Annotated in this window: 106 protein-coding genes and 1 pseudogene (1 of these 107 running past the window's edge); 45 read left to right on the top strand and 62 right to left on the bottom strand. The window is 67.0% G+C overall.

The annotated features are described in order from the left end of the window. The 3 genes in view from BM115_RS23340 to BM115_RS23330 are tightly spaced (at most 19 nt apart) and all read left to right on the top strand, a layout consistent with a single transcriptional unit that may run on beyond the window. Positions 1-183: the end of a TolC family protein gene (locus BM115_RS23340; protein ID WP_143093935.1), read on the top strand. The gene continues 1083 nt to the left of window position 1, outside the view; the window shows 183 of its 1266 coding nt (coding positions 1084-1266); the start codon falls outside the window, past its left edge; it ends in the stop codon at positions 181-183. 19 nt (positions 184-202) lie between these two features. Then, positions 203-1417 carry an efflux RND transporter periplasmic adaptor subunit gene (locus tag BM115_RS23335; protein WP_092299934.1) on the top strand — a complete coding sequence of 405 codons (1215 nt, stop codon included), beginning with the start codon at positions 203-205 and terminating at the stop codon, positions 1415-1417. Between the two features lie 15 nt (positions 1418-1432). Next, a complete protein-coding gene (locus BM115_RS23330; protein ID WP_092299931.1) occupies positions 1433-4606 on the top strand; it encodes an efflux RND transporter permease subunit in 3174 nt (1057 codons plus the stop codon). Here the strand turns inward: BM115_RS23330 and BM115_RS23325 are convergent. Genes BM115_RS23325 through BM115_RS23315 form a run of 3 tightly spaced genes read right to left on the bottom strand, consistent with a single transcriptional unit; the run spans position 4590 to position 7203 of the window. After that, positions 4590-4997, bottom strand: coding sequence for a VOC family protein (locus tag BM115_RS23325; RefSeq protein ID WP_092299928.1), 408 nt, complete (start codon positions 4995-4997; stop codon positions 4590-4592). The genes BM115_RS23330 and BM115_RS23325 overlap by 17 nt on opposite strands. A 49-nt stretch (positions 4998-5046) precedes the next feature. Beyond that, on the bottom strand, positions 5047-6498 hold the full coding sequence (locus BM115_RS23320; RefSeq protein ID WP_255370953.1) for a heavy metal sensor histidine kinase: 1452 nt from the start codon (positions 6496-6498) through the stop codon (positions 5047-5049). 27 nt (positions 6499-6525) lie between these two features. Further along, positions 6526-7203 carry a heavy metal response regulator transcription factor gene (locus BM115_RS23315; protein ID WP_092299922.1) on the bottom strand — a complete coding sequence of 226 codons (678 nt, stop codon included), beginning with the start codon at positions 7201-7203 and terminating at the stop codon, positions 6526-6528. Between the two features lie 201 nt (positions 7204-7404). Between BM115_RS23315 and BM115_RS23310 the strand changes: the two genes are divergently transcribed. Beyond that, complete coding sequence (locus BM115_RS23310; RefSeq protein WP_092299919.1) at positions 7405-7764, top strand: hypothetical protein; 360 nt, start codon at positions 7405-7407, stop codon at positions 7762-7764. Positions 7765-7782: 18 nt separating this feature from the next. Here BM115_RS23310 and BM115_RS23305 read toward each other — a convergent pair whose 3' ends face one another. Then, positions 7783-8088, bottom strand: coding sequence for an H-NS family nucleoid-associated regulatory protein (locus BM115_RS23305; protein ID WP_092299916.1), 306 nt, complete (start codon positions 8086-8088; stop codon positions 7783-7785). Between the two features lie 323 nt (positions 8089-8411). Here BM115_RS23305 and BM115_RS23300 point away from each other — a divergent pair, with 323 nt between their 5' ends. Next, complete coding sequence (locus tag BM115_RS23300; protein ID WP_092299913.1) at positions 8412-8660, top strand: copper resistance protein CopQ; 249 nt, start codon at positions 8412-8414, stop codon at positions 8658-8660. Positions 8661-8690: 30 nt separating this feature from the next. Here BM115_RS23300 and BM115_RS23295 read toward each other — a convergent pair whose 3' ends face one another. Beyond that, complete coding sequence (locus tag BM115_RS23295; protein ID WP_092299910.1) at positions 8691-10754, bottom strand: putative bifunctional diguanylate cyclase/phosphodiesterase; 2064 nt, start codon at positions 10752-10754, stop codon at positions 8691-8693. 384 nt (positions 10755-11138) lie between these two features. Here BM115_RS23295 and BM115_RS23290 point away from each other — a divergent pair, with 384 nt between their 5' ends. Continuing rightward, positions 11139-11321, top strand: a complete 183-nt coding sequence (locus BM115_RS23290) for a glycine zipper 2TM domain-containing protein (RefSeq protein ID WP_092299907.1) — start codon at positions 11139-11141, stop codon at positions 11319-11321. Between the two features lie 351 nt (positions 11322-11672). On the opposite strand, the gene BM115_RS23285 is transcribed toward BM115_RS23290, so the two are convergent. From BM115_RS23285 to BM115_RS23275, 3 genes are read right to left on the bottom strand one after another with little or no spacing between them, the layout of a single operon-like run. Then, complete coding sequence (locus BM115_RS23285) at positions 11673-12845, bottom strand: acyl-CoA dehydrogenase family protein (protein ID WP_092299904.1); 1173 nt, start codon at positions 12843-12845, stop codon at positions 11673-11675. A gap of 12 nt (positions 12846-12857) precedes the next feature. Next, positions 12858-13850 carry a Bug family tripartite tricarboxylate transporter substrate binding protein gene (locus BM115_RS23280; protein ID WP_092299902.1) on the bottom strand — a complete coding sequence of 331 codons (993 nt, stop codon included), beginning with the start codon at positions 13848-13850 and terminating at the stop codon, positions 12858-12860. Positions 13851-13891: 41 nt separating this feature from the next. Continuing rightward, positions 13892-14305 carry a cupin domain-containing protein gene (locus tag BM115_RS23275; RefSeq protein WP_092299899.1) on the bottom strand — a complete coding sequence of 138 codons (414 nt, stop codon included), beginning with the start codon at positions 14303-14305 and terminating at the stop codon, positions 13892-13894. Between the two features lie 255 nt (positions 14306-14560). Between BM115_RS23275 and BM115_RS23270 the strand changes: the two genes are divergently transcribed. The 5 genes from BM115_RS23270 to BM115_RS23250 all read left to right on the top strand — a co-directional run bounded on the left by BM115_RS23270 (position 14561) and on the right by BM115_RS23250 (position 20971). Beyond that, positions 14561-15529 carry a tripartite tricarboxylate transporter substrate binding protein gene (locus BM115_RS23270; protein WP_092299896.1) on the top strand — a complete coding sequence of 323 codons (969 nt, stop codon included), beginning with the start codon at positions 14561-14563 and terminating at the stop codon, positions 15527-15529. A 20-nt stretch (positions 15530-15549) separates the two neighbouring features. Continuing rightward, entirely contained in the window at positions 15550-16968 is a 1419-nt protein-coding gene (gene leuC, locus BM115_RS23265; protein WP_092299893.1) for a 3-isopropylmalate dehydratase large subunit, read from the top strand. After that, positions 16961-17605, top strand: a complete 645-nt coding sequence (gene leuD, locus BM115_RS23260) for a 3-isopropylmalate dehydratase small subunit (protein ID WP_092299890.1) — start codon at positions 16961-16963, stop codon at positions 17603-17605. The genes leuC and leuD overlap by 8 nt, the downstream gene beginning before the upstream one ends. A 352-nt stretch (positions 17606-17957) precedes the next feature. Next, positions 17958-20237: a TonB-dependent receptor gene (locus BM115_RS23255; RefSeq protein ID WP_092299983.1), complete on the top strand. Its 2280-nt coding sequence runs from the start codon at positions 17958-17960 to the stop codon at positions 20235-20237. Between the two features lie 47 nt (positions 20238-20284). Further along, positions 20285-20971: a Fe2+-dependent dioxygenase gene (locus BM115_RS23250; RefSeq protein WP_092299887.1), complete on the top strand. Its 687-nt coding sequence runs from the start codon at positions 20285-20287 to the stop codon at positions 20969-20971. A 1-nt stretch (position 20972) separates the two neighbouring features. On the opposite strand, the gene BM115_RS23245 is transcribed toward BM115_RS23250, so the two are convergent. Further along, the gene (locus BM115_RS23245) at positions 20973-22079 is read right to left on the bottom strand and encodes a CaiB/BaiF CoA transferase family protein (RefSeq protein ID WP_092299884.1); all 1107 of its coding nucleotides are present in this window, start codon (positions 22077-22079) and stop codon (positions 20973-20975) included. A gap of 18 nt (positions 22080-22097) precedes the next feature. After that, the gene (locus BM115_RS23240; RefSeq protein ID WP_092299881.1) at positions 22098-23342 is read right to left on the bottom strand and encodes a CaiB/BaiF CoA transferase family protein; all 1245 of its coding nucleotides are present in this window, start codon (positions 23340-23342) and stop codon (positions 22098-22100) included. Between the two features lie 132 nt (positions 23343-23474). Here BM115_RS23240 and BM115_RS23235 point away from each other — a divergent pair, with 132 nt between their 5' ends. The 3 genes from BM115_RS23235 (at position 23475) to BM115_RS23225 (ending at position 26639) form a co-directional block, all read left to right on the top strand. Beyond that, positions 23475-24305 carry an IclR family transcriptional regulator gene (locus BM115_RS23235; RefSeq protein ID WP_255370952.1) on the top strand — a complete coding sequence of 277 codons (831 nt, stop codon included), beginning with the start codon at positions 23475-23477 and terminating at the stop codon, positions 24303-24305. A gap of 87 nt (positions 24306-24392) precedes the next feature. After that, positions 24393-25445, top strand: coding sequence for a Bug family tripartite tricarboxylate transporter substrate binding protein (locus tag BM115_RS23230; protein ID WP_092299875.1), 1053 nt, complete (start codon positions 24393-24395; stop codon positions 25443-25445). Between the two features lie 24 nt (positions 25446-25469). After that, complete coding sequence (locus BM115_RS23225) at positions 25470-26639, top strand: acyl-CoA dehydrogenase family protein (RefSeq protein WP_092299872.1); 1170 nt, start codon at positions 25470-25472, stop codon at positions 26637-26639. A gap of 4 nt (positions 26640-26643) precedes the next feature. Here the strand turns inward: BM115_RS23225 and BM115_RS23220 are convergent, their stop codons facing one another. Continuing rightward, complete coding sequence (locus tag BM115_RS23220; RefSeq protein WP_092299869.1) at positions 26644-27603, bottom strand: Bug family tripartite tricarboxylate transporter substrate binding protein; 960 nt, start codon at positions 27601-27603, stop codon at positions 26644-26646. A 230-nt stretch (positions 27604-27833) separates the two neighbouring features. Then, positions 27834-29099 carry a 4-aminobutyrate--2-oxoglutarate transaminase gene (locus BM115_RS23215; protein WP_092299866.1) on the bottom strand — a complete coding sequence of 422 codons (1266 nt, stop codon included), beginning with the start codon at positions 29097-29099 and terminating at the stop codon, positions 27834-27836. A gap of 102 nt (positions 29100-29201) precedes the next feature. Between BM115_RS23215 and BM115_RS23210 the strand changes: the two genes are divergently transcribed. The 3 genes from BM115_RS23210 to BM115_RS23200 all read left to right on the top strand — a co-directional run bounded on the left by BM115_RS23210 (position 29202) and on the right by BM115_RS23200 (position 33169). Further along, on the top strand, positions 29202-30689 hold the full coding sequence (locus tag BM115_RS23210) for a MocR-like pyridoxine biosynthesis transcription factor PdxR (protein ID WP_092299862.1): 1488 nt from the start codon (positions 29202-29204) through the stop codon (positions 30687-30689). A gap of 40 nt (positions 30690-30729) precedes the next feature. Beyond that, complete coding sequence (locus BM115_RS23205) at positions 30730-32175, top strand: PQQ-dependent sugar dehydrogenase (RefSeq protein WP_092299859.1); 1446 nt, start codon at positions 30730-30732, stop codon at positions 32173-32175. A gap of 91 nt (positions 32176-32266) precedes the next feature. Next, the gene (locus tag BM115_RS23200) at positions 32267-33169 is read left to right on the top strand and encodes a DMT family transporter (protein ID WP_092299856.1); all 903 of its coding nucleotides are present in this window, start codon (positions 32267-32269) and stop codon (positions 33167-33169) included. A gap of 20 nt (positions 33170-33189) precedes the next feature. Here the strand turns inward: BM115_RS23200 and BM115_RS23195 are convergent, their stop codons facing one another. Beyond that, positions 33190-34491: a cation:proton antiporter gene (locus BM115_RS23195; protein ID WP_255370951.1), complete on the bottom strand. Its 1302-nt coding sequence runs from the start codon at positions 34489-34491 to the stop codon at positions 33190-33192. Between the two features lie 335 nt (positions 34492-34826). Here BM115_RS23195 and atzF point away from each other — a divergent pair, with 335 nt between their 5' ends. The 6 genes from atzF to panE all read left to right on the top strand — a co-directional run bounded on the left by atzF (position 34827) and on the right by panE (position 41107). Continuing rightward, positions 34827-36557, top strand: a complete 1731-nt coding sequence (gene atzF, locus BM115_RS23190) for an allophanate hydrolase (RefSeq protein ID WP_092299853.1) — start codon at positions 34827-34829, stop codon at positions 36555-36557. 41 nt (positions 36558-36598) lie between these two features. After that, positions 36599-37609, top strand: a complete 1011-nt coding sequence (locus BM115_RS23185; protein ID WP_092299850.1) for an ABC transporter substrate-binding protein — start codon at positions 36599-36601, stop codon at positions 37607-37609. 5 nt (positions 37610-37614) lie between these two features. Then, on the top strand, positions 37615-38466 hold the full coding sequence (locus tag BM115_RS23180) for an ABC transporter permease (RefSeq protein ID WP_092299847.1): 852 nt from the start codon (positions 37615-37617) through the stop codon (positions 38464-38466). A 2-nt stretch (positions 38467-38468) separates the two neighbouring features. Continuing rightward, positions 38469-39290 carry an ABC transporter ATP-binding protein gene (locus tag BM115_RS23175; RefSeq protein ID WP_092299844.1) on the top strand — a complete coding sequence of 274 codons (822 nt, stop codon included), beginning with the start codon at positions 38469-38471 and terminating at the stop codon, positions 39288-39290. 111 nt (positions 39291-39401) lie between these two features. Beyond that, entirely contained in the window at positions 39402-40106 is a 705-nt protein-coding gene (locus BM115_RS23170) for a GntR family transcriptional regulator (protein ID WP_369823525.1), read from the top strand. 80 nt (positions 40107-40186) lie between these two features. Beyond that, positions 40187-41107: a 2-dehydropantoate 2-reductase gene (gene panE / locus BM115_RS23165; RefSeq protein WP_092299838.1), complete on the top strand. Its 921-nt coding sequence runs from the start codon at positions 40187-40189 to the stop codon at positions 41105-41107. 12 nt (positions 41108-41119) lie between these two features. Here panE and BM115_RS23160 read toward each other — a convergent pair whose 3' ends face one another. The 5 genes from BM115_RS23160 to BM115_RS23140 all read right to left on the bottom strand — a co-directional run bounded on the left by BM115_RS23160 (position 41120) and on the right by BM115_RS23140 (position 43853). Then, entirely contained in the window at positions 41120-41374 is a 255-nt protein-coding gene (locus tag BM115_RS23160) for a translation initiation factor 1 (RefSeq protein WP_092299977.1), read from the bottom strand. 38 nt (positions 41375-41412) lie between these two features. Further along, positions 41413-41634, bottom strand: coding sequence for a translation initiation factor IF-1 (gene infA, locus BM115_RS23155; protein WP_092299836.1), 222 nt, complete (start codon positions 41632-41634; stop codon positions 41413-41415). Further along, the gene (locus BM115_RS23150; RefSeq protein ID WP_092299833.1) at positions 41627-41908 is read right to left on the bottom strand and encodes an isochorismatase; all 282 of its coding nucleotides are present in this window, start codon (positions 41906-41908) and stop codon (positions 41627-41629) included. Before BM115_RS23150 ends, infA begins: the two co-directional genes overlap by 8 nt. 344 nt (positions 41909-42252) lie before the next feature. Next, complete coding sequence (locus BM115_RS23145; RefSeq protein ID WP_177219997.1) at positions 42253-43578, bottom strand: type II toxin-antitoxin system HipA family toxin; 1326 nt, start codon at positions 43576-43578, stop codon at positions 42253-42255. Then, complete coding sequence (locus BM115_RS23140; protein WP_092299829.1) at positions 43578-43853, bottom strand: helix-turn-helix domain-containing protein; 276 nt, start codon at positions 43851-43853, stop codon at positions 43578-43580. The genes BM115_RS23145 and BM115_RS23140 overlap by 1 nt, the downstream gene beginning before the upstream one ends. Positions 43854-44097: 244 nt before the next feature. Between BM115_RS23140 and BM115_RS23135 the strand changes: the two genes are divergently transcribed. After that, positions 44098-44832, top strand: a complete 735-nt coding sequence (locus tag BM115_RS23135) for an IclR family transcriptional regulator (protein ID WP_092299975.1) — start codon at positions 44098-44100, stop codon at positions 44830-44832. A gap of 10 nt (positions 44833-44842) precedes the next feature. Here BM115_RS23135 and BM115_RS23130 read toward each other — a convergent pair whose 3' ends face one another. The 22 genes from BM115_RS23130 to BM115_RS23025 form a co-directional block, all read right to left on the bottom strand. After that, the gene (locus tag BM115_RS23130; RefSeq protein WP_092299827.1) at positions 44843-45535 is read right to left on the bottom strand and encodes a 4'-phosphopantetheinyl transferase family protein; all 693 of its coding nucleotides are present in this window, start codon (positions 45533-45535) and stop codon (positions 44843-44845) included. Between the two features lie 46 nt (positions 45536-45581). Beyond that, positions 45582-46031: an excinuclease ATPase subunit gene (locus BM115_RS23125; protein WP_092299825.1), complete on the bottom strand. Its 450-nt coding sequence runs from the start codon at positions 46029-46031 to the stop codon at positions 45582-45584. A 67-nt stretch (positions 46032-46098) separates the two neighbouring features. Further along, positions 46099-47328, bottom strand: a complete 1230-nt coding sequence (locus BM115_RS23120) for a beta-ketoacyl-ACP synthase (RefSeq protein WP_092299822.1) — start codon at positions 47326-47328, stop codon at positions 46099-46101. Further along, entirely contained in the window at positions 47325-48056 is a 732-nt protein-coding gene (fabG, locus tag BM115_RS23115) for a 3-oxoacyl-ACP reductase FabG (RefSeq protein ID WP_092299819.1), read from the bottom strand. Before fabG ends, BM115_RS23120 begins: the two co-directional genes overlap by 4 nt. Continuing rightward, positions 48053-48538: a hotdog family protein gene (locus BM115_RS23110; protein ID WP_255370950.1), complete on the bottom strand. Its 486-nt coding sequence runs from the start codon at positions 48536-48538 to the stop codon at positions 48053-48055. The genes fabG and BM115_RS23110 overlap by 4 nt, the downstream gene beginning before the upstream one ends. A 1-nt stretch (position 48539) precedes the next feature. Continuing rightward, complete coding sequence (locus tag BM115_RS23105) at positions 48540-49730, bottom strand: beta-ketoacyl-ACP synthase (protein WP_092299816.1); 1191 nt, start codon at positions 49728-49730, stop codon at positions 48540-48542. Continuing rightward, positions 49727-50329: a DUF3261 domain-containing protein gene (locus BM115_RS23100; protein WP_092299813.1), complete on the bottom strand. Its 603-nt coding sequence runs from the start codon at positions 50327-50329 to the stop codon at positions 49727-49729. The genes BM115_RS23105 and BM115_RS23100 overlap by 4 nt, the downstream gene beginning before the upstream one ends. After that, complete coding sequence (locus BM115_RS23095) at positions 50317-51546, bottom strand: NAD(P)/FAD-dependent oxidoreductase (RefSeq protein ID WP_092299810.1); 1230 nt, start codon at positions 51544-51546, stop codon at positions 50317-50319. The genes BM115_RS23100 and BM115_RS23095 overlap by 13 nt, the downstream gene beginning before the upstream one ends. A 5-nt stretch (positions 51547-51551) precedes the next feature. Further along, positions 51552-53918, bottom strand: coding sequence for an MMPL family transporter (locus tag BM115_RS23090; protein ID WP_255370956.1), 2367 nt, complete (start codon positions 53916-53918; stop codon positions 51552-51554). A gap of 1 nt (position 53919) precedes the next feature. After that, the gene (locus BM115_RS23085; RefSeq protein ID WP_255370949.1) at positions 53920-54549 is read right to left on the bottom strand and encodes an outer membrane lipoprotein carrier protein LolA; all 630 of its coding nucleotides are present in this window, start codon (positions 54547-54549) and stop codon (positions 53920-53922) included. Beyond that, positions 54546-54962: an acyl-CoA thioesterase gene (locus BM115_RS23080; protein ID WP_092299807.1), complete on the bottom strand. Its 417-nt coding sequence runs from the start codon at positions 54960-54962 to the stop codon at positions 54546-54548. Before BM115_RS23080 ends, BM115_RS23085 begins: the two co-directional genes overlap by 4 nt. A gap of 23 nt (positions 54963-54985) precedes the next feature. Further along, the gene (locus BM115_RS23075) at positions 54986-55999 is read right to left on the bottom strand and encodes an LpxL/LpxP family acyltransferase (RefSeq protein ID WP_092299804.1); all 1014 of its coding nucleotides are present in this window, start codon (positions 55997-55999) and stop codon (positions 54986-54988) included. Further along, a complete protein-coding gene (locus tag BM115_RS23070) occupies positions 55996-56745 on the bottom strand; it encodes a glycosyltransferase family 2 protein (RefSeq protein WP_092299801.1) in 750 nt (249 codons plus the stop codon). Before BM115_RS23070 ends, BM115_RS23075 begins: the two co-directional genes overlap by 4 nt. Next, positions 56742-58472 carry an ApeI family dehydratase gene (locus BM115_RS23065; protein ID WP_255370948.1) on the bottom strand — a complete coding sequence of 577 codons (1731 nt, stop codon included), beginning with the start codon at positions 58470-58472 and terminating at the stop codon, positions 56742-56744. The genes BM115_RS23070 and BM115_RS23065 overlap by 4 nt, the downstream gene beginning before the upstream one ends. After that, positions 58465-59022 (bottom strand): COG4648 family protein, encoded by a 558-nt coding sequence (locus BM115_RS23060; RefSeq protein ID WP_092299798.1) that lies wholly within the window; start codon positions 59020-59022, stop codon positions 58465-58467. Before BM115_RS23060 ends, BM115_RS23065 begins: the two co-directional genes overlap by 8 nt. Before the next feature lie 6 nt (positions 59023-59028). Next, complete coding sequence (locus BM115_RS23055; RefSeq protein WP_092299795.1) at positions 59029-59286, bottom strand: acyl carrier protein; 258 nt, start codon at positions 59284-59286, stop codon at positions 59029-59031. Between the two features lie 40 nt (positions 59287-59326). Then, positions 59327-59596, bottom strand: a complete 270-nt coding sequence (locus BM115_RS23050) for a phosphopantetheine-binding protein (protein WP_092299792.1) — start codon at positions 59594-59596, stop codon at positions 59327-59329. Beyond that, on the bottom strand, positions 59583-60359 hold the full coding sequence (locus BM115_RS23045) for a lysophospholipid acyltransferase family protein (protein ID WP_092299789.1): 777 nt from the start codon (positions 60357-60359) through the stop codon (positions 59583-59585). Before BM115_RS23045 ends, BM115_RS23050 begins: the two co-directional genes overlap by 14 nt. After that, positions 60352-61110, bottom strand: coding sequence for a beta-ketoacyl synthase chain length factor (locus BM115_RS23040; RefSeq protein ID WP_092299786.1), 759 nt, complete (start codon positions 61108-61110; stop codon positions 60352-60354). The genes BM115_RS23045 and BM115_RS23040 overlap by 8 nt, the downstream gene beginning before the upstream one ends. A 459-nt stretch (positions 61111-61569) precedes the next feature. Further along, entirely contained in the window at positions 61570-62850 is a 1281-nt protein-coding gene (gene fahA, locus BM115_RS23035; RefSeq protein ID WP_092299783.1) for a fumarylacetoacetase, read from the bottom strand. A 19-nt stretch (positions 62851-62869) separates the two neighbouring features. Further along, positions 62870-64204, bottom strand: a complete 1335-nt coding sequence (hmgA, locus tag BM115_RS23030; protein ID WP_092299780.1) for a homogentisate 1,2-dioxygenase — start codon at positions 64202-64204, stop codon at positions 62870-62872. A gap of 382 nt (positions 64205-64586) precedes the next feature. Continuing rightward, entirely contained in the window at positions 64587-64970 is a 384-nt protein-coding gene (locus BM115_RS23025; RefSeq protein ID WP_092299777.1) for a helix-turn-helix domain-containing protein, read from the bottom strand. Between the two features lie 283 nt (positions 64971-65253). On the opposite strand from BM115_RS23025, the gene BM115_RS23020 reads away from it, so the two are divergent. Continuing rightward, complete coding sequence (locus BM115_RS23020; RefSeq protein ID WP_092299774.1) at positions 65254-65871, top strand: TetR/AcrR family transcriptional regulator; 618 nt, start codon at positions 65254-65256, stop codon at positions 65869-65871. Positions 65872-66159: 288 nt separating this feature from the next. Then, complete coding sequence (locus BM115_RS23015; protein WP_255370947.1) at positions 66160-67062, top strand: alpha/beta fold hydrolase; 903 nt, start codon at positions 66160-66162, stop codon at positions 67060-67062. Between the two features lie 93 nt (positions 67063-67155). Here the strand turns inward: BM115_RS23015 and BM115_RS23010 are convergent, their stop codons facing one another. From BM115_RS23010 to oxlT (BM115_RS22980), 7 genes are all read right to left on the bottom strand, one after another. Next, positions 67156-68172 carry a zinc-binding alcohol dehydrogenase family protein gene (locus BM115_RS23010; protein ID WP_092299768.1) on the bottom strand — a complete coding sequence of 339 codons (1017 nt, stop codon included), beginning with the start codon at positions 68170-68172 and terminating at the stop codon, positions 67156-67158. Positions 68173-68280: 108 nt separating this feature from the next. Then, the gene (gene fdhF, locus BM115_RS23005) at positions 68281-71145 is read right to left on the bottom strand and encodes a formate dehydrogenase subunit alpha (RefSeq protein ID WP_092299765.1); all 2865 of its coding nucleotides are present in this window, start codon (positions 71143-71145) and stop codon (positions 68281-68283) included. Then, entirely contained in the window at positions 71142-72881 is a 1740-nt protein-coding gene (locus tag BM115_RS23000; RefSeq protein ID WP_092299762.1) for an NADH-ubiquinone oxidoreductase-F iron-sulfur binding region domain-containing protein, read from the bottom strand. The genes fdhF and BM115_RS23000 overlap by 4 nt, the downstream gene beginning before the upstream one ends. Before the next feature lie 132 nt (positions 72882-73013). After that, positions 73014-74333, bottom strand: a complete 1320-nt coding sequence (gene oxlT / locus BM115_RS22995; protein WP_092299759.1) for an oxalate/formate MFS antiporter — start codon at positions 74331-74333, stop codon at positions 73014-73016. A gap of 514 nt (positions 74334-74847) precedes the next feature. Then, a complete protein-coding gene (locus tag BM115_RS22990; RefSeq protein WP_092299756.1) occupies positions 74848-75060 on the bottom strand; it encodes a hypothetical protein in 213 nt (70 codons plus the stop codon). Positions 75061-75297: 237 nt separating this feature from the next. Beyond that, positions 75298-76209, bottom strand: coding sequence for a LysR family transcriptional regulator (locus BM115_RS22985; RefSeq protein ID WP_092299753.1), 912 nt, complete (start codon positions 76207-76209; stop codon positions 75298-75300). Then, positions 76206-77537, bottom strand: coding sequence for an oxalate/formate MFS antiporter (gene oxlT / locus BM115_RS22980; RefSeq protein WP_092299750.1), 1332 nt, complete (start codon positions 77535-77537; stop codon positions 76206-76208). Before oxlT (BM115_RS22980) ends, BM115_RS22985 begins: the two co-directional genes overlap by 4 nt. Positions 77538-77752: 215 nt before the next feature. Between oxlT (BM115_RS22980) and BM115_RS22975 the strand changes: the two genes are divergently transcribed. Then, positions 77753-78721 carry a LysR family transcriptional regulator gene (locus BM115_RS22975; protein ID WP_092299747.1) on the top strand — a complete coding sequence of 323 codons (969 nt, stop codon included), beginning with the start codon at positions 77753-77755 and terminating at the stop codon, positions 78719-78721. A gap of 107 nt (positions 78722-78828) precedes the next feature. Further along, entirely contained in the window at positions 78829-79143 is a 315-nt protein-coding gene (locus BM115_RS22970) for an HAD family hydrolase (RefSeq protein ID WP_092299744.1), read from the top strand. A 179-nt stretch (positions 79144-79322) separates the two neighbouring features. Here BM115_RS22970 and BM115_RS22965 read toward each other — a convergent pair whose 3' ends face one another. Next, positions 79323-81452 carry an acetate--CoA ligase family protein gene (locus BM115_RS22965; RefSeq protein WP_092299741.1) on the bottom strand — a complete coding sequence of 710 codons (2130 nt, stop codon included), beginning with the start codon at positions 81450-81452 and terminating at the stop codon, positions 79323-79325. A gap of 55 nt (positions 81453-81507) precedes the next feature. Next, the gene (gene frc / locus BM115_RS22960) at positions 81508-82740 is read right to left on the bottom strand and encodes a formyl-CoA transferase (RefSeq protein ID WP_092299738.1); all 1233 of its coding nucleotides are present in this window, start codon (positions 82738-82740) and stop codon (positions 81508-81510) included. Positions 82741-83090: 350 nt separating this feature from the next. On the opposite strand from frc (BM115_RS22960), the pseudogene sucC reads away from it, so the two are divergent. After that, positions 83091-84304: pseudogene (gene sucC / locus BM115_RS22955) on the top strand (ADP-forming succinate--CoA ligase subunit beta). A gap of 1 nt (position 84305) precedes the next feature. After that, on the top strand, positions 84306-85229 hold the full coding sequence (sucD, locus tag BM115_RS22950; RefSeq protein WP_092299735.1) for a succinate--CoA ligase subunit alpha: 924 nt from the start codon (positions 84306-84308) through the stop codon (positions 85227-85229). Between the two features lie 76 nt (positions 85230-85305). Here the strand turns inward: sucD and BM115_RS22945 are convergent, their stop codons facing one another. From BM115_RS22945 to BM115_RS22915, 7 genes are all read right to left on the bottom strand, one after another. Continuing rightward, positions 85306-85752 carry a PAS domain-containing protein gene (locus BM115_RS22945; RefSeq protein WP_092299733.1) on the bottom strand — a complete coding sequence of 149 codons (447 nt, stop codon included), beginning with the start codon at positions 85750-85752 and terminating at the stop codon, positions 85306-85308. A 219-nt stretch (positions 85753-85971) separates the two neighbouring features. Beyond that, positions 85972-87222, bottom strand: a complete 1251-nt coding sequence (gene frc, locus BM115_RS22940) for a formyl-CoA transferase (protein ID WP_092299730.1) — start codon at positions 87220-87222, stop codon at positions 85972-85974. 41 nt (positions 87223-87263) lie between these two features. After that, on the bottom strand, positions 87264-88997 hold the full coding sequence (gene oxc, locus BM115_RS22935; protein WP_092299727.1) for an oxalyl-CoA decarboxylase: 1734 nt from the start codon (positions 88995-88997) through the stop codon (positions 87264-87266). Between the two features lie 279 nt (positions 88998-89276). After that, positions 89277-90059, bottom strand: coding sequence for a fumarylacetoacetate hydrolase family protein (locus BM115_RS22930; protein ID WP_092299724.1), 783 nt, complete (start codon positions 90057-90059; stop codon positions 89277-89279). A 116-nt stretch (positions 90060-90175) separates the two neighbouring features. Next, positions 90176-91411: a formyl-CoA transferase gene (gene frc, locus BM115_RS22925; protein WP_092299960.1), complete on the bottom strand. Its 1236-nt coding sequence runs from the start codon at positions 91409-91411 to the stop codon at positions 90176-90178. 338 nt (positions 91412-91749) lie between these two features. After that, the gene (locus tag BM115_RS22920; RefSeq protein WP_092299721.1) at positions 91750-92466 is read right to left on the bottom strand and encodes a GntR family transcriptional regulator; all 717 of its coding nucleotides are present in this window, start codon (positions 92464-92466) and stop codon (positions 91750-91752) included. Positions 92467-92712: 246 nt separating this feature from the next. Continuing rightward, entirely contained in the window at positions 92713-93723 is a 1011-nt protein-coding gene (locus tag BM115_RS22915; protein WP_092299718.1) for a 2-dehydropantoate 2-reductase, read from the bottom strand. Positions 93724-93915: 192 nt separating this feature from the next. On the opposite strand from BM115_RS22915, the gene BM115_RS22910 reads away from it, so the two are divergent. From BM115_RS22910 to BM115_RS22900, 3 genes are all read left to right on the top strand, one after another. Further along, entirely contained in the window at positions 93916-94671 is a 756-nt protein-coding gene (locus BM115_RS22910) for a TerC family protein (protein ID WP_092299715.1), read from the top strand. A gap of 90 nt (positions 94672-94761) precedes the next feature. Then, entirely contained in the window at positions 94762-95469 is a 708-nt protein-coding gene (locus BM115_RS22905) for a GntR family transcriptional regulator (RefSeq protein ID WP_092299711.1), read from the top strand. A gap of 271 nt (positions 95470-95740) precedes the next feature. Then, positions 95741-96130, top strand: coding sequence for a DUF427 domain-containing protein (locus tag BM115_RS22900; RefSeq protein WP_092299709.1), 390 nt, complete (start codon positions 95741-95743; stop codon positions 96128-96130). Between the two features lie 119 nt (positions 96131-96249). On the opposite strand, the gene BM115_RS22895 is transcribed toward BM115_RS22900, so the two are convergent. Continuing rightward, positions 96250-96435, bottom strand: a complete 186-nt coding sequence (locus tag BM115_RS22895; protein ID WP_092299706.1) for a hypothetical protein — start codon at positions 96433-96435, stop codon at positions 96250-96252. A gap of 214 nt (positions 96436-96649) precedes the next feature. On the opposite strand from BM115_RS22895, the gene BM115_RS22890 reads away from it, so the two are divergent. From BM115_RS22890 to BM115_RS22860, 7 genes are all read left to right on the top strand, one after another. Then, positions 96650-97126, top strand: coding sequence for a nucleoside deaminase (locus tag BM115_RS22890; protein ID WP_092299703.1), 477 nt, complete (start codon positions 96650-96652; stop codon positions 97124-97126). A 148-nt stretch (positions 97127-97274) separates the two neighbouring features. Continuing rightward, positions 97275-98657 (top strand): LLM class flavin-dependent oxidoreductase, encoded by a 1383-nt coding sequence (locus BM115_RS22885; protein WP_092299700.1) that lies wholly within the window; start codon positions 97275-97277, stop codon positions 98655-98657. Positions 98658-98691: 34 nt separating this feature from the next. Continuing rightward, a complete protein-coding gene (locus BM115_RS22880) occupies positions 98692-100296 on the top strand; it encodes an ABC transporter substrate-binding protein (RefSeq protein WP_092299697.1) in 1605 nt (534 codons plus the stop codon). 4 nt (positions 100297-100300) lie between these two features. Further along, the gene (locus tag BM115_RS22875; protein ID WP_092299694.1) at positions 100301-101299 is read left to right on the top strand and encodes an ABC transporter permease; all 999 of its coding nucleotides are present in this window, start codon (positions 100301-100303) and stop codon (positions 101297-101299) included. Continuing rightward, the gene (locus BM115_RS22870; RefSeq protein ID WP_092299691.1) at positions 101296-102174 is read left to right on the top strand and encodes an ABC transporter permease; all 879 of its coding nucleotides are present in this window, start codon (positions 101296-101298) and stop codon (positions 102172-102174) included. The genes BM115_RS22875 and BM115_RS22870 overlap by 4 nt, the downstream gene beginning before the upstream one ends. 4 nt (positions 102175-102178) lie before the next feature. Further along, positions 102179-103186 carry an ABC transporter ATP-binding protein gene (locus BM115_RS22865; RefSeq protein WP_092299688.1) on the top strand — a complete coding sequence of 336 codons (1008 nt, stop codon included), beginning with the start codon at positions 102179-102181 and terminating at the stop codon, positions 103184-103186. Further along, positions 103183-104130 carry an ABC transporter ATP-binding protein gene (locus BM115_RS22860; RefSeq protein ID WP_092299685.1) on the top strand — a complete coding sequence of 316 codons (948 nt, stop codon included), beginning with the start codon at positions 103183-103185 and terminating at the stop codon, positions 104128-104130. The genes BM115_RS22865 and BM115_RS22860 overlap by 4 nt, the downstream gene beginning before the upstream one ends. Positions 104131-104140: 10 nt before the next feature. On the opposite strand, the gene BM115_RS22855 is transcribed toward BM115_RS22860, so the two are convergent. Together BM115_RS22855 and BM115_RS22850 are read right to left on the bottom strand one after the other, a co-directional pair. After that, positions 104141-104968 carry a phosphate/phosphite/phosphonate ABC transporter substrate-binding protein gene (locus BM115_RS22855; RefSeq protein ID WP_255370946.1) on the bottom strand — a complete coding sequence of 276 codons (828 nt, stop codon included), beginning with the start codon at positions 104966-104968 and terminating at the stop codon, positions 104141-104143. Beyond that, positions 104955-105944 (bottom strand): fatty acid desaturase, encoded by a 990-nt coding sequence (locus BM115_RS22850; RefSeq protein ID WP_092299682.1) that lies wholly within the window; start codon positions 105942-105944, stop codon positions 104955-104957. Before BM115_RS22850 ends, BM115_RS22855 begins: the two co-directional genes overlap by 14 nt. 299 nt (positions 105945-106243) lie before the next feature. On the opposite strand from BM115_RS22850, the gene BM115_RS22845 reads away from it, so the two are divergent. The 3 genes from BM115_RS22845 to BM115_RS22835 all read left to right on the top strand — a co-directional run bounded on the left by BM115_RS22845 (position 106244) and on the right by BM115_RS22835 (position 109261). Next, entirely contained in the window at positions 106244-107494 is a 1251-nt protein-coding gene (locus BM115_RS22845) for an acyl-CoA dehydrogenase family protein (RefSeq protein ID WP_092299680.1), read from the top strand. Between the two features lie 98 nt (positions 107495-107592). Further along, the gene (locus BM115_RS22840; protein WP_255370955.1) at positions 107593-108354 is read left to right on the top strand and encodes a MetQ/NlpA family ABC transporter substrate-binding protein; all 762 of its coding nucleotides are present in this window, start codon (positions 107593-107595) and stop codon (positions 108352-108354) included. A gap of 73 nt (positions 108355-108427) precedes the next feature. Continuing rightward, on the top strand, positions 108428-109261 hold the full coding sequence (locus tag BM115_RS22835; RefSeq protein ID WP_092299674.1) for a class II aldolase/adducin family protein: 834 nt from the start codon (positions 108428-108430) through the stop codon (positions 109259-109261). On the opposite strand, the gene BM115_RS22830 is transcribed toward BM115_RS22835, so the two are convergent. Then, the gene (locus BM115_RS22830; RefSeq protein ID WP_092299955.1) at positions 109258-109872 is read right to left on the bottom strand and encodes an HD domain-containing protein; all 615 of its coding nucleotides are present in this window, start codon (positions 109870-109872) and stop codon (positions 109258-109260) included. The two genes, BM115_RS22835 and BM115_RS22830, sit on opposite strands and share 4 nt — an antisense overlap. A gap of 180 nt (positions 109873-110052) precedes the next feature. Between BM115_RS22830 and BM115_RS22825 the strand changes: the two genes are divergently transcribed. Next, positions 110053-110832 (top strand): enoyl-CoA hydratase, encoded by a 780-nt coding sequence (locus tag BM115_RS22825; RefSeq protein ID WP_092299671.1) that lies wholly within the window; start codon positions 110053-110055, stop codon positions 110830-110832. Positions 110833-110865: 33 nt separating this feature from the next. Here the strand turns inward: BM115_RS22825 and BM115_RS22820 are convergent, their stop codons facing one another. Together BM115_RS22820 and BM115_RS22815 are read right to left on the bottom strand one after the other, a co-directional pair. After that, positions 110866-111297 carry a MarR family winged helix-turn-helix transcriptional regulator gene (locus BM115_RS22820; RefSeq protein WP_092299953.1) on the bottom strand — a complete coding sequence of 144 codons (432 nt, stop codon included), beginning with the start codon at positions 111295-111297 and terminating at the stop codon, positions 110866-110868. A gap of 74 nt (positions 111298-111371) precedes the next feature. Beyond that, positions 111372-112121 (bottom strand): SDR family oxidoreductase, encoded by a 750-nt coding sequence (locus tag BM115_RS22815; RefSeq protein WP_092299668.1) that lies wholly within the window; start codon positions 112119-112121, stop codon positions 111372-111374. 107 nt (positions 112122-112228) lie between these two features. On the opposite strand from BM115_RS22815, the gene BM115_RS22810 reads away from it, so the two are divergent. Beyond that, positions 112229-113152 carry a LysR family transcriptional regulator gene (locus BM115_RS22810; RefSeq protein ID WP_092299665.1) on the top strand — a complete coding sequence of 308 codons (924 nt, stop codon included), beginning with the start codon at positions 112229-112231 and terminating at the stop codon, positions 113150-113152. Positions 113153-113224: the final 72 nt, after the last annotated feature.

Below are 113224 nucleotides of genomic sequence, written 5' to 3'. Positions count from 1 at the left end.
GTGCTCCCTGCCGCCCAGCGCGCCTATCAGGCCGCCACGCAGGGCTTCGAGGCCGGCAAATTCAGCTATCTCGAAGTGCTGGACGCCCAGCGCACGCTGTTCCAGGCGCGCATCCGCTATCTCGGCGTGGTGGCCAATGCCTGGCAGGCCGCCACCACGATCGACCGCATTCTCGGCCGCTGACGCGCCGCAAGGATTTCCCATGACCCTCACACGAAAACAAGGCATGGCCATCGCGGCCATCGTCATCGGCGGCCTGATCGCCGCGCTCGCGCTGCTGCTGGTGGGCCGCGAGAGCGGTTCGCATGACGACCACGTCCATGGCGGCCACGGCAGGCACAGCGAAAATGCACCCGCCGCCTCGGCGCCTCAGGCCCCCGCCGCCGCCCCCGGCCTGATCGCCATGACGCCTGAGCAGATCGCCAACGCCAACCTCGTGCTACGTACCGCCGGCCCGGGCCGCATCCGCAGCACGGTGCAGTTCCCGGGCGAAATCCGCTTCAATGAGGATCGCACCGCCCACGTGGTGCCGCGCGTGGCGGGCGTGGCGGAGGCGGTCGCGGCCAACCTCGGCCAGCGGGTGAAGAAGGGCGACTTGCTGGCGGCTTTCGCCAGTTCGCAGTTGTCCGAACTGCGTAGCGAATGGCTGGCCGGCCAGCGCCGGCTGGAGCTGGCGCGCAGCACCTTCGCGCGCGAGAAGCGGCTCTGGGAAGACAAGGTGTCCGCCGAGCAGGACTACCTGGCCGCCCGCACGGCCTTGCAGGAAGCCGAAATCGCCGTGCGCAACGCCACGCAGAAGCTGACCGCCATCGGCGCGAAGCCTTCGTCGGACGGCATCAACCGCTTCGAGCTGCGCGCGCCGTTCGACGGCATCGTGGTCGAGAAACACCTGTCGCTGGGCGAAGCCGTGGGCGCCGACACCGCCGTCTTCACGCTCTCCGACCTGACCACGGTCTGGGCCGAATTTGTGATCGCGCCGAAGGATCTCGGCCACGTGCGGCTCGGGGAGGCGGTGCGCGTCACTTCCACCGCGTTCGACGGCACCGCCGACGGCAAGGTCTCCTACGTGGGCGCCCTGCTCGGCCAGCAGACCCGCACGGCCACCGCCCGTGTGACGCTGGCCAATCCCGAGATGGCCTGGCGCCCCGGGCTGTTCGTCACGGTCAGCGTCAATACGGGCGAAGTGGACGCCCCCGTGGTGATCGAAGCCGAAGCCCTGCAGACCGACGATGGCCACACGCAGGTCTTCGTGGCGGTGCCCGGCGGCTTCGCGGCGCGCACGGTCAAGACCGGCCGCACGGACGGCCAGCGCATCGAGGTCACGGACGGCCTGCCCGCCGGCACGCGCTACGTGGCGGCCAACAGCTTCGTGCTGAAGGCCGAACAGGGCAAGGCTGGCGCCGAGCACGCCCACTGAGCGGAGCGACCACACATGTTCGAACGCATCCTCCGCTTCGCCATCGCCCAGCGCTGGCTGGTCATGCTGGCCGTGCTGGTCATGGCCGCGCTGGGCTTCTACAACTACGGCCGGCTGCCGATCGACGCCGTGCCGGACATCACCAACGTCCAGGTCCAGATCAACACGGCGGCGCCGGGCTACTCGCCGCTCGAATCCGAGCAGCGCATCACTTATCCGATCGAAACGGTCATGGCCGGCCTGCCGGGGCTGGTGCAGACGCGCTCGCTGTCACGCTACGGGCTGTCGCAGGTCACGGTGATCTTCCGGGACGGCACCGATATCCACTTCGCGCGGCAACTGGTCAGCCAGCGCATCCAGGACGCCCGCGCGCAGCTGCCAGCCGGCGTGGCGCCGCAGATGGGGCCAATTTCGACCGGCCTCGGCGAGATCTACCTGTGGACCGTGGAGGCCGAGCCCGACGCGCGCAAGCCGGACGGCACGCCCTACACCGCCACGGACCTGCGCGAGATCCAGGACTGGCTCATCAAGCCGCAGCTGCGCACCGTGCCGGGCGTGACCGAGATCAACACGATCGGCGGCTTCGCCAAGGAATACCTCGTGGCGCCGAACCCCGAGAAGCTGGCGGCCTACGGCATGTCCCTCCAGCACGTGGTGCAGGCGCTGGAGCGCAACAACGGCAACGTCGGCGCCGGCTATATCGAGCGGCGCGGCGAGCAGTACCTGGTGCGGGCGCCGGGGCAGGTGAAGTCGATCGACGACATCCGCGATGTGATCGTCGGCACCGCCCAGGGCCAGCCGATCCGCATCCGGGATCTGGCCGATGTGGGGCTGGGCCGGGAGTTGCGCACCGGCGCGGCCACCGACAACGGGCGGGAGGTAGTGCTCGGCACGGTCTTCATGCTGATGGGCGAGAACAGCCGCGCCGTGTCGCGCGCGGTGGATGCGCGCATGGTGGCGATCAACAAGTCGCTGCCGGCCGGCGTGCGGGCGGTGACGGTCTACGACCGCACCGTGCTGGTCGACAAGGCCATCGCCACGGTCAAGAAGAACCTGCTGGAAGGCGCCGCGCTGGTGGTGGCGGTGCTGTTCCTGTTCCTCGGCAACCTGCGCGCGGCGCTGATCACGGCGATGGTGATCCCGCTGTCGATGCTGTTCACGTTCACCGGCATGGTGGCGGCCGGCATCAGCGCCAACCTGATGAGCCTGGGCGCGCTGGACTTCGGCATCATCGTCGATGGCGCGGTGGTCATCGTCGAGAACTGCGTGCGGCGGCTGGCCCATGCGCGGCAGGCGGCCGGACGGCCGCTGACGCGTGCCGAGCGCTTCGAGGAGGTGTTCGCGGCGGCGCGGGAGGCGCGGCGGCCGCTGGTCTTCGGCCAGCTCATCATCATGATCGTCTACGTGCCGATCCTGGCGCTGACGGGCGTCGAGGGGAAGATGTTCCACCCGATGGCGAACACCGTGGTGCTGGCGCTGCTGGGTGCGCTGATCCTCTCGGTGACCTTCGTGCCGGCCGCCGTGGCGCTGTGCATTGGCGACCGCGTGGCGGAGAAGGAGAACCGCGTGATGGGCTGGGCGCGCCGCTGGTACGCGCCGGCGCTGTCGCGCGCGCTGGCCAATACGCCGGTGGTGCTGACCGGCGCCGTGGTGGCCGTGCTGCTGAGCGGGCTGGTGGCCACGCGGCTCGGCAGCGAGTTCATCCCCAACCTGAATGAGGGCGACTTTGCCGTGCAGGCGCTGCGCATTCCAGGCACCAGCCTGACCCAGTCGGTGGCGATGCAGCAGCAGATCGAAACCCGGCTCAAGGCGAAGTTTCCCGAGGTGGAGCGCGTGTTCGCGCGCACGGGCACGGCAGAGATCGCGGCGGACCCGATGCCGCCCAACATCTCGGACGGCTACATCATGCTCAAGCCGCGCGACCAGTGGCCCGATCCATCCCGCTCGTACGACGCGCTGCGCACGGCCATGTCAGCCGAACTGGAGCAGCTGCCCGGCAACCGCTACGAGTTCTCGCAGCCGATCCAGCTCCGCTTCAACGAGTTGATCTCTGGCGTGCGCAGCGACGTGGCGGTGAAGCTCTATGGCGACGACAACGCCGTGCTGGCCGCCACTGCCCAGCGCATCGCCGAGGTGCTGCAACGCGTGCCCGGCGCCGCCGAGGTCAAGGTGGAGCAGACCTCCGGGCTGCCGGTGCTCACGGTAGACATCGACCGCGCGCGCGCCGCGCGCTACGGCCTGAACATGGCCGATGTGCAGGAAACCGTGGCAATTGCCGTGGGCGGGCGGGAGGCCGGCCTGTTCTACCAGGGCGACCGCCGCTTCAATATCGGCGTGCGGCTGCCGGAAGGGATTCGTGCCGACGTGGAGGCGCTGCGGCGCCTGCCGATTCCGCTGCCGGCCGCGGAAACCAAGGGCGCCGAGGCGCGCACGAGCTACATCCCGCTGGGCGAGATCGCCACGCTGGAGATTGCGCCGGGGCCGAACCAGGTATCGCGCGAGAACGGCAAGCGGCGCATCGTGGTCAGCGCCAACGTGCGCGGGCGCGATGTCGGCAGCTTCGTGCCGGAGGCGATGAGCGCCGTCGAGCGTGGGGTGACGGTGCCGGCCGGCTACTGGATTGCCTGGGGCGGCACGTTCGAGCAGCTGCAATCGGCCACGCAACGGCTCGCCATCGTGGTACCGCTGGCGTTGCTGCTGGTCTTCGGGTTGCTGTTCGCCATGTTCGGCAATCTGCGCGACGGCCTGCTGGTCTTCACCGGCATTCCGTTCGCGCTGACGGGCGGCGTGCTGGCGCTCTGGCTGCGTGGCATGCCGCTGTCGATCTCGGCGGCGGTGGGGTTTATCGCGCTGTCTGGCGTGGCGGTGCTGAACGGGCTGGTGATGCTGTCGTTCATCCGCACCCTGCGGGACGGCGGCCAGCCACTGGACGCGGCGGTCACCACCGGCGCCCTGACCCGCCTGAGGCCCGTGCTGATGACGGCGCTGGTGGCGTCGCTGGGTTTCGTGCCGATGGCCATCGCCACCGGCACGGGCGCCGAGGTACAGCGCCCGGTGGCCACGGTGGTGATCGGCGGCATCCTGTCATCGACGGCGCTGACGCTGCTTGTCCTCCCGGTGCTTTACCGGTGGGCGCATCGGCGCGGGGGATTGGGCGCCGCCGGGCCTGCTCTTAGTGCTCGCAGTTGACCATCCAGCTCATGCCGAACTTGTCGACGAGCATGCCGAATCCTTCGGCCCAGAACGTCTTCTGGTACGGCATGAGCACCTTTCCGCCTTCGGCCAGCGCCTCGAAGATGCGCTTGCCCTCCGCGTTGGGCACGTAGCCCACGGACAGCATGAAGCCCGAAAAGGGATACGGCTCGCCTTCCCTGCCGTCCGAGGCCATGATCTGGCTGTCGCCGATCTGGATGTTGGCGTGCATCACCTTGTCGCCCCAGGCCGGCGAGGCGGACGCCTCTCCCGGCGGCGCTTCCTTGTAGCGCATCAGGAACGTCACCTTGGCGTCGAGCACCTTGCCGTAGAACGCCATCGCCTCGTCGAAACGGCCACCAAAATCGAGATACGGTTGTACCTGCATATCGGTCTCCTTTACGTCACGTGGGTTGCCCAGATCCGGGCGCCGTCAATTATGCGCCGGCCTTGCTGCCGGTCAACGCGTCCGGAAAGTCGATCTCGAACTCGGTCTGTACCGCATCGCTGCGCACGGTGACGCTGCCGCCATGCAGCCGCATGATGGTATCGACGATGGCCAGCCCCAGCCCCGTGGAGGTGGCCGAATTGCGGCGCGACGGGTCGGCGCGGTAGAAGCGCCCGAACAGGTGCGGCAACGACTCCGGCGCGATGGCCGGGCCGTCGTTGGCCACGCGGATGTCGGTAAAGCCCGGCCGACCGCGCCCCACCGCCACGCGCACGGTGCTGCCGGCCGGCGCGTGGCGCAGGGCGTTGTCGAGCAGGTTGATGATGGCGCGCCGCAGCAGCGTGCGGTCGGCCGTGACCGTGGCGACGCCCGACACGGCCAGCGTGACGTCGCGGTCGGCGGCCACGGCCTCGAAGTACTCGGCGACCTTGTCCAGTTCTGCGCGGGCGTCGAGTTCGCATGCCCCCAACGCCACCTGCGCGTTGTCCGCGCGGGCCAGGAACAGCATGTTCTCGATCATCCGCGCCAGCCGCTCGTATTCCTCCAGGTTCGATTCGAGCAGCGATTCGTACTCGGCGGCGCTGCGGCGTTGGGCCAGCGTGACCTGCGTCTGTCCCACGAGGTTGCTGATCGGCGTGCGGAAGTCGTGGGCCAGATCGGCCGAGAATGCCGAGAGCCGCGTGAAGCTGTCCTGCAGCCGCGCCAGCATGCCGTTGAGGGCGCCGGCCAGTTCGCGCAGCTCCTCGGGCGCGCCGCCCACGTCCAGCCGCGTAGCCAGCCGGCTGGTGGTCACCGCCGCCGCGTCGCCGGCCATGCGGCGCAGCGGCCTTAGGCCCCGGCGCGCCAGCAGGTAGCCCAGCGCCGCCGCCACCAGCGCGCCGCACAGCACGGCGCCCAGTAGCTGGCTGCGGTATTCGCTCATCAGCGCCACGCGGTAGCCGGCATCGCTGAGCACGATGATCTCCACGGCGCGGTCGGTATTGCCCAGCACGCCCAGCGCCGCCATGCCGCGCGACGGCACGCCGTTGCGCGGATACCAGGTCTGGAGCATGCCCTTGTCCGGCGCGGCGTTAGCCGGCAGCACGCGCAGCGGCGGCACCGACTCGTTGCGCGGATTCAGCGTGATCAGCGGCTCGCCCTGCCGCGTGCGCACCACGAGGATCAGGCCCTCATGGCCCATGGCGATATCGGCAAAGCGGTGGGTGTCGGCACGGATATCGGCTTCGTCGCCCACCTCGCGCAGCAAGTGGCGCACGAGCAGGATCTCGCCAACCAGTTCGCTCTCGTCGCGCGCCTGGAGCTGGCTGTCGAGCGCGCTGGAGAGGTAGGCGGCCACGCCGACCAGGATCAGCGCCGTGGTCAGGCCATAGGCCAGCGCCAGCCGCGTGGTCAGGGACGCCGTGAGGGAAACCGGGAGCGCGCCGGAGAGGCGGCCCAGCATTCGTCGCCAGCGACGCGCCATCGCCGCTCAGCCCTCGTCCGATTCGTCGAGCACGTAGCCCATGCCGCGACGCGTGTGGATCAGCTTGCGCGGGAACGGATCGTCCACCTTGGCGCGCAGCCGGCGGATGGACACATCCACCACATTGGTATTGCTGTCGAAGTTCATGTCCCAGACCTGGGAGGCGATCAGCGAGCGCGAGAGCACCTCGCCCCGGCGCCGCGCCAGCAGTTGCAGCAGCGCGAATTCCTTCGATGTGAGATCGATCTTCTGCCCGGCACGCGAGACGCGGCGCCGGATCGCATCGATCTGGAGATCGGCCACCTCCATGAACTCGCTCTCGCGCAGCGGCCCGCGCCGCAGGATGGTGCGGATGCGCGCCACCAGTTCCGCGAAGGCGAACGGCTTGACCATGTAGTCGTCGGCGCCCAGTTCCAGGCCCTTGAGGCGGTCGGACAATTCGTCGCGAGCGGTCAGGCAGAGCACTGGGGTGTCCTTGTCGCGGCGCAGTTCGCGCAGCACCTGCCAGCCGTCCATGCCGGGCAGCATCACGTCGAGGACGATCAGGTCGTAGTGCTGCTCGCGTGCGTGGCCCAGGCCGTCCACGCCGTCGCGGGCGAGATCGGCCACGAAACCTGATTCCGTGAGGCCCTTGAGCAGGTAGTCGCCGGCCTTGGGTTCGTCTTCAACAATCAGGATGCGCATGGGAATTCACTGACACCAGCCATGGGTTGCGGGGGGAATCCACGACACTAGCCGAGGTTGGTACGCAATGGGCGAAGATTGCAGGAATGTCATCTTGGCGCCAGCGTTCTGACGGGTGGAATCCCAGTACAATGCGTGCTGCCATGATGAAAGGACGCCACCTGTGCGTCCCGTCTGGCGCGCCGCCCCCAAGATCCCGCAATGAAACGCCTGCCTGCCCTCTCCCTGCTGTGCCTTGCCCTGTCCACCCTGCCCGTTTCCGGCGCCAGCGCGGCGGTCGTGGACTCCAGCGTAGCGGAAGTGGCCGGTTTGTCGATGTCGGAACGGCATGTGGCCATCAAGGCCGAGGCCGAAGCCGCCATCGCCAACACGGAAGCGGCCCAGTGCACCGAGGCGACCAGCGCGGCCAACCTGCCGGCGCCCCTGCCCGTGCTCGCGGAACTGCCGCGTGTGGCGCTTGAGCATCATCGACACTCCATGCCGATGGCCTCGCCGGCGGCGTTCGCGACTTCAGCGGCCTATGTCCCGCTGCCGGTCGAGCGCCCGGCCCCTCACTGCTGAACCCTGCCCGCGTGGCGCTCAGTCCACGCGATAAAAATCGATCGACTGCCCCGCGTTGACTGCGCGCTGGAGCCAGTCGGGATATTCGCCGGTACCGTCCCACGTCTGCCCCATCGCATTGCGGTAGAGCACCCGTACGCGCGCAACTTCGGGTTGGGCGGCGATGGTGGGGGGTACGTCGGTTTCCACGGTGACGGCGTCGCCGTCTTCGCTATCGGCAAAGCAACCTGCTTCGACCAGATCGTCGAACGTCAGGCCATGGCGATCCATTTGCTCGCGGATCCACGCTACCGCGGCTAGTTTGGCTGCATCAGACTCGGACATGACTATCGTGCGGCGCCCGCCGCAAGATGGGCGGGCTGGTGAAAGACCTTTTTGGGGGAATGGCCCTGAACGGCTGGGCCAGTACGGATTCTACAGGGTGTTTGCTCCGCCCCCGCCGCATTTCGTGCGGCGGCACATCGTCACACCGCTGGAATTGCTGCATGACAGCATTGTCATGGATGGGTCATCTTGGCGTCGGGGGCCCGCTTCTAGACTGCCTGCCATGGTCGCCATCAGCCCGGTGCGCGTCGTCAAGAACGGCGCCACGCAGCGCGGCCCAACGCAGTTTCCCGCCTCCCTGGGACACGCAACGGAGTCTCACTATGCCTTCTATCCGACAAACCATCCGACAAACCATCGCCTACGCTGCGCTGGCCGCCACACTGGCCGGCACCGCCGGTCTCGCCAACGCCGCGCCGCGGTCGACCGACCCGTTCACCGACGGGGCCCGTGTGGGTGCGCGCGATGTCTATTCCGACGGCGCCCGCGCCGTGCACGACACCCGCAGCCCGTTCGTGGACGGTGCGTTCAGCGCTACCGGCCCGCGTGACGCGTTCGACAGCGGCGCCTGATCGACACCCCTCCCTCCCGCGCAGGCGGCTTCAGCCCGCCTGCTCCACGCCGGGAAATTGCGACGCGGGCATCGGGCGGCCCAACAGGTAGCCTTGCAGCGCGTCGCAGCCCAGATCGGCAAGGAAGGTCCGCTGCGCGGCCGTTTCCACACCTTCCGCCACCACCTGCAGTTTCAGCGTGCGGCCCAGCGCCACGATGGCGGACACGATGGCCGCATCCTCCGTATCCTCCGCAAGATCCCGCACGAAGCCACGATCGATCTTCAGCTCGCTGGCCGGAATCCGCTTCAGGTGCAGCAGGCTCGAATACCCCGTACCGAAATCATCGATGGCGATGCGCACGCCCATGTCGTCCAGTTGCGTGAGGATGGCCAGGCTGGCCTCCACGTCGCGCATGGCCGTGGACTCCGTGATCTCCAGCGTCAGGCTGGCCGGCGGCACGCCGTGGCACGCCAGCGCCTCCCCTACCGACTCGACCATGCCGGCATGGCAGAACTGCAGCGCCGACAGGTTGACCGCCATCGACCAGCTCGTATGGCCCAGCGCGTGCCACTCGGCCAGTTGGCGGCACGCCTCGTCGAGCACCCAGGCGCCAATCGGCACGATGGCGCCGGTCTTCTCCGCCAGCGTGATGAACTGGTCCGGCATCAGCATGCCGTGCGCGGGATGGTTCCAGCGCAGCAGCGCCTCCGCGCCGACCAGCTCGCCGCCCGCCGCCGCGAACTTGGGCTGGTAGTGCAGCTGTAGCTGCCCGTGCTTGAGCGCGCCGCGCAGATCCTGAATCAGCGCCTGCTGGGTGCGCGCCTGGTGATTCATCGAGCGTTCGAAGAAGCAGTACGCGTTGCGGCCGGCGGCCTTGGCGTGATACATCGCCGCGTCCGCGTTGGACATCAGCGCGTCCTGGTCCTGCCCATCCGCCGGATGCAGGGCGATGCCGATGCTGCCCGAGACATGCAGCGCATGGCCGGCCACCTGCACGGTCTCGCGCAGCGCTTCCAGCAGCCCTTCGGCGATCACGCCGGCGTCCTCGGGTTCGTCGATGCGCACCAGCAACACGAATTCGTCGCCGCCCACACGCGAGATGGTGTCATCGGCGCGCACCGCCGAGCGCAGCCGCCGGGCGATTTCCACCAGCAGGCCGTCCCCCACGTGATGGCCGTAGGTATCGTTGACGCCCTTGAATCCGTCGAGATCGACGAACAGCACGGCAAAGCGCGCATGCTGGCTGGCGCCGGCCTGGATGGCCTGCGCGAAGCGGTCGTCCAGCAGCGCGCGGTTCGGCAGATGGGTGAGCTTGTCGTGCAGGGCGAGGAATTCGAGTTCCTTATTCGCCACGCCGAGCGCCTGTGCCAGCATGGCGGTGCGCATTTCCAGCCGCATGTCGAGGACCGACGTAATCAGCGCCACCGCCAGCACGCAGACCGTGACGACGAGGATGGGCAGCGCCAGCGAGCCGCTGTCCACGCCGTCCCGGGCCGCGCCGCACACGCTGCCGAGCGGAAACTGGGCCGCTGCCATGCCCGTGTAGTGCATGGCGGCGATGGCCCCGCCCATCACCACGGCGGCGCCGAGGCGCAACTGGTGGATGCGCGGCATGTTCCGGCGCAGCCGGAAGGCAATCCACAACGCCACGCCCGACGCCACCACCGCGATCCCAATCGACAGCACGAACAGCCACGGCACGTACTGGATGCCCGGCTGCATGCGCAGCGCGGCCATGCCGGTGTAGTGCATGCTGGCCACGGCGGCGCCGAGCACCAGCGCGCCCATCACCAGCCGGCGGCGAGGCAGGTGTTCCTGGCAGACCAGTTTCAGCGCGAAGGCCGAGGCGACGATGGCAATCAACAGCGAGCCCACCGTGATGGCGGGGTCGTAGCCCAGTGGAATCGGCAGCCGGAAGGCCAGCATGCCGACGAAATGCATCGACCAGATGCCCAGCCCCATGGCAACCGCGCCGCCGGCCAGCCACATATGGGCATAGCGTCCGCGCGCAGTGGCGATACGGCCGGCCAGGTCCAGCGCGGTATAGGACGCGAGGATGGCCACCAACAGGGAAAACAAGACGAGAAGCGCGTCGTAGCTCGGGGAAATCATGGTGGCGCGTGACGAAGCAGTGGCTTGGAGAGCCGGAATTCTGAGGGGTGGCGCCGCGCGAGCGTGCAATTCCCGTTATCAGTAAGGTTATCGGCGGATGGAGGCCAGACTTTAGCGGGATTGCGCTAGGCCCGCCTCCCCCGTTTTCCCTGCTTGCGCGCTGATATCCGACCTGTACCCGGCTTGCGCCCAGCTTGCCGAGGGCTTGACACGAGGCCGACCCTGCCCGCCCGCCGTCCGACAATTCCTACATCCCAATCGGCGCGCGCCGGAATGGCTGCGCCCAGCGCCCCGCCTATTCTTGAGTCGTGGCGGAAGCGCCGCATCGCAAATCTGCAAGACCTAGGCAATGCGACGCGACCCGCGGAATGCAGGAGAGCAACCATGTGGAAACGACTGGCTGGCGCGCTCGCGGTGGGCGCATGTTGTTGGGCCTTCTCGGGCTGCACGGCAACCGGCGCCGTCGCGGGCGGCGTCGTTGGACACGAAGCGACCAACGGCAGCGCGCTAGGCACCGTGGGTGGTGCCGTGGTGGGTGGCGTGATTGGCCACGAGCTTGGCAAGTAACGCTGCAAGTAACGGATTGATGAAGTAACGTTTTCCGCGGTCTGGATGGCGGGCAGGGTCGTCCAGGCTAGCGCGGCATATGCTTGAAGATGGGAAGGATATGCCGCCGCGCGCCGCGCCATGAGCATCGGCTGTTGTGTTTTTCAACGATGAGCGGACGTTTTCATCGCTGAAAGGCATCGCGGCACACAACGATGTCAGATCTCCCCGATCGTCATGGCGCGGCCGTGGGAAACCCTGCAATGAGAAAGCCCCGGCGCGTGTGCACCGGGGCTTTTTCTTTTCCTGCTTTTCTCGATACTGCCTTCGACACTGCTTTCGACACGCCTCTCGCGTTCCCGCGCGATAGGACTAGTACGACTTCGGCAACCCCAGCACCCGCTCGGCGATATGGCACATGATCAGTTGGGCGCTGACCGGCGCGATGCGCGGGATGTACGACTCACGCAGGTAACGCTCCACGTGGTATTCCCGCGCATAGCCCATGCCGCCCAGCGTCAGCACGGCGGTCTGGCACGCCTGGTGCGCGGCCTCGGCGGCCAGGTACTTGGCGGCGTTGGCCTCGGCGCCGCACGGCTTGCCGTTGTCGTAGAGCCAGGCGGCCTTCCACACCATCATGTCGGCGGCTTCCAGCGCCATCCACGCCTGCGCCAGCGGATGCTGGATGCCCTGGTTCTGGCCGATGGGCCGGCCGAATACGATGCGCTCGCGGGCGTAGCGGGTGGCGGCCTCCAGCGCAGCGCGGCCCAGTCCCACGGCTTCGGCGGCAATCAGGATGCGCTCCGGGTTCAGGCCATGGAGGATGTACTCGAAGCCCCTGCCCTCCTCGCCGATGCGGTCCGCCGCCGGCACCATCAGGCCGTCGATAAACAGCATGTTCGAGTCCACGGCGCCCCGGCCCATCTTGTCGATCTCGCGCACCTCGATGTGCTCGCGGTCCAGCGCCGTGTAGAACAGGCTCAGGCCCTGCGTGGGCTTGGCCACGGCCTCCAGCGGCGTGGTGCGCGCCAGCAGCAGCATGCGCGTGGCCACCTGCGCCGTGGAGATCCAGATCTTGCGGCCATCCACGCGATAGGCGCTGCCGTCCGCCGTGCGCACCGCCTGCGTCTTCAGGTGGGTGGTATCGAGCCCCGCGTCCGGCTCGGTCACGGCGAAGCAGGCCTTCTCCTGCCCGGCGATCAGCGGCGGCAGCGCGGCCGCCTGCTGGGCCTCGGTGCCGAACACCACCACCGGGTTCAGGCCGAACACGTTCATGTGGATGGCGGACGCGCCCGAGAATCCCGCCCCGGACGCCGACACGGTCTGCATGATCAGCGCCGCCTCGGTAATGCCCAGCCCCGCGCCGCCGTACTGCTCCGGCATGGCGATGCCGAGCCAGCCCGCGCCGGCCATCGCCTTGTGGAACGCCTCGGGAAACGCGTGGCGCTGGTCCAGCCCGGCCCAGTAATCGGGGCCGAAGTCGCTGCATAGCTGGCTGACGGCCTCGACGATGGCGTTCTGTTCAGGTGTCCTTTCGAAGTTCATCGGCGTCTCCCGTTATTCCGGCTGGATGCCGGCGTCCTTCACCAGCTTGGTCCACTTGACCAGCTCGCCCGCCACGAAGCCGGCGAACTGCTGCGGGGTCTGACCGAAGGCCTCGAAGCCCAGCGCCTCGAAGCGCGGCGCCACCTCCTTGCTCGACGCAATGCGCGACAGCTCGCGATTGACCCGCTCGACGATCGGCTGCGGCGTCTTGGCCGGCGCGAACACGCCGTTCCACGATGTGATGTCGAAGCCCTTCATCTCCGGCGTATCGGCAATCGGCGGCAGGTCCGGCAGCAGGCGGCTGCGCTGCGCGGTGGTCACGGCCAGCGCGCGCATCTTGCCGGCCTTCACGTTGGCGATGCCGGCGGCCACGTCGACGAACATCATCGGCACCTGGCCGGCAATCACGTCGGTCATGGCCGGCGGTGTGCTTTTATAAGGCACGTGCAGCAGGTCCAGCTTGGCCAGACGCGAGAACGTGGCGCCGGAGACGATGCCAGTGCTGTTGCCGCTGGCGTAGGACATGCCCGGATGCGCCTTGGCATAGGCAATCAACTCGCCCACCGTCTTCACCGGCAGCTTGGGATTGATCACCAGCATGAACGGCAGGTTGCCCATGCGGCCGACCGGCGTGAAGTCCTTGATCGGGTCGTAGGGCAGCTTCTTCATCAGCGACGGATTGGCCGAATGCGTGGTGTTGGTGGTCATGAACAGCGTGTAGCCGTCCGGGGCCGCCTGCGCCACCAGCTCCGCCGCGATGGCGCCATTGGCGCCGGGGCGATTGTCGACCACCACGTTCTGGCCGAGCGCATCGCCCAACTCCTTGGCCGTGATGCGCGCCACGGCATCGGTGCCACTGCCGGCCGCAAACGGCACGACGAGGCGGATCGGGCGGCTAGGCCAGTTATCGGCAGCCTGGACGGCGGGGGCAAACGACAGCGTTGCCAGCGCGGGCAACGCCACGATGGCGGCGGCAAGCACGCGCCGCGCACGGAAAGTCGGCATGGAGGTCTCCTCGGGTTCTTATATAGGCAGGCGGCGCGGATTCAGGCGGGACGGATGACGCGGTCCGGCGATTCCTCGTAAGGCGGGGCGTAGACCACGAGCAGCTTGACGGGCTCGTCGCTGATCACCGTGAAGACGTGCATCGCTTCGGCGGGAAAGAAGCAGCAGTCCCCGGGGCCCAGTTCCTGGGACTGTCCGTTGACTTCGGCGCGCGCACGGCCTTCCAGCACATAGCAGACCTGTTCGATGCCCGGGTGCGCGTGGGGCAGCGCGCCCTTGCCGCGTTCGATGGTGCCGTGGATGACTTCGAGTTGGGTGGCGCCGACGTTCTCGCGCCCGATGATGCGGCGGTTCAGCGTGCCGACGTGATTGGCGGGGTGGTAGCCGGCAACGTCCTCGGTGCGGACGAAATACACCGGCCCCGATGCGGGTGATGCGGGTGATGCTTGAGTCATAAAGGGCTTGTCTCCAACAGGGAATGACATCGGTCGCCGCGTGGCATCACGGGCGTCTCTTTTCATGTTTGTGAAACTGATTTTATGCCCATGAAAAACGAAGTCAACTAGGGGATGGCCCTTGGGTGTGGCGCGGGTGCACAGCGCATTCATGAAATTGAGGCACGAATGAAGTGCATCGACCGAAATTATGTCTCCGCAGGCAAATGCTAGGATGCCAGCCATAACGACACCTATCCAAAAGGAGACAACCCCATGAAACTCAGCCATCTCGCCTGCACTGCCTTGCTCGCCTGCACCGCCGTCGTGGGTACGGCTTCGGCCCAGTCCTACCCGCAACGCCCGGTTCGCCTGATCGTGCCCTACGCGCCCGGCGGCAGCGCCGACATCGCCGCGCGCCTGATCTCGGAAGCCTGGTCGAAGAGCTTCGGCGGCACCCTCGTGGTGGAGAACCGCGCCGGTGCGGGCGGCAATATCGGCGTGGATGCCGTCGCCAAGTCGCCGGCGGATGGCTACACCATCGGCCTGCAAACCGTCTCGCTGGCCATCAACCCGGGCCTGTTCCCGCGCATGCCGTATGACACGCTGAAGGATCTGGCCCCGATCGGCATGGTGGCCAGCTCGCAGCACGTGCTGGTGGTCAACAACAAGGTGCCGGCCAAGAATCTGCAGGAACTGATTGCGCTGGCCAAGGCGTCGCCGGGCAAGCTGACCTACGGCTCCGCCGGCAATGGCAGCACCTTCCATATGTCGGCGGAACTGTTCAAGTCCGTCGCCAATGTGTCGATCGTCCACGTGCCCTATCGCGGCGGCGGCCCGGCCCTGGTGGACACCATCGCCGGACAGGTCGACATGAGCTTCCCGGTGATTTCCGCCGCCCAGCAGCACGTGCAGGGCGGCAAGCTGACCGCGCTGGCGGTGACCGGCGCCAAGCGCTCGGCCCTGCTGCCGAATGTGCCGACCGCCGCCGAAGCCGGCCTGCCCGACTACCAGTTCGAGACGTGGTTCATGGTCTTCGCCCCGACCGGCACGCCCAAGCCCATCATCGACAAGCTCAATGCCTCGCTGAACAGCGCGCTGGCCGCGCAGGCCACCAAGGAGCGCATGGTCAAGGAGGGTTTCGAGCCCACCCCGACCACGCCGGAAGCCGCCCGCCAGCGCCTAGAGCGCGAAATGCCGATGTGGGCCAAATTGATCAAGCAGCGCGGCATCACCGCCGAATGACCGAAGCAGAGAACGTAGCGATGACTTCCCGAACCCTATACAACAAGCTGGTGGACTCCCACACCGTCGCCCGGATCGATGAGGACAACGTCCTCCTGTTCTGCGACCTGCATCTGATGAACGAGTACACCAGCCCGCAGGCCTTTGCCGGCCTGCACGAGCAAGGGCGCGGCGTGCTGGTCCCGGGGCAGAATGTCTCGGTCGTCAGTCATATCATCCCGACCCATCCCACGGTGATCCGCGTGATTGCGGACCCGGCGTCGGCGCTACAGGCGACCAACCTGCGCGATAACTGCACCCGCCACGCGATTCCGCTGTTCGACACCAATGACCGCCTGCAGGGCATCGAGCACGTGGTGGCGCCCGAGCACGGCATGATCCGGCCCGGCATGGTGGTGATCTGCGGCGACAGCCACACCACCACCTATGGGGCGCTGGGGGCGCTGGGCTTTGGCATCGGCACGTCCGAGGTCGAGCATGTGCTGGCCACCCAGACGCTGGTCTACCGGATGGCGAAGACCATGCGCATCCGCGTGGACGGCAAGCTGCCGGTGGGCACCACGGCCAAGGACCTGATCCTCAAGATCATCGCCCGCATCGGCGCGCAGGGCGCGCGCGGCTACGTGGTGGAGTACTGCGGCACCGCGATTCGTGACCTGAGCATCGAGGCGCGCTTCACGCTGTGCAATATGACCGTGGAAGCCGCCGCGCGCGGCGCGCTGATCGCCCCGGACGACGCCGCCATCGACTACGTGCTGCGCCGAGCAGCCGATATGGACGAGGCGCAGCGCATCGCCGCCCGCCAGTACTGGGAAACGCTGAAAAGCGACGCCGACGCCACCTTCGACATGGAGTACGTGTTCGATGCCAGCGACATCGAGCCCTACGTCACCTGGGGTACCAGCCCGGACCAGGCGCTGCCGGTATCTGGCCACATCCCCTTCCCCGAAGACCAGATGGACGATGCCGAGCAGCGCTCGGTGGCACGCGCCCTGGCCTACACCCACCTGACGTCTGGCGCGACGCTGGAAGGCACGCCGATCCAGCACGTGTTCATCGGCTCCTGCACCAATGGCCGCATCGAGGACCTGCGCGCGGTGGCCAGCGTGGTACGCGGCAAGCACGTGGCGCAAGGCGTGCGGGCGATGGTCGTGCCGGGCTCCGGCACGGTGAAGGCGCAGGCCGAACGCGAGGGGCTGGCCGACATCCTGACCGCCGCCGGCTTCGAATGGCGCCAGCCGGGCTGCTCGATGTGCCTGGCGATGAATGACGATGTGCTGGCCGACGGCGTGCGCTGCGCCTCCACGACCAACCGCAACTTCGAAGGCCGCCAGGGGCGCGGCGCCATCACCCACCTGATGAGCCCGGCCATGGCCGCCGCCGCCGCCATCACCGGCACGATTACCGATGTCCGCAAGCTGGAGCTTTCCCATGTCTGATTTCGCACACCTTACCGGCAAGGGCGCAGCCATCCGGTTCGAGAACCTCGACACGGACCAGATCATCCCCAAGCAGTTCCTGCGCGGCATCGACAAGGCCGGCCTGGCCCAGGGCGTGCTCTACGACCACCGCTTCGACGCCGCCGGCCAGCCGCGCCCCGATTTCGTGCTGAACCGGCCCGAATACGCCGGCACCCGCATCCTGGTGGGCGGCGCCAACTTCGGCTGCGGTTCCAGCCGCGAGCACGCGGTGTGGGGGCTCCAGCAGTTCGGCGTGCAGGCGGTGATCGCGCCGAGCTTCGGCGAGATCTTCTACTCGAACGCGATGAACAATCGCCTGCTGCTGGTGATGCTGCCCCGGGACGTGATCGAGCAGTTGATGAACGATGTCGATGCCGACAGCGACAACGTCATCACCATCGACGTCGACGCCATGCGGGTGCGCACCCCGGCTGGCGAATACCCGTTCGAACTGTCCGCGCGGCACCGCCGCATGTTCCTGGAGGGGCTGGACATGATCGGCCTGTCCCTGAAGCAGCGCGGCGAGATCGAGCAGTTTGCCGCGCGCTACTGGTCGGCATTCCCCTGGACCAAGGACGTCGCCCGGCGCACCCGGGATCGCCTCTCCGAGGTCTGAAATAAAAATCTTTCGGATGAGTGCCACCCAAACGGGTGGAACCTGTCTGCATACGGCCCGTGATGAACGGGCCGTTTTGCATTTCGGAATCGATATGGGGACCAGGCAAGCGGCACCATAAGCGCCGCTTTCACCATTTTCCACGCCGCTAATGTATTAATACGGAGACAATCTCGATACTTTCACCGTGTCTGTGTCGGGCCAGCAACGCAAATTGCAATGGGAATTGTTCGCATTTATATTCCGCCAGCCCGCCAGATAGATGCCCCTCCCGCAGCCGAACCCCGCGCAATCGCGCCCGGCGGCTGAGGACGGATCGGGCCCGACCGCGGAGGAGCGAATGGACCTGACAATGATTCGCCGTACCCCCGTGGCCACCGCACTTGTGGCCCTGTTCGCCGCCCCCGCCGCCCCCGCTGCGTTCGCGCAGCAGGCCCCCACGCCTCCGGCCGCCACGGCCGCCCCAGCCGCCCCTGCTGCCACCGAAAGCGCGCCGACCACGCTGCGCGAAGTCACGGTCCAGGGCTCGGCGGCGCGCGACGACTTCAATGCGTCCGGCAGCCAGCTGTCCAAGCTGCCCGCCGACCTGCGCGACGTGCCCCAGTCCGTCACCATCGTGAACCAGGCGCTGATGCAATCGCAGGGCGTCAGCTCCCTGACCGACGCGCTGCGCAACGTCCCCGGCATCACCATCGGCGGCGCGGAAGGCGGCCAGATCGGCAACAACATCAACCTGAACGGCTTTTCGGCGCGCACCGACATCTACCTCGATGGCTTCCGCGACCGTGGCCAGTACTACCGCGACACCTTCGCGCTGGATCAGGTGGAAGTGCTGATGGGCCCCTCTTCGATGCTGTTCGGGCGCGGCTCCACCGGCGGCGTGATCAACCAGGTCACCAAGAAGCCGTCCCTGAAGGCCGCCACCGAGGTCAGCGGCTCCGTCACCACCAACGGCCTGGTGCGTGCCACCGCTGACGTGAACACCCCTACCGGCGACACCTCGGCCTTCCGCATTTCGGCGATGGCGCAGGACGGCAAGCCGAGCACGCGCGACGAGATGACCGTGCAGGACTTCGGCATCGCGCCGTCGTGGCGCTATGGCATCGGCACGTCCACCCAGATCACGCTGTCCGCGCTGCTCCAGCACAACGAGGACATGCCCGATTACGGCCTGCCGGCCATCAACGGCCATCCGGTGAAGGTGGACCGGGACACGTTCTACGGCTTCAACAACGACCACACGCGGCAGAACATCGCCTCGCTGTCGGCGGGCATCGACCACAAGTTCTCGCCCAACCTGCGCCTGCGCAACCAGACCGCGTTCAACTACGTGGAAACGGACGCCCGCGAGACCGCGCCGAACGCCGTCGGCTCCATCAACGCGGCGGGCGCCTTCACCGCGCTGACCACCACCAACCTGCCGCTGTCGCAGCTCTACGTGCGCCAGCAGAGCCACGACCGCAACATCCGCGACTACTCGATCTTCAACCAGACCGAGCTGACCGCCACCTTCGAAACTGGGTCGATCAAGCACACGCTGCTCACGGGCGTGGAACTGGGCCACGACGGCTACAACAACCAGAACTACTACCGGAACGGCAGCTGCGGCAGCACGCCGCTGAACCCGCCGGCCACCGCCACGGCTGCCGCCGGCACCTCGGGCTTCGTGGCCTGCACGCCGGTGGTCGATCCGGTGTACCGGGACTCCCCGGGCAACGTGCCGACCGCCACCGGCAACCTGCAGGGCGGCTCGGCCAACACCGTCGCCGTGTACGCCAACGACGCCATCGAATTCACAAAACAGTGGAAGGCGGTGGCGGGCCTGCGCTATGACCGCTACATCGCCAGCATCAGCAACTCGGTGAACGCCACCAACACACGGGGCAACACGGCGCTGGCCAACGCCGACCAGACCGTCAACTTCACCAGCGTGCGGCTGGGCGGCATCTGGCAGCCTACGGAGCAGCAGTCGTACTACCTCTCGTATGGCACGTCGTTCAACCCGTCGCTGGAGCAACTGGTGGGCACGGTGGGCCAGCAGTCGCTGGACCCCGAGAAGAACAAGTCCTACGAGGCCGGCGGCAAGTGGGACCTGCTGAACGGCAACCTCTCGGTCACCTCGGCCCTCTTCCGCATCACCAAGGACAACGCGCGCAGCCAGATCGACGCCACCACCTACGCGCTGGCCGGCAAGATCCAGGTGGACGGCTTCCGCGCCGGCGTCACCGGCCGCATCACGCCGAAGTGGCAGGTCTTTGCCGGCTACACCTACCTCGACGCCGAGATCAAGAACGGCATCGCGGCGGGCACGCAGGGCAAGGTGCCGACCAACACGCCCAAGCACACCGCCACGGCATGGACCAGCTACGCCGTGCTGCCAAGCTGGGAAGTGGGCGGCGGCGCGTTCTATATGTCCGAGCGCTACGCCAACAACACCAACACCGTGCAGGTGGGCGGCTTCGTGCGCTGGGACGGCATGATCGCCTTCCACCAGCCGAAGTACGATGTGCGCCTGAATCTCTTCAACATCTTCGACAAGAAGTATTACGATGCGCTGATTCAGTCGGATGGCGGCCGGTCGGTGCCGGGCACGGGCCGTACCGCCATGCTGTCGCTCACCTATCGCATGTAAACGCCGGCGGGGCCGCCCTGCCGGCGGCCTTCGCCAGGATTCCAGCCATGCTCGTCTGCATTCCCCGGGTACTCGACGCCGAACAGCTCGCGGTACTGGTCGCCCAACTCGAACACGCCGGCGATGCCTGGGTGGATGGCCGCGTCACGGCCGGCTACTCCGGCGCACCGGTCAAGTTCAACCAGCAGATCGACGAACGCGCCGAGGTGGCGGCCCAGTGCCAGCACCTGATCCTGAGCGCGCTGGAGCGCAACCCGCTGTTCATCAGCGCGGCGCTGCCCAACCTCGTCTATCCGCCGATGTTCAACCGCTACAGCGAGGGCATGACCTTCGGCGCCCATGTGGATGGCAGCGTGCGCATCGACCCGCACAGCGGGCGCAAGCTGCGCACGGACATCTCGGCCACGCTGTTCCTCTCGGACCCGGCCAGCTACGACGGCGGCGAACTCCAGGTGGAAGACACCTACGGCCTGCACAAGGTCAAGCTGGCCGCCGGCGACATGGTGATCTACCCGGCCACCAGCCTGCATCAGGTCACGCCCATCACGCGCGGCACCCGGCTGGCCAGCTTTTTCTGGATCCAGAGCCTGGTGCGCGACGATGGCCAGCGCGCGCTGCTGTTCGACATGGACAACGCCATCCAGACCCTGAACCAGACCAACGCCGACGAACGCGCCCGGCGCAGCCTGGTGGGCTGCTATCACAACCTGCTGCGGCAGTGGAGCGAGACCTGAGCTAGCGCGGATCGGCGGCGAGCCACGGGCTGCCCCGCTCCAGTCCGGCCCGGACTTCGTCGGCATGCTCGCCAATGGCAGGAATACGCCCGACCTGCCGCACCGCGCCGTCGAAGCGCGGCGCCGGGGCAGTCTGCAGGAAACCATCCGCCTCCACATAGACCCCTCGCGCCACGTTATGGGGATGGGCGGCGGCCTCCGCCGGGCTCAGTACCGGCGCAAAGCACACGTCGGTGCCCTCCAGCCGGCGGCACCAGCCTTCCCGGGTATCCGTGGCGAACACCTCGGCCAGATGCCGGTGGAGTTCCGGCCAGGCCTCGCGCTGCCACTGCCGGGCGAAGCGCGGGTCATCGGCCAGCCCCAGCGCCTGCACCAGCAAGCCGTAGAACTGCGGCTCGATGGCGCCCACGGTGATGAACTGGCCATCCGCGCAGCGATAGGTGGCGTAGAAGTGCGAACTGTCGTGGAGATTGCGCCCGCGCTCGCCGTGGATATAGCCCTTGGCCGTGGCCCCCAGCAGCAGTTGCAGCATGTGCGCCGAACCATCGACGATGGCGGCATCGACCACCGTGCCGACGCCCGTGCCCCGCGCGCGCAGGATGCCGGACAGCAGGCCCACGGCGAGGTACAAGGCTCCACCGCCCACGTCCCCGGTCACGGCGAAAGCGGTCGAGGGCGGCGTCTCCGGTGCACCGTTGTAATAGAGCGCGCCGGACAGCGCGGTGTAGTTGTTGTCGTGGCCGGCCACCTGCGCCATCGGGCCGGTCTGGCCCCAGCCGGTCATCCGGCCATAGACCAGCCGGGGGTTACGCGCCATGCACACCTCTGGCCCGAGCCCCAGCCGCTCCATCACGCCGGGCCGCATGCCTTCGATCAGCGCGTCCGCGTCCGCGATCAGGTCCAGCACCAGCGTGCGGCCTTCCGGCGTCTTCAGGTCGGCCATCACCGAGCGCTTGCCCCGGTTGACCAGCTTGCGCGGCTGCCCCGACGCGCCATCGTCAGGCCGTTCCACGGCTATCACATCGGCGCCGAGGTCGGCCAGATGCATCGCACAGAACGGCCCCGGGCCGAGCCCGCTGATTTCCACGATCCGCACGCCTTCCAGCATGGCTGCTCCTGACATCGCTCAAACGACTCCGGCCGACTTCAGCGCCGCAAGATCCGCAGCGGTGACCCCGATCGCGCCATAGACCGCCGCGTTGTGCTCGCCCGTGGCCGGACCACTGCGCGGCGGCGACGGCTGGTAGCCGGAGAAGCGCGGCACCACGCACGGCGCCGGAATCGTGCCGAGGTCGGCGTCTTCGAGCCGGACGATGGCCTCGCGCGCCTGCAGGTGGGGATCGTCGATCACATCGACAATGGTGAAGACCTTGCTGAACGGCACCTCGTGCGCCTTCAGCGCGGTGGCGATGGCGTCATAGGACTGCGCGGCGAACCAGGCCACGATCAGGTCGTCGAGCGGGCCGATATTGCGGATGCGGTCCGGGTTGCGGCGATAGTCGACGGACTCCGCCAGATCGGGCCGTTCCATGGCCTTGGCCAGCCGCCGGAACGTGACGTCCGACGAGGCCACCAGCGAGACCCACTGGTTGTCCGCCGTGCGATACATATTCGACGGCGCGGTGTAGGTCGCCCGGTTGCCGGAGCGCCCGCGCACCTGCCCAAGTTGCTCGTACTCCACCGCCAGCGGCTCCAGCAGGCGCAGCAGCGCCTCGGTGGCGGACAGGTCGATCTCCCGCCCCGGGCCCTCGGGCGCGCCGCGCGCCTCGGCAATCGCCGTGGCAATCGAGAACGCGCCGAACAGCCCCGCCACCATGTCCCCGATCGGATAGTTCATGTGCATCGGCCCGCCGGCGGCCTCGCCGCACAGGTTGGTGAAGCCGCTCATCGCCTCGAAGATCCGCGCGAAGCCGGGGTTGGCGGCATACGGGCCGGTCTGGCCGAAGCCGGTCAGGCGCAGCACGGTCAGGCGCGGATTGGCGCGATGCAGGGTGGCGATATCCAGACCCCATCGATCCAGCGTGCCGGTGCGGAAGTTCTCCACCAGCACATCGAACTCCGGCAGCAGGCGCAGGAACAGCGCCCGGCCTTCCGGCGTGCGGACATCGAGCGAAATACCCTGCTTGCCGCGATTGGTGACCTTCCAGTACAGCGACAGGTCGTCCTTTACCGGCGCCAGGCCGCGCAGCGGGTCGCTGCCGTCCGGCAGTTCCAGCTTGACCACCTCCGCGCCCATGTCGCCGCACAGCGTGGCGGAGAACGGCGCGGCCACCACGGTGGCCATGTCCAGGATGCGCACGCCGCGCAGCGGGCCGCCTTGGGGCGAGTCGGAGGGGGTCCGCTGTGCGGAATTGCATTCGGAGGGGTGCATGTCGTCGCCAGGTAGAAAGGGAAAAAGCACGGTGAGACGAGGGTGGTCCCGCCAGACCCGCCTTGCAAGCAGGGTTTCGCACAGCGAAACCGTTCCGGTTCATCATTGACTCCCCGACCTGCGGAAACCAACATGAATCCACCCCAGCGCCCCCCCGCCATGGACCCAAACACGATTTCCGGCCTGGCCAGCGCCGACGAGCTGGCCCACGACAGACAGTTCGCCACCAACCTGGCGCGCGGCGTGGAAGTGCTGCGTGCCTTCACCCCGGCCCGGCCGATCCTGGGCAACCAGGATCTCGTGGTCAGCACCGGGCTGCCGAAGGCCACGGTGTCGCGACTGACCTACACCTTGTGCCTGCTGGGCTTCCTGAGCCGGGTGCCCGGCACGCAGAAATACCGGCTCGGTTCGGGCGTGCTGGCGCTGGCGTACCCGATGCTCGCCGCGCTGCCGATCCGCCAGGTGGCCCGCCCCTACATGGAGGCCATCGCGCGGGAAACCGGCTGCACGGTGAACCTCGGCATGCGGGACCGGCTGACCGTGGTGTACGTGGATAGCTGCCGGCTGGACCCGACCAACGTGTACCAGCCGGACATCGGCAGCACCCGGCCGGTGCTGTCCACGTCGATTGGCCGCGCGCTGCTGCTCGGGTGCAGCGCGGAGGAGCGCACGGCGGTGCTGAACCGGCTGCGCGTGGAAGACCCGGAGCGGTTCCGCGTGGAGAAGCCAATGTGGACGGCCGAGCAGCAGCACTTTCCCGCGCGCGGCTTCTGCCTGAGCCCGGGCGAGTGGCGGGCGGAGATCCACGCGATTGCCGCGCCGATCCGCATGCCGAAGCAGGAGCCGTTTGCCTTGAACTGTTCGATCTCGGCCTTGCGCGACAAGGACGGGTATCTGGAGCGGGAAGTCGCCCCGAAGCTGCTGGAAGCCGTGCGGCAAATCGAATTCGGCCTGATGCGATAGCGAACCCGCCATCGCGCACAGGCCACCCGGACGGCCCGCAGAGGCCGCCGGACCCATCGTGGACCATCGTCAAATACGGAGACAACCATGTCTGGCATGAAGAATCTGGCCCGCTCGCGTCGCGGGTGGCTCACTGGCGCGCTGCTGATGGCAGCCTCACCGGCCCTCTGGTCAGCGGCCGCTCAGGCAGCGGACAAGGCAGCGGATAAGGCAGCGGATAAGGCCAACGAGAGCGCGGCGCGCTTCCCGGACCATCCGATCCGGATCATCGTGCCCTTCTCCGCCGGCGGCGTGGTGGATTCCGTAACGCGCGTGGTGGCGGAGCGGATGTCGAAGACGCTGGGCCAGCCGGTCATCGTCGAGAACAAGTCCGGCGCCGGCGGCGCCATCGGCACGGACAGCGTGGCCCGCTCCACGCCGGACGGATACACCCTGCTCGCGGTCAGCCCCAGCCACGCGGTGGCCCCGCTGCTCAACGCCAGCATCACCTGGAACGCCGAGCGCGATTTCCGCGCCATCGGCGGCTTCGGCATGATTCCCAACGTGATCGCCGTGCCGGCCAACTCCAGCGCGCAGACGCTCAAGGCGCTGCTCGACGATGCCCGCGCCCACCCGGACAAGCTGACCTATGCCAGCGCCGGCGTCGGCACCTCCAACCACCTGGCGGGCGCGCTGCTGGCGCAGAGCGCCGGGGTGCAGATCACCCACGTGCCCTACAAGGGCCAGCCGGAGGCGCTGACGGACCTGCTCGGCGGCCGGGTGTCGATGATGCCGCTGACGGTGGCCATCGCCCAGTCGCACGTCAAGAGCGGCAAGCTGCGCGCGCTGGCCGTAACGTCCACCAAGCGCTACCCCGGCATGCCGGACGTGCCCACGGTGGCCGAGGCAGCCAACCTGCCCGGCTACGAGGCCGGCGGCTGGTTCGGGCTCGTGGCGCCGCGCAAGACGCCGGACGCCGTGGTGCGCAAGCTGGCCGATGCCGTGGCCCAGGCCGTGGCCGCGCCGGATGTGGCCAGCCGGCTCCAGGACCTCGGCATGGACGTGACCCCGCAGACCGCCCCCGCCTTCGACAAATACGTCGATGCCGAATCGCGCAAGTGGGCCCGTGTGCTCAAGGCGTCCGGCATCACCGCCCAATAATCCTTTCCCGAGAGGCGACCTCCCATGATTACCAACCCTTCCGCCATGAACACGCTGCTGGCCGACATCCGCCGCTTCGTGCTGGAAACCTGCATCCCGCTGGAAGCCGAGATCGATCGCACCGATGTCATTCCCGAGCCCGTGGTGGAACAGATGCGCGCGCTGGGCCTGTTCGGCCACAGCATTCCGCGCGAGTACGGCGGCGCCGGCCTGACGGCCGAGGAGTTGACGCTGGTCAATATCGAGGTGTCGCAGGCGGCCACGGTGTTCCGCGCCCGCTTTGGCGGCAATACCGGCATCGCCTCCGAATCGCTGGTGGCAGACGGCACCGAGGCCCAGCGCACGCGTTACCTGCCCCGGCTGGCCTCCGGCGAGATCACCGGCTGCTTCGCGCTGACCGAGCCCGAGGCCGGCTCGGACGCCACCTCGCTGCGCACCGTGGCCGTGCGCGATGGCGACCACTACGTGCTCAACGGCAGCAAGTGCTTTATCACCAACGCGCCGCTGGCGGACCTGTTCACGGTCTTCGCCCGCACGGACCCCAACACGCCGGGCGCGCACGGCATCAGCGCTTTCCTGATCGAGCGCGGCACGCCGGGCCTGAGCACCGGGCCGGCGGAGCGCAAGATGGGCCAGCACGGCTCCCCGGTGGGCGATGTGTACCTGAAGAACTGCCGCGTGCCGGCTTCGGCCATCGTCGGCGAGGTGCCGGGCCGTGGCTTCAAGACCGCGATGAAGGCGCTCAACAAGCAGCGCATCAACCTGGCCGGGCTGTGCATCGGCCCGGCCATCCGGCTGGTGGACGAAATGGTGCGCTACGCCGCCACGCGCGAGCAGTTCGGCCGCCCCATCGCCGATTACCAGCTGGTGCAGCAGATGATTGCCGACAGCAACACCGAGGTGCACGCAGCGCGGGCGCTGGTGCTGGAGACGGCGCGCAAGCGCGACAACGGCGGCGACGTGACCATGGAGGCGTCCATGTGCAAGCTGTTCGCCTCGGAGATGTGCGGGCGCGTGGCGGATCGCGCGGTGCAGGTCTTCGGCGGCAGCGGCTATGTGGCGCGCACCGTGGCGGAACGCTTCTACCGCGATGTGCGCGTATTCCGCCTCTACGAAGGCACCACGCAGATCCACCAGCTCAATATCGCCCGGCGCACGATGGACGCGCGCGGCCGGGCGCTGGAGCTGGGCTGAGCCTTTATTGGAGGGTCACGCCGGCCTGCTTCACCAGTTTCTCGGTGCGCGGGATCTCCGCATCGACCATCGCCGTAAAGTCGCCCACGCTGCCGCCGCGCGGCTCGGCGCCGGTGACGGCCAGCTTCTCGCGGAAGTCTGGCGAGTTCAGCAGCTTGTTGATCGACACGTTGAGGCGGGTCACCACGTCTGCCGGCGTGCCCTTGGGCGCGACGATGCCGTACCACGGCGCGATGTCGAAGCCCGCATAACCCTGCTCGGCGATGGTCGGGATCTCGGGCGCCTGCGGCGAACGCTTGGCGGTGGACATGCCCAGCGCGCGCAGCTTGCCGGACTTCACGAACGGCAGGCCGGTCATGATGGTGTCGAAGTACATCGACACCTGGCCCGAGAGCAGCGCGGGAATCGCCTCGCCGGCGCCCTTGTAGGGCACGTGAACGATGTCGATGCCGGCCACGGCCTTGAGCATTTCCCCGGCGATATGCGAGGTGGTGCCCGAGCCGAACGAGGCATAGGTCAGCTTGCCGGGGTTCGCCTTGGCGTAGGCGACCATCTCCGGCAGCGTCTTGAACGGCAGCGACGGGTTGGACAGCAGGATGTTCGGCGTGATCGCCACCACGACCACCTTCTCGAAGGCATCCGGGTCATAGCTGAGCTTCTTATATAGGAAGCGGTTGGTCACCATCGACGCCGGCCCGGACATCAACAGCGTGTAGCCGTCGCCGGGCGCGCGCGCCGCGGCCTCGCTGCCGATCATCGCGGCAGCGCCGGGCCGGTTCTCCACCACGAAGCTCTGCCCGTACTCCTTACCCAGCCCCACGCCAAGCTGGCGCGTGATGAGGTCCGTGGCAGAACCCGCCTGGAACGGCACGACGATGCGCACCGGCTGGGTCGGCCAGTCGCGCGCGGTCTGCGCCATGGCCGTGGAGGACATGGCGAGCACCGCCAGCACGGAAGCCGTCATGAGTGCCCGGAAACTCGTCGATCTACTAAAACGCATGGTTGGTCCCTCGTGGATTTTGCGCAGGTTCGCGCTGGGTGTTATCCGCAACATGCGTGCCACGCTGAATCGGCACGCTTCAGGCTAGCGTTGAAATGCGTGTTTCCCGCCCCCTTCCGCGTGGGGAAGTTGGCCGGGGCGATGCACCGGGTTGGCGCGGGGCACGCTTGGCGTGCCCCGCCATGGCGTCTGACTTACTCGACCATGGCTTGCGCCAGCACGCCCAGCGCGGCGTCGAACTGCGCCTGCGGAATCGTCAGTGGGTAGAGGAAGCGGATCACATTGCCGTAGGTGCCGCACGTCAGCAGCAGCAGGCCGGCGTCCAGCGCGCGGCGCTGCACGCGCAGCGCGTGCTCGGCGCTCGGCGCGCCCGTGGCGGGGTCGCGGAACTCGGCGGCGATCATCGAGCCCAGCCCGCGCACCTCGGCCAGCGCCGGGCAGGTGGCGCGCAGCGCGGTCAGGTGCTCGCTAAGCTGCCGGCCCAGTGCGTTGGCACGCTCGCACAGCTGTTCCTCGGCAATGGTGTCGATCACCGCGTGCGCAGCGGCCACGGCCAGCGGGTTGCCCGCGTAGGTGCCGCCGAGCCCGCCCGGCAGCGGGGCATCCATGATGGCCGCGCGGCCACACACCGCCGACAGCGGCATGCCGCCGGCGAGGCTCTTGGCCATCGTCACGAGATCGGGCCGCACGTCGTAGTGCTCCATCGCGAACAGCTTGCCGGTGCGGCCGAAGCCGGTCTGCACCTCGTCGGCAATCATCACGATGCCGTGGCGGTCGCACACGGCGCGCAGGCCGCGCATGAAGTCGGCCGGGGCCGGCTGGAAGCCGCCCTCGCCCTGCACCGGTTCCACGATGATGGCCGCCACGCGGTTGGGATCGATATCGGTCTTGAACAGCCCTTCCAGCGCCTGCAGCGCCTGCGCCGTGCTGACGCCGTGCAGCGCGTTGGGGAACGGCGCGTGGAAGATGTCCGACGGGAACGGGCCGAAGCCGACCTTGTACGGCGCCACCTTGCCGGTCAGCGCCATGCCCAGCAGCGTGCGGCCGTGGAAGGCGCCCGAGAACGCGATCACGCCCGGGCGGCCGGTGTGGGCGCGCGCGATCTTGACTGCGTTCTCCACGGCTTCCGCGCCCGTGGTGAACAGCGCGGTCTTGTTCGGCCCGGGCACCGGCGCCAGCTCGTTGATGCGCTGGGCCAGCGTGACGTAGCTCTGGTACGGCACCACCTGGTAGGCGGTGTGGGTGAAGCGGTCCAACTGGGCGACGATGGCCTGCATCACACGCGGATGCCGATGCCCGGTGTTCAGGACGGCGATGCCGGCGGCGAAGTCGGTGTACTGGCGGCCCTCCACGTCCCACAGGGTGGCGTTCTCGGCCCGGTCTGCATAGAAATCGCACATCACGCCAACGCCTCGCGGCGTGGCCTGGGCACGGGATTGGTTCAGTTCGCTGTTTTTCATGGGTCCGAGGTCTTGGAGCAGGGAGTGACAGGTGTGACGTGCATTCCAATCCCCTTTGGCTCTACAATCCAGCGCCACTTCGACAAATCAGATGGTGCCAATGTGAAATCGATCTGCGGCGACCTGCTGCTCCAGCGGCTCGGCCAGCCGACCGACCAACCGCTCAATCGGGCGCTGTACGCCTGCATCCGGGGGGCGATCCTGGACGGCAGCCTGGCGCCCGCCACGCGCCTGCCGCCCCAGCGCGACCTGGCGGCGGAGCTGGGCCTGTCCCGCAACACGGTGATGTTTGCCTACGAGCAGTTGCTGGCCGAGGGCTACCTGCGCGCCCGCACGGGCAGCGGCACCTTCGTGGCCGACACGGCGCCCGAGCGCTACCTGAACGCCACCGCCGCCGACAGCGCGCCGGCCACGGCAGACGCCATGCCGGGCCTCTCGCCGCGCGGGCAGCGGCTGGTCTCGAGTGCCTCCGCATCGCCCATCCAATGGGGCGCCTTCATGCCCGGCGTGCCGGACCTGACGCGCTTCCCGCATCGGCGCTATGCCCAGATCGCCGCGCGGCTGTGGCGCCGGCCGCAGCCCGAATGGCTCAGCTACAGCCACGGCGGCGGCCTGCCGGCCCTGCGCGAGGCGGTGGCGGCCCACCTGCGCGTGGCGCGCTCCGTGCGCTGCGATGCCGATCAGGTGCTGATTACCGAAGGCATCCATCAGGCGATCGACCTCGTGGCGCGCATGCTGGGCTCGCCGGGCGATCAGGCGTGGGTGGAGGAGCCGGGCTACTGGGGCATCCGCGGCGTGCTGCAGGTCAGCGACATCGGCATGGTGCCGCTGCCCGTGGACGCCGAAGGGCTGTGCCTGCCCGATGCGGACGCCAGCGCCCCCGCGCCGCGCTTTATCTTCGTCACGCCTTCGCACCAATACCCGCTGGGCGCCGTGATGAGCCTCCGGCGGCGGCGCGCGCTGCTGGAGTTCGCGCGGCGGCACGGGAGCTGGATCGTGGAGGATGACTACGACAGCGAATTCCGCTTCTCCGGCCAGCCGATTCCGTCGCTGCAGGGTATGGAGCCGGACGCGCCGGTGCTCTACATCGGCACCTTCAGCAAGACGCTCTACCCCGGCCTGCGCATGGGCTACCTGGTGCTGCCGAAGGGGCTGACGGAGGCCTTCCAGACCGCCCATTCCGACCTGTACCGCGCCGGCCACCTGATGACGCAGGCCACCGTGGCCGAGTTCATGCAGGCTGGCGACTATGCCGCGCACATCCGCCGCATGCGCCCGCTCTATGCCCGGCGGCGCGCGGTGCTGGCCGGGCTGATCGAACGCTACCTCGGGACGGAGGCGCTGCACGAACACGCGAGCAACGCCGGGCTGCACCTCGTGCTGCGCCTGCCCGACCACGTGGACGATGTGGCCCTGACCGCCGACATCCGCGCGCGCGGCATCCTGGTACGGCCGCTATCGCGCTATTTCATGGGGCCGACGGTTCGGCGCGGGCTGCTGCTGGGCTATGCCTGCGTGCCCGAGGAAGACATCGGCCCCGCCTTCGACGTGCTGCTCGATTGCCTGCTGCCCCGGCTCAGACCGACCTAGGATACAAAGGCTTCGGTAACGTGGTGAGCAGGAGGACGTGATGATTCATGCACATCGATCGATGCTATGCCGGCTGCTCGCCATCACCACGCTGTGGCTGGCCGGCTGTGGCGGTGGCGGCGGCGACGTCCAGATCACCAGCGGCAGCACGCCCGCCACCCTCGCGATCGTCGTGTCCGGCCTGCCCGCCGGCACGCCGGCCAACATCACGGTGACCGGGCCGGGCGGCTATCGGCAGACCGTCGGCCAGACCGTCACGCTTGGCAACCTCGCGGCCGGCACCTACACCGTGACGGCGGCCCCGGTACTGACCGGATCGACGTCCTACCAGCCCTCGCAGGCCGCGCAGACCGCGATGGTGGCCGCCAACACGGCGCCCACTATCGGCGTGAGCTACGGCGCGCCCTCGGACATGCGGCTGTCGCTGACCCAGGTGGCGGAAGGCTTCGCGGCGCCGATCTTCCTCACCGCACCCGCCAACGACCCCCGGCTGTTCGTGGTGGAGCGCGCCGGCCGGGTCCGCATCGTGCGGGACGGCAGCGTGCTCGCCGCGTCCTTCCTCGACCTCTCCATCCTCACCACCACCGACGGCGAGCGCGGCCTGTTCTCGATGGCGTTCGACCCCGCCTACGCCACCAACGGGCGCTTCTACGTCTACTACACCGACCAGAACGGCGCGATCACCGTGGCGCGCTACACGGTCTCGGCCAGCAACCCGGACGCAGCGAACCCCACCGGCACGTTGCTGCTGTCGATTCCGCACCCGGGGGCCAGCAACCACAACGGCGGCCAGCTCGCGTTCGGCACGGACGGCATGCTCTACATCGGCACCGGCGACGGCGGCGGTAGCAACGACCCCGCCAACAACGCCCAGAACAGCGGCACGCTGCTGGGCAAGATCCTGCGCATCGACGTGAGCGGCGCCAGCTATACCGTGCCGGCCGGCAATCCGTTCGCCGGCGGCGGGGGCGGACGCCCCGAGATCTGGGCCACCGGGCTGCGCAACCCGTGGCGGTTCTCGTTCGATGCGAACGGCCTGCTCTATATCGCGGATGTCGGCCAAGGCCAGCGCGAGGAAGTCAACGCCATGCCAACCGCCAGCGGCGGCCTCAACTACGGATGGGATCGTCTGGAAGGCACCGCCTGCGTCGGCGCCACCGCGTGCGACCCCGCCGGCCTGACCGCGCCCGTGTTCGAGTACAGCCACGACGCCGGCGGCTGCGCCATCGTCGGCGGCTACGTCTATCGCGGCGCGGCCCTGCCCGAACTCCAGGGCCGCTATTTCTACACCGACCTGTGCACCGGCAAGCTGGCCAGCTTCCTGTACCGCGACGGCGCCGTTTCCGAGCGGGTGGACTGGCCGGTCACCGCCAGCGGCAGCGTCTACTCCTTCGGCACCGATGCCGCGCAGGAACTCTACGTACTGGCCGACGCCGGCACGTCTTCGACGAGCGGCAAGGTGTATCGGGTACAGCGGGCGCCTTAGGGGCGCCTTAGGGGCGCCTTGCGGGGGGCGCCAGCGCCACACGCCGTGATGGCGGATAATCCCGCATCCTCACGACGCCCTCCCCACCCCCATGCATGCCAGCGCCACCCGCCGCCTCGACGGGACCACCCTGTTCCTGCTCACCTTCCCGCCACTGGCCTGGGCGGGCAACGCGATTGTCGGGCGGCTGGCCGCCGGTACGTTTCCGCCGCTCACGCTGAATTTCGTGCGCTGGGTACTGGCCGGGACCTTGTTGGGGCTCTACGCCTGGCGCGGGGTGGTGGAACATCGGGCCACGCTGCGCCGGCATGCGGGGCTGCTGACGGCGATGGGCGTGCTGTCGATTGCCAGCTACAACGCGTTCCAGTACCTCGCGCTGACCACCTCGACGCCGATCAACGTCACCTTGATTGGCGCCTCCACGCCGCTGTTCCTGCTGATCATCGGCGCGCTGTTCTTCGGGGAGCGCATGCGGCCGTGGGCTGTGGCGGGGGCGCTGCTGTGTCTGGTGGGGGTGTCTTTCGTGCTGGTGCGCGGGGAGTTGGGGCGGCTGGCGCAGCTCGACTTCGTGCCCGGCGACCTATACATGCTTGCGGCGACCATCGCCTGGAGCGCCTATACCTGGCTGCTGCGCAAGCATCGCCCGGACCTGCCGCTGCCGGTGCTGCTGTTCGCGCAGATCGTCACCGGCGTGGTGGCCAGCGTGCCCGTCACGGCGTGGGAATTGATGACGCTGTCGACGCCCATCCCCTGGAACGGCAAGGTGATGGGCATCCTGCTTTATGTGTCGACGATTCCCTCGCTGCTGGCCTACTTCGCCTGGGACCGCGCCATCGCACGGGCCGGCGCGCAGTTGCCGGTGTTCTTCATCACGCTGACGCCGGTGTTCGCCGCCCTGCTCTCCACGCTGCTGCTCGGCGAGTCGCCCCACTGGTATCACGGCGTGGGGCTGCTCACCATCGCCGCAGGCATCGGGCTGGCGCAGCGGCGCTGAATGACGCTGAAGGGTGCTGGCTAGCGCCCCAGCCGTTGATGGAAGGCCATCAGCGGCGTGGCCGTCAGGCCGTGCAGGACGATGGAGAACACCACGGTGCACAGCGTGGCGTGGATCAGGAAGGGGCTCCATTCCTCGCCGGCGGTGTGCGTCAGGGCATAGGCCAGGTAGTAAAGCGAGCCGATGCCGCGAATGCCGAACCACGCGGTCAGGCGCCGCTGGCCGCGCGCCATGGGCAGGTCGAAGGTGGACGCATAGACCGATAGCGGCCGGATCAGGCAGATCAGCAGCAGCGCCAGCACCACGTACTGGGCGTGGAAGACCTCCCGGGTCAGCATCGCCCCGATCAGCAGGGTGACGCACAGCTCGGCCAGCCGTTCGATATTGAACGAGAACTCCGAGGCGGTATGGGTGAGGTAGGCGGCGGCCTTGCGCTCGTGCGTGGAGGTGGTCTCGACATCGGCCGTATGCAGCGGTCCCAGCACCTCCGCCGGCGAGGTGGCGGGATTCTCGCGGCGCTCCACCTGCCGCATCGCCAGCCCCGCCGCGAACACGGCCAGGAAGCCGTAGGTGTGCAGCAACAGCGCGGCGCCGTAGGACACGCCGATCAGGCCCAGCGTGAGGAAACTCTCCAGCCCCACCGCCTCATGGAAGCGCAGCCGCAGGACCAGGATGGTCTTGCTCGCCAGCCAGCCCAGCAGCCCACCGATTGCCAGCCCGCCGAGGGTGCTCCAGACCAGATCGACCGCCATCCAGCGGCCGCCCCACGCGCCCAGTTCGTGGAAACCCAGCAAGCCAAGGCCGAGCATGACGAACGGGAACGCCGCGCCATCGTTCAGGCCGCCCTCACCCGTCAGGCTGTAGCGCACCACGTCGCGATCCTCGGTATCGGCCATCTGCACGTCCGAGGCCAGCACGGGGTCCGTGGGCGCCAGGATCGCCCCGAGCAGCACCGCCAGGCCCAGTGGCACCTGCAGCCAGCCCACCGCCACGGCGCAGACGCCGCCGATGGTCAGCAGCATCGCCACGGTGGCCAGCCGCACCGGCAGGCGCCAGACGCGGTACGTCATCTGCACCCGCAGCCGCAAGCCCACGCCGAACAGAGCGACGAGCACGGCCAGCTCGGTGATCCATTCCAGTACCCTCACGTGGCCCGGGTCCGTCAGATCGAGCACGATCAGCCCGGCCCCGCCCGGTCCCAGCGCCATCCCCACTAATAGATACAGGCCGGACGGGGACATGGGCAGGCGCTTCACCATGGAGTCGATCAACCCCATCGTGATCAGCAGCGCGCCAATGACCAATGCCCAGGTCGCGAACAAGCTGGCTCCTCTATTCGATATATCCCGGTCGAGACTTTCACAGTAGGCGGCGCGGCGGGCGGGCGCTGTCGGGCGGACCCCGTAGCGCCGTGTCAGTGAAGACCTCCCGACACTGGTGCGTGCGCGCACCACGCAGGGGCTTGCGGGTGGGCGGCGGGGTGTGGGTGGCAGGCCGAAGGCGCCCAGCAGCCCGGTCACGCGTGAACAGCCACGTGGCTAATCGACTGATTTCATTGACATTTTCCACGTCTGACCGGGCTTCCCCCTGCCCAAAAGTGCCTTTGGCACGGTGATTGCTATCTTGTATCCAAGATTGGATTTCAGATAGGACTCTCATGCGTACCTCTACCTCGGCCACCACAGCGGCCACGACAGCCGCCCCCGGCGAGGCCGATGCGGCGTGGATCGCGCGGTTCGATACCCCGGTCGTCGCCCCGCACCCGGAGCACGCCCCGCTGGCCGGCCTGCGTTTTGCGGCCAAGGACAATATCGACGTGGCTGGCGTGCCGACGACCGCCGCCTGCCCCGAATTCGCCTACGTGCCGGACGCCCACGCCACGGTGATCGCGCGCCTGCTGGGCGCCGGCGCGGCGTTGGCCGGCAAGACCAACCTGGACCAGTTCGCCTGCGGCCTGAATGGCACGCGCTCGCCCTACGGCGCCGTGCCCAATGCGTTCGACCCGGCCTATGTCAGCGGCGGGTCGAGTTCCGGTTCGGCGTACGCGGTGGCCAGCGGTGAGGTTGACTTCGCGCTGGGCACGGACACCGCCGGCTCCGGCCGGGTGCCCGCCGGGCTCAACAACATCGTCGGGCTGAAGCCGAGCAAGGGCCTGATCTCCGCCCACGGCGTGTTCCCCGCCGCGCAGAGCGTGGATTGCGTGTCGATCCTGGCGCGCACGGTGGCCATGGCGGTGCGCGTGCTGGAAGCCGCAGCCGGCCATGACCCGCAGGACCCGTACTCGCGCGCGCTGCCGCTGGCGCGCACGCCGCTGCCGGCTGCGTTCCGCTTTGGCCTGCCGGCCGAGCCGGAGTTTTTCGGCGATGACCTCGCCCGCCGGGCCTTCGACGCCGCCGTTGCCGCGCTGGAGGCGCTGGGCGGTCGCGCGGTGCCCATCGACTATGCCCCGCTGGCCGAAGCCGCCGCGCTGCTCTATGACAGCGCGCTGGTCGCCGAGCGCTACGCCGCCGTGCGCCCCTTCTTCGACCGCGCGCCGGGCGCGGTCATCGAGCCGGTGCGTTCGATCCTGGCCGCCGGCAGCCGCTACAGCGCCGCCGATGTGTTCGATGCCCAGCACGCGCTCCAGGCCCTGGCCCAGCGCGCGGCCACGATGTGGCAGGACATCGACGTGCTGTGCGTGCCCACGGCGCCGACGCATTGCACCATCGCCGCCATGCTGGCCGATCCGGTGGTACGCAACCGCGAACTCGGCCACTACACGAACTTCGTCAACCTGCTCGACTACGCCGCGCTGTCCGTGCCCGCTAGCCTGCGCCCGGACGGGCTGCCGTTCGGCATCACGCTGATCGGCCAGGCCGGCAGCGACTGGCAGCTCGCCGACCTGGGGCAACGCTTCCACCACGCCACGGGGCTGACGCTGGGTGCGACGGGCGAGCCGCTGCCCGCGCCGGTGTCCATTGCCGGGCTGGCCCCGTCCCCCGCCACTCATCTGCCGCTGGCCGTGGTGGGCGCCCATCTCTCTGGCATGCCGCTGAACGGTCAGTTGACCGAACGCGGTGCGACGCTGGCCGAGGCCACCACCACCGCGCCGCACTATCGGCTGCACGCGCTGCCCGGCACCACGCCGCCAAAGCCCGGCCTGCGCCGCGTGGACGCCGGGGAGGATGCCGGCGCCGCCATCGCGGTGGAGGTGTGGCAGGTGCCGCTCGCCGCCGTCGGCAGCTTCCTGGCGCTGGTGCCGGCCCCGCTCGCGCTGGGCAGCCTCGAGCTGGCCGATGGCCGCTGGGTCCATGGCTTCGTCTGCGAAGGCCATGCGCTGCACGGTGCGCCCGATGTCAGCGCCCATGGCGGCTGGCGCGCCTATATCACGTCGCTCTCCGCCGCTTGACCGTCTTCCGAATCCTCAACATTCACGCACAGGAACCTGCCATGACCCGCTCCACCTCCCGTCCCGCCACCGTCTCCCCCTCGCGCCGCCGCGCGCTGAAGGCCGGCGCCGCCGCGCTGTCCGTGCTGGCCGCGCCGGCCATCGTCCGCGCGCAGGGTACGCCCAAGCTGCGCATCGGCTACTGGCCGGTCGCCTCGGGCCTGCCCTTCTTCGCCGCCGTCGAAAAGGGCTATTTCAAGGAGGCCGGGCTGAACGTCGAGCCGATCAAGTTCGCCAGCCCGCAGCAGGTCATCGAGGCCATCCTGGCCGGCCGCTGCGACGGCAGCGCCAATGGCACCGCCTCGGCCGCGCTGGCCATCGGTGACATCGCCCAGCCCGGCCTGCTGAAGATCTTCTGCACCAACCCGACCAACGCCAAGTTCGTGCTCGACGAGTTCCTCGTGGCCAAGGACAGCCCGATCAAGACCGTGGCGGAACTCAAGGGCAAGCGCGTGGCATGCGGCCCGGGCCTGCAGAACGTGGTGCTGGCCAAGACCATGCTGGAGCGTGCCGGTGCCGGCAAGATCAGCGTGACGGAACTGCCGATTGGCCAGCACGTGGCGGCGCTCGCCGCCGGCCAGATCGATGGGGTCTACTCGCTCGAGCCGACCGGCACCATCGGCCGGCTCAACGGCACCACGCGCACGCTGGAAGCCGGCGTGGTGGCGCGCTACATCCTCGGCGACCCGATGGCCCCGTGGCATGGCGGCTCGGCCAGCCTGACCACGGAATTCCTCGGCAAGAACAAGGACGTGGCCAAGGCCTACCTCGCCGCCTACCGGCGCGGCGTGGTGCTGGTGCGCCAGAACCCGACCGAGGCGCGCCCCTTCCTCAAGGGCTATACGGCCATCGAAGGCGCGCTGACGGCCGAGGTGCCGATGGCTGACTACCTGTTCTTCGACGAATTCAAGGCCAGCGACGCCGCCCACTTCCAGAAGTTCTACGACCTGTTCACCGAAAAGGGCATCTTCTCGCGCAAGGTGGACGTCAACACGCTGCTCTACAAGGCCTGACGACCATGTCCGAACTCTCCGATACCGGCGCCGTGCCGGGCACGGCCCCGCCCGCCGGCAAATCCTGGGCGCCCCCGGCCTCGCACGACGCCGCGCCACGCCGGCCCCTCGGCGACCGACTCTTGCCGATGGTCGGCCCGCTGGTGCTGTTCTTGATCTGGGACCTGGTGGTCCGCTTCGGCCTGATCAAGCCGATCCTGCTGCCGAGCCCCGGCGATACGCTGGTGGCGCTGGCCACCGGGCTGGCCGGCGGCGAGCTGCTGGCGGACTTCGCCGTCACCGTCGCGCGGACGCTGCAGGCGTTCGCCATTGCGGCGGTGGTTGGCATGCCGCTGGGCGTGCTGCTCGGCAGCAATGAGCGGGCCTACCGCAGCGTGGAGTTCCTGATCGACTTCTTCCGCTCCACGCCGTCTTCCGCGCTGATTCCGCTGTTCCTGCTGATCTTCGGCGTGTCCGACATCAACAAGATAGCCATCGCCGCCTTCGGTGCCCTGCTGATCGTGGTCTTCAACAGCGCCTATGGCGTGATCAACGCGCGCAAGCAGCGCGTGATGGCGGCGCGCGTGATGGGCGCCTCCCGCTGGCGCATCTTCCGGGACGTGCTGGTCTGGGAGAGCCTGCAGCCGAGCTTTGTCGGCCTGCGCTCCGCCGTGTCGATGGCGCTGGTCATCGTGATCGTCGCGGAGATGTTCATCGGCTCCGAGAACGGTCTCGGCCACGCCATCATCGATGCCCAGCAGGTGCTCAACGTCAAGACCATGTACGCGGCCATCCTCGCGGCCGGCGCGCTCGGCTACGTGCTCAACATCGCGTTCCTCGTGCTGGAACGCCGCATCGTCCATTGGAGTGGAAGGTAACCATGACCACCGTTCTGTCCCCTGCCCGCCACGCCGACGTGCCGGTGCCGCCGTTCCGCCCCGGGCCGCCGGGCACCCACATCACCATCCGCGGGCTGACCAAGTATTTCGCCGGCTGGCCGCTGTACGAGAACTTCGACCTCGACATCCCGAAAGGCAAGATCGTCTCGGTGTTCGGCCCCAACGGCTGCGGCAAGAGCACGCTGATCAACATGATCGCGGGGCTGATTCCGATCGACCGGGGCGAGATCCTGTTCGACGGCAAGTCGCTCAAGGACACGCGCATCGGCTACGTGTTCCAGAACTACCGCGAGGCGATGTTCCCGTGGATGCGGACCATCGACAACATCGCCTATCCGCTCCTGCTGGAGGGCCGCAGCAAGGCCGAGGTGGACCGGCGCATGGCGGAGCTGGTGGCGTCCTTCGACGTGAAGTTCGACCTGAACCGCTACCCGTACGAGCTGTCTGGCGGGCAGCAGCAGACGGCGTCGATCATGCGGGCGTTGGCGCCCCGGCCCGAGGTGCTGTTCCTCGACGAACCGTTCTCCGCGCTCGACTTCGAAATGACGCTGTTCATCCGGGAGAAGCTGCAGGAGGTGTTCATGCAGACCGGCACGACCATGCTGCTGGTCTCGCACGACCTGGAGGAGGCGGTGTACCTGGCCGACCAGATCCTGCTGCTGACCAAGCGCCCGACGCGCGTGGCCGAGATCCTCGACTACGGCGACGCGCGGCCGCGCACGGTGGAGACGCTGTCGCAGGCGAGCTTCGTCGCGGCCAAGCGGCAGAGCCTGGAGATCTTCCAGCGTGAAGTCAGGCGCTGAAGCGTGCCCCCGGGGCCGGTGGCGACCCGGCCGGCGCCGGCGCATAATGGGCGCCAGCGCCGGCCCAGCCTTCCCCATGAGACCCGCACCGCGCCTATCCCCATGAATGCCATGCCCCCTACCGATGCCGAACGCACCTCGCGTGCCGACGATGTGTACGCGCTGCTGAAGCGCGATATCGCCGACTTTCGCCTCGTGCCCGGCGACCGCTTCACCGAGAACGAAGTCTGCGAGCGGCTGGGCGTGTCACGCACGCCGGTCCGCCAGGCGCTGTTCCGGATGAAGCAGGAAGGATTCGTCGAGGTCAGCTTCCGCGCCGGCTGGCGCGTGCTGCCGTTCGACTTCGACAAGTTCGAGCAACTGTACGACTTGCGCATGGTGCTGGAGACCGAGGCCGTACGGCGGCTGTGCGCGATGGCGCCGGACAGCAACCAGGAGGCGCTGGCCGCGCTGGCGGCGATCTGGCTGGTGCCGCCCGAGGCGCGGCTGCCGGACATGGCGCGCGTGGGCGAACTGGACGAAGCCTTCCACTGCACGCTGGTGGAGGCCGCCGGCAACCCCGAGATGGCGCGCGTGCATCGCGACGTAACCGAACGCATCCGGCTGATCCGCCGGCTGGACTTCACCAAGCCGGCGCGCGTGGATGCCACGTATGAAGAGCACGGGCGCATCCTGCGCGCCGTGCTCGCCCATCGGTCGGATGAAGCCTGCAGGCTGCTGCGCTCGCACATCGGGGCGAGCCAGGCGGAGGTGCGGAAGATCACCCTGCACGAGGTCTACCTCGCCCGCAGCCAGGCGCGGGGCGAAGGGAAATGAACGGCCCCTGCAGCTTTTGCGGCGCGCCACTACAATGGCGCACACCCGGCCTGAAGCCGGGCTGACCTGGGGAGTCGAACATGCGGATTCTGGTAGTCGGAGCGGGTGCGATTGGTGGGTATTTCGGGGCGCGGCTGCTGCAGGCCGGGCGTGACGTCACGTTCCTCGTGCGGCCCCGGCGCGCGGCCCTGCTGGCCGAACGCGGCCTGCGGATCATGAGCCCGCACGGCGACGTGCGCGTGGAAGACCCACCCACCGTGCTATCCACCCAGATCACCGAGCCGTACGACGTGGTGCTGCTGAGCTGCAAGGCCTACGACCTCGACGGCGCCATGGACAGCTTCGCGCCGGCCATGGGCCCCGGCACGGTGGTCATCCCGATGCTCAACGGCATGCAGCACCTGGACAAGCTCGATGCGCGCTTCGGCGCCGAGCGCGTGATGGGTGGCCGCTGCATGATCTCCAGCACGCTGGACGAGCAAGGCACCATCCTGCATCTGTCGGCCTTCCATATCCTCTCGTTCGGGGAGCGCCCGGCTGGCAATACCGAACGCGCGCGCGCCGTGGCCGCCTTGCTCGAGAACGCCGGTTTCGACGTGCAGCGCAGCGAAGCGATCATGCAGGACATGTGGGAGAAGTGGCTGTTTCTGGCGACGCTGGCGTCGGCCACCTGCCTGATGCGGGCGACGATTGGCGACATTCTGGCCGCACCGCGCGGGCGGGAGACCATTGCGGCGCTGCTCGATGAGTGCGCGGCCATTGCGGCCGCGAACGGCTATCCGGCGCGGGCGCCGGCGCTCGAGCAGGCTCGGGCGACACTGTTTGCGGAAGGTTCACCGCTGATGGCGTCGATGCTGCGCGACCTGGAGCGTGGCGCTGCCATCGAATCGGACCAGATCGTGGGAGATTTGCTGGCGCGGCGCGGCAAGACGCCGGCGCCGACCCTGGAGGTGGCCCTGACGAGTCTCAAGGCCTACGAGGCGCGCCGCGCACGCGGCTGACGCCTCGGGTACTCAGACGCCGAAGCCGGGCGCGCCGAATTTCGTCAGCAGCTGTTCGATCAGCGCCATGTCTTCGGTGCGCGGCGTGCGGTCCTCGACCACGCGGGACGGCCCGCCGTAGGTGGCGCTGACGTGCCGGCGCACGGTCAGCACGTCATCGGCCGGCGGGGCGATGTTCACGGCATCGCCCGGCTCATGCCGGTAGCTGCCGTCCATCCAGCCCTTGGGCGTCAGATGCATGATTTCCCATTCGTCATTGGCTGACATGACGGCCTCTTCCAGGTCGGGATGGCTCATGACTGCGCTCAATTCTTGTGCCGGTAGTTGATGCGGCCCTTGGTCAGGTCATAGGGCGACATTTCCAGCGTCACGCGGTCGCCGGCCAGAATCCGGATGCGGTTCTTCTTCATGCGGCCCGACGAATATGCCCACACCTGGAAGCCGTTTTCGAGAACGACGCGGAAACGGTTATCGGGCAGCACTTCGGAAACGTGGCCGCCGAATTCGACGAGATCTTCCTTAGCCATGACGGGCTCCTTGATTAGCGTGGGCAGTGGCGCCCGGTTGATGGTGTCGCGCAGCCAGGCGCGTGATGGCGCCTTCGCCGGCACAGCGGGCGGCATGCTTGGCCCGGGCGGCGGTGCGGTAGGTGTCGTGGCGCATGGCCACGTTGGCCACCACGCGTTCCATGCCGTCCTTGTATTCGCGGATCAGGTAGGCCGCGAACCAGACGCCTGGCTCTTGCTCGATGGGGTACACGGCAACCGTGTACGGCGATTCAATGATTTGCGTTTGCTGCAATGTGATGTGATGTCTCGTTTCGCGTGAACGCGCATGCGCAGGCTGGGCACCGATGTGCGCCTCTGCTTGCCAGTTGGTTCCAACGCGATGGGAAGGGGGTCAATGTGCGCGACACGCACTGAGGCGCATGTCGTCGCGATTGACGCGGAGTGACCGTGCTTGCGTAAGCTGGCGCGCTGGTACGGGGCGTGCCGGGTACGGAGCGGACTTGCCGCCGGTCATTATGGTGACGGGCCACGTGGCCCGGATCGATTCGGGTGTACGCCCGAAGGGTGCCAAAACTGAGTCTTTGTAGTGATGTCGGCACCCGGTCCTGTCGTTTGGAGAGAGGACCAAGTCCGGCATTATAACAGCTTCTTGCCTTGGGCCCTGATGCCATCGAACACGGCCCCGGCCACGTCCTGCGGAAATTCCCGGGGAAGGCGGGCCGCGACGGCGGCGATCGCCGGGTCCATGGCGGCAACGAGTTCGGCGATCATCGACTCCACCTCCGCCTCGGGCAGCCCCACCTGCCGCCCCTGCGCAATCCAGTGCCGACGCTGGATCTGGGCCAGCCGGTAGTAATTCTGCGAGCCCCGCACCGCCATGGCCATGCGCGCCTTCTGTATGGCGAGTTGATTGGCGCCGCCCCCGACGATGGGATGTGCCGAAAGCACGTCATACAGCGGCGTGGCCCAGTAGCGACCGCCCGGCCCGATGCTCAGGCTGAAGTTCTTGGCATGCCCGTCCGTGGCCGCGAGCATCCAGAACAGGATCTGCGTCTTGAAGAAATTGCGACGGTCCGCCTCGCGCGCGTCGGAGCCGGCCAGGATCGCCATGATGTCCGCGATGCCCGGCCCGCCATCGGCCTGATACTTGGCCAGCGGGGACATACCCATCGCCTGGCAGAAGTCCTCCTGCGGCAGGCGCAGGATCCACTCGCCATCGGGCGCCACGCGCCGGTCGAAACGCTCGACCACGAGCGCCTTCTGATCCTCGAACATCGCCATCTCGCACGCCGCGATGGGCAGGCCGAAGGCCTCGACCAGCTGCGCGCAAAGCCATTCGTTCTCGACGGACGTGCGCATGTCCGCGCGCATATTGCCTACCAGCCCGAGCGGCAGCTTGAGGATATGGGTCGTCGGCGTACTGCCGTGCGGAACGAACCATTGGCCGTCCCGGCGCAGCAGCGCGGTCTTTTCCTGCGCGCCGGCGATCGACAGGCGCAGGTCGGCATCGTCGCCATGCTGGCCGAGGGGCGATGCACTCGTGGTGTCGCGCAGCAAGCGGGCGATGTGGGCGTCATCAGCCGGGCTGCCTTCGATGACGCGCAGTTCTTCGGGTACCTCGCCTTCGGGGAGCAGCTGCAGCGCGCCCACGCAGTCGCGGCCCAGCGCCGTGAGCAGATCGAACGGACCGATCCCACGCGTGCGATAGCGCTGCGCGAGCCGCCGGCGGATGGCGTCGCTATCCGGCAGCAGGTTGTCGAAGTAGTCCGTCACCACGCGGCCGCGATACGGCGCGTTGTCTGACCGGAACGGCATCGAAAGCGACAGCGGCCGGCCTTGCGCGCTGTGGATCCAGCGGGCCGCATAGTGGAAGGTCTCGCCCTCGCTGCCCTGTGCCCACACGCCCGTGAAATGGCCGTTCATCCAGACGCCGAGCTGGCGTCGCAGAGGTCGACGTCCCATTACCAGGGCTCGCTTGGCGGGGGCTGGCGGAGCATGGAGCCGCCGCCGCGATAGTCCTCGTCCCCATCGGTCGACAGGAGCATTTCCACGTCCAGCGCCTGCAATACCGCATGCAGCCGCTCCACGCTGACGCGTGCCGGGTTGGCTTCCAGCCGGGCATAGGTCTGCTGGCTCACCCCCAGGCGCGCCGCGAGTTGCGCCTGGGTCAGCCCGCGGGACTTGCGGAAGCCCTGGAGGATCGGCCGTAACTGGCTGATGATGCGGATGGGATACATAGTCGGATGTATGCTCGGATGGGGGCGCGAATACAGCTAGGAAGTTGTAAAGCCGTTTTACGCCATTTTGGCTGTATTTTCAAGATACAGCCTATCGGGCGTAAAACGGAAATACAACCATTAAGCTGTATCGACGCGGCCCATCGGGCACGCCGTGGTACATTCCGGCCCCATATCCCTCCTGATTGCATGACACGCCCCGATGCCCGTGCGTCCCGATCCGTCCGCCGCCAAGCCGCCCTCGATGAACGTCAAGACCGCCCTGCGCGTGCTCGAGATCATCGAGACCTTTGCGCGCGAACGGCGCGCGCTGTCGCTCTCGGAGCTCTCCCGGCTGCTGTCCGTGCCAGCCTCTAGCTGCCTGGCGCTGATCCGCACACTGACCTCGCTAGGCTATCTCTATGAGACGGCCCGCAGGCAGGGCTACTACCCCACCGGCCGGCTGCTGGCCATGGCCCAGCAGATTGCCCGGCACGACCCCGTACTCGATCGCGTGCACGGCACCATGAGCGAATTGCGCGAAGCCACTGGCGAGACCATCGTTATCGGCAAGCTGCATGAGGGCCACGCGGTGGTCTATCTCGATGTGCTTGAATCGCCACACGCGATCCGCTATATCGCAACGGCCGGCGAGCGGCGCGAACTCCACGCGAACTCGATCGGCAAGGCGCTGCTGGCCGCCATGGACGACGCCGAGCGCGCCGCCCTGCTCCCGCAGCTTCCCTTCCAGCCGTTCACCGCGCGCACGCTAGCCACGCCGGCGGCGCTGGAGGACGACCTCCGGCAAGCGCGCGAGCGCGGTGCGTTCGTGAATCTCAGTGAGTCGATGCCTGATGTCGGCGCGCTGGCCTGGCCGGTGCGGTTGTCGGGCGAGAGTTACGCGATTTCGATTGCCGGCCCGGTCTACCGGATCGAGCCGCATCTGGAGCGCTACGCGGCCATCCTGCGCGCGGCGTGCGCGGCGCTGGAGAAGATCTAGCCAGGCGGATCTAGTCGATCTGCTGCGCGCGGAGGCGCCATCCGGCCGGATTGGGCACCGACACCGAGGCCAGCGGCGCCGAAGCCGTCAGCGCCAGCACCGCGTCATCGCGCCGCCATGTGATGCCATTGGCGTGCGCCATCTGCACCGGCACGGCTTCCACCACGTGGCCCATCATGGTCCGGAACAGATTGCCGCCGTGGCACTTGATCCAGGCTTCCTTGAGCGTCCAGAGCTCGTAGAACGCCTCCAGCTTCGCCAACTCGTCACCCACGTCCAGCAAGGCCGGCAACGCGTCGCGCTCGGCCTCCGTGGTGGTGGCCTCGATCAGCGTGTCCAGGTGCTTGCGCGGCTGCATGTCCTCGATGTCGATGCCAACCGGCAGGTCGGACACGGCGCAAGCGAGGTGATCACCCGAATGGGCAATCGACAGGAATACCGGCGTGCCGACGGCCCCCCTGGTATGGGTCGCCAGCGGCGGCGCATCCTCGGCGGCCGACAGCGACCATTCCGCCGCCTCCCCGCCGAACGTCACCGCCAGCAGCCGCCGGGCGAGCCAGCGGCCCGCTGCGAACTGCTCGGCGCGGGCCCGGGCACGCATGGCGGCCAGCCGCGCCAGTTCCTCGGGTGACATCCAACGGCTGACGGGCGGCGCCATGGCCGCGAATGCCATGACCGACCCTGTGCGCAGCGCGAGCGGCATGGCAATCGTCCTGAAAACGTCTCAAACAGGTCCCGTCGATGGCGCCTTACTTGGCGGCCACCTTGGCGTAGGTGCCCTTCAGCGTCACGCCCACCACCACGGCGCCGGCGTGGCATTCGTACTCGGTGTTGCTGGCGTTGGTGTCCTTCTTGTAATAGCTCACCATGTCCACCACCGCATTCACGCCCAGCGACTTGGCCTTGTCCTGGAACGAGATCAGCGCCGAGAGCGCGGCCCAGCGGCACGCTTCCTCATCGGCCTTGCCCACGCCGTTGGTCTTTTTGTTCGAGACGTCGCTGTCCTTCTTCTCGAGCACCTTCGGCGTCTTCTGGCCGGCCAGGTAGAACGCAACCGAGCCGTCGAGCTTTTCCTTGGCTTCCGGCATGTTCAGGACGTCCTGGAACGGCAGCATGTACTTGGTGTCGCGCGCGGCGGCAGGGGTGGACAGCAGCGTGCCTGCACAGGCGAGGGCAACCAGCGGGAGAGCGAATTTCATTGACCTTCCTTTGTTCTTGATTGTTGAGGGATGAAAACGGCGGTACGGCTCGGGTACGGCTTCCTGCTCAGGCGTCCCAGCGGCGGAACACCAGCGAGGTGTTGATGCCACCGAACGCGAAATTGTTGCTCATCACGTACCCGGTGTCGAGTCGGCGGCCTTCGCCCATGATGTAGTCCAGCGGCGCGCAGCGCGGATCCGGGTTGACGAGGTTCACCGTGGGCGCGAACCAGCCGTCGCGCATCATCTCGATGGTCATCCACGCCTCCAGCGCCCCGCACGCGCCCAGCGTATGGCCGAGGTAGCTCTTCAGCGAGCTGACCGGCACGGCGCCACCCAGCACCGCGTGCGTGGCGTGGGATTCGGCGATGTCGCCATGGTCGGTGGCCGTGCCGTGCGCATTGACATAGCCGATGCGATCCGGCGCCAGCCCGGCGTCCTCCAGCGCCTGCCGCATGGCCACGGCCATCGTCGCGGCCTGCGGCTGGGTCACGTGCGCGCCGTCGCTGTTGGTGCCGTAGCCGACGATCTCCGCCAGGATGCGCGCGCCGCGCGCCTGGGCGTGCTCCAGTTCCTCGAGCACCAGCGTGCCGGCGCCCTCGCCCAGCACCAGCCCGTCGCGGTCTGCGTCGAACGGGCGCGGCGTGGCCTCGGGGGCGTCGTTGCGCGTGCTGGTGGCGAACAGCGTGTCGAAGACGGCCGCCTCGGTCGCATCCAGTTCCTCGCCGCCGCCAGCCAGCATCGCCACCTGCCGGCCCGCGCGGATCGTCTCGTAGGCGTAGCCGATCCCCTGGCTGCCGGACGTACACGCGCTCGACGTGGTCAGAATCCGTCCGGTGATGCCGAAGAACACCCCGATATTGACCGCCGTGGTGTGCGGCATCATGCGGATATAGGTGGTGGCGCTGATGTCCTCGGTGGTGCGCTCGCTCATCATCCGGCCAAAGTCCTGGATCGCGGACGGCGTGCCCGTGGACGAGCCGTAGGCGATGCCCATCTGCCCGCCCGCGATGATCGGATGGCCGGTCAGCCCGGCATCCGCCAGCGCGGCCTCGCTGGCCAGCACCGCCATCAGGGCGACCCGCCCCATGGACCGCGTGGCCTTGCGCGTGTAGTGGGCCGGCAGCGCGAACGGCGGCACCGGTGCCGCCAGCTGCGTGTTCAGGCCCTTGATGTCGGCCCACTCCGGCATCTGCACCACGGCATTGCGGCCGCTGGCCAGGCGCGCGCGCACCGTGGTCCAGTCGTTGCCCAATGCGCTGATTGCGCCCGCGCCGGTTACGACAACCCGCTTCATCCGAACATCCCCCCGTTCACCGAAATCACCTGCCGTGTAATGTAACCGGCATCCGGCGAGAGCAGGAAGGCCACCGTGGCCGCCACCTCGTCCGGCGTGCCCATGCGCCGCGCGGGAATCATCTTCAGCGCTTCCTCGCGCACATGCTCGTCCACCATTTCCGTGTCGATCAGCCCCGGCGCCACGCAGTTCACCGTGATATGGCGCTTGGCCAGTTCGATGGCGAGCGCCTTGGTGGCGCCGATGATGCCGGCCTTGGCGGCGCTGTAGTTGGTCTGGCCGCGGTTGCCCACCAGCCCGGACACCGACGACAGCGTGACGATGCGGCCCGGCTGGCGGCGCTGCACCATCGGCATCACCAGCGGATTGAGCACGTTGTAGAAGGCGTCGAGATTGGTATGCACCACCTCGTCCCATTCCTCCCCGCTCATGGCCGGGAACGCCGCGTCCCGCGCGATGCCAGCGTTGCAGACCACGCCGTAGTAGGTGTCGTGTTCCTCGATGTCGGCATGCAGCACGCTGGCGGTGGCCTGGCGGTCGCTGATGTCGAAGGCCAGCACGCGCGCGTTGCGGCCGAAGGCGCGCACGGCGTCGGCCACGGAGTCGGCGTCGTCCCGGCGGGCGCGGCAGTGCACCACCACGTCGTAGCCGTCGCGCGCGAGCCGCAGCGCAATGGCGCGGCCAATGCCGCGCGAGGAGCCCGTGACCAGCACGGTCTTGTTCGTCATGCTTGCTGCCCCTGGAGAAACGCCTGCGCGTCCGCAGGCTGGAAAACGGAAACATTGGCGCGCGCCACGTCGCGGCCATCCATCTCGAGCGTGCAGGCGAACATGCCGAGGCCGTTGTCCCCGATCAGTTCCACCTGGGTGCGGATGGTCAGCACGCTGCCCACCGGAAATGCGGGCACGTCGCAGGCATAGCGGCGCGAGCCGAGCAGGAAGCCCAGCCCCGGCGGGCGGCCCGCCGCGCGCTCGCGCACACCGGCCCAGGCGGCAATCGTCTGGGCCATATATTCGATACCGACCCAGCCGGGCATGCCGGCATCGTCCACGAACAACTGCGTGGCGCGCACCGTGGCGCGGGCCACGCAGTGCTCGCCATCGGCCTCAACCAGTTCGTCGATCAGCCGCATGGCGCCCGCGTGGGGCACCACTTCGGACACCGGCGGCAGGAGTGGCGTGAAGTCAGGCTGCGTGTCAGATGCCGTCACGTCAGCCCTCCCCCATCACCAGCACGCTGTTGCTGCCGCCGAAGGCGAACGAATTGCTCATCACGTAGCGCGGGGCCCGGCCCAGCGACTCGTCCGCGCCCACCACGTGCAGCGGCGGCAGCGTCGGATCGGCCGCGCCGTCCCACCAGTGGGCCGGCAGCCGGCCACGCGGGTTGTCGGTCATGGTCAGCACCATCAGCGCCGCTTCCACGGCGCCGGCAGCGCCCAGCGTGTGCCCGGTCTGCGGCTTGGTCGAGCTGACCGGCACGTCGTGCCCGAGCAGGTCCGCCACGGCGCGGGATTCCATCGCGTCGTTCTGCTCGGTGGCCGTGCCGTGCAGGTTCAGGTAGTCGATGTCCGCCGGCTGCACGCCAGCGCGCGTCAGGGCCTCCTGCATGGCGGCGCGGGCGCCCGCGCCGGCCGGGTCGGGCGCGGACATATGGTGTGCATCGGACGTCTCGCCCCAGCCGGCCAGCCGCACCGGCCCGGCCTCGCGCGACATCAGGAACAATGCCGCGCCCTCGCCCAGGTTGATGCCGTGGCGATGGGCCGACAGCGGATTGCACCGCTCCGCGCTGACTGAGTCGAGCGAGCGGAAGCCGGCGATCGTGAACGCGCACAGCGTATCCACGCCACCGGCGATGGCGACATCGGCCATGCCCTGTTCCAGCAGCCGCGCGGCGGCGGCCAGCGCCTTCGCGCTCGACGAGCACGCCGTGGAAATCGTATAGGCCGGCCCGGCCGTGCCCAGCGCCAGCGCGAGGTACTGCGCGGGCGAGCCCAGCTCCTGCTGGCCATAGTGGAACGCTTCCGGCCAGGTGCCGGCGGCGTGCCGCGCGCGCACGGCCAGCTCGCCGTCGCTGATACCCGAGGTGCTGGTGCCGAGCACGATGGCCACGCGGGTCGGACCCACGCGGGCGATGGCAGCTTCCACGGCGGGGCGCAGCGCGTCCAGCGTGCGGTCCAGCAGCGCATTGTTGCGGCTGAACAGCGCGGGGGCGATGCCAGCCGGCAGGTCGGTGGCGGCCACCGGCTCGCGCACGGTGCCCAGGTGCAGCGGCGTGCCGGGCGTGTAGCGGTCAGTGACTTCGCCGCCCGTCGGGCCGTCCGTGCGCCACAGCGCGGCGCGCACGGCGTCGTTGCCGCTGCCCAGCGCGCAGATGACATTCATCGCGTTCAGGAAGATCGTCATGGCCGTGCTCCTTCGCCCTGCAGCGTGCGGATGGTCAGCCGGTAGCCGTCGCGGCGCTGCACGAATTCCGTGGTGGCGGCGTCGGGATAGCGGATCTCGGCCACGAGTTCGTCACCGGCCAGCAGGCGGCGCATGGCCGGCGTGGCGTCCAGGCGCCAGCCCGGCGGCAGCGCCGCGCGAATGGCCGCCACGGGCCAGAGCGACAGCTGCAGATCACTGAGGATACGCTCCGGCACGAGTTCCGCGGGCGCCCATGGCGCGCGTGTCACGTGCAGGTCACTGCCGTCCCAGTCCAGCCGGGCCAGCACCTGTCCGCCGGCCAGCGCGGCCAGCCGGGTGTGGCCGGCGTCGGCCTCCAGCAGCGCGAGGATGTCCCGCGTCTGCTCGCCCTGCGGCGACGGATAGCGCACCGTGATCTGCTGCTGCAGATGCAGGGTGCGACCGAGCGACGCGGGCGGCAGGCGCAGCAGCGGCACCGCCGGGCGGCCCGCTTCCGCCACGGGCGGCGTGGGGCCGGCCGGCGGCGTCGCGGCGCAACCGGCCAGCACGGCAAACGCCGCGCCGGCCAATATCGAACACGTCAGCCTCAGACCGCGCAAAGCTGCTCCAGCACGTTGAGGCGCCGCCGGGACTCGGCCACGAAGGGGTTGCTGCGGTCCCAGGCGTAGCCGGCCAGAATCGACGAGATCATCCGGCGAATCTCGGGCGTGGCGTTCGGATGGAAGATCAGGGTCTGGAAGCGGCCTTCGTACCAGGCTTCGACGAAGGTGCGGAAGCAATCCACGCCGGCCTTCAGCGGCTTGGCGTAGTCGGCCTCCCAGTCCACGGTCTCGCCGGCCAGCTGGCGGGCGAGGCAGGCGGTGGCCAGGCTGGCCGATTTGAAGGCGATGGTCACGCCCGACGAGAACACCGGGTCCAGGAACTCGCCGGCATTGCCGAGCAGCGCGTAGCCATTGCCCCAGAGCGAGCTGACGTTGGCCGAATAGCCGACGATCTGCCGCGCCGGCGTGTCCCAGTTGGCGTCGCGCAGCAGGTGCGCCAGCCCCGGTTCCTCGCTGACCAGCTGCTTCAGCTTGGCCATCTCGTCGCCCGGATACTGGTCCAGGAAGGACTTCTCCGCCACCACGCCCTGCGAGCAGCGGCCGTTCGAGAACGGAATGGTCCAGTACCAGACATCGACATGCTCGGGATGCACGCCGATGCGGATCTTGTTGCGGTCGAAGGTGCCGGGCGCCACGCGGTCTTCCACGTGCGTGAAGATGGCTGCGCGTACCGGGAAGTTCGACGGGGACTCGAGCTTCAGCAGGCGCGGCAGGATGCGACCGAAGCCGGAGGCATCGAGCAGGCACTTCGCCTGCACGTTGTACGCCTGCCCGTCCGGGTCGCGCACGGTGACCACCGGCTGCGCGCCGGTGACATCCACCGCTTCCACCACGTGGCGGAAGCGCACCTCGGCGCCCTGCTTCTCGGCCTCGCGGATCAGCACGTCGTCGAAATGCGCGCGCTGCACCTGGTAGGTGGTGCCCCAGCCCTTGGAGAATTTGTCGCGGAAGTCGAATTCCGTGTAGCGGTCGCCCCGGGCGAAGGCGGCGCCGTTCTTGTACTGGAACCCGGCCTCCACCACGGCCTGCAGCATGCCGGCTTCCTCGATGTATTCCATGCTCTGCGGCAACAGGCTCTCGCCGATGGAGAAGCGCGGGAACGTCTCCTTCTCGATGACCAGCACCTGGACGCCGCGCTTGCGCAGCAGGCCAGCCGCCACCGAGCCAGCGGGCCCGGCGCCGACGATCAAAACCTCCACCTGTTCCGTTTTCATATGGATCAACCCTGTTCAGCTTGTTGTTGTGAGGCATGCCGGGCGAATGGCCGGAACCATGGCGACAGCACCCAGACCGCGCCCACGCCCGAAAGCATGGTCATGCCGAACGCATGCAGCGCCGGCGTGGAAGACAGTGCGAGCAGCCCGAACGCCAGCAGCGTGCTGGCCGCCCCGAGCACGATGGCGGTCCAGGACACGCCATCGCCGGGATGCTCGAGCAAAAATATGCCGTAATCGACACCTACGCCCAGCAGCAACGCCAGCGCCAGCACCGAAAACAGTTGCAACGGCACGCCGAGCCAGCCCAGCACGGCCACGCTGAAGGCGGCGGCCAGCAGCGTGGGCGCCAGCGCGCGCCAACCCTCGCGGCCATAGCGCCACGCCAGCAGCAGGGCCACGCCGGCCGCACCGGCCAGCAGCAGCCAGCTCATCAGCACGCGGTAATGGTGCAGCAGGAAGGACAGATCGGCGATGCGGTCGGCCCACTCGGCACCCTGCACCGTGTTAACGGCGGCGGCGATGCCAGACATGACTGCCGGATTTTCCAGCCCGCGCAGCAACATCACGCTGGCGTAGCCGCTGCCCTCGCGGTCCAGCCACAGATGACGCAGCGTGCCCGAGACCGGATTGGCCAGCCAGGCGGGCAGCGTCAGCACGGCGTCGGCCGGGGACGCCGCCGGCGCGGCAATCGACCCACCCAGCGTGCGGGCCACCCGCTCGCGCACGGCAGCTTCTTGACGGCCGGCCAGCGCGGCGTCCGCGCGTTGGCGGGCGGCGGACGGCACCCAGTCGGAAATCGCCAGGAAGCCGGCCAGCTCGCCGCGCCGGATGGCCGGCGCCAGCGCGGCCTTGACGGCCTCCTCGCGCGCCAGCACCTCGTCCGGCGTGGCACCGCGTACGAGCACGAACTGCGCGGGGCTCGGCGTGCCGAGCAGGCGGCCCGTGAGGCGCTGCGCCTCGATCAACGCCGGCGGCGAGCTTTGCAGCTGGCGCACGTCATCGACAACCCGCACCTGCCAGATCCCCGGCACGATAAACAGGGCCAGCGCCCCGAGCGCCAGCGCCGTGCGCCGGTCCGCCCGCACGCGCGGCCAGCGGGCGAGGCTCTGGGCCAGCCAGCTTGACACCCGCGTGGGCCGCAGCGCGCCCCGGTCCAGCAGTGGAAACCAGAACACCACGGTCAGGAACGCGGCGACCAGCCCCACCGCCGAGAACAGCGCCATCTGGCGCAGCCCCGGGAACGGCGCGATGCCGAGCGCCAGGTATGCCACCACGCTGGTCGCCAGCGCCAGCGCCATGCCCGGCAGCAGATGGCGCATGACCGATGGCGGCGTGGCGCGCGGCAGCGCCTGCCGCGAGACGAAGTAATGGATACCGAAGTCCTCCGCCACGCCCACCAGGCTGGCGCCGAACACCAGCGTGATCAGGTGCACGCGGTCGAAGACGATGGCCGTGGCCGAGATCGCCGCCGCCGTGCCGATGGCCAGCGACAGCCCCACCAGCACGATCGGCCGCAGCGAGCGGAACGCCAGCCAGACCAGCAGCAGCACCGCCGCCAGCGAGCCCCAGCCGATCACGTTCATTTCGAAATTCGCCTGCGCGGCGGCGGCCTCCGCGTGCAGCGGAATGCCGGCGGCCACTACGCGCACGTCCGCATCGCCCTGCCGCGCAGCGGCCTCGGCGGCGCGCAGCAGGTCGCTGTAGTCGGTACTGCCGCTGACCGAGAATGCCGGTTTGGTGATGTGGTACGTCAGCAGCACCCACTCCTTGCCATCGCCGGACAAGGCGGCCAGCCCGTCGCGCTCCTGCACGCGCGTCACGGCGGCGCGGGAGAGCCACCAGTCCTGCCACAGCCCAAGCGGATCGGCGGCCCAGTCGGTCAGGCGCGGCCCGGTGGAGAGCTGGTAGAGGCGCGTCAGCGCCTGCTGGGCGAGTTGGTCCGGATGACCTTGCTGCAACTGCTGACGCTGGGCGTCGGTGAGCAGGCGGTCCCGCCACGGGCGATAGAAGTCGAGCGCCTTGTCGAAGTCGAACGCGGCGATCTTGTCCACCGGTTGCAGCAGCGTGCCGCCCTGCGCCGTGGCCTGGCTGAAGCGCTGCGCGGCGGCGCGCGTGCGCGCCCAGTCCGGGCTGCCGACGAGCACCACCACCTCCTGCGCCACGCTGTCGGCCAGCCGGCGCAGCACGCGGTCCGCCGCAGCGGTGCGCTCGCTGGTCGGCAGCAGCGCCATCACATCCGTATCGAGCCGCGAGCCGCGCCAGAACTGCACCTGATGGGCGATCATCGCCAGCACGATCAGCAGCCAGACGATGGCCAGCCCACGCGCCAGCCGCGTGATGCCGCCCCGCATCGCCACGCCGCCCGCCACGTTACTCAAAGCGCTGCTCCTCGGCCGGGGTCAGCCTGGCGGCGGCGGCTGGGTCGATCATGCGGACCACGGTGCTGTCGCCGCCGGCTTCCTCGAGCCGCACGTCGCGCACGAACTTGTCGCCGGCCAGCTCGATCCGGGTGAACACGCGCCGCATGCCGGCATCCTTTGGGGTCAGCGTCAGCGCCCATCCGGCGCTGCCGGCCAGCTTGCCGGTCACGTCGAAACGCGCGGACAGCCCGCGCAGGTCGCCGCGCAGCACGGCGATCATCGACTCGCCGACCACGCGCATCGCAGGCTGGGATTCGGCTTGCATCCGCTGCTGCACGCTGCCATCGGCGCCGCGCATCACCAGCTTCTCAGGGGTGACCAGCAGGCTCGACGGGAACGGCTCGCGCGTCTGCCAGACCACGCCACGGCCGCGCGCGAGCACGAACTCGCCCCGCGAGACCAGCGGATTGCTGAAGCCGGACAGCCGGCGCGTCTGCTCGAACCGGCCCCGGATCACGGGCGCATCGGCCAGCCGCTTGGCCACCGAGGCCAGCAGGTCGTCGGCATGGGCCGGCAGCGCCGGCAACATCACCACCAGCGCCAGTGCGCCAGCAGCGGCCAGAACCTGGCGGCGCCTCACGACGGCACCCCGAGCTTCCGCAGCAACACCGGCGGGCAGACGTAGAGCATCTCCTGCGTCGTCATGTCCACGGCTACCTGGATCGAATAGCCCTTGGTCAGCCGCTGGCCAGACGCCGCATCGCGGATCTCGTAGTCGATCTTGAGCCGGTTTTCCCATTCGACGATGGTGGCGCGCACGATCATCGACTGGCCGTAGACCAGCGGGCGCACGTACTTGACGCGCAGGTCCACCACCGGCCACGCGTAGCCGGAATCGCGCATCTGGGGGTAGTCGTAGTCGATCTGCTTGAGCAGCGCGCAGCGCGCCACTTCGAAGTAGCGCACGTAGTTGCCGTGCCAGACCACGTTCATCGGGTCGAGGTCGTGGAACGCCGGCGTCAGCGTGATCTCGTGGCTGAAAGCTTTGGACATAGGTCTCCGGTGGGCGGCGCGGCTTAGTGCGCGTCCTGGCGCGCGTCCTGCGCGTCCTGGCGACCGGTACGGACCGGATCGTCCGCCCAGAAGTCGTAGAAGTTGAACCAGTCGAATGGCGAGCGCACCAGCAGCGCCTCCAGCCATGCGGCGTAAGTCGTGGCCAGCGCGGTCAGCGCGGCGTCACGGCTCGCACGTGGGAGCGTCACCGCGCGCGTGAGTTCCGTGAAACGCAGCAGATGGCCGTCGCCATGGCGCACGCAGCCCATGGCGTACAGCGGGCAGCGCATCAGCCCCGCCAGCACGTACGGGCCCACCGGGAAACGCGCCGGCGCGCCCAGGAACGGCACGCGCACCGCCCGGCCGCCGTGCGCGGGCGCGCGGTCGCCAGCAATCGCCACGAACTCGCCCGCCTGCACCTTGGCCGCCAGTTCCAGCGCCGTGGCGGGCGAGATATCGTCCACCTGATAGAGCTGGAGGCCCGATTTGGGATCGAGCCGCGACAGGATCCGGTTGAATCGCTCGGCATGGGCGGTGTGCACCAGCACGGTCAGCCGCAGCCCCTGCCGCTGGTTGGCCAGCACCCGGCACAGCTCCAGGCAGCCCATATGCGCGGTCATGATGATGCCGCCCTGCCCGCTGGCGATCTGGTCCAGCAGCACCTGGTGGCCTTCCCGCGTGACGTTGCCGAAGCGGTACTGGCCGCCGATGGACAGCAGCTTGTCCAGCAGCGTGTCTGCGAACGAGAACAGGTGGCGCAGCGTATGGCGCCAGGTGGGCTGCGCGCCGATCGCGCCGGCGGTGGCCTCCATGCGCGTGAGGTAGTCCATCGACGCCCGGCGCGCCAGCGGATGCGAGATCCAGTAATAGGTGACCACCGGGTACAGCACCGCCCGGAACAGCGTGCGGCCGAAGACGCGATAGAGCCCGTACAGGCACCAGACGCCCCAGACGCACGTGGCCTCGCCGATGGTGCTCCAGTGGCGCGACGGCGTGCGGCGCGTGGCGGCGTCAGCCGTAGGCTTCGCCGTGCTCATGCCGGCCTCACCCTGCGCCAGAGCAGGCGCGGCAGCCGCCACACCATGCCGAAGAACAGCCGCGTATGCATGCGCGAGATCAGCACGTTGTCGCGCCACGCCTGGAAGTGCGAGACGCCATCGGACGGATACGTCACGCGCGTCGGCACGTTGACGATGCGCACGCCGCGCCAGACCAGATGCACCAGCACCTCGGTGTCGAACTCCATGCGCCGGCCGAGGTCCACGTCGCGCATCAGGGCGGTTACCGCCGCCAGCGGGTAGACCCGCAGGCCGCACATCGAATCCTTGATCTGGAACGAGAGCGTGTTGATCCAGACCCAGATGTGCGTCAGGTAGCGCGCGTAGAGCCGCAGGCGCGGCACCGAGTCGTCGTAGACCGGGTGGCCGCAGATCATCGCGGCAGGCTGGGCCTGCGCCAGCGCGGTGAACTGGGGAATGCAGCCGGCGTCGTGCTGGCCATCGGCATCGATCTGCAGCGCGTGCGTGTAGCCGAGCCGCGCGGCTTCCGTGAAGCCGGCCATAATCGCGCCGCCCTTGCCCTGATTCACGGACAGGCGGATCAGGCGGACGCGCTCGGGGTGCGCGGCGGCAATCTCGCGGAGCACCTGCTCGCAGGCCGGGCTGCTGCCGTCGTCCACCAGCAGGCACGGCAGCGGATGCGCGAGGATGGCATCGACCATGGCGCCGATGGCGCCTTCGTGGTCATAGACCGGCACGAGCACAACCGGACGGAACGGCGTCATGGCGTATCGGGATGAAAAACGATCTTGCCGCTGGCGTGCGGGCCGGTGTCGGATGTCAGCCGGAAGCCGAGCGCGAGGGCGTCTGGCTGCCACGTCAGCGCCATGCGCACCGTGGTGCCAGGCTGGATCACGGCCTGGAACTTGAGCGTGTCCAGCCGCGCGAAGCGCTCGCGCGGCGGAATCGGCAGCCGCTGGGGCGCCAGCGCCATCACCCAGTCCACCTGGGCCACGCCCGGCACAATCGGGGTATCGGGGAAGTGGCCGTCGAAGATCGCCAGGTCATCGGTCACCTCCAGCGCGGCGGTGGCCGAGGTGGCCGAATTGGCCTCAGCGTCCAGCCAGTGCGCAGCCGGCACCGTGCGGCGGAACAGGTCGCGCAGCATGGCTTCGGTGGTCTTGCCCTGCGCGTTGCACGGCAGCGCCGGCACGAAGGCCCAGCGACGCGGCAGCGCCACCGGGTCCACGGCGTCGGCCAGTTGCGCGCGCAGCGCGGCGGTCAACGCGGCACGCCCATGGGTGTCGAGGAGTGCCTGTCCGGCGTCGCCAGGCACCACGGCGGCGGCCACGCGGGTGCCGACATCGAGTTCGACCATGACGACCCGCGCCTCCCGCACCAGCGGCGAGGCGGCCAGCCGCTGCTCGATCTGCGTCAGCGAGACGCGTTTTTCCTCGATCTTGACGATGCGGTCAGCGCGGCCGGCCAGCACGAAGCTGTCGTCGCCGGCGGGCAGCGCGCGGTCCGCGCAGACGTACCAGTCGTCATCGGCCAGATGCGGCGAGCGCACGGCCAGGAAGCCGTCCTGCAGGCGCCAGGCGATGCCGGGCAGCGCCGTCCAGCGGTCCGCCTGCACGGCGCGCTGGCGCCAGGCGATGCCGCCGGTCTCGGAGCTGCCGAATACTTCGATGGGGGAGCGGCCGGTGTGGCGCAGCGCGTCCGCCGCAGCCTCGGGCGGGAGCGGCCCGCCGGACGAGAACACCGCCTGCAGCACCGGGCGCGTGACGGGCCAGTCGAGCGCATCGGGCATACGCTTCAGGTGCGCCGGGCTGCTGACCAGCACCGCCGGGCGGGCGTCGTCCGCGCAGGCGCGTACCAGTTCCTCATGGAAGGCGAGCCGCGCGCCGGGCATCGGCCGGCCCGCCGCCAGCGGCCAGAGCACCGTGAAGAGCAGGCCGTAGATGTGCTGGTGCGAGACCGTGCTCAGCACGCGCACATCGGCGGGCAGCCGCGCGCCAAAGGCCTGCTGGAGTGTGTGGACCTCGGCATCGAGTTGGGCGAGGCGCTTGTCGATGGCGCCGGGCTCGCCGGTGGACCCCGAGGTGAACAGCGTGACCCAGGTGTCGTGCGTGCTTAGCGGGAGCCAGTCGGCCTCCCCTGCCCCCGGAGTTGTTCCGGGCGCTGGCACCAGGCCGCCCGGCAACTCGCCGGCCCAGCCATCGGCATGGCCGCGCAGCGCCGCGAGCGTCTCCGTGCGGGTATCGCCGGGCAGCACCACGTGCTTGCCGGCATGCCACGCGCCGAACAGCGCGGCGGCGAAATCGGCCGTGCCCTCGAAGTACAGCGCCCAGCGCGCGCCTGGCGCCGCCGCGAAGGCCCGGCGCCACGCCGCCACACTGGCGACGACCGCTGCCGCCTGGGCATCGCCTTGCGCGGCCCGTGCCGCCTGGGCAGCCATCACGGCGCCAACGCCCGTGAAGCCGGTGAAACCACTGAGCGCGGGCTCAGTCATGACGATTCTCCGCATGCCGCGCACGCGCGCGCTGCCGCACCAGCCATTCGCCGGCGAACATCGCGCCGATCAGGCCATAGGCAATCGCGCCGTTGTACAGCGCCCAGACCCGGTCGCTGGCGGCCAGCGCGGTCACGGCGGCAACGGCGCCATTGCAGATAAAGAACACGCACCAGGCCTGCGTCACCCGGCGCGTATAGGCCACGCCGCTGGGCGGCAGGTTCGGCTCGCGCAGCCGGGCCATGCGTTCCACCAGCGAGGGCGGATGGCGCAGGCTCCAGCCGAACACGCCCAGCATCGCCACGTTCACGAGCACCGGGTAGAGCTTCAGCGGCAGCGCGTGGTCGGAGGCCAGCACGATCAGGGCCAGCCCCGCCGCCAGCACCGCCATCGCCCGCCAGCCGGCCTGGCGGCTGGTGCCGGCGCGCAGCAGGGCGAGCGCGACCAGCGCCAGCGCCATCACGCGCGGCGAGAAGTGCTGCAGACCCAGGTAGATCACCACCGGGTACGACAGCGTCAGCAGCCCCAGCCCCCACTTGCGCCAGGTCATCGGGCGTCAGGCGGTGGCCGGCGAGTCGATCAGCAGCGCAAGCGCCTGCACCACGTCCTGCACGGTGCGCACGGACTTGAACTGCTCGGGCTTGAGCGGCTTGTTCAGCATCGGCTTCAGCTTCACCAGCAGGTCAACGGCGTCGATGCTGTCGATGTCGAGGTCGTCATACAGCCGCGCCTCGGGCGTAATGCGCTCCGGGGCGATCTCGAAGGTTTCCTCGAGAACCGCCGCCACCCGCGCGAAGATTTCGTCGTGAGTCATGATCTGGCTCCGTATAGCAGTATTGCGATGACCTCGCGGATCAGGCCGGGGCCTGGCCGCGCTGCGACGCCACGAACGCCGCCAGCGCCGAAACACTGGCAAAGCGCGCGCGGATTTCCTCCTTGTCGCCGTTCATGGTGATGCCGTAGCGCTTCTGCAGCGCCAGGCCCAGTTCCAGTGCGTCGATGGAATCGAGGCCCAGGCCTTCGATGAACAGCGGCGCGGTGGCGTCGATATCGTCAGCCGCCACGTCCTCGAGGGACAGCGACGAGATGATCAGTTCCTTGATTTCTTGCTCAAGCGCCTGCACGGCGGATCTCCCTGGAGAAAAACTCGAATAGTGATTGGGTCAGGTGGCGCACGGCCATGGCGTCGTCGGTGCCCGGCGCCACCCACTGCGCGGGTGGCACGTCTGGGTGCACGTCGATGACGAAGCGCGGGCGCCGCACCGGCACGTGGTACCACTTCTCGCCCTTGGTCAGCGTGGGCGGTTCGCAGCGGATGACCACCGGGGTCAGCGCAAAGCCGCCGCGTACGGCCACGTTGGCCGCGCCGCGCTGGAGTTGCAGCGGCTGGCCCGGGCGCGTGCGCGTGCCTTCCGGAAAGATGATCAGGTTGTTGCCGGCCCGCAGCGAGGCGATGCAGTCGTCGACCATCGCCGCGCCACTGTCGTTCTGCACCCAGCCGGTGGCCAGCACCGGGCCGCGCGTGAACGGGTTGCGTGCCAGGCCGGACTTCACCACGCAGTCGGCGCGGCGCGTCAGCGCCATCAGGAACACCACGTCGATCAGCGACGGATGGTTCGCCACCACCAGCATCCCCTCGCGTTGCAGCCGTTCTGGATGGCGGATTTCGTAGCCGATGACGCCGACGCTGCGCATCAGCCAGAGGAACAGCCGGAAGGCATGGTGGATGACATCGCGGCACACGCGCTGGCGCGTCTGGGTGGACCACGGCAGCAGCGCCAGCGCCGGGAACACCAGCACGCGCAGCAGCAGGCCGCCCACGCCGAAGCTCGAGAAGCAGAAGCCGGTGGCGCACACGCGCCAGGCGCGGTCGAGGCGTTCAACCATGGCGCTGCCACCTCCAGACCGCGCGTTCGCCACGGTGGCACAGCTCGGCGTCGCCGGTCAGCATGAATCGCAGCACATCCAGCGCGTGCGGCAGCACCGGATGGGCGGTGTCGGGGTCCGACGCCTCGCGCACATGGTCGATGTCGAGCCGGAACACCGGCTCGCCCGGGCGCGGCTTGCCGATGCGCCAGGCCCAGCCGAACAGGCAGCCGGGCTCATCGGCGAACTCGGCATAGGCCTCGGGCAGCGGCGCGTCATAGCAGACCAGCAGCACCTCGTCCGCCCCATCGGCCAGCAGCGCGCAGGCTTCGAAGGCGGCCGTCTCCACGGTATCGCGGCCAGCCGCCACGGCCTGGAGGTTGGAGGCGTCTCCCCGGTCGATCGTAAACATCGCACCAATGGCGTTGTGGACAGAGAGGCCGAACGCGGTGGGCGACAGTGCCTCGCCGGCTGCCAGTTCGCTGAGCATGTCGAAGGCGCGGCGGGTGTCGCCGTGGCGCGAGGCAAACACGGCCGGCGGGGCCGGCGCGGCGGGGGCCCCGTCGGGCGGGAGGGTGTCGTAGGCGGGATGCAGCGCCGCGCGGCCGATGGCATTGACGCGTCGGCGCAACATCGGGGCCATGGCCGAGAGCGCCGGCAGGTCCGATCCCTCGGGCAGCCATGGCGCAAGACTCCACGCCTGCCAGGCTTCCGGGGATTGCAGTGCCGGCGCACAGGCCGCCCATGCGCGAATTCCGAATTCAATTGCCATGCCGTGCGCGTTGGGTGGAATGTGAGCCCCGCGTCCCCCGCCGTGCCTGGGGCAACGTTGGCCACGCGCGTGTGCGCAGGCCCGCGCGCGACCATCGCACCGGGGAACAGATTCCGTTTTTCCCTGAAATTAGAAGCAAAATCCGAGGATTTCGCCGAAATTAGTTATCGACACCCCGATTTCGCATATACCGCGCTAACGGCGGGTTTCGGCCAAACACTGAGCCGCCCAGTCGAGGGGTGTCCGTGGAGCGTGCTCCGGGCGGTCATCGCGGCAAACTACCGAAATGTTTCAACCCGGCGAACTTCGCCACACTTTTTTTGTCAGGGGCGAATTCTCGCATAAAGCGGCACCCGTAGGAATGGCGCAACAGTAACGGTCCTTCGCAAATGTAACGAGGGCGGGCGCGGCTTTTCAGCCGCCCCGCCCTGTGCTGGGACGCCCCGGAGGACGTGTCGATCAGGCCGCCGGCAGGATCTTCCCCGTGACCTCGCCAAAGCCGACCCGGTAGCCATCGCCCTGGCACCAACCGGTCATGGTCACCGTGTCGCCATCCTCGAGGAAACCACGCTGCACGCCGCCGCTCAGCGCCACCGGTTCGGCGCCATTGCGCGTGGTCTCCAGCAGGCTGCCGCACGAATCGGGCGTGGTGCCGCTGATCGTGCCCGAGCCCATCAGGTCGCCGACGCGCACATTGCAGCCAGACACCGTGTGGTGCGCCAGTTGCTGCGCCATGGTCCAGTACATCGCCTTGAAATTGGTGCGGCAGACCGTGCTGGGCGCCGCGCCAGCCGGTTGCAGCGCGATTTCGAGCGCGATGTCGTAGGCGTTGCGGCCCTGCTGCTGCAGATACGACAGCGGTTCGGGCGACTGTGCCGGATTGTCACGGCGGAAGGGCTCGAGCGCCTCCATCGTCACCACCCACGGCGAGATCGACGTCCCGAACGACTTGCTGTTGAACGGCCCGAGCGGCACGTATTCCCACTGCTGGATATCGCGCGCGCTCCAGTCGTTGAGGATGACCATGCCGAACATGTGCGCGGGGGCATCCCCCGTGCTGACCGGCTCGCCCAGCGCCGACGGCTTGCCGACGATGAACCCCATCTCCAGCTCATAGTCGAGCTTGCGGCACGGGCCGAAGGTCGGGCGCGCCTCGTTCGGCAGCTTGGTCTGGCCGTTCGGGCGACGCAGCGCGGTGCCACTAACCACCACCGAGCTGGCGCGGCCGTTGTAGCCGATTGGGATTTCGAGCCAGTTCGGCAGCAGCGCGTTTTCCGGGTCGCGGAACATGCGGCCGACGTTGGTCGCGTGCTCGCGCGACGAATAGAAATCGGTGTAGCCAGGGATCTCGACCGGCAGGTGCAGCGTCACGCCGGCCATCGGCAACAAAGCCTTGGCGCGCAGCGCCGCGTGATCGCGCAGCGCGGCGTCTTCGCCGGAGAGCAGCGCCGTCAGCCGGGCGCGGGTGGCCTGCCACAGGGGCTGGCCCAGCGCGATAAAGCGGTTGAGGCTGGCCGAGGCAAACGCGCCCTTGGCCGCCGCCGGCAGCAGGCCGGCATCGTCGAGCGCGACGAGGTCCAGCACCTGGTCGCCAATCGCCACGCCCACGCGCGGGGCCTGGCCGTTTGCCGAAAACAGGCCGTATGGCAGGTTCTGGATCGGGAAATGGGTCTGGCCGTCGTTGGCCGATTCGACCCAGCTGGTGGCACGCGTTTGGGTGCCGGTTTGGGGGGCAGTCATCTTGGGAATCTTCCGGAAATCAGCGCACGTTCGGGTTGAAATGCTTCTTCAGGCCTTGCCAGCAGGTGTAGTAGTCATGCTGGAGCAGCGCCGACTGGGCCGCGTACGGCGTCGGGCGGATCACGCCCGGCGTCTCGAACATGAACGCCATGGTGTCGGTGATGTGGTGCGGCTGGCTCGTGTCAGCCCCCGAGGCGCGCTCAAAGGTTTCCGCATCGGGGCCATGGCCGCTCATGCAGTTGTGCAGGCTGGCGCCACCCGGTGCAAAGCCCTCGGCCTTGGCATCGTAAACGCCCGAAATCAGGCCCATGAACTCGCTCGCCACGTTGCGGTGGAACCAGGGCGGACGGAACGTGTTCTGCGCGGGCAGCCAGCGCGGGCCGAAGATCACGAAGTCGATGGTGTCCACGCCCGGCGTGTCCGACGGGGACTGCAGCACGAGGAAAATCGACGGATCCGGATGGTCGTAGCTGATCGATCCGATCGTGTTGAAACGGCGCAGATCGTACTTGTACGGCGCGTAATTGCCATGCCACGCGACCACATCGAGCGGCGAATGGTCGATCTCGGCCTGCCAGAGATTGCCCTGGAACTTGGCGACGAGTTCGAACTTGCCCTCGCGGTCTTCGTAGCTCGCCACCGGCGTCAGGAAGTCACGCGGATTGGCCAGCCCGTTCGAGCCGATCACGCCGAGGTCCGGCAGCTTGAACAGCGCGCCGTAGTTCTCGCAGATATAGCCGCGCGCGGTGCCGTCCGGCAGGTCCACGCGGAAGCGCACGCCGCGCGGAATCACGACGATCTCCTGCGGCTCCACCGCCAGCCGGCCCATTTCCGTCGACAACAGCAGGCGGCCCTGTTGCGGGACGATCAGCATCTCGCCATCGGCGTTGTAGAAGAAGCGGTCCTGCATCGACTGGTTGGCCAGGTACAGGTGGATGCCGCAGCCGGTCATCGCTTCGGGGCTGCCATTGCCGGCCATCGTCACGATGCCGTCGATAAAGTCGGTCGGCGCGGTCGGCATCGCCGGCGGGCTCCAGCGCAGCTGGTTCGGCGACGGCGGCACCTCGTCGAAACGGCTCAGCCAGCGGCCCGGCTCCAGGCGGCTGAACGGCTGATGCATGGCGGCCGGGCGGATGCGGTACAGCCACGCGCGCCGGTTGTGAGCGCGCGGCGCGGTGAAGGCGGTGCCCGAGATCTGCTCGGCGTACAGGCCATATGGCACGCGCTGGGGCGAGTTCTGGCCCACTGGCAGCGCGCCGGGCAGTGCCTCGGTGGCGAATTCGTTGGCGAAGCCGGACAGATAGCCGGCCACCGAGACGTCCGCCATGGCTTCGTTCAGTTGAGTCTGGGTCATGAAGTCTCCTCTCGTGCCCCGGATCGTATTCGTCGTCCGACAAATTACGAATTGTGAAATCAATTTCTCATATCGTAATGACGACGGATGGACGTGTCAAACCGGGAACGACCCTAAGTCGGTCCTAGGACGACAATAGGCGACCCGGCGGCCGGTTACAGCACTGCCGATGGAAAAGGCGAAGCGGAAATCAGAAGACGCGCAGCGAGATGTGCACGAAAAAGCACGCGGCGCAATGGCAGCGGCTGGGGATCGCGGGCGCGATCGGCATGAAGGACCGGGCATTGCCAGCGCGGCGGATTAGCCGCGCCGGAAATGCCCGGTGGTCTTGCTATCCGCAGACCATGTGGGCGGGTGCCCCCAGGCCCGTGGACTGGCGGTGTTACATGGGCTTGTGGCCCTCCCCGGTGCTGGGTCCGGAACCGAACCCGCCCTGCCCCTGCGGCGCTGCCGCGGGAGCCGAGCCGGCCGGCTGGCCGGCCATCGAGGCTGCTGTAACGCCGCCATTGCGGCTGGCGATGAATGCGTTGACGTCGGCTGCCAGATGCTGCGGGGCCAGCACCACTTCCAGCCCCAGCGCCTCACAGGCCGCCAGGAACGTGGACATGCGTGGATCGGCTTGCCCCGATTCGGCCCGAAGATAGGCTTCCCGGGAAATTCCCGCCTTACGGGCGACGTCCTCCTGCTTGAGCTTGCGCGCACGACGCAACGCCCGCAGTTGCCGGAACGGTTCGCTAGCGCCTCTTGGCACGGCTGTACTGTTCATGTCGGTCTCCAGTCACCAGTGAAAAAAAAGTGCGCGGACGTGCATTCGAGTATAGAGCACGTAAAGCGTTCCGTAAGGTCATGTTTGGAACACTTTTACAGATTTCTTATGATGGCTTGATCTCGCCCACCGGAACCTCCTCCAAAAGGCGGATACAGCACAACTTCCTCTCCCCGCCTCCTCATAACGACAACGCGCGCTTTGCGTTGACGTCACTTCAGTATCAACGATGTGTGGAATAAGGCAAGTTGACAAACCGACCGGTCGTGCTATTCTCAACCTCATGCAAAAAGGCCAGCTCACCCGTACCGCGATCATCGAACAGGCACTCGCTTCCGCCGCGCGCGTGGGGTTCGAGCAGCTTTCGCTCGCCACGCTGGCCGCGGACACGAATATGTCGAAGAGCGGGCTCTACGCGCACTTCCGCTCGAAAGAGGCGCTGCAGGAGGCCGTGCTCGAGCGCGCGGCGGAGCGTTTCAACGATGTCGTCGTACGTCCGGCGATGCGCCAGCCGCGCGGCGCACGCCGCCTGCAGGCGCTGTTCGACGGCTATATGGACTGGCTAGGTGCCACGGTGACGGAGGGGCGCTGCCTGTTCATGGCGCTCTCCCAGGAGTACCGCGACAAGCCTGGCGTTATTCGTGACAGGGTCGTGCAGGCCTTCAAGGACTGGCACAGCACCATCTGCCGCGTGATTACCGACGCGATGGACGAAGGCGATCTCCGGACCGATGTGGACCCGCGCCAGTTTGCGTTCGAGATGGCCGGAATTGGTATGTCGTTCCAGACATCGTTCAAGTTGATGGCGCGCAGCGATGCCGAGGCGATGGCCCGGCGCGCGTTCGCCCGGCTGCTCGACGACGCCCGAACCACGCGGGAAACCGCCCCGGCCGACGCCTGAAACGGCTCGCCGGCGGCTTCACACCACGGCGTTCCCGGGCACGAACGCAGTGTGTCAGACGGCATTTTCATCGTCATTTATTGCCCGAAAAATAGCACGACTGGTCGGTCGTGAATCATAAAAAAACAGGCGGGAAGCCAGCGAAGCTGGCCGATTTCGCCGGCAAGCCATCGGTTGGAGGTGTTAGCCGTGCCGCAAGTGCTGTTTTCCTCATCCACGCCACGCGCCGCTGGGTCACATCATGTGACGCATGCGGAACCCGTTTCCACCGTCCGCAGGGGGCCGCCCGTGTGGCTCAGACTGCGGTGGCAGGCTGCGAGCCTCCTCCATCCGGGGGGCACCGCCCGCGCGCTGGAGCGCCTATGGTTCACGCCACCCCGCGCCAAGTCGAGCCCGGATGCACTGCGCCTGATCGATGCCGCGCGCAGCGAATGGGCACTGGTCACCGGCCAGGGCATCAGCCGGCGTGTGCGCGTCTACCGCTGGGGCACCGAAGGGCCGGTGGTCCTGCTGGCCCATGGCTGGGGCGGTCATGCCGGCCAGTGGCACGCACTGGTCCATGCGCTGCTGGGCGCCGGGATGCGCGTGGTGGCGTTTGATGCGCTATCTCACGGGGCCTCCGACGCCGGCGCACGCGGGCCGAACCAGACCTCCTTGCTGGAGATGGCACGCTCGCTGCTGGCCGCGGCCTGGCAGGTCGGGCCGGTCCATGCAGTGGTCGGCCATTCGCTGGGCGGTGCCGCCGCCGCGCAGGCGATACGCGAAGGCTTGCCGGTGCGCGGCGCGGTGATGATCGGCTCGCCCGCTGATATGGGCGAATCCTGCGCCGCCCTCGCCTGGCAGCTCGGCATTGCGCCGGGCATCCTTGCGCGCATGCGGCAGCAGAGCGAGCAGTGGCTCGGCACGTCCTGGGCGACGTTCAACGTGCCCGATGTGGGGCGCACGCGGCCGGTGCCGCCGGCGCTGGTAATCCATGACCGCGACGACAAGGAAGTGCGCTGGGAAGACGGCGCCGCCATCGCAGGCGCGTGGCCGGCGGCGCAGCTGGTGACCACGACCGGACTCGGCCATCGGCGCATCCTGCAGGACAAGGCCGTGGCGACCGAAGTGGTCAGTTTCGTGGCGGGACTGGTTGGGGAGAACCCAGTGCGAAGCCTCGCGCGCGCGGTCGCCGCTCGTCCTCTCAGCTAACCCCCTTCTATATAGACAATAAGGGCCGGGTGCTGCGTCAGCAGCCCCGGCCCTCGTTTATGGCGCGCCCGCGACTTGGCGGTTAATTGCAGATTAGAACCCGGACAGCACCAGCTTGCCGATAGTCTGGCCACCTTCGAGCTGCGCGTGGGCGCGGCGCAGGTTGGCCGCGTTGATCGTGCCCAGGTTCTCGCCCACCGTGGTTTGCAGGCGTCCCGCATCGATCAGCCGTGCCACCTCGTTGAGCAGGCGGTGCTGCGCGATCATGTCCGGCGTGCCGAACATCGCACGGGTGAACATGAACTCCCAGACGAAGGTCGCGCTCTTGCTCTTCAGCGCGCCCACCGGCAGTTCGCTCGCGTTCTCGACGATCGAGCAGATCTTGCCCTGCGGCGCGATGGCTTCGGCCATCGCCGGGAAATGGCGATCGGTGTCGTTGAAGCAGAGGATGTAATCCACCGCGTCAAACCCAAGCTTGCGCAGTTGCGCGGGGATGTCGGCACGATGGTCGATGATATGGTCGGCGCCCAGGCGGCGGCACCAGGCTTCCGATTCCGGCCGCGAGGCCGTGGCGATGACCGTCAGCCCGCCCAGCACCTTGGCCAGCTGGATGCCGATGGAGCCCACGCCCCCTGCCCCGCCGATAATCAACACCGAACGGCCGGCATCGTCGCCCTTTGGCGACACGCCCAGGCGATCGAACAGCGCCTCCCAGGCGGTGATGGCCGTCAGGGGCAGCGCGGCGGCGTTGGGGAAGTCCAGCGATGCCGGCTTATGGCCGACGATGCGCTCATCGACGAGGTGAAATTCGCTGTTGGCGCCGGGCCGCGTGATGCTGCCCGCATAGAAGACCGGGTCGCCGACCTTGAACAGCGTCACGTCAGGGCCCACGGCGGCCACGGTGCCGGCGGCATCCCAGCCGAGCACGCGCGGGGCATCTTCGACCTTGTCCTTGGGCGCGCGGACCTTGGTGTCCACCGGGTTCACGGCGATCGCCTCCACCTTGACCAGCAGGTCGTGGCCCGAAGCGGCGGGCTTGTCGATTGCCACATCCACCAGCGCTTGGGGGTCGCTGATCGGCAGGTAACGGGTCAGTCCAATGGCTTTCATTGCAGGCATCCTTTCCAACGTATCGAGGGGATGCCTGCATCCTAACCGTTTCGGATTGCCCTGATTAGCCAGATGAATCCGCAATCACTTTCACGAATTTTCGGAAAATCATCCGGGCAAGGCCAATGCACCGGCCAGCGAATCCAGGATTTGCCCACCGCCGAAGCTCAGCTGCTCGGGCACGGCGCCGCCCAGCGTCATCCGGATCGCGCAGTACTTGAACTCCGGAATCTTGCCGAACGGGTCGAGCACCGGGTTGGTCAGCTTGTTGATGGCCGCCTCGTAATAGCAGAACGGCACGAACACGGCGCCGCGCGGGGTGCCATCGTCGGCGCGCGCGTAGAGCATCACCTGGCCGCGCCGGGACGCCAGCGTGACCACGTCGCCGGGCTTGCCGCCGAGCGCCGCCAGATCGAGCGGATGGACCAGCGCCACCGGATCCGGCTCGATGGCGTCGAGCACGCCGGCGCGGCGCGTCATGCTGCCCGTATGCCAGTGTTCGAGCTGTCGGCCCGTGATCAGGACCGTCGGATATTCCTGATCCGGACGCTCCGCCGCCGGGATGATGTCTGCCGGCACGAATCGCCCGCGTCCGCTTACGGTCGGGAACGTGTCGGTAAAGATCACCGGCTCGCCTGGATCTCCCTCCGTCTTGCAGGGATAGGTCACCGCATGCTCGCGCTGGAGTCGCGCCCACGTCATGCCGCCGATGCTCGGCATCGCGTGTCGCATTTCGTCGAAAACCAAGGCCACGGGCGCCGCATCGCGGGTGGCATGCCCGTAGTCCCAAGGCAGCCCGAGCCGCGCAGCCAGTTCGCACAGAATCCACAGGTCCTGACGCGCCTGCCCGGGCGGGTCGATGGCCTGCCGGCCAAGCTGCACGGTGCGATCCGTATTGGTAAACGTGCCGGTCTTCTCGGGGAAGGCCGAGGCGGGCAGCACCACATCGGCCAGGCAGGCGGTCTCGGTCAGGAAGATGTCCTGCACCACCAGATGGTCGAGCGCGGCCAGCGCCTCGCGCGCGTGCTGGGCGTCCGGGTCGGACATCGCCGGGTTCTCGCCCATGATGTGCATGCCGCGCACGGTACCCGCTTCGATAGCCTGCATGACCTCCACCACGGTCAGGCCCGGCTGCTTGTCCAGCGGCATGCCCCACAGCGCCTCGAAGGCGGCATTGGCGGCGGGGTCATCCACGCGCCGGTAGTCCGGGAACATCATCGGGATCAGCCCCGCGTCGGACGCGCCCTGCACGTTGTTCTGCCCGCGCAGCGGATGCAAACCCGTGCCCGGCCGGCCGATCTGGCCCGTCATCAGCGCCAGCGCGATCAGGCAGCGCGCGTTATCGGTGCCATGCACGTGTTGGGACACACCCATGCCCCACAGGATCATCGATCCCTTCGAGGTGGCATAGAGCCGGGCCACCTCGCGGATGGTTTCCGCGTCGATGCCACAGACCGGGGCCATGACTTCGGGGCTGTACGGGGCCACATTGGCCGCCAGCGCCTCGTAGCCGGCCGTGCGCGAGGCAATGAATTCGGGATCGACAAGTCCTTCCTCCACAATCACATGCATCATCGCGTTCAGCAGCGCCACGTCCGTATCGGCCTGGAACTGGAGGAAACGGTGCGCAAAGCGCGCCAGATCCGATCGGCGAGGATCGGCGACGATCAGCTTCGTACCGTTGCGCACCGCATTCTTGATCCAGGTGGCCGCCACCGGATGGTTGACCGTGGGATTGGCGCCGATCAGCAGCACCACCTCGGCCTTGCCGACATCCATCACCGGATTGGACACCGCGCCCGAGCCGATCCCTTCGAGCAGCGCCGCCACCGATGAGGCATGGCACAACCGCGTGCAGTGATCGACGTTATTGCTGCCAAACCCGGTCCGCACGAGCTTCTGGAACAGATAGGCTTCCTCGTTGCTGCCCTTGGCCGAGCCAAACCCCGCCAGTGCGCGGCCACCCAGCGTGTCCCGGATGCGCGCAAGCCCGCCGGCGGCCAGCGCCAGCGCCTCTTCCCAGGTGGCTTCCCGGAATACCTCCATGACGCGATCGGGATCCAGCACGATGTCGCCGGATTTCGCCACGCCTTCGCGCCGCACCAGCGGCACCGTCAGCCGGTGCGGATGCTGGGCGTAGTCGAAGCCGTAGCGCCCCTTCACGCAGAGCCGATTGTGGTTCGCCGGGCCATCACGCCCTTCCACGAACAAAATGCGGTTGTCCTTGACGTGGTACGTGAGCTGGCAGCCCACGCCGCAATACGGGCAGACCGAATCCACCTCGCGGTCGGGCACCGCCAGCGCCACGTTGCGTGCCGGCATCAGCGCGCCGGTCGGGCAGGCCTGCACGCACTCGCCACAGGCCACGCAGGTGCTGACGCCCATCGGATCGGCCATATCGAAGACGATGCGCGCATGATCGCCGCGAAATGCCAGCCCGATCACGTCATTGGCCTGTTCGTCGCGGCAGGCACGCACGCAGCGCGTGCACTGGATGCAGGCGTCGAGGTTGACGGCGATGGCTGGGTGCGACAGGTCGGCCGGCACCGCCTCGCGCGGGGCGAAGCGTGGCTTGCCGACTTCGAGCCGGGCCGACCACTGATCGAGTTCACTATGGCGCGTGTACGCGGTCTCCGGCATGTCGGACTGGAGCAGTTCCAGCACCATGCGCTGCGCGCGGCGGGCACGCTCGGAGTCCGTGTGCACCGTCATGCCATTGGCCGGCGCGCGGCAGCACGACGGCGCCAGCACGCGTTCCCCATCGATCTCCACCATACAGGCGCGACAGTTGCCGGCCGTATCGAGCCCATCCTTGTAGCAAAGATGCGGAATCTCGATGCCTTCCCGACGCGCCACCTGCAGCAGCGACTCCCCGGGGCGGGCGGTCACGTCCCGGCCATCGAGCCGGAAGGTGACCTCGGTATCGGACGACGCCTGAACGAGCGCGACTTCAGCGCGGGTCAGTGCATTCATGGCTGGCCCTCCGGAGCGACGGATGTGAGTTCATGCGGGAAGTAGCGGATCACACAATCGACGGGATTCGGCGCGGCCTGCCCCAGCCCGCAGATCGACGCGTCACGCATCACGGCGGACAGGTCGGCCAGCGCGGCCAGGTCCCACGCCGCTGCCGGCTGCCGGATCAGGTCGAGCGCCTTGGCCGTGCCCACACGGCACGGCGTGCACTGCCCGCAGGACTCGTCGCGGAAGAAGTGCATCAGATTGCGCGCGGCATCGACGGCCCGGTCGTGGTCGGACAGCACCACGATAGCCGCCGAGCCGATAAAGCAGCCATGTGGCTGCAAGGTGTCGAAATCGAGCGGAATATCGCCCATCGCCGCCGGCAGGATGCCGCCGGACGCCCCGCCCGGCAGGTAGCCGTAGAAGGCGTGGCCGTCCAGCATGCCGCCGCAGTATTCGTCGATCAGCTCGCGCACGGTGATGCCAGCCGGCGCCAGATGCACGCCGGGATGCCGCACCCGGCCGGACACGGAGAACGAGCGCAGCCCCTTGCGACCATGCCGGCCCTGCCCCGCGAACCACTCCGGGCCGCGCTCCACGATCTCGCGCACCCAGTACAGGGTCTCGAAGTTGTGCTCGAGCGTGGGCCGGTCGAACAGCCCGACCTGCGCCACATAGGGCGGACGCAGCCGGGGCATGCCACGCTTGCCCTCGATCGATTCGATCATGGCCGACTCTTCGCCGCAGATATACGCGCCGGCGCCCCGCCGCAGGTGGATCTCGGGCAGGCCGGGCACGGGCGGCGCGGCGCGCAGTTGCGCCAGCGCCTCGGTCAGCACGGCACGGCAGCCCGCGTACTCATCGCGCAGGTAGATATAGATGGCGGCCACGCCGGTCACGCGTGCGGCCACCAGCATCCCCTCCAGGAAGCGGTGGGGATCGCGCTCCAGGTAGACGCGGTCCTTGAACGTGCCCGGCTCGCCTTCGTCGATATTGACGGCCATCAGGCGCGGCGCCGGCTCAGCCCGGACGATGCGCCATTTGCGGCCGGTGGGAAAGCCCGCCCCGCCCAGCCCGCGCAGGCCCGAGTTCTCCATCACGGCGATCAGCGCATCCGCATTGGTATCGCCCTGCTCCAGCGCCTGCAACAGGCGATAGCCGCCCTGGGCGCGATAGTTGTCATAGCCGAGGTAGGGTTGGGGGTCATCGCGCACCGTGCCGGCCGTCACGCAGGCCTGGACGGCAGCAGGCGTGGCGGCATCCACGGGATGCTGGCCTACCAGCACGGCCGGCGCCCGTTCGCAGCGGCCGATGCAGGGCGCGGCCAGCACGCGGACATCGGTGCCGAGCAACGCCGGCAGGCGTTCCAGCAGCGCGGACGCGCCGGCCATCTCGCAGGCGATGCCCTCGCAGACGCGCACGGTCAGCGCCGCCGGGGCGGTGATATGGCCATCGGCGTCCTCTCGGACAATATCGAAATGGTGATAGAAGCTGGCCACCTCGAAGACTTCGGTCTGGGCCATGCGCATTTCCTGCGCCAGCGCGGCCAGATGGGGGGTGGCCAGTTGGCCGTAGTGGTCCTGGATGGCGTGCAGATGCTCGATCAGCAGATCGCGGCGGCGTGGGGCATCGCCCAGCAGCTGGCGCACCTCGGACAGTGCCGCCGGATCCACCTGCCGGCCTTTGGGCTGGCGGCGCTTCCGCTCGCGTCCCCCGCCCTCCACCACAATCGGAATCACAACCTGGTTCATGGGGAATCCTGTCGGTTGCTGTGTTGCGCGCCGGCTATGCTGCCGGCTGGTCTGATGATACGCCCGGCATCGCCAGACGCACGGGGCCCGCGATGGCGGGCCCCTTCTGTCTAACCCGGCGCTCGGCTCAGGTCAGGTCAGGTCGTCCGGCACGGCCCGATAGCCCATCGGCGGCGCCGAACTATCATTGACGTACTTCCGGGCATGGGCCTCGCGCATCGGCTTGAGCACGAAGATCGCCAGCACCGCCGAGAGCGCCGCCATGCCGGAGGCCAGCATGAACACCGCGTGCCAGTCACCGGTGGCGGCGGTAATCACACTCGAGAACGGTACCAGCAGCGCGGCCGTGCCCTTGGCCGTGTACAGCAGGCCGGCGTTGGTCGCTGCAAACTTGGGGCCGAAGGTGTCGCCACAGGTGGCCGGGAACAGGCTGTAGATCTCGCCCCAGGCGAAGAACACCACGCCGGTCAGAATCACGAACGCCACCGGGTTGTGCCCGTACTTGGACAGCAGCAGGATGCCGACCGCCTCCACCGCGAAGGCCAGGAACATGGTGTTCTCGCGGCCGATGTTATCGGAGATCCAGCCGAAGAACGGCCGGGTCAGCCCGTTCAGCACGCGGTCGATGGTCAGCGCGAAGGTCAGCGCCGGCAGCGTCAGGCCGAGGATGGACACCGGGGAGTCATGGAGCCCGAAGTCCTTGGCGATGGGGCCCAGCTGCGCCGTGGCCATCAGCCCGCCGGCGGCCATCATCACGAACATCGCGTACATCACCCAGAAGATCGGCGAGGACAGCACCTGGCGCGGCGACGCATTATAAGTAGCAGCCGCCTTCAGGGTGCTCTTCACGTCGGAGAGGATCTTGGCCGACGGCGGATAGAGCGCCAGGCCCAGGATCACCACCACGATGCCTTGCCCCAGCCCGAAGGTCAGGAAGGTGCTCTCGTAGCCGCTGGTCTTGATCATGTTGGCGATGGGCACCACGGTCAGCGCGGAGCCCGCGCCGAAACCGGCCGCCGTAATCCCCGCCGCGAGCCCGCGCCGGTTGGGGAACCACTTGAGCGCATTGCCCACGCAGGTGCCATACACCGCGCCGGCCCCGACGCCGCCAATGGCCGCAGCGAAGTACAGCAGCGGCAGCGACGACGCCACCGAGTTCAGCGCCCATGCAATCGCACAGAGCAGGCCGCCGCCCACCACCACCGGGCGCGGGCCGTACTTGTCGACCAGATAGCCCTCGATCGGCACCAGCCACGTTTCCGTGACCACGAAAATCGTAAACGCCACCTGGATGGCCGTGCGGCCCCAGTGGTATTTGTCATCGATCGGATTGACGAACAGGGTCCAGCCGTATTGCATGTTGGCGATCATCGCCATGCAGATAACGCCGAATACGAGCTGCGTCCATGGGGACGCAAATCGTGACGTGGACGCGCTTTGCTGTAGTTCCATGGTGTCTCCTTCTGGCGGTCATCGCCGCCGTTGTGGATGGGCATCTGATTCGATGCCTCTGTGTACCGCTATCGTTTTCTAGATGTTTTCGTAGAGTGGCTCGCCGCTCTAGTGCTATACAGTATGTGGTATATCACCCAAGTCAAGCCGTTTTCAGTGACCAGTTTTTCTGCCCGATACGACTCAGACCACCGCCGCCCGGAGCGAGGCTGGCAGTGGTGCGCCGGGCGCATCAAACCATGCCGCGAAACGGCGCTCGGTTCGTTGCCGATCAATGACTTAGCGGACGGCGCCAGATCAATGGCGCGACCTGGCGGCAAGCACCTGGGATGCTGCAATGCGAAGGGAAAAAAGATGTCCTAGGGAAAGTCCTAGGCCTTGGGAAAGGCTGGAAAACGCTGGATCAGGCGGGGGATGAAGCGAGGGGGAACGAAAGATACGGCCGATGAGTACGACGACTGCTGGGAGGGAGTTGCCGGCCGCTACAAGCTCCCTGCCTTCGAACCCAACTGGCTTACGCGTGGGCGAACTGCGGGCGCGCGCCAGCGGCAGGCGTCGCACGGCCGATCCCGTCCACTGCCTGATCCGAGCCGAGGCCGGCAAAGCGGCCATGGTCACCGGCGGTGGTCAGCAGACCCATCGGCAGGCGCGTGGCAATCAGCCAGGTTACGGAAACACCCGAGGCAATCAGACCGAGGGCGATGAGGGAAAGCTGTGCGGCGTGCATGAAAACTCCTGAATGAGGTAGGTCAATGAGTCTTCAGTATATGCTGCACCGCGAGGTCTGTAAATATCCTGTATGTGATATATCAATAGAAGATTGGCACTAAAAACAACAACGCACCCCGTGGGGTGCGTTGTGGATCGCTTCTTGCGAGAACGACTGTCGAATTCGAGGGCAATAGCGCCTTATTCAGCGCAAAAAACGTTGCGGCGCTGCATCAGATGAATCCGATTCACGGCCCTACCCCGCTTTCTTCATCTGGCCCTGTTCGTACTCCTGGCCACGCAGGTTGTCCCACACCGCCGCCGCGTTGGGCTTGAGCGAGCGCGCCTTCCTTCGAACCAGCATCACGTTATTGTTGACCTGGGGCCGCAAGGGCCGCAGCACGGCCGCGGGCGCCAGACCGGCGGCCTGCGTGCGCGACGGCACCACGCCGATGCCGAGCCCCATCGCCACCATGCCGAAAATCGCCGAGAAATGCCCGAGCAGCTGCAAGGCGCCGGGCCGTACGTGATAGGTGGCCAGCGCGCGCTCCACGGCGGGCTGCACGCCCGAGTTGTGGTCGAGCGAGAGCACCGAGGCATCGGCAAGTTCGCCCCAGCCGAGGGACTCGCGCGCGGCCAGCGGATGCCCGGAGGGCAGCACCGCGTGCAGCGGGTCCATATAGAGCGGTTCGCAATAGAGGTCGTCGCAGGCCACCGGGTTGCTGGCGATGCCGAAGTCCACCTCGCCGCTGCGCACACTTTGCAGCACGCATTCGTGCGAGCGGTCGCGCAGCGTGATGCCGATGCCGGGCCATGCCGTACGGCAGCCGGCCACCCACATCGGCATGGACATCGACGACAAGACCGGATCGGTGGCGATATGCACGGTGCCCTGGCTGGGCTTGCCGGTGCCGTGGCTCTCGCGCAGCGTCTGCTCGACTTCCTCGATCAGATGGCAGATCCGTTGGGACAGATGCTCGCCGGCGTCGGTCAGCTCCACCTGGCGCGTGGTGCGGTCGAACAGCCGTTGGTCGATTTCCTCCTCCAGCTCACGCACGCTACGACTGATGGCCGACTGGGTCAGGCCGAGCTCCGCCGCCGCGCGCGTGAAGCTCTTCTGGCGCGCAACCGCAGCAAAGGCCTTCAGTTGGGGAAGCGAAACATTCATGGTGCCGCTCCTTGTCCTTGCATGGTGGGATGGGTTGCCGCGTGTCCGGTGATGAAGCGCCGGCGCATCGGCTGCAACAGGAACTTGGCGGACAGCCCCGCTGCCACGGTCAGCACGGCCGCCACCGTAAAGACCAGGCTCCATCCACCGCGATGCGACAACACCGAGGCCAGCGGCACCAGCATCGCCGCCGTCCCCTTGGCCGTATAGAGCGTGCCCGCATTGGCTGCGGCGTACTCGCTGCCGAACGTATCGGCACAGAGCGCCGGGAAGATCGAGAAGATCTCGCCCCAGAACAGGAAGGTGAGCGCCGCGAAGAACATGAACCAGTACGGGTTGTGTCCGAACTCCATCAGCCCGATCAGCGACAGCCCTTCGCCGATGAAGATGAAGAACATGGTGTTCTCGCGGCCGATGCGGTCGGAGATCAGGCCGCACAGCGGGCGCGTCAGCCCGTTGCAGAGGTTGTCGATGGACAGCGTCATGGTCAGCAGCGGCAGCGTCATGCCCAGCAGCGTGACCGGCATCGAGGCGAAGCCAAAGTCCTTGGCGATGGGGCCGAGCTGCGCAGTGGCCATGATGCCGCCTGCCGCCACGGCCACGAACGATGCGTAGATCACCCAGAACACCGGCGTGCGCACCATCTGGCCCGGCGTCAGCGCCACGGGGTTGGTCAGGTTGGCCTTGCCGGCGACGAGCCCCTTGGGCGGCTTCGGCTTGACCAGCAACATCGCCAGGATGAAGATCAGCACGCCCTGCAAGATGCCGAACGTGAAGAACGCGTGCTCGTAGCCCGATTTCTGGATCATGTTGGCGATGGGGATCACGGTCAGCGCCGAGCCCGCGCCGAAGCCGGCGGCGGTCAGCCCGGCGGCCAGGCCGCGCTTGTCCGGGAACCACTTCAGCGCGTTGCCCACGCACGTCCCATAGACGCCGCCCGCGCCGATACCGGCCACGACGGCCGCCGCGTAGAGCATCGGCAGCGAGGTGGCGAACGAGTTCATGACCCAGGCTGCTCCGGCGCACAGCGCGCCCACGGCCACCACGGGGCGCGGGCCGAACTTGTCCACGAGCCAGCCCTCTACCGGCACGAGCCAGGTTTCGGTGACGATGAAAATGGAGAAGGCGACCTGGATGGGGGACTCGCCCCAGTGATGACGCGCATTCATGGGCGTCACGAACAGCGTCCAGCCGTACTGGAGGTTCGCCACGAGGCCCATGCAAAGGACGCCGATGAAGAGCTGGAACCAGCGATTGCGGAGCAAGCCGCCCTGCCCGTCCAGATTGCCGTTGCCAAAGGCGGGGCCTGCCGCGTGCGGGTGCGCCATGTCGTGTCTCCTTACATTAGTGTGTCTCGCGCTCTGACGGCGCGACTGGTGGGCAGACCTGCGTGGGGACGCCCTACTTCACTACTGAATGAGCGCGCCTGACATTGCGGCACGTTGCATTGCTGATTGATGCTACTTCAAACTTAGATACGCAAAGCATAAAGTTTTTTATTATGATCATTGACGATCCTTTATAGATTGCAGGATATCGACCAATGAAGAACGCCACGCTGCGCCAGTTGAAAGTGTTCGAAACGGTGGCCCGCCATCTGAGCTTTTCGCGCGCGGCGGAGGAACTGCATCTCACGCAACCCGCTGTTTCCACACAGGTTCGGCAGCTCGAACACCACGTGGGCCTGCCGCTGTTCGAGCAGCTGGGCAAGCGGATCTACCTCACGCCGGCCGGCACGGAGATGCTGCACTACAGCCGCAGCATCATCCAGCAATTCCGCGAGGCCGAGGACGCGATGGCGCAACTCAAGGGTATTTCCGGAGGCCGGCTCAACGTGGCGGTGATCAGCGCCGGCGATTATTTCTTTCCCCGCCTGCTGGCCGAATTCATGAATCGGCATGATGGCGTGACGCTGAATCTCGCGGTGCACAATCGTGAGGAACTGTTGCACCAGCTGGCCGGCAACCTGACCGACCTCGCCGTCATGGTGCGCCCGCCCGAAGGCATGGACACCATCGCCGAGTCGTTCGCCCCCCACCCCTATGTCATCGTGGCCGCGCCGAACCATCCGCTGGTCGGGCGCCGCGACATCCCCCTGGCCGGGCTGGCCGAAGAGGCGTTCGTCTCGCGCGAGAAAGGCTCCGATACCTGGAATTCGATGCAGGAAGGCTTTGCCGGGCGGCTCTCGAACCTGCGCATCGCCATGGAGATCAAGAGCACCGAGACGATCAAGCAGGCGGTCATCGCCAATATGGGTATCGCCTTCCTGTCCGCGCACACGGTGGGGCTGGAGCTACAGGCCGGCAAGCTGGCCGTGCTCGACATCGAGGGATTCCCAGTCATGCTGAACTGGTATGTGGTGCACCGCAAGAACAAGCGGTTGCCGCCCGTGGCGCTGGCATTCAAGCATTTCCTGATGGAAGAAGGCGCCACCCTGATCCAGCAGATCACCGGCGTGGAGGGGCTGATCCGGCCGCGTATCGCCCGCCAGGTCCAGATTCCCAATGTATAAGCGATAGCTTATGGTTTCTCGATGAAACTTTAATTATCGTAAATCGTTCGTCGCGCCTACTCTGCACTTGTACCAAGCTCGTGACCTTGCAAACACAGGAGACGATCATGAACCCACTGCATCCCGCCGCGTCTTCCGCGTCCGTTTCGTCGCCCGTCGCCGGCGCCACGGGCCCTGATCGTACGTTGCAACTCGCCGCCTTCAACGCCGCCTTCGCCGAACTGGGCCTGCGCTTCCGCTGGGACATGCCGATGTTCGAGTGGCTCTGCGGCATCGAATGCGAGAAGACCCGCGTGGCCCGCTATATCGGGGAACACCACGCGCATCTGCTCAACGCCTACGACGCGCCGTTCCTGAGCCAGCTGATCTTCGACAAGAAGAATGAATACCTGCGTGCGATGTCCGGCACCGGCATGAACTAGGCGTTTTACGATTTCCCTTTACGATTCGTCGCGCAATACCAGACAGGCCGTTCCCTCGGGAACGGCCTGTCGCATTTGCCCCTTCGTTTATCAAATGCCCCCAACGGTTGCTGTCTCGTTGGGGGCTGGTTGTGCTGGAGATGCCGGCAGGTCTGGCTATGCCGGCGGGGCGGACCGCATCAGATCTTGCCCGCTCCCCTCGCCCACTTGTACTTCGCGCCGAGCACCGCCACCGGGATTTCGGTCGAGTACGCGTAGGACGGCACGCCGTGCTCGTACAGGTACTCGGCAGCTTCCTCCACCTGCACGTCGCCGGCCAGCGACGCCACGATCGGCTTTTCGATGCCCTTCGCCGCCATCTCTTCCTTCACCTCGATGACCAGCTGGGCGAACACCATCGGCGGCGTGATGATCGTGTGCCAGTAGCCGAGGATGATCGCGTGGATGCGCGGATCTTCCATGCCAAGGCGCAGCGTGTTCTTGTACGTCGTGGGCGGTTCGCCGCCGGTGATGTCCACCGGGTTGCCGGCGGCGCCGAACGGCGGGATGAACTTGCGGAACGCTGCGTCGAGGTCGTCCGGCATCGTCATCAGGGACAGGTTGTTGTCCACGCAGGCATCGGACAACAGCACGCCCGACCCGCCCGCGCCCGTGATGATGACCACGTTCTCGCCCTTCGGCGTCGGCAGCTTGGGAATGCCGCGCGCGAACTCGAGCAGGTCGCGCAGCGAGCGCGCCCGGATCACGCCGGCCTGCTTGAACACGTCCTCGTAGATGCGGTCGTTGCCGGCCAGCGCGCCGGTGTGCGAGCTGGCTGCCCGCGCGCCCATGCTGGTGCGGCCAGCCTTGAGCACCACCACCGGCTTTTTCTTCGACACCCGGCGCGCCACCTCGGCAAAGGCACGGCCATCCTTCAAGTCCTCGCAGTGCTGGGCGATGATCTCGGTGTTGTCGTCCTGCTCGAAGAAGGTGAGCAGATCGTCTTCGTCGATATCCGACTTGTTACCCAGGCCGACGATGGCCGACACGCCCATCTTGGCCGAGCGCGAGAAGCCGATGATGGCCATGCCGATACCGCCCGACTGCGACGACAGCGCCGCCTTGCCCTTCACGTCATACGGCGTGCAGAACGTGGCGCAAAGGTTCTTCGGCGTGTAGTAGAAACCGTAGATATTCGGTCCCATCAGGCGGATGTCGTGCTTGCGGGCAATCGCCACGATCTCGTCCTGCCCTTGCACGTTGCCGGTTTCGGCAAACCCGGACGGAATCAGCACGGCGCCGGGAATGCCCTTCTTGCCGACTTCCTCGAGCGCCTGGGCCACGAACTTGGCCGGGATCGCAAACACCGCCACATCGATATTGCCCGGCACGTCGAGCACGCTCTTGTAGGCCGTCATGCCCATGATCTCTTCGGCCTTGGGGTGGATCGGGTAGATCTTGCCCTGGTAGCCGCCGTTGATCAGGTTCTTCATCACCGAATTGCCGATCTTCCCGTCCTCGGCGGACGCGCCGATCACCGCCACCGTGTCCGGGCGCATGATGCGGTTCATCTGCTTGACGATCTGTTCCTGCGTCGGACGGTACTTCTCCGGCTGCGGCGAGAAGTCCACCACGATCCGCACGTCGGCGGCGATGGCGCCGTCCTTGCTGGCGAACACCGGGTTCAGGTCCAGCTCGGAAATCTCCGGGAAATCGCTGACGAGCTGCGACACGCGCTCGATCATGCCGGCCAGCGCCTCGCGGTTGGCCGGGTCGGCGCCGCGCACGCCCTTGAGCACCTCGGCAGCGGCAATGCCGTCCAGCATCGACAGCGCATCTTCGTTGGTGGCCGGTGCCATGCGGAAGGTGATGTCCTTGAGCACTTCCACCAGCACGCCGCCCAGGCCGAACGCCACCAGCTTGCCGAACGACGGATCGGTCACGGCGCCGATGATCACTTCCTGGCCGCCTGTGATCATTTGTTGCACTTGCACGCCGATGATTTCGGCGTTGGCGTTGTACTTCTTGGCGTTCTCGATGATGGTGCGGTAGCCCTGCTCCACATCCGCCGCCGATTTCAGGCCCACCAGCACGCCGCCGGCTTCGGTCTTGTGCAGGATGTCCGGCGAGACGATCTTCATCACCACCGGAAAACCCATCTTCGTCGCCAATTCCACCGCGTTCGACGGCGATTTGGCCACGCCCTCGCCCGGCACCGAGATGCCATAGGCGTCGCAGACGAGCTTGCCCTCGGGCGCCGTCAGCGCAGCGCGCCCCTCTTCCTTCACGGTCGCCAGAATCTTGCGTACCGCATCCTTGTCATGTGCCATGTCAGGTCTCCATCTGTTCAGGCATTGCAGACAATCATTCGAGAGGTGGCGCGGCTCAGACCGCGCCGGCCGCCTTCAGCGCCGCGATCTGGGCCGGCGAGCGGCCGAGCCAGTCGAGGATTTCTTCGGTGTGCTCGCCCAGCAGCGGCGAACGTTCCACTTCCACGGGCGAGGCCGAGAGCGTGATCGGGCAACCCAGCTGCACGTACTTGCCGCGCTCCGGGTGGTCCAGCTCGACCAGGTAGCCGCGGTCGAACATCGACTCGTCCTCGATCAAGTCCTTCATCGAGAGAATCGGGCCGCAGGGCACGTCCACCTCGTTCAGGGCGTCCATGACCTCGAATTTCGTCTTGGTCTTGGTCCACTTCTCGATGATGGAGAAGCACTCGCCCAGGCATTTCAGGCGCGCTTCCGGCGTGGCGAACTGCGGATGGGTGATCAGGTCCTCCCTGCCGCACAGGCGCATCAGCGGCTCCCAGCCTTGCGGCTGGATGATCACGTAGACGTAGTCGTTGGCCCCGCCCGGCGAGCAGCGCAGCGCGGCGCCCGGCTGGCCGCCGCCCGACGCATTGCCGGCACGCGGCACATAGTCGCCAAAGGTTTCGTTCGGAAATTCCTTAAGCGGACCGGCCGAGAGGCGCTGCTGGTCGCGCAGTTTCACGCGGCAGAGATTCAGCACCGAATCCTGCATCGCCACTTCCACGCGCTGGCCACGGCCCGAATGCTCGCGGTGCAGCAGCGCGGCCAGGATGCCGACCACGCAGTGCACGCCGGTGCCCGAGTCGCCGATCTGCGCGCCGGTCACCGTCGGGGCACCATCCTCGGTACCGGTCGTGCTGGCCGAGCCGCCCATGCACTGGGCCACGTTTTCGTACGCCTTGCAGTCCGCGTACGGCCCCGGGCCGAAGCCCTTGATCGACGCGTAGATCAGGCGCGGGTTCAACTCCTGCAGGCGGTCCCAGTCGAAACCGGCGCGGTCGAGCACGCCGGGGCCGAAGTTCTCCACCAGTACGTCGCAGCGCTGCACCAGGTCTTCCAGCAGCGCCTTGCCCTCGGGCGTCTTCATGTTCAGCGTGAGGCTGCGCTTGTTGGAGTTCAGCATCGTGAAGTAGAGGCTGTCGGCGTTCGGCACGTCGCGCAGCTGGCTGCGCGTGATGTCGCCCCGCCCGGGCAGTTCCACCTTGATCACGTCGGCGCCCAGCCAGGCCATCAGCTGGGTGGCCGAGGGGCCGGCCTGCACGTGCGTCATGTCCAGGATGCGGACACCGTCGAGTGCTTTGTTATTCATGCGTTGTCTCCTTGAGTATTCCCGTGCGCGCTTGCTGGATAACGTATGTGATATATCACGACACAACAAGAAGAAAATGCAGCGCGGTTCAGACTTTTCATTCCGCATCGCAATAGATCCTGCGGCATACACGAGCGTTAACCCGCAACATAGAAGGCTTTGCGATCAATCTTGCGCTATTGATGCGATGGCCTTGTCAGCGCGGACATCCCTTTTGCGCGATTCAGCTCGCACCCAGTTTCGGCATGATTTTATTATTGATATATTACATATAGTATTTTACGCCGCGAAGAACTGAACAGGCGGGTCCCGACCTGGCGGCCCGCGGCGCTTTTCAACCGAGGAGACACGTGAACATTCACGAATATCAGGCCAAGGAGTTGCTCAGCGCTATGACGTGCTTGTACCGCATGGCCGCATGGCCTTTACACCAGACGAGGCCGCCCATGCCGCCCGCAAGCTGGGCGGCCCGGTCTGGGTGGTGAAGTCGCAGATCCACGCTGGCGGCCGCGGTGCCGGCCGCTTCGCGGATGACAGCTCGGGCAAGGGCGGCGTGCGCGTGGTGAAGTCGATCGATGACGTCCGCTCGAGCGCCGCGCAGATGCTGGGCAAGACCCTGGTCACCAGGCAGACCGGCCCGGCCGGCCGGGTAGTGCGGCGCCTTTACGTCGAGGAAGGCTGCGACATCGCGCGCGAGCTCTACCTGGGCATCCTGATCGACCGCACCACCTCGCGCATCACGATCATGGCGTCCACCGAAGGCGGCATGGAGATCGAGGAGGTTGCCGCACGCACGCCCGAGAAAATCCTGAAGGTGGCAATCGATCCGGCCAGCGGCATCCAGCCGTTTCATGCACGCCGGCTGGCATTCGGCCTGGGGCTGTCGGGCAAGCAGGTGGGCGCGGCTACCCGTTTTATCCTCTCGACCTACCGCGCGTTCACCGAACTCGACGCGTCGATCGTCGAGATCAATCCGCTTGTGGTCACCGGCAGCGGCGACGTGATGGCGCTCGACGCCAAGTTCAGTTTCGACGATAACGCCCTCTTCCGCCATCCCGACATCGATGCCATGCGCGACGAGAGCGAGGAAGACCCGGCCGAGACCGAAGCCGCCCGGCACGCGCTGAACTACGTGCGGCTGGACGGCAACATCGGCTGCATGGTGAATGGCGCAGGCCTGGCGATGGCCACGATGGACATCATCAAGCTCCATGGCGGCGAGCCGGCCAACTTCCTCGACGTAGGCGGCGGCGCCACGACGGAGCGCGTCACCGCGGCGTTCCGGCTGATCCTGGCCGATCCCAGGGTCGAAGGGATTCTCGTCAATATCATCGGCGGCATCATGCGCTGCGACGTGATTGCCGAAGGCGTGGTGGCCGCGGCGCGCGAAGTGGACCTGACCGTGCCGCTGGTGGTGCGGCTGGAAGGCACCAACGTCGACCTCGGCAAGAAGATCCTGCGAGATTCGGGCCTGCCGGTCGTCTCGGCCAAGGATCTTGCCGATGCGGCCGAGAAAGTCGTGTCCGCCGTGCGCACGCACCCATCGAAGAAGGGAGGAAAGTGAAATGGCCGTGCTGATCGACAAAGACACCCGCGTGATCTGCCAGGGCTTTACCGGCGCACAAGGCACATTCCATTCGGCACAGGCACTGGCCTATGGCACGAAGATGGTGGGCGGCGTCACGCCCGGCAAGGGCGGTGAATCGCACCTGGGCCTCCCGGTCTTCGATACCGTGGCCGCTGCCGCCAATGCCACAGGCGCCGACGCCTCGGTCATCTATGTGCCGCCACCGTTCGCCGCCGATGCCATCCTGGAAGCGGTCGATGCCGGCATCGCGCTGATCGTCTGCATCACCGAAGGCATTCCCGTGATGGACATGGTGCGAGTCAAGCGTGCGCTGTCGGGGTCCGGCAGCCGCCTGGTTGGCCCGAATTGTCCGGGGGTAATCACGCCGGGGCAGTGCAAGATCGGCATCATGCCCGGCCACATCCATACACCGGGCAAGATCGGCGTGGTGTCGCGCTCGGGCACGCTGACTTATGAGGCCGTGGCGCAGACCACGGCGGCCGGACTGGGGCAATCGACCTGCATCGGCATCGGCGGCGATCCGGTGAACGGCACCGACTTCATCGACTGCCTGGAGATGTTCCTGGCCGACGACAAGACCGAAGGCATCCTCATGATTGGCGAGATTGGCGGATCGGCGGAGGAAGAGGCAGCCCAGTTCCTGCGCGATGCGCACAGGCGCAAACCGGTGGCGGGCTTTATCGCCGGCACCACGGCGCCGCCGGGACGCCGCATGGGGCACGCCGGCGCGATCATCTCGGGCGGGACGGGCACGGCGGAAGCGAAGGTCAACGCCATGCGCGAAGCCGGCATCCATGTCGCCGGGTCGCCAGCGGAGCTGGGTGCGACCATGGCGGCGGCAATGAAGCAGGCATCGGAACGCGCCCCGCTCAGACGAAACCTGGCGTTGGCCAGCGCGTGAACGTAGAAACGGAAAAGGCCGGGAGAATCGCCCGGCCTTATCGTTCCTGCGCCATGCTGCAACTGCGTCCGGTGAGTCAGCCGGCTCCGGCCTCGGCGCCCGCCCTGGCTTCCAGTTCCGTGATGCGCTTGCGCAGCGCCCGCTCTTCCTGGAAGCGCACGGTCTCGTCACGGATCACCGCCACGATGCCGGTGATTTCCCCGCCCTGCCCGTGCAGCAGCGCCACGGTAAAAGCGATCGACATCGCTTCGCCGTTCTTGTTGATCGCCGGGACCTTGAGCAAGTCATGGCCGTAGCGGGTCTGGCCCGTTGCCATGGTCTTGTCGTAGCCCTCCCAGTGGCGCGCACGCAGGCGCTCGGGAATAATCAGATCCAGCGACTTGCCCAGGGCCTCCTCCCGGGTGTAGCCGAACATGTACTCGGCGGCCGGGTTCCATAACGTGATGGCACCGTCGGCGCCGGAGATGATCACGGCGTCGCCGATGGCCGACACCAGCTGTTCATAGTCGATCGCGGTCTGCATGGTCTTGGTCTTTCCTGAGCTTTCCAGGCGAATGGGAGGGTGGCGAGGTTCGCCACCAGGGGTCCGGGCTGTCATTGTGGCACTGTCGGCCATGCCGGTCCCTCAGCTTGGCGTCCAAACCATGAAGCGCCAGGGTGCGTTACGTCCCGTCTACGCATTCCCCGGCGCTCCAGGTGTGACCCGCTGTCACATTGGGCACTGGCAGTGCTGGCGCCTGGCTCAGATCACCTGCGACTCACGCAGACGGGAGATCTCCTCGGCGGCATAGCCCAGGCTGGCCAGCACTTCCTCGCTGTGCTCGCCCAGCAGCGGCGAACCGGTGATTTCCGGCTTCATGGCCGAGAACTTGATCGGGCTGCCCACGGTCAGGTAGGTGCCACGTTCCTTGTGCGGGACTTCCACGATCGAACCGCTCTTGCGCAGCGATTCATCCGCCGCGAGTTCCTTCATTGACAGCACCGGCGAGCAGGGAATATCGAACTTGCGCAGGATGTCCACCGCCTCGTACTTGGTCTTGTCGGCAAGCCATTCTTCGATGGTCTTGAAGATTTCGAAGATATGCGGCTGACGGCCCTTGGGCGTGTTGTAGTTCGGATCGCTGATCCACTCTTCCTTGCCCAGTGCCTTGCAGATCGGCTCCCAGGCGTGGCCCTGGATGGTGAAGTAGATATAGGCGTTGGGATCGGTCTCCCAACCCTTGCACTTCAGCACCCAGCCCGGCTGGCCGCCACCGCCGGCGTTGCCACCACGGGGCACCACGTCGCTGAACGTGCCGTGCGGATACTGGGGATACTCTTCCAGATAGCCCTGGCGGTCCAGTCGCTGCTGGTCGCGCAGCTTCACGCGGCACAGATTCAGCACGGCGTCCTGCATCGATACGGCAACCTTCTGACCCTGGCCGGTCTGCTGGCGGCCGATGATCGCGGTCAGGATGCCGATGGCCAGGTGCATGCCGGTGTTCGAGTCACCCAGGGCGGCGGCCGACACGGTCGGCGGGCCGTCCCAGAAACCGGTGGTCGACGCGGCACCGCCAGCGCACTGTGCCACGTTCTCGTAGACCTTCAGGTCTTCATAGTGGTGGCCGTCGCTGAAGCCCTTGACCGATGCCACGATCATCTTCGGGTTCAGTTCCTTGATGCGCTCCCAGGAGAACCCCATGCGGTCAAGCGCCCCGGGGCCGAAGTTCTCGACCAGCACATCCGATTCGCGGATCAACTGCTCCAGGATCTTCTTGCCTTCCGGCTTCTTGGTGTCCAGCGTCAGCGAGCGCTTGTTGCTGTTCAGCATGGTGAAGTACAGCGCGTCCGCGTCGGGAATGTCGCGCAATTGCGTGCGGGTGACGTCGCCGGAGCCGGGGCGCTCCACCTTGATGACGTCTGCGCCGAACCATGCGAGAAGCTGCGTGCAGGCGGGGCCGGCTTGCACGTGCGTAAAGTCGATGATCTTGATGCCGTTGAGTGGGAGGTTCACAATCGCTCTCCTGATGGAATAGAGGGTGAAACTGGGGTGGATTACTTCTTGGCCGCGCTCTGCGGATTCAGATTGGTCAGACGACCGCTTTCGGTACCGGCAGCCGGGTCGATGACGGCGTTGACCAGCGTGGGCTTGCCCGACCGCAAGGCTTCGTTCACCGCGGCTTCGAGTTCCGCCGGTGTGGTGACGTTGTGACCAACCCCACCGAACGCTTCCATCATCTTGTCGTAGCGCGCCCCCTTGACGAACATCGTGACCGCCGGATCGTTGCCGCCGGTCGGATTCACGTCGATACCCTTGTAGACGCCGTTATTGTTGAAAATGACGATGCAGATCGGCAGGTTGTAGCGGCAGATAGTTTCCACCTCCATGCCCGAGAAGCCGAACGCACTGTCACCGCACAGCGCGAGGACAGGCTTGCTGGTTTCGACCGCCGCAGCGACCGCGTAGCCCATGCCCACACCCATCACGCCCCAGGTGCCCACGTCGAGGCGCTTGCGCGGCTCGTACATGTCGATCACGGCACGGGCGTAGTCCAGCGTGTTGGCGCCTTCGTTGACAAACGAGATGCCCGGATTGGCTTTGACGACGTCCTTCAGCGCGCGCAGCGCGCTATGGAAGTTCATCGGCGACACATCCTTGGACAAGGTCTCGGCCATCTTCGCCAGGTTCTTGTCCTTGCGTTCGTCCACCGCGTTCAGCCAATCGGCGCCCGGCTTGGCAAAGCCGTTGCCGATCTTGTCGAGCATTGCCGATACGCACGAACCAATGTCACCCACTACGGGCGCGGCGATGGCCACGTTACTGTCCATCTCGGTCGGCGAGATGTCGATCTGGATGAACTGCTTCGGCTTGCCCCAGGTCTTGCCTTTGCCGTGCGACAGCAGCCAGTTCAGGCGGGCGCCGACCAGCATCACCACGTCAGCTTCCGCCAGCACGTACGACCGTGCGGCCGAGGCCGATTGCGGGTGTGTATCGGGCAGCAGGCCCTTGGCCATCGACATCGGCAGGTACGGAATGCCGGTCTTCTCGACCAGCGCGCGGATATCCGCATCGGCGCGAGCGTATGCGGCACCCTTGCCCAACAGGATCAGCGGGCGCTTGGCGCTCTTCAGCAGCGCGACAGCACGGTCGATCGAGTCCGGTGCAGGGAGTTGGCGCGGGGCCGGGTCCACCACCTTGATCAACGACTTGCGGCCACGCTCGGCTTCCATCGACTGGCCCAGCAGATTGGCCGGCAGGTCCAGGTACACACCACCCGGACGGCCCGACACGGCGGCGCGGATGGCACGCGCGATACCGACACCAATGTCTTCAGCGTGCAGCACGCGGAAGGCAGCCTTGGCGTGCGGACGGGCGATAGCCAGCTGGTCCATCTCTTCGTAGTCACCCTGCTGCAGATCGACGATCTCGCGCTCGCTCGAGCCGCTGATCAGAATCATCGGGAAGCAGTTGGTGGTCGCATTCGCCAGCGCCGTCAGCCCGTTCAGGAAGCCGGGCGCAGACACGGTCAGGCAAACGCCCGGCTTCTGCGTGAGAAAGCCGGCAATCGCTGCGGCGTTGCCGGCATTCTGCTCATGACGAAAGCTGATAACGCGCATGCCGTTGGCCTGCGCCAGACGGGCCAGATCCGTGACCGGAATACCGGGCAGGCCGTAGATGTTCTCGATGCCGTTCAGCTTCAGCGCTTCGATGACCAGATGAAAACCATCGGTTTGTGCCTGATGTTCTTCGCCAGCCTGACGCTGCAGCTCGTTTCCGACTTCTGCCATGGTTGCATCCTTCTATACAAATTGACGGGGATTGGAAAACTTCTGCTTCAAGGTGTCTTCAGCGGTCGTTCTCGCGCCCGCCTGGCTACTTCGGACTTCACGATGTCTCCTCCTTGACGATTCGCTACAGGCAGCGACCTTTGGCAAATACGGTATGTGATATATCAGTATTCAGCAAGCATTGATGCGAACTTTCGTCGATGCGCCGCAGCATTTCCCCGAAATTACGCAACCAGATAAGGGAAACTACCGAGCTCCCGCCTTCGCAAACTGGCTCGTTCAGCCGCGCACATGGTTGACCAGCGAGCCGATCCCGCGGATCGACACCTCCACCACAGAACCCTCCTTCATCGACCCGACCCCGATCGAGGTGCCGACGGCGATCACGTCGCCCGGCATCAACGTCATGTCCCGCGACAGCAGGCTGACCTGCTCCTCGGGCGAAAAAACAATATCGGACAACGGGTAGTGCTGGCGCTCGACGCCGTCCAGACGCGTTACCACGCTGGCGCTTCGCCAGTCAAAGCCGGAGACGATGGCCGGACCGACGCAACCGAAGGTGTCGGAACCCTTGGCGCGCGTCCACTGCGGGAAGTTGGGATCGGCATTGAGCAGCTCGCTCGCCGTGACGTCATTGACGATGGTGTAGCCGAAGATGTGCGAGGCAGCTTCGGCGAGCGGCACATTCCGGCATTCGCGGCCAATGACGATGCCGAGTTCGCCTTCGTAGGCGATCTTGCCGGTATACCCGCTCGGACGCAGGATGCCGTCGCCGGGGCCGGCCAGCGAACTTGCCGGCTTCAGCAGGAACAGCGGATGCACGGGCACCGCTTTCTCCAGCCGGGCCGCGAGGGCGTGAAAGTTGTTCCACAGCGCCACGATCTTGCCCGGCTGGCACGGGGCCAGCAGGTCCAGCGAGGCGTAGCTGTAGCTATTGCCCGTGGGGCGAGGATCGGTATAGCCAGGGCCATCGCATTCGATGACGCGGTCGGCATCACCCTCGTCAAGCCGGCCATAAGCGGCGTCGCCATCAGGACGGCGGAAGCGAATCCAGGTTTGCACGGCAGAACTCCTCTGACAGGCGCGAGCGTGCCGCGCCTGCTCTTTCAGCAGAGAATGGAGAGACCCCCGTCAGGGGCTGTGGAGACGAGGCACCGGCCGGGGCCGGACGCCTCGGGTCAGATCGCTCCCGCCAGGCGCAGCGCAGCAATCTGGGCCGGCGACCGCCCCAGCGATTCGAGGATCTCGTTGGTGTGCTCCCCCAGCAGCGGCGAGCGCTCGACGTTCACCGGCGAGTCGGACAGTGTGATCGGCGAGCCGAGCTGCACGTATTTGCCGCGCACCGGGTGCTCCAGCTCGATCAGGAAGCCGCGCTCGTACATCGACTGGTCCCCGATCAGGTCCTTCATCGACAATATCGGGCCACACGGCACATCCACCTCGTTGAGTGCGTTCATCACCTCGAACTTGGTGTGGCCCAGGGTCCATTGCTCGATGATGCCGAAGCACGCGGCGAGCTTTTTCAGACGCACTTCAGGCGTGGCGAATTCCGGATCGGTGATCAGATCTTCGCGGCCGCACAGGCGCATCAGCGGCTCCCAGCCCTGCGGCTGGATGATGACGTAGACGTAGTCGTTCGCACCGCCCGGCGCGCAGCGCAGCGCAGCGCCCGGCTGGCCGCCGCCCGACGCATTGCCCGCGCGCGGCACGTGGTCGTCGAACTGATCGTTGGGGTACTCGCGCAGCGGGCCGGCATCCAGGCGCTGTTGGTCGCGCAGTTTCACGCGGCACAGGTTCAGTACGGCGTCCTGCATGGCGACTTCCACGCGCTGGCCGCGCCCCGAATGCTCGCGCTGCAGCAGTGCGCCCAGGATCCCGACCACGCAGTGCACGCCCGTACCCGAATCGCCGATCTGCGCGCCCGTCACCAATGGCATGCCGCTGGCTTCGCCTGTCGTCGATGCCGCACCGCCCATGCACTGGGCCACGTTTTCATACGCCTTGCAGTCCTGGTAGGGGCCGGGACCGAAGCCCTTGATCGACGCATAGACCATGCGCGGATTCAGGTCCTGGATATGTTCCCAGTCGAATCCGGCGCGGGCCAGCACGCCCGGACCGAAGTTCTCGATCAGCACATCGCTCTGCTGAATCAGGTCTTCCAGCAGTGCCTTGCCTTCCGGCGTTTTCATATTGAGCGTCAGGCTACGCTTGTTGCTGTTCAGCATGGTGAAGTACAGGCTGTCAGCGTTGGGCACGTCACGCAGCTGGCTGCGCGTGATGTCACCGCGTCCGGGCAATTCGACCTTGATCACGTCGGCGCCCATCCAGGCCATCAACTGCGTAGCCGAGGGGCCGGCCTGAACGTGCGTCATGTCCAGGACGCGAATGCCGTCCAGGGCTTTGCGTTGCGCCATGGTGCTGCTCTGACTTTGGTTGGTAGCCTCGGCCATGCTCGTCTCCTGATTTGTGCTTCGCTCTTTTGACATACAGTATGTGGTATATCAGCAAGATGCAAGAGGGTTTAAACCCGAATCATGGAAGTTTCGACGCTGCATCGCAGCAATGCGCATAGGCCGTTCCAAGGACAGCCCCTCGCCTGCGAGATGGGCAAATAGCCAAAGAAACGTGCCAAAGAAAAAGCCCCAACGTGCCGTAAAGCTGTTGGGGCGCAAGAAGATTCGGCCACATCGCGGAACAATGCCCGCGCTCCGTCATGGGCTGGGCGACGGGGCGTGCATGACGTGGCCGGCAGTCAGTCCAGAAAGTCGCAGTTCTTTTCCACGTAGTCGGCCAGGTCCAGCGAGTGCTGGCGCACCAGCTTCTCGGCCAGTTCCGTATCGCGCTTCTCCAGCGCCTCGATAATCCGCAGATGATCGACGATCGACCGCGCGGCGCGGTCGCTCTGCGAGATCGTCATTTTCCGAATCGCACGCACATGGACGAAGATGTTCTTGATCGCGTCCATGATGATCTGCGACTTCGATAGCTGCACGATCGCCTGGTGAAAGACGATGTTGGCGTCGGAATACTCTTCGATGTGTTCGGCTGGCGTGGAGTCTCGGAAGCTGTCGAACATGTGTCGCAGTTTGCCGATTTCCTCGTCGGTGGCATGGAGCGTGGCCAGGCGGGCCGCCATACTCTCCAGCGCGGCCCAGACCTGGATCATCTCCACGATCTCGCGCTTGGTCTTGCGCATGATGTAGATGCCGCGGCGCGGCACCGTGCGCAGGAAGCCTTCCTGCTCGAGCAGCGTCATCGCCTCGCGGATCGGCGTGCGGCTCACGCCCAGCGCTTCGGACAGCACGCGCTCGTCCAGCCGCACTTCCTCTCGCGACTGATAGATATCGGCATCGGCAATGGCCTGGCGCAGCATCGCATAGGCCTGGTCGCGCAGGCTGGCGCCCGCGTTGATCGGCTGCAGCGACAGGGTCAGGCCGGCGGGCTGGACTTCGGGTGTTTGGGCGGACATGAATGCACTCGTCTATGACCGGCGCCCCGGGGGCCGAGGCGGCCTCCGGCGGCGTCCCGCCCCACTCCACTGCCGGGACCTGACGCGCGGACGCATGGTGTCCAGTTTGGCATGGCGCCATGCGGTTTGCTCATCAATCTCGTCGATGATCGCGCGTCAAGAACCCGAATGGGTGAGAAAGGGGCGGGTCCGGCCTTTCGTATATGGTATATCAAGATCACCACATCGCCGGGGATTTCTCCCGCGTCATGCCGCGCGCGCCACCGGCACGGGTGGCGCAGTCTGACCGCCCTGCGCCATCCTGTCGCGCTGCTTGATCAGCCCCAGCACGGCATCGACCATCGGCGTAGGCTGGCCGATCATCCGGCCCATCTCCTGCACCACGGTCAGCAAGGGGTCGATTTCCATCGCCCGGCCGGCCTCCAGGTCCTGCAGCATCGAGGTCTTGTGCGCCCCCACCGCGCCGGCGCCGTCGATACGCCGCTCCACATCGACCCGAAAGTGCACGCCAAAGCGCTCGGCAATCGCCTTGGCCTCCAGCATCATCTGGCGCGACAGCGCGCGCGTCGCTGGGTCGGACGTGATGATGTCCAGCGTGGCATGCGTCAGCGCGCTGATCGGATTGAAGCAGAGGTTGCCCCACAGCTTGAGCCAGATCTCATCGCGGATGTTGTCGCGCACGGGCGCGTCGAGGTCCGCCTTGACCATCAGGTCGGCGAGTTGCGTCACGCGCGAGGAACGGCTTCCATCTGGCTCGCCGATAGGAAACTTCTTACCGTAGACATGGCGGATCACGCCCGGCGCCTCGATCTCGGCGGCCGGATACAGCACGCAGCCGATCGCCCGCTCCGGCCCGAGGCCGCGCCACTGCTTGCCGCCTGGGTCCACGCTCTCCAGCGTGCGCCCGGCGAACTCGCCGCCATGCTTGTGGAAGTACCAGTAGGGAATGCCGTTGACGCCGGTCACGACTGCCGTTTCCGGCCCGAGCAGCGGCTGCATCAGATCCACCACGCCGGGCACCTGGTGCGCCTTGAGCGTGATGAACACATAGTCCTGCGGACCCAGCTCGCGCGGATCGCTGGTGCAGCGCACGCGCGCCACGCGCTCCTCGCCTTCGATATGAAGGCGCACGCCGTTGGCCTGCATGGCCGCCAGATGCGGCCCGCGTGCGATAAAACTCACGTCGGCGCCCGCGAGCGCCAACTGCGCGCCCATGTAGCCGCCAATTGCCCCTGCCCCATAGATACAGATCTTCATGGGTTGTCTCCTCGATGGTTGTGATGACCGGTATTATTTTGATATATCACATACTATATTCCAGTCTTGGCGTTTCACAACCTCAATCTCGCCCTATCTGATGTCCCCTGCACCGCCGGCGTGCGCTACCATGATCCTGGTAGTCCGCTTTCGGGTAGCCCTGCCCCAGCCCACCCCAACCAAGGAGTTCGCATGGAATCGCTACTCGCGCTGGCGCGCGACCCGGCCGCCTGGGCCGCACTGGCCACGCTCGTGGCCATGGAGGTCGTGCTCGGCATCGACAACCTCATCTTCATCTCCATCCTGACCAACAAGCTGCCCGAGGCCATGCGCGAGAAGGCCCGACGGCTGGGGATCAGCCTGGCGCTGGTGATGCGCCTGGGCTTGCTGGCGACGATTGCGTGGATCGTGGCGCTGACCGAGCCGGTCTTCACGCTCCTCGGCAAGGGCATTTCGTGGCGCGACATCATCCTGATCGCCGGGGGCGCGTTCCTGGTCTGGAAGGCCACGCGTGAGATCCATCAGCACGTCGCGCCCGAGCCCGGGCACGGCGAGGAAGGCATGGTCGCCCGCGCCGCGCCTGGCTTCGCGATGGCCATCGGCCAGATCCTGGTGCTCGACCTCGTGTTCTCGGTCGACAGCATCATCACCGCCGTAGGCATGACCGACCACGTGCCGATCATGTTCGTGGCCGTCATCGCCGCCGTGACCGTGATGCTGTTCGCGGCCACGCCGCTGGCGAACTTCATCAACGCCAATCCCACCATCATCATGCTGGCGCTGGCCTTCCTGATCATGATCGGCATGACGCTGATTGCCGACGGGCTGGGTCACCACGTGCCGAAGGGCTACATCTATACAGCGATGGCGTTCTCGTGCGGCGTGGAGGCGTTGAATATGCTGGCGCGGCGGCGGCGCAGCCGGCGCGCGGCGTCGCCGCCGGCCTGATATCGGGTATTCGGGCGCGGTGGCTGGCGAGCCGCCTGCCCGAGCGGGTATGATGGCTGTCTTTGCTGTCATCCCCACTCACACGCATCCATGCTTCCTGCGGATCTTGCCGGCGCCGACGGCGACCAGAGCGCGTCGCTGCCGCGTTCCGAACGGGCCTACCAACAACTCCGGGGCGCGATCCAGGCCGGCCACCTGCCGCCCGGCACGCGCCTGCGCGAGGTGGAACTGGCCGAATCGCTAGGGTTGTCGCGCACGCCGGTGCGCGAGGCGCTGTCGCGGCTCGAGTCCGAAGGGCTCGTCGTCAACGAGCCGAATCGCGGCATGATGGTGACGCGGCTCGACGCCAGCATGGTGAGCGAGCTGTATGTCATGCGCGAGGTGCTCGAATCCACTGCCGCCGCGCTGGCTGCCCGCCACGCCACCGATGTGGAAATCTCGTTGTTGCGCGATATTGTCGAGCGCGACCTGGCCTTCGCCGAAGATCCCGACAAGCTGGCGGTCAACAATCGCCTATTCCACGAGACGCTGCACCGCTGCGCGCACAATCGCTATCTGCTGAAGACCTTGCGCTCGCTGCACGAGTCGATGGCGCTGCTCGGCCGCTCCACGCTGGCCGTGCCGGGCCGCGCCCGGGGCTCATACGAGGAACATCTGGCGCTGGTGGAAGCGCTCGAGGCCCGCAACCCGGCGCAGGCCGAGCAGATCGCCCGGCGCCATATCCAGCAGGCGTACAAGGTGCGGCTGTCGCTGTGGATCGAGGAACAGTCAGCAGGCGGTCAATCGCTATCGTTTTGATTGATCGATAGTTTTCGATCCCGCCTAGCCCCAACAGCCCCAGCAGCCCCGCCCAGTGCGGGGCTTTGTTTTGGAATGTTGGGGTGGATTGTTTAATCCACGAGAAGAGTGTGTTCCCTCGCGCGTGCTATGCCGGGCCGGCCGCGCTTGCTATCGTCCATACCGAGGCCGAGGCTCTTCTCTCCCTTTTCGGCCTCACGTCACCTCCGTGGCGGTTTTTTCTTTGAGGCGCGGCCTGATCGCCGCGCCTCCTTTCTTAGGGAGGTCTGCCATGACCGACAAATCCGCCGACAAATCCGTCAGGATTCCCGGCCCGGATCATCCGATCACGATCACGCCCCAGGGCGGGCGCGTGGTGGTGACCGTAGCGGGCCGTGTGGTTGCCGATACCCGCCGCGCCTTGACGCTCGCCGAGGCCTCATACCCGCCAGTCCAGTACATTCCGCGCGAAGACGTGGACATGTCTCAACTGACGCGCACCCAGCACACCAGCCACTGTCCCTACAAAGGCGATGCGGCCTACTACAGCATTCCCGCAGGCGGCACCCGCACGGACAACGCCGTGTGGACCTACGAATCGCCCCATCAGGCGGTTGCCCAGATCGCTAATCATCTGGCCTTCTACCCGGATCGCGTCGATCGCATCGAAGTGACGCGTTAATCACCAAAAAAGCCAAAAGCCGACCCGCCGCACACCTCGAAGGGCTGTACGGCGGGTCGGCTTTTCAATGGCGGCGCCGGGAGACGCCGCAGGCACTACAGGGGGGTGTTCTGACCGGATTAACCGTTCGCGTAGACGACCTTGGCCTTGCGCGCTTCCGCTTGCAGGCGGGAGAAAACATTCTGCACAGCAGCCACAACGCGCTTCACGTCGTTGGCAAAACCCAGGCTTTGCGTGCCCAGTTCGCGCTCGATCAGGTCGCGTTCGAGTTGATCGGTCATCTTGATGTCGGATTGGGTGTTCATGGCTTCCTTCCTTGAGGGATTACCCTTATGGGGTTTTCCCGAATTGTAGCAGAAGGATTGTCGCAATGCAGCATTAGGTGATAGTACGTATGCAGGGAAGCAACGCAAGCCGTCTTCCCCTTGGACATTCCACCAGGCACCGGCAGCCATGAAGCGACGAAGAAGGCACCCCGCGTCCAGTACTATCGCCTTCCTTACGACTTCGAGATACACCATGACCGATACCGAAACATTCCTGCGCGAAGCCATCCGGCTCGCCCAAGCCAATATGGAGGCCGGCGGACGGCCCTTTGGCGCAGTGATCGTGCGCGACGGCAAGGTAATCGCCACCGGCGTCAACGAAATCCTGACCACCAACGATCCCACCTCGCATGCCGAGCTGAACGCCATCCGGGCTGCCAGCCAGGCGTTGGGCCGCCCAAGCCTTGCTGGCTGCGCGGTATATGCCAGCGGACATCCGTGCCCGATGTGCATGGCGGCCATGCGCTTGGCCGGCGTGACGCAGGTGGCGTACGCCTATTCGAATGACGATGGGGAACCGTTCGGCCTTTCGACAGCGGCGATCTACGCGGACTTGGCGCGGCCGTTCGCGGAACAGTCAATGAACATCGACTATGTGCCCGTCAGGCTGGACGGCGTCGCGGACCTGTATGCGGACTGGAGAACCCGACAGGGCACGGCCAAATCCTGAAGACCTGAAGCGGCCACGGGCGCATTGATGGCCGGGCGGCGCGGTGATGGTCGGCCACGTACGCCACATATCGTTATCGTGTTTCCTTCGTTCCGTTGCGAGAGGCCCTTCCCTATCCTGCGTAGCTTGTACGGGAAAGGACCCTCGCATGACCGCTCCGCTGGAACTCGATCCTCAACGCGCCCCACGCCAGCTGCACCTGAACCTTAACGCGCTGCACAGCGGCTTCGTGCCGTCGGCATGGCGGCTCCCGGACAGCGACCCGCTCGCATTCACCGACGTGCAGCACTACGTCAGGCTGGCCCACATCGCCGAGGCCGGCAAGTTCGATGCGATCTTCCTGGCCGACAACGCGGCCATTGCGGACCAGATCAACTTCCGGCCGATTACTGCGCTGGAACCCACTGTGCTACTGGCCTGCGTGGCCGCCGCCACGACGCACATCGGGCTGGTCGCTACCGCCTCGACGAGCTACAACGAGCCGTACAACATCGCCCGCCGCTTTGCCACGCTCGATCATGTCAGCGGCGGTCGCGCGGGCTGGAACGTCGTGACCACCGCCGACGCTGCCTCGGCACGCAACTTCGGCCACGACGCCGTGCCCGATCATGCGCAGCGCTATGCGCGAGCGGACGAATTCACGACCGTGGTGCGCGCGCTATGGGATAGCTGGGAGGACGATGCCTTCATCGGCGACAAGCGGGACGGCCGCTTCGTCGATACCCGCAAACTTCAGCCCATTGCGCACCGCGGCGCGTCGTTCAGCGTGCAAGGGCCGCTGAACCTGCCCCGTTCGGTACAGGGGCATCCGGTGCTGTTCCAGGCCGGCGGCTCGGCCGACGGGCAGGAACTGGCCGCGCGGCATGCCGAAGCGGTGTTCTCGGCGGCGCAGTCGATCGAGGAATCCATCGAGTATGGCCGGCGGATCAACGCGCAGGCCGAAGCCATCGGGCGCGGCCCGCACGCCGTGAAGATCCTGCCGGGACTCACGACCATCATCGGTGCGACCGAGGCGGAGGCGCTGCGCCGGCGCGACGAACTCGTCGACCTGATCCCGTGGGACTACAGCCTTAACCGGCTGGCCGGCACGCTGGGCATCCCGGCCGACCGCCTTCGACTCGATGCGCCGCTGCCCGAGCCATTGACACTGCCGGCCAACGGCAACGGCAACCACACGTTCTTCAACACCACTGTGGCGCTGGCCCGCCGGCGCGGGCTGACCGTGCGAGCGCTGATCCGCGAACTGGCCGGCGGTGGGGGGCATCGCGTCATCGTCGGCACGCCCGAACAGATTGCCGACGACATCGAGCACTGGTTCCGCCAGGGCGCCGCGGACGGCTTCAACCTGATGCCGGACGTGCTGCCCGATGGCCTGAGCGCCTTCGTGGAGGGCGTGGTGCCCATCCTCCAGCGTCGCGGCATCTTCCGCACCGAGTACACGGGTCGTACCCTGCGCGACCACCTCGACCTGCCCCGGCCATCTGGCCGGGTATCCGCGCCGGAGCCCGCCACGTCGCGCGCTGCCGCCTGACCGCCTTCTTCCACCGATCACACCATACCCATCCATGAACCGCCGCGATTTCCTGGCTGCATCCACCCTGCTCTCGATTGGCCTGCCCTTCTCCGCTGAATCCTTCGCCCAGGCCACCGCCCCCGTGCGCGGCGGCGTGCTGAATGTGGCCGTCTCCCCGGAGCCCACGCTGCTGACTTCGGCGTTCATCACCACCATGAACATCGGGCAAGTCTCCAGCAAGGTGCTGGAAGGGCTGGTCGCCTACGATCTGAACCTGAAACCCGTGCCCGCGCTGGCGACGGCGTGGAACACCTCGCCGGACGGGCTCAAGACCACCTTCCAGCTCCGCAAGAACGTCAAGTGGCACGACGGCAAGGACTTCACCGCCGCCGATGTCCAGTACACCCTGCTCGAAGTCTGGAAGAAGCTGCATCCATTTGGGCGCGCAGCGTTCGCCAACGTCACGGCAGTCGACACGCCGGACCCGCACACGGTCATCATCCGGCTGTCCTCGCCGGCCCCGTACCTGATCAACTACATCAACACCTACGGCGCGCAGATCCTGCCGCGCCACCTGTATGAAGGCAAGGACGTGCTCAGCAACCCGCTCAACAGCGCGCCGGTTGGCACGGGCCCGTTCGTGTTCAAGGAGTGGGTCAAGGGCAGCCATGTCCGGCTGGAGCGCAATCCGCACTACTGGCAGGCCGATCAGCCCTATCTCGACGGTATCGTCTTCAAATTCATCCCAGACGCCGCCGCGCGCACCGTGGCGCTGGAAGCCGGCGAGCTGGACGTGGCGCTCGGCTCCAGCATTCCGCTGTCGAACCTGAACCGCTTCCAGGACAAGCAGCGCTACCGCATCAACACCGACGACGGCCGCTACCTGGCAACGATCTTCCTGACGCAGTTCAACGTGCGCAAGCCCTACTTCGCCGACAAACGCGTGCGCCAGGCGTTCGCCCATGCGATCGATCGCAACGCGCTGCTCAAGGTGGTGTTTCTCGGCTACGGCAAGCCGGCCACGGGTCCGGTGCCTTCGTCGGTGGTCAACTACTACGCCGGCGACACCCGCCAGTACCCGTTCGATGTGAAGAAAGCGGCGGCGCTGCTCGACGAGGCTGGCTTCAAGCCCGGCAAGGACGGCAAGCGGCTGCGCATCACGCTCGACTACGATGGCGGCGGCGGCGTCACCGCCAGCCGGCCTGCCGAGTTCATCAAGCAGTCGCTTGCGCGCGTCGGCGTGGAGGTGGAGTTGCGCGCCGGTGACACCGCCACCTACCTGCGGCGCGTGTTCACTGACCAGGATTACGACCTGATGATCTCGAGCCTGCATCGCCTGCCCGATCCCACGCTCGGCGTGCAGCGCCTGTTCTGGACCAAGAACATCATCAAGGGCGCGCCGTGGACCAACGGCTCGGGGTACTCGAATCCCGAACTCGACCGGATCATGGAGGCGGCCGGACGCGAAGCCGATGACGGCAAGCGCAAGGCGCTGATCCGCAACTGGCAACAGATCGTGCAGGAAGATGTGCCCGTGCTGGATCTCGTCGAGCAGACCTGGGTCACGGTATCGACGGCGCGCTTCCGGAAGGCCACTGCGCAGGGCGACGGATTGTTCGCCTCGTATGCCGATGCCTGGCTCACACCCAAGGCATAAGCGCATGCGCCGCCCCGCCCTTGTGTTCCTGCGCCAGCGCCTGTTGCAGGTGATACCCGTGGTGCTTGGCATTGCCTTGCTGAACTTCGTGATCCTCCAGCTCGCGCCCGGCGATGTGGTCGACGTGCTGGCCGGCGAGGCCGGCGCGGCGACGCCCGAGACCATGGCCCAACTGCGCGCGAACTTCGGGCTAGACCAGCCGATGTGGCTACAGCTCGCGCATTACCTGCGACAGATCGCCACGCTGGATCTCGGCTTTTCGTACCGCCAGAACATGCCGGTCTTCACCCTGATCGTGAACCGCCTGCCGGCCACGTTGTTGCTGATGACGCTCGCCATGGGCATCGCGCTGGTCCTTGGCATTGCCCTCGGCGTCGTGGCCGCCGTGCGCGTGCATCGCTGGCCCGACCGCCTCATCTCGCTGGGAACGCTGGTGGCCTACGCCATGCCAACGTTCTGGCTCGGCCTGATGGCCATCGTGCTGTTCTCCGCGCGACTGGGCTGGCTGCCGTCCGGTGGCATGACCGATGTCAGCGCCGCCCATACGGGGCTGGCCTACTTCGGCGATGTGGCGCGCCACGCCATCCTGCCGGCCTGCACGCTGGCAACGTTCTATCTGGCGGTCTACACGCGCCTGGTACGCACCGCGATGCTGGAACTGGACGGCGCAGACTTCGTGCGCACCGCGCGCGCCAAGGGCGCTGGCGAGATCCGCGTCACGCTCGTCCACGCGCTGCGCAACGCCTTGCTTCCGCTGGTGACGATGGCAGGCTATCAGGTGGCCTCGCTGCTCAGTGGGGCGGTGCTCGTCGAGTCGGTCTTCAGCTGGCCGGGCCTGGGGCGGCTTGCGTTCGAATCGGTCCTCGCGCGGGATTTCAACCTGCTGCTCGGCATTCTGCTGCTCAGTTCGCTTCTGGTCATCGTTGTGAACATCTTCGTCGATCTGCTTTACGCGGCCATTGACCCGCGTGTGGCCGTGGTCCGCACTGGCGCACGGCCATGACTGCAGCGACCGCTTCCGTTATCGCCCGATCCCGTCCGCGGGCGCTCTGGCGCACCATCACGCGACATCCGGCCGTCTCGCTCGGCGCGCTGCTGATGCTGATCGTCGTCCTTGCTGCCGTAGTGGGGCCCGTTGTGTTCCCGGGCGACCCGTGGGAAATGGCAGGTCCGCCGATGCTGTGGCCCGGCGAGGACCCGGCCCACCCGCTTGGCACCGATTTCATGGGGCGCGACCTCGCCACGGGGCTGGCGGCCGGCGCGCGCGTCTCGCTGCTGATCGGACTGGTCAGTACCGCGCTGGCGGCCACCCTCGGCATTGCCGTCGGCGCTATCGGCGGGTATTTCCGTGGACGCGTCGATGCGGCACTGATGCGGCTGACCGAAGTCTTCCAGACGGTGCCGAAGTTTGTCCTCGCCGTGGTGCTGGTGGCGATCTTCAAGCCATCCATCACGACCGTGGTGCTGGCTATTGGCGTGGTGTCATGGCCCGCCACCGCGCGGCTGGTACGCGCCGAGTTCCTGTCGCTACGCGAGCGCGAGTTCGTACTCGCCGGCGAGACCATCGGCATGGGCCACACGCGCCTCATCGTCACGCAACTGCTGCCCAATGCGCTGCCGCCCGTGATCGCCATGGCGACCCTCACGGTTGCCACCGCGATCCAGACCGAAGCCTCGCTGGCCTTCCTCGGTCTCGGCGACGCCAACGTCATGAGCTGGGGCACGATCATCGGCAGCGGGCGCGAACAAGTCGTGGACGCCTGGTACATCTGTGGCCTGCCCGGCTTTGCCATCGTGCTGACCGTGCTGGCCTTCAACCTGCTCGGTGACGGTCTCAACGATGCCTTGAACCCCCACCTGCGCCAACGACGGAGCTGACGCCATGACGCTGCTCGATGTGCGCGCGCTGCGCACCACCTTCACCACCGCCAACGGCCCCGTCACCGCGCTGCACGACGTCTCGCTGCACATCGATCGCGGCGAGACGCTGGCGCTCGTTGGCGAAAGCGGCTCGGGCAAGTCCGTGACGGCCTACTCGATCATGGGCCTGCTGCCACGCCGCACGGCAAGGATTGCGGGTGGACAGGCCTTATTTGATGGCACGGACCTGTTGGCGCTGGACGCACGTGCGATACAGGACATCCGTGGCAACCGGATCGCCATGATCTTCCAGGAGCCGATGTCTGCGCTCAACCCCGTGATGCGGATCGGCGACCAGATTGCCGAGGCGATTCGCCTGCATCGGCAGGTAACGCGCGCGCAGGCTGCCGAACGCGCGGTGGGGCTGCTCGAGCAGGTTCGCATGCCATCACCAGCCGCGCGCGCCGGCGACTATCCACACCAGTTGTCCGGCGGCATGCGGCAGCGGGCAATGATCGCCATCGCGCTGGCCTGCGAGCCCGACCTGCTGATTGCCGACGAGCCAACCACCGCGCTGGACGTCACGACCCAGGCCCAGATCCTTGCGCTGCTCAAGCGTCTCCAGGCGGAGACCGGCATGGCGATGCTGCTCATTACGCACGACCTCGGCGTGGTGGCGGAGACCGCCGACCGCGCGGCCGTCATGTACGCGGGCCGTATCGTGGAACACGGTGATGTGGCCGACCTGCTGTCACACCCCACTCATCCGTACACGGCGGGCCTGCTCGCCTCCCTTGCCATCGAGGCACTCCCGCCCGGCGCGCGGCTGCCGGAGATCCCCGGCACGGTACCGCCGTTGTCCGCCATGCCACCAGGCTGCGCCTTCGCGCCGCGCTGCGCACACGCACTGCCCCGATGCCGGACGGAGATCCCAACACTGCGACGCGAAGGCGGTCGCCAAACCGCGTGCCATGCCCCGCTGAGCTTGCCGGTGCGCAGCATCCCCGTTCTCGAAGAGGTGGCGGCATGACCGAGCCGTTGCTTGCGCTGCGCAATGTCACGCGGCATTTCCATACCCAGGCAGGTGTCGTGCGGGCCCTTGACGACGTTTCGCTCCACGTGTCACGTGGCGAGACGCTCGGCCTCGTCGGCGAAAGTGGCTGCGGCAAATCCACGGTGGCACGCGTGGCCATGCGCCTGACGGACGTCGATACCGGCCGCGTGCTGCTCGATGGCGAGGACATTGGCGCGCGGCGCGGCAGCGCGCTCGATACGATCCGTACGCGCCTGCAGATGGTGTTCCAGGACCCCGCCGCCTCGTTGAACCCACGCACCACCGTGGGACGGGCGCTGGAGGAGCCGCTGATCGTGCATCGTCGGGGCGCTTCGGCAGCGCGGCGCGCGCGCGTGGCGGAGATGCTCGACAAGGTCGGCCTGCATGCCGATATGGCCGCACGGCTGCCGCATGAGCTGTCTGGCGGTCAGCGTCAGCGCGTGGCGATTGCGCGGGCGTTGATGCTCGAACCGGACCTGATCGTCTGTGACGAAGCGGTGTCCGCGCTCGACGTCTCCATCCGCGCCCAGGTGTTGAACCTGTTGCTGGACCTGCGCGACACGCTCGGCATTGCCTACCTGTTCATCTCGCACGACCTCGCCGTGGTGCGCCATATGTCCGACCGCATCGCCGTGATGTATCTGGGGCAGGTGGTCGAACAGGGCCCCCGCGATGCGGTCTGGGATTCAGCGCTGCATCCGTACACGCGTGCGTTGATCGCTTCGGCACCTTCGGCGCGCCGCGAAGCGCGCGAGCGTCCCGGCGCGGTCATCGAGGGGGAACTGCCCAGCCCACTGGCGCCGCCGGCAGGTTGCCGCTTTCACACCCGTTGCGCGTATGCCAGCGCACAATGCCGCGAGTCCGCACCAGTTTTGCGGGAGCGTGACGCGGGTCACTGGGTAGCTTGCCATGTTGCGTAGTGGCAGGGCGTCATCGCAACTCGGCGTATCCACGGCGATGCGCCTCGTCTTCCATCTGCGCATGCGGCAGGTAGTCCGCCACCGTGGCGGGCACGAGGTCGCGCAGCCGTAGCCGTGCGCAGAGTGCGGCGTCCTCGCGCAGGCACGCGCACAGCGCCAGCCTGACATTGTCGAGGAGCGCCTGCCCCACCCGGCGCGAGGCGATGAAGGGCAACCCCGCCACAGCACGTGTTTCGCCGATCTGGCGCAGGCCCTCCAGCTTCGCCGGCATGTGCTCGCGCGCGAAGGCCAGCGTGACGCAATCAATGGCCGCCACGTCCGCCTCACCTTCCGCAACGGACGCCAGCGAGCACAGGTGCGAACCTGTATAGACCGTGTGCGCGAAGAATCGCCCGTCGCGCGCCAGTGGCGCAACGGCGTGGCGCAACGCATTCATGCCACTATGAGATGTGCGATCGTTGCATGCCACCCGCATGCCCTGGCAGTCTGTCAACGTGGCAGGGCCATCCTTCGCACGCACCATGATCGCGCTGGTATAGCGATGCTCCACGCATCCGCGCGCCGCGAAACTCGGCGTCCCGATCAACTGAATATGGCCGGCGAGGCCGTGAATCAGCGGGTAACCACAGGTCTGCGACAGCAGTACGTCGTCACGGCGCCAGAACGCGTGCAGCGCCTCCGCGCCCTCTCCCGGCTCCACGACGGACAACGCTACGGGCGTATCGCTTCGTGCCAGCCGTTCCGCGATTCGAGCCAGCAGCGCGTGCCAGTCTTCCCGCAAGGCGGGGCTCACGTTGTACATCGGCAGTGCGGCCACCCAGCGTTCAGGTGCGCTCATGGTGTCCTCCTGCGTCCCTGGGGCGCTCCGCCGGGGCGTGATACACCGGATGCGCCACCGGTGCCACGGCACGCAACGCGTATCGAAAGATCCATTCGCGATAGCCGCGCACCAGGAATCCGTCCGTGCGCGCCAGGTAGTCCCCGGCACGCCGACGATAGACCCAAGCAAGCGCAAACCAGGGCACTGCTGGCAGATCGTGATGCACGAGGTGATAGTTGTTGTTCAGGAACAGGAGCCGCCACGCCCATCCGGCATCGTTGATCACGCTGCGCGCGCCAAACGGCGGATCCACACGATGCTCATGGAAGGAACGGATCGCGGCAAGCGACAGCGCCGGGTATCCCACGCCCGCCAGCACCAGCCACGCCGGCATCCCGCAGGAGGTATCGAGCCACACCAGCAGCACGCCTAGCGCCAGCAGATGGGCGATCCACGTCGGCACATCCTCCCAGTTGCCGTGGCGAACCCGGCCCACGGCATCGGCGCCAATCGAGGCAATGGCAAACGCCGGCTGGAGCAACACACGCCCTGTCAGCGTATTGCGCGCCGCGTAGAGCCTGCGCACCAGCGGCCCGGCTGCGTGCCAGTCACCGGCGTACAGGAAGTAGCTTTCCGGATCGCCATCCGGATGGGTGAGGTCCGCAGCATGGTGCTCCAGATGTGAGCGCCGGTAGATGCCGTATGGCAGCCAGATGCCAAGTGGTGCGGCGCCTAGCAGGGCATTGAGCCACGGCAGCCGGGTGGGATGGCCGTGCAGCAGTTCATGTTGCAGTGACAGGAACCACGTGGTCGCCAACGTCAGCAGCACGCAGGCGAGCGGCAGCCCGATCCGGTTGGCGTTGACCGCCACGCCGAACCACGACGCGTAGACGGCAACGATCAGCAGCCAGGTTGGCAATTCCGATCGCCACAGCCAATGACGGGCGGCGTGGGCCAGTTCGGCGCGCTGTCTGTTGTCGAGGTAGGTGGCCATGAATGCTGTGATGCAACGGGAAATGGACGTTCAGCTTACGGGCATGAGCCGCTGGACCGGAACGATTGAATGACCATATGAATATGCGCGTGCCCGGTGTCGGAGCACTTCCCGGCGTATTCCTCATGAGCTCATTCACCCGACGCCGGTGGGCGACCGTGACGGCATTCCCACGCGCCACCGCACAGCCGGATTTCGCATATGAATCGCACGCGCAAGCGATATCGACATGCGGATATCGTGCTTCGCCGTTCCCGCCGTATTGATTACCCTGAGTGGCCCCGAACCACGATGACGACATGGGAACTATCGATACGCTGGCGCCGCGCGACGCGGCCGTCAACCCGCACCCTGCCCCGCGCGGCGAAGCGCTACCGCCGGCCGGGGAAGTCGCCGTGCTGCGCGAGCGCGCGAGGGCATTACTGCCCGAGATCGCGGCCGAGGCCAGCGCGCGTGAGTCCCGGCGCGAGCTGCCCTTTGCGCTCGCCCGAAAGATCGCGAACGCTGGCCTGCTGACGTTCAGGATACCCAAGGCATATGGCGGCCCGGGTGGCAGCATTCGGGACACGATCCAGTTCGTCATCGACCTCGCGGCGGTCGACGCCAATCTCGCTCAATCTCTGCGGCCGAACTTCGGCCTCGTGGAAGGGATATTGGCAGGACAGGACAACGAAGCCGAACGCGACCGCTGGTTCAACCGCTTACTGTCTGGCCAGATCATCGGGAATGGCGGCATCGAACGCGGTGGCAAGCAGGGCGAAGTCAGGGCGACCATCGTGCGGAACGACGACCATCACGTCGTCAACGGCACGAAGTACTACAGCACCGGGGCACTGTACGCGGACTGGGTCACGTCCATCGCCCTGGACGAGACCGGGCAGGAAACTCATTTCACGGTGCCACGCCAACGCGCGGGCATGGAATTCGTCGATGACTTCGACACCATCGGACAACGCCTCACCGCCAGCGGTACCACGCGCTTTACGGACATGCGAGTGGAGCCGGACGAAGTCCGCCGCAGTCATGTTCCGCGGGACCGCCGGAATCCCGTCACGCCCGTGTTCCAGCTCTTCCTCGCCGCTACCGAGGCCGGCATCGCACGCAACGCGTTGAACGATGCGATCTGGTTCGCACGCAACAAGGCGCGGCCCATCAAGCACAGTTCGGCCGAGCGTTCGGTGGATGACCCCTACGTGCAGGAGACCATCGGCCAGATTGCCGCCGAAGTCTACGCGGCCGAAGCGGCCACGCTGCGCGCCGCTGACGCCATTGACGCCGCGTGGGCCGACCACCTCAGCGATGCCTCGCTGACGCAGGCGTCCATCGATGTGGCCCAGGCACAGTACTTCGCCGTGGGCGCCGCGCTGAAGAGCGCCGAGTACTTGTTCGACGTCGGTGGCGCATCGGCGTGTGATCGCACCTACAACCTCGATCGGCATTGGCGCAACGCACGCACCGTGGCGAATCACAATCCGCGCCAGTGGAAAGCCGCCGTCGTAGGCGCCTGGCTGCTCAAGGATCAGCCCCCACCTACCACGGGTCTGTTTTAGCACCTCGCAACTCACATCAATCAGGGACTCTCACAATGAAAACATGGACGCGCGCCCTCATCGTGGCGCTTGGGGTTGGCATCGGCGTGACCGGGGGCATGGGATCTGCCTCGGCGCAGGGCGCACCGGAAAAATCGAAGATCAAGGTTGGCATTTCGGCCGGCAACCAGGAGCAGATCTTCGATGTGGTCAAGAAAGTGGCCGCCCGGGACGGCCTGACGATCGACGTCGTGGTATTCAACGACTACCTGCAGCCCAACGAGGCGCTCGCGTCTGGCGATCTCGATGCGAACGCGTTCCAGCACAAGCCATTCCTCGACAGCCAGATCAAGACGCGTGGCTACAAGATCGTGCCGGCTGGCCTGACGATCACGGCGCCGCTCGGCATCTACTCCAAGAAGTACCACAGCATTGATCAACTGCCGGAAGGCGCGCGCATCGGCATCCAGAACGATCCGTCGAACGGCAATCGCGCGTTGCTGCTGTTGCAAAAGGCCGGCCTGATCAAGTTGAAGGTGGGGGTAGGCCAGAACGGCGTCAACGCGACGCCGCTCGATGTGGTGGAGAATCCGCGCAAGCTCAAGCTCGTGGAACTCGACGCCGCGCAGTTGCCGCGTGCGCTGCCTGACCTCGCGGCGGCATCGATCAACAACGACTATGCCTACCAGGCCGGACTGTCCTTGCAGAAGGACACCATTGCGATCGAGGATGCACGCGGCCCCTACGCGAATCTGATTGCCACGCGCCCGCAAGACAAGGAAAAGCCATGGGTGGCCAGACTGGTCAAGGCCTACCAGTCCGACGAAGTGCGCAACTTCATCAACACCCAGTTCAAGGGGTCGATCATCCCTGCATTCTGATCCCGAAGACGCGCAGCGACATCTGCGTGAATGACAACGAATTGCCTGCGGGAATCGCCGCAAAGGTCCAACGATGAACTCCGTCTTTCCGTTCGAACACCGGGCGTCTTTCACGCCCAACCCAGAACCGCGGCAGAAATTCTGGTTCGACCCGCTACCTGAGCGCCCCAGCGTGGCGGCCGAGCGCCGGCACCGTCAGGAGCGTCTTGCCGGCGCTTTCCGCCTCTTTGCACGCCAGGGCTTCGCGCTCGGCCTTGCCGGGCACATCACCGCGCGGGACCCCGAGTTTCCCGATCATTTCTGGGTCAACCCGCTCGGCGTGCATTTCTCGCGCATCCGCGTCTCCGACCTGTTGCTCGTGAACGCCCGCGGTGAAACAGTGGTCGGCAACCGCCCGCTGAACAAGGCGGCCTTTGCCATCCACGCGGCCATTCATGAGGCACACCCGCACGTCGTAGCAGCCGCGCATACGCATTCCACCTACGGCAAGGCCTGGTCCACGCTGGGCCGCAAGCTCGATCCTCTGACGCAGGATGCGTGCTCGTTCTTTGAAGACCACGTGCTGTTCGATGATTTCACCGGTATGGTCGTGGACAACTCCGAGGGGGATCGCATTGCGCAGGCCCTGGACAAGGGCAATGGCCAGACGTACAAAGGTGCGATCCTGAAGAACCACGGCATCCTGACGGCGGGTCCCACCGTGGAAGCCACGGGCTGGTGGTACATCGCGCTGGAGAACGCCGCGCACACGCAACTGCTCGCCGAAGCCGCCGGCACACCACAACTGATCGACACTGCCACGGCGCGGCACACACATGGCCAGGTGGGCGGCAATGAAGGCTCGTTGCACGCGTTCGAGAGCCTCTTCGCGGGGTTGGTGGATGCAGAACCCGATCTGCTCGATTAGACACGCCCGTCAAGATCGGCTTTCCCGGCCAGCGGATCGCTGAAGTGTTCCCGTACGAGCTGGACGGCCACCTGCCAGAGGGCGGGTGCGCCACTTTCGATGGTCGGCCCGTAACGCGCGAAGACCTGCTCCTCACTGACCTGAGGCGCGACCCAGGTGCCGCCGTCCGTTGCCACGTTGTGAAGTAGCGGCTGGAAGCGGTCCAACGCCTTGGCGAACTTCGCGTCGTCGCTCTCCGTCGCCTCGAATTCGGTCCAAAGACCGCGAAACTCGGCGGCTTGCGCATCCGGCAACAAGGAAAAGATCCGCTCCGCCGCCTGGCGCTCCCGTTCCACCTGATCGGCCTGCATCGACGGATCATGGAACGGTGTATCGCCGGCATCGATCTCCACAATATCGTGGAGGAGGAGCATCTTCACAACGCGGACCACGTCGACAGGCGCCGCCGCGTGCTCCGACAGCACGAGCGCATACATGGCGAGATGCCAGGAATGCTCGGCACTGTTTTCTCGACGCGAGCGATCGATCAGCGGCGACATCCTTACGACGCTCTTCAGTCGATCAATCTCTCTCAGGAAGGCGAGCTGCCGCTCCAGGTGGGAAAGGTCCATGGTGAACACGAGGCGATAAGAATCACTGGAAGGAAGAAGTCTAGCAGCCACCTTCGCGTGCTTCAGGCGCTACCCCCGCCAGCGGACACAAGACCGCTTGCCGTCGACCCGCAGGGACTTTACTTCGCATGCAAAGTATCAATATACTTCGCATACGAACTTAAACCCATGGAGACCGACATGACCACCCCGGAAATTCGCACCGACCTGACTGCCGGCGTGCTGACCATCACGCTAGCCAGACCGGACAAGAAGAACGCCCTCACGAATCAGATGTACGGCACGCTGGCTGATACCATCGAGCGCGCCGAGCACGATCGCAACATCCGCGTATTGCTGGTGCAAGGGGATGGGGACATGTTCACTGCAGGGAATGATGTGAGCGAGTTCGCAGCGATCGCGGTGGGAAAGGGTCCTGCCGAGCGTCATGTGCACCGCTTTCTGCATGCCTTGGCCAAGGCGACGGTGCCCATCGTTGCAGCGGTCCACGGCAAGGCCGTCGGCGTTGGCACCACCATGCTGCTGCATTGCGACTACGTGCTGCTGGCGCAGGATGCGCAACTGATCACACCTTTCGTGAATCTCGCGCTCGTGCCTGAGGCGGCCTCGAGCTACCTGATGCCGCTGTGCATCGGCCACGCCCGGGCATTCGAGATGTTTGCGATGGGTGAGCCGCTGGACGCCCAGACTGCCGTGGCGTGGGGCATCGCCAACAGGGTCTGCAACAACGATCAACTTCGTGCGGAAGCGCGCCGCATGGCCGAGCGCATCGCCGCCAAGCCGGCCGGTTCCCTCAGCGCGATGAAGGCGCTGATGCGTAAAGCCGAGGCGCTGGTGGCCCAGATGGATAGCGAGAGCGCCAAGTTCCAGGAACGGCTGACGAGCGCCGAGGCCAGGGAGGCGTTTGCCGCCTTCGCCGAAAAACGCAAGCCAGATTTCTCGAAGGTGACGCAGCAGTAAGCGTGCACGCTGCGGCCCCAGCCGCAGCCCAGGTTACGCGTCCCCGTCGTCGGCAACGGGAAACTTTTCCTGCAGGCTGGCGAGCCACCGCGCCACCACGTCGACTTCCGCCTCCGTGAAGCCCTCGGTCAACTTTGCATTAAGGTCCTTCATGCGCGTCTTGGAACGCTGGCGCGCGGCACGCCCTGCATCCGTCAGCCACAAGCGCGATGCCCGGCCGTCGGTCTCATCGGCCCGGCGCTCGATCAATCCAGCTTTTTCGGTCCGGTCAGCCAGACCGCTGATGCCCGGCGCGCCCAGATCGAGCGCAGCAGCCGCCTCGCTCATCAGTGCACCGTCGTGCGTGCCCAGGAAGAACAGCAGCCCGGACTGAGCCGCTGTCACCCCGCCACCGGCTGCGCGCGTCTGCCATCGTTGCAGTCGACGCTGGCCAACGTTCAATAGATATACAAGGCGATGCTGCATCTTCCTGAGGCAAGAGTTGTCGTGATTAGTTCGCATGTGAATCATATCACGCACATCGCCTTGAACCCGTCCGCTCAGGCGTTGAAACCGCCGTCGATCGTCAGGCTTGCACCAGTAACGAAACCAGCCTCCGGGCTGGCCACGTAGGCAACCATGCCTGCGATCTCGGCCGGATGCGCGTGACGCTCCAGGGCCATCAGGGCATGGAGGGCGCCGCCGAAATCGCCGGACTCCGGATTCATATCGGTATTGGTCGGACCGGGTTGGACATTGTTGACCGTGATGCCCTTCGGCCCGAGGTCGCGCGCCATGCCTTGCACGAGCCCTTGCAGCGCCGACTTGCTCATCGCGTAAGCCGCGCCGCCCGGGAACGGCATGCGCTCGGCATTGCAGCTGCCGATATTGATGATGCGACCGCCCTGCCCCATGTGCGGCAAGACCGCCTTCGACGCGACGAAGACGGCGCGCACATTCACTTCCAGGGTCTTGTCGAAGTCTTCCAGCGAGAAGGTATCGATCCCGCCCATCAGCAGCACGCCGGCATTGTTCACGAGGATGTCGATCTTGCCAAAGTGCCGCGCGGCGTCGTCGATGGCGCGCGTGAGCGAGGCCGCATCGCCTGCGTCCGACTGGATGGCCAGTGCGCGGCTGCCAGCGGCTTCCACGCTGGCCACCAGTGCGTTGGCGTTGGCGGTCGAGCCCTTGTAGGTAAATGCCACGGCTGCGCCGTCCTGCGCCAGACGCTGGACGATCGCGGCGCCAATGCCGCGGGCGCCGCCAGTAACGAAAGCAACCTTGCCGGCAAAGGTGGTGGGGGTGGTCATGTCGAAACTCCATCGGGTTAGGGTGAGTGAAGTATCCACACACGATTACCGCGCGAATAGCCCATAATCCGGATCATCAATTTCAACCAAAAGTATCGGATCTGACGATGGAAGGCCTGAGTCTTCTCGAATCCTTCATCCTGAGCGCCCAAACGGGCAGCTTCTCGGGGGCCGCGCGGCGTCTGGGCGTCACGCCCGCTGCGCTCAGCAAGAACGTCGCGCGCCTGGAAGCGCGGCTCGGACTGCGGCTGTTCCATCGCAGCACGCGCAATCTGACCCTCACGGCCGACGGCGAGCGCTTTCTGCACGAGGTGACCGCGCCCTACGCGGACTTGCAGGACGCCTTTTCCCACGCGGCGGAGCGCAGCGGCGCGCCGTCGGGGATGCTGAAAGTGAGCTTGGGGGTCGCGTTCGGGCGGGAATACCTGGTGCCGATGCTTGGCGAATTCCTGGGCCGCTATCCGGAAGTCGTGCCGGACTGGCATTTCGATAACCGGCCCGTCGACCTGATCGGCGGCGGCTTCGATGCGGCGATTGGGGGTGGCATCGAACTGAGCCAGGGGGTCATCGCCCGGGAATTGGCTCCCGCGCACGTGATCGTCGCGGCATCGCCGGCCTATATGGCGACCCGGCGCATGCCGAGGCACCCCTCGGAGTTGGCCCAGTTCGATGGCATCGCCCGGCGCTCGGTCGCCACCGGCCGCCAGTACGCATGGACCCTGCGCAATCCGTTCGGTGAGAAGGCCCTGGCCGAGTGCCGCACCCGCCTTATTTTCGACGACCCGGAAGCCATGGCGCACGCAGCGATGCTTGGCCACGGCGTGGCCATGCTGCCGATGCCGCACGCTTCCCGCTGGCTGCTCAGCGGCGACCTCATCCGGTTGCTGCCCGGCTGGTACGCGGATATCGGGCCGATCTGCCTCTATTACCCAAACAAGCAGCAGCTGCCGCTCAGGACGCGTGCGTTCATCGATTTCGTAGTCGATGCGTTCCGCGAACAGCGCCTGGCTGCGCGTTTCGATAGCCGCTGAGGCCATGCAAGACGAATAACGCGGCTCCAGTTGAACGTGGTGCCAGAGCTGTCGCTCCGATGGACGACCACG

Source organism: Cupriavidus sp. OV096 (genome assembly GCF_900115455.1).
Classification (GTDB): Bacteria; Pseudomonadota; Gammaproteobacteria; order Burkholderiales; family Burkholderiaceae; genus Cupriavidus.
The sequence above is the reverse complement of the archived record's forward strand: the minus strand, read 5'-3'. Positions and strand labels throughout refer to the sequence as shown.

Coding starts and splice junctions, on each gene's coding strand:
- BM115_RS23230 (WP_092299875.1), top strand. CDS start 24,393: ATGTCTGGCATGAAGAATCTGGCCCGCTCGCGTCGCGGGTGGCTCACT.
- BM115_RS23010 (WP_092299768.1), bottom strand. CDS start 68,172: ATGAAAGCCATTGGACTGACCCGTTACCTGCCGATCAGCGACCCCCAA.
- leuC (WP_092299893.1), top strand. CDS start 15,550: ATGACTTCCCGAACCCTATACAACAAGCTGGTGGACTCCCACACCGTC.
- BM115_RS23250 (WP_092299887.1), top strand. CDS start 20,285: ATGCTCGTCTGCATTCCCCGGGTACTCGACGCCGAACAGCTCGCGGTA.
- BM115_RS23285 (WP_092299904.1), bottom strand. CDS start 12,845: ATGAACTTCGAAAGGACACCTGAACAGAACGCCATCGTCGAGGCCGTC.
- BM115_RS23105 (WP_092299816.1), bottom strand. CDS start 49,730: ATGACGATCTTCCTGAACGCGATGAATGTCATCTGCGCGCTGGGCAGC.
- BM115_RS22905 (WP_092299711.1), top strand. CDS start 94,762: ATGCTTCCTGCGGATCTTGCCGGCGCCGACGGCGACCAGAGCGCGTCG.
- BM115_RS22970 (WP_092299744.1), top strand. CDS start 78,829: ATGAACCCACTGCATCCCGCCGCGTCTTCCGCGTCCGTTTCGTCGCCC.
- BM115_RS22865 (WP_092299688.1), top strand. CDS start 102,179: ATGACGCTGCTCGATGTGCGCGCGCTGCGCACCACCTTCACCACCGCC.
- BM115_RS23280 (WP_092299902.1), bottom strand. CDS start 13,850: ATGCCGACTTTCCGTGCGCGGCGCGTGCTTGCCGCCGCCATCGTGGCG.
- fabG (WP_092299819.1), bottom strand. CDS start 48,056: ATGACGAACAAGACCGTGCTGGTCACGGGCTCCTCGCGCGGCATTGGC.
- BM115_RS22965 (WP_092299741.1), bottom strand. CDS start 81,452: ATGGCACATGACAAGGATGCGGTACGCAAGATTCTGGCGACCGTGAAG.
- atzF (WP_092299853.1), top strand. CDS start 34,827: ATGCGTACCTCTACCTCGGCCACCACAGCGGCCACGACAGCCGCCCCC.
- BM115_RS22880 (WP_092299697.1), top strand. CDS start 98,692: ATGAACCGCCGCGATTTCCTGGCTGCATCCACCCTGCTCTCGATTGGC.
- leuD (WP_092299890.1), top strand. CDS start 16,961: ATGTCTGATTTCGCACACCTTACCGGCAAGGGCGCAGCCATCCGGTTC.
- BM115_RS23200 (WP_092299856.1), top strand. CDS start 32,267: ATGCATGCCAGCGCCACCCGCCGCCTCGACGGGACCACCCTGTTCCTG.
- BM115_RS22915 (WP_092299718.1), bottom strand. CDS start 93,723: ATGAAGATCTGTATCTATGGGGCAGGGGCAATTGGCGGCTACATGGGC.
- BM115_RS23175 (WP_092299844.1), top strand. CDS start 38,469: ATGACCACCGTTCTGTCCCCTGCCCGCCACGCCGACGTGCCGGTGCCG.
- frc (WP_092299960.1), bottom strand. CDS start 91,411: ATGGCGCAACGCAAAGCCCTGGACGGCATTCGCGTCCTGGACATGACG.
- BM115_RS23290 (WP_092299907.1), top strand. CDS start 11,139: ATGTGGAAACGACTGGCTGGCGCGCTCGCGGTGGGCGCATGTTGTTGG.
- infA (WP_092299836.1), bottom strand. CDS start 41,634: ATGGCTAAGGAAGATCTCGTCGAATTCGGCGGCCACGTTTCCGAAGTG.
- BM115_RS23180 (WP_092299847.1), top strand. CDS start 37,615: ATGTCCGAACTCTCCGATACCGGCGCCGTGCCGGGCACGGCCCCGCCC.
- BM115_RS22895 (WP_092299706.1), bottom strand. CDS start 96,435: ATGAACACCCAATCCGACATCAAGATGACCGATCAACTCGAACGCGAC.
- BM115_RS22910 (WP_092299715.1), top strand. CDS start 93,916: ATGGAATCGCTACTCGCGCTGGCGCGCGACCCGGCCGCCTGGGCCGCA.
- BM115_RS23240 (WP_092299881.1), bottom strand. CDS start 23,342: ATGCACCCCTCCGAATGCAATTCCGCACAGCGGACCCCCTCCGACTCG.
- BM115_RS23300 (WP_092299913.1), top strand. CDS start 8,412: ATGCCTTCTATCCGACAAACCATCCGACAAACCATCGCCTACGCTGCG.
- oxlT (WP_092299759.1), bottom strand. CDS start 74,333: ATGGAACTACAGCAAAGCGCGTCCACGTCACGATTTGCGTCCCCATGG.
- BM115_RS23000 (WP_092299762.1), bottom strand. CDS start 72,881: ATGAACCAGGTTGTGATTCCGATTGTGGTGGAGGGCGGGGGACGCGAG.
- BM115_RS22870 (WP_092299691.1), top strand. CDS start 101,296: ATGACTGCAGCGACCGCTTCCGTTATCGCCCGATCCCGTCCGCGGGCG.
- BM115_RS23160 (WP_092299977.1), bottom strand. CDS start 41,374: ATGTCAGCCAATGACGAATGGGAAATCATGCATCTGACGCCCAAGGGC.
- BM115_RS22900 (WP_092299709.1), top strand. CDS start 95,741: ATGACCGACAAATCCGCCGACAAATCCGTCAGGATTCCCGGCCCGGAT.
- BM115_RS22990 (WP_092299756.1), bottom strand. CDS start 75,060: ATGCACGCCGCACAGCTTTCCCTCATCGCCCTCGGTCTGATTGCCTCG.
- fahA (WP_092299783.1), bottom strand. CDS start 62,850: ATGACTGCCCCCCAAACCGGCACCCAAACGCGTGCCACCAGCTGGGTC.
- BM115_RS23120 (WP_092299822.1), bottom strand. CDS start 47,328: ATGAAGCGGGTTGTCGTAACCGGCGCGGGCGCAATCAGCGCATTGGGC.
- BM115_RS22845 (WP_092299680.1), top strand. CDS start 106,244: ATGGGAACTATCGATACGCTGGCGCCGCGCGACGCGGCCGTCAACCCG.
- BM115_RS23335 (WP_092299934.1), top strand. CDS start 203: ATGACCCTCACACGAAAACAAGGCATGGCCATCGCGGCCATCGTCATC.
- BM115_RS23185 (WP_092299850.1), top strand. CDS start 36,599: ATGACCCGCTCCACCTCCCGTCCCGCCACCGTCTCCCCCTCGCGCCGC.
- BM115_RS23080 (WP_092299807.1), bottom strand. CDS start 54,962: ATGTCCAAAGCTTTCAGCCACGAGATCACGCTGACGCCGGCGTTCCAC.
- BM115_RS22810 (WP_092299665.1), top strand. CDS start 112,229: ATGGAAGGCCTGAGTCTTCTCGAATCCTTCATCCTGAGCGCCCAAACG.
- BM115_RS23055 (WP_092299795.1), bottom strand. CDS start 59,286: ATGACTCACGACGAAATCTTCGCGCGGGTGGCGGCGGTTCTCGAGGAA.
- BM115_RS23320 (WP_255370953.1), bottom strand. CDS start 6,498: ATGCTGGGCCGCCTCTCCGGCGCGCTCCCGGTTTCCCTCACGGCGTCC.
- BM115_RS23205 (WP_092299859.1), top strand. CDS start 30,730: ATGATTCATGCACATCGATCGATGCTATGCCGGCTGCTCGCCATCACC.
- BM115_RS23060 (WP_092299798.1), bottom strand. CDS start 59,022: ATGACCTGGCGCAAGTGGGGGCTGGGGCTGCTGACGCTGTCGTACCCG.
- BM115_RS23145 (WP_177219997.1), bottom strand. CDS start 43,578: ATGGGACGTCGACCTCTGCGACGCCAGCTCGGCGTCTGGATGAACGGC.
- oxc (WP_092299727.1), bottom strand. CDS start 88,997: ATGGCAGAAGTCGGAAACGAGCTGCAGCGTCAGGCTGGCGAAGAACAT.
- oxlT (WP_092299750.1), bottom strand. CDS start 77,537: ATGGCGCACCCGCACGCGGCAGGCCCCGCCTTTGGCAACGGCAATCTG.
- BM115_RS23235 (WP_255370952.1), top strand. CDS start 23,475: ATGAATCCACCCCAGCGCCCCCCCGCCATGGACCCAAACACGATTTCC.
- BM115_RS23315 (WP_092299922.1), bottom strand. CDS start 7,203: ATGCGCATCCTGATTGTTGAAGACGAACCCAAGGCCGGCGACTACCTG.
- BM115_RS22850 (WP_092299682.1), bottom strand. CDS start 105,944: ATGGCCACCTACCTCGACAACAGACAGCGCGCCGAACTGGCCCACGCC.
- BM115_RS23065 (WP_255370948.1), bottom strand. CDS start 58,472: ATGACTGAGCCCGCGCTCAGTGGTTTCACCGGCTTCACGGGCGTTGGC.
- BM115_RS23305 (WP_092299916.1), bottom strand. CDS start 8,088: ATGTCCGAGTCTGATGCAGCCAAACTAGCCGCGGTAGCGTGGATCCGC.
- panE (WP_092299838.1), top strand. CDS start 40,187: ATGCGGATTCTGGTAGTCGGAGCGGGTGCGATTGGTGGGTATTTCGGG.
- BM115_RS22855 (WP_255370946.1), bottom strand. CDS start 104,968: ATGAGCGCACCTGAACGCTGGGTGGCCGCACTGCCGATGTACAACGTG.
- BM115_RS23295 (WP_092299910.1), bottom strand. CDS start 10,754: ATGATTTCCCCGAGCTACGACGCGCTTCTCGTCTTGTTTTCCCTGTTG.
- BM115_RS22875 (WP_092299694.1), top strand. CDS start 100,301: ATGCGCCGCCCCGCCCTTGTGTTCCTGCGCCAGCGCCTGTTGCAGGTG.
- BM115_RS22945 (WP_092299733.1), bottom strand. CDS start 85,752: ATGCAGACCGCGATCGACTATGAACAGCTGGTGTCGGCCATCGGCGAC.
- BM115_RS23170 (WP_369823525.1), top strand. CDS start 39,402: ATGCCCCCTACCGATGCCGAACGCACCTCGCGTGCCGACGATGTGTAC.
- BM115_RS23245 (WP_092299884.1), bottom strand. CDS start 22,079: ATGCTGGAAGGCGTGCGGATCGTGGAAATCAGCGGGCTCGGCCCGGGG.
- sucD (WP_092299735.1), top strand. CDS start 84,306: ATGGCCGTGCTGATCGACAAAGACACCCGCGTGATCTGCCAGGGCTTT.
- BM115_RS23270 (WP_092299896.1), top strand. CDS start 14,561: ATGAAACTCAGCCATCTCGCCTGCACTGCCTTGCTCGCCTGCACCGCC.
- BM115_RS22920 (WP_092299721.1), bottom strand. CDS start 92,466: ATGTCCGCCCAAACACCCGAAGTCCAGCCCGCCGGCCTGACCCTGTCG.
- BM115_RS23135 (WP_092299975.1), top strand. CDS start 44,098: ATGAACGTCAAGACCGCCCTGCGCGTGCTCGAGATCATCGAGACCTTT.
- BM115_RS22890 (WP_092299703.1), top strand. CDS start 96,650: ATGACCGATACCGAAACATTCCTGCGCGAAGCCATCCGGCTCGCCCAA.
- BM115_RS22830 (WP_092299955.1), bottom strand. CDS start 109,872: ATGGACCTTTCCCACCTGGAGCGGCAGCTCGCCTTCCTGAGAGAGATT.
- BM115_RS22815 (WP_092299668.1), bottom strand. CDS start 112,121: ATGACCACCCCCACCACCTTTGCCGGCAAGGTTGCTTTCGTTACTGGC.
- BM115_RS22820 (WP_092299953.1), bottom strand. CDS start 111,297: ATGCAGCATCGCCTTGTATATCTATTGAACGTTGGCCAGCGTCGACTG.
- BM115_RS23275 (WP_092299899.1), bottom strand. CDS start 14,305: ATGACTCAAGCATCACCCGCATCACCCGCATCGGGGCCGGTGTATTTC.
- BM115_RS22885 (WP_092299700.1), top strand. CDS start 97,275: ATGACCGCTCCGCTGGAACTCGATCCTCAACGCGCCCCACGCCAGCTG.
- BM115_RS23140 (WP_092299829.1), bottom strand. CDS start 43,853: ATGTATCCCATCCGCATCATCAGCCAGTTACGGCCGATCCTCCAGGGC.
- BM115_RS23215 (WP_092299866.1), bottom strand. CDS start 29,099: ATGAAAAACAGCGAACTGAACCAATCCCGTGCCCAGGCCACGCCGCGA.
- BM115_RS23075 (WP_092299804.1), bottom strand. CDS start 55,999: ATGAGCACGGCGAAGCCTACGGCTGACGCCGCCACGCGCCGCACGCCG.
- BM115_RS22975 (WP_092299747.1), top strand. CDS start 77,753: ATGAAGAACGCCACGCTGCGCCAGTTGAAAGTGTTCGAAACGGTGGCC.
- hmgA (WP_092299780.1), bottom strand. CDS start 64,204: ATGACCCAGACTCAACTGAACGAAGCCATGGCGGACGTCTCGGTGGCC.
- BM115_RS23310 (WP_092299919.1), top strand. CDS start 7,405: ATGAAACGCCTGCCTGCCCTCTCCCTGCTGTGCCTTGCCCTGTCCACC.
- BM115_RS22860 (WP_092299685.1), top strand. CDS start 103,183: ATGACCGAGCCGTTGCTTGCGCTGCGCAATGTCACGCGGCATTTCCAT.
- BM115_RS23040 (WP_092299786.1), bottom strand. CDS start 61,110: ATGGCAATTGAATTCGGAATTCGCGCATGGGCGGCCTGTGCGCCGGCA.
- BM115_RS23325 (WP_092299928.1), bottom strand. CDS start 4,997: ATGCAGGTACAACCGTATCTCGATTTTGGTGGCCGTTTCGACGAGGCG.
- BM115_RS23095 (WP_092299810.1), bottom strand. CDS start 51,546: ATGAAAACGGAACAGGTGGAGGTTTTGATCGTCGGCGCCGGGCCCGCT.
- fdhF (WP_092299765.1), bottom strand. CDS start 71,145: ATGAATGCACTGACCCGCGCTGAAGTCGCGCTCGTTCAGGCGTCGTCC.
- BM115_RS23025 (WP_092299777.1), bottom strand. CDS start 64,970: ATGAACAGTACAGCCGTGCCAAGAGGCGCTAGCGAACCGTTCCGGCAA.
- BM115_RS22825 (WP_092299671.1), top strand. CDS start 110,053: ATGACCACCCCGGAAATTCGCACCGACCTGACTGCCGGCGTGCTGACC.
- BM115_RS23330 (WP_092299931.1), top strand. CDS start 1,433: ATGTTCGAACGCATCCTCCGCTTCGCCATCGCCCAGCGCTGGCTGGTC.
- BM115_RS23125 (WP_092299825.1), bottom strand. CDS start 46,031: ATGAAATTCGCTCTCCCGCTGGTTGCCCTCGCCTGTGCAGGCACGCTG.
- frc (WP_092299738.1), bottom strand. CDS start 82,740: ATGAATAACAAAGCACTCGACGGTGTCCGCATCCTGGACATGACGCAC.
- BM115_RS22835 (WP_092299674.1), top strand. CDS start 108,428: ATGAACTCCGTCTTTCCGTTCGAACACCGGGCGTCTTTCACGCCCAAC.
- BM115_RS23225 (WP_092299872.1), top strand. CDS start 25,470: ATGATTACCAACCCTTCCGCCATGAACACGCTGCTGGCCGACATCCGC.
- BM115_RS23020 (WP_092299774.1), top strand. CDS start 65,254: ATGCAAAAAGGCCAGCTCACCCGTACCGCGATCATCGAACAGGCACTC.
- BM115_RS23070 (WP_092299801.1), bottom strand. CDS start 56,745: ATGACGCCGTTCCGTCCGGTTGTGCTCGTGCCGGTCTATGACCACGAA.
- BM115_RS23130 (WP_092299827.1), bottom strand. CDS start 45,535: ATGCCGCTCGCGCTGCGCACAGGGTCGGTCATGGCATTCGCGGCCATG.
- BM115_RS23220 (WP_092299869.1), bottom strand. CDS start 27,603: ATGACGGCTTCCGTGCTGGCGGTGCTCGCCATGTCCTCCACGGCCATG.
- BM115_RS22840 (WP_255370955.1), top strand. CDS start 107,593: ATGGGATCTGCCTCGGCGCAGGGCGCACCGGAAAAATCGAAGATCAAG.
- BM115_RS22985 (WP_092299753.1), bottom strand. CDS start 76,209: ATGAATGTTTCGCTTCCCCAACTGAAGGCCTTTGCTGCGGTTGCGCGC.
- BM115_RS23045 (WP_092299789.1), bottom strand. CDS start 60,359: ATGGTTGAACGCCTCGACCGCGCCTGGCGCGTGTGCGCCACCGGCTTC.
- BM115_RS23255 (WP_092299983.1), top strand. CDS start 17,958: ATGATTCGCCGTACCCCCGTGGCCACCGCACTTGTGGCCCTGTTCGCC.